Origin of the sequence: Shewanella sp. KX20019, assembly GCF_016757755.1 — a bacterium.
Lineage (GTDB): Bacteria > Pseudomonadota > Gammaproteobacteria > Enterobacterales > Shewanellaceae > Shewanella.
On the sequence record NZ_CP068437.1, the window covers coordinates 692,059 to 807,401 of the forward strand.

Sequence of the window (115,343 nt, forward strand, 5' to 3'; positions counted from 1 at the left end):
AAGTGGGCCATCAAAATTGGTTTCACCATTCTGTTGAATTTTCAGTTGGGCGCAAAAAGAACCACGCTTTAAATTCAAATCCTTCCATTGCAATGATCTTGCCTGGTCCGATCTTAGCCCGGTAAAAAGTAGAAATCGGAAGAACACTGAACAGGTCTTTGCAACACGTGATTCATTTTCCTCCAATTTTGACACAGCGTGTAACCAGTTTGACATTTTTTGTGATGGGATGATTCGTTTTTTACGCTTATTTGGATTCCATTGTTTAAGTTCAGAAAGAACCAGGCAAGGATTTTCCGGGAATAATCGGCTTTCATCACTTGCGCGATACCTGGCGGCAGCAAAATTATAAACCACACGAAAAACCCTGAAGGCTGAGTTTGCCCCGGCCTTTGAACGTTCTGTTATTGAGTTATGGCGATCAATAACATCAGAACGTGTGATTGAAATTATTGGCATATCAAGCCAATCACTAAAATCACGATTAACCCGATCCTGGTAATCAAACACCGTTCTTGGTTTGTATTCCCTGGAAGCCAACAATTCATTCAAAGCTTCACGCAGTGTAAGGGCCTTTGCGGTCTTTTCAGCGCGTTTATCCTGATCGTGAACACCAAGTTCAATTTCAGCAATTATGCGCTTAGATTCCGCCCTGGCTCTTTCTGGTGGCATTTGTGGATAGTTGCCAATCTTAATCCTAATGAATCGGCCTTTTCTTTTCTTCACAACGTTGAAAGTTAACTTTCCGGCAGGGCTGATCCTAATCCTGAATTCTTGAACCTTCAAATCACCATATTCAGTGGTTTTTTCTGATGGCGTGAAAGATTCAATTACTTTCTTAGTTATGTTTACTCTTTCCATTTTGGCTACCGTATTGGATACCCTGGGCCGTTACTTTGGGGAATGCCTGGGATGTTGCAGGAATGGCCCATTGTACTATGAAACCCGGTGGATATGGTAGTTGTAGCCAATATTTCAAACATATCAAACACTAAGCTTTTATATAACCCATAGGATTCAAAATCCGATTCCGAAAGGAGTGACGGTTCAAGTCCGTCTTCAGGTACCATTTCTCTTTAATAAGAGAAATAAATCAACCGACATTAAGTCGGTTTTTTTGTGCCTGAAATTCAACATACACTATAGCTTCACTGCTTTTAGCTATATCAGTTACCTTGAATTATGCAGTGTCGACTACATTTCTCTCCTACTGGCACTAAGTACACCTTTCAACCACATCATTTATATCTATTGCGACAGTTGCAACGGGAGTTTCCTTGAAGGTTAATATTTCCCCGTGAATTACCATCGATGAAATTTGTTGACTGTAATAGTTGAGCTAGCACTTTTCTCTTCTTAGTACCAAATACAGAAGATTGATTTATTTTCAAAAAGCGTGTCGTTTTAATGACTAGTTCGAACTCTTTCTCTGAATCAACCTCTGCAATCTCTACCATCGACAAAACCAGACTATCCATTAGGGGGGGAGTCAAGGGCTTACCTGATACCTGCAGAAGTATTTTTTGTGGGGAGGCTTAGCAACATGATGCTCAAGGGGGTGTCAGATACAGTCGAGACTAACATACATTAAATAAAGGTTGTCTAAACTAAAATGTTTCCGTTATCAGGAAATACGTTTTTAAGTTTAAGGTCAGGGGTATGCATCGGATGTGTTAATAGCGCACGTCCATATCTTTTTTTGGGGGAAAGAAATAACCATACCTACCGCGACAATTAATCTACTTTTTATGCTTCTCTAGTTTGTAATTGAGCAAGTGTCGATTGATTTTCGATATCTCATTGCACACTAATTTATTGTGATTAAGCCCATAAAACATCGATATTTTCCTTACTCAGTTTTGTTGATTCATTTGGCATAAAGAGCCAGAACGCTATGCGAATATATCAACTTAAATAAACTAAACGGAGTAAGTATGTTCAAGAAATCTATTATATTTTCTGCATTATTGATGACAACAACGGTGGTGAATGCGGGGTCAATTGAAGGGCTAAAGTTACAACCTATTGGTCAGCCGCTAGGAAATGTAGTTGTTAATCCCTATGAACATGCACCACTAACAGCAGTTGTACAATTGCACGGACATGAAATTAGAAACGTTAGCGTTATCGTTCATAAAAATGATGCCGATGGTGTTTCAATTCAGTACCCAGTATCCGATAAGCGCATTCAGGAAGATGGTGGTGTCCCTATTTTTGGCCTATATCCTGATTTCTACAACACCGTAACGGTGAAATGGACTGAAGGAGGAGAGAAAAAGTCGCATGACTATAAAATTTTGACTCCTGATATTGATATGGGATTTTCTGGCAACCACCAATGGGCCAAGGCGCCAAAGGTTACGCCTGTTAAGGTCGACACAAAATTTAAGGATCGCTTGTATCTATACAACTGGACTTCTGCAACACCAAAAGATGCACAGATTGCGCATAACAACAACCTAGCTCCAGGCGCGCTAGCTTGGGATGGCACGCCGGGAATTTTTATTGCGGATACTGCCGGTGACATTCGATGGTACCTTAATCCACACACTACCCACAATGGTAATCATCGGGAAAAAGCCGGCTACGCAATGGGCTTTAATGTCACTGACGATGGTCACTTGGTCTATGTTCAAGGGCAAAGTTACAAGAAGCTGACCTTAACTGGTCGTATGGTATTTGACCGTTCACTTCCTCGTGGCTTTATTGACGCTTCGCATGAAGGAATCCAAGTAGAAAACGGCAACTATTTACTCAGAGTGGCAAAAGAGAACTATGCGCTCCCAGATGGTAGAAGAGTTAACACTATTCGAGACCACATTATTGAAGTTGATGAGGCGGGGAACTTAGTTGATGTTTGGGATTTAAACAAAATCCTTGACCCATACAGAGATGCAGCCCTACTTTCGCTGGACGCTGGTGCGGTATGCCTAAATATCGATGTAGATCAGGCTGGGCATCAAGTAACTGAAGATGATCTTAAGAACGCCCCTTTTGGCGATATACCAGGCGTGGGGCCAGGCCGTAACTGGGCACACGTAAATTCTATTGATTATGATCCAGTCGATGACTCAATAATTATCTCTTCGCGTCACCAATCGGCGGTAATAAAAATTGGTCGAGACAAAGAGGTTAAGTGGATTCTTGGGCCTAAAGTAGGCTGGGACAAAGCTCGTTTTGGCGATAAGCTTTTAAATCCAGTTGATGGAAATGGGAAAACGCTTTCGTGCACTGACAACGGTGACTGTGGTGATAAATTTGAATTCAGCTATACATCGCATACAGCATACAAGGTAGATGAGAAGGGGACATGGACAGTATTTGATAATGGCGATGGACGTAATACAGAACAACCCGCCATGCCAAGTATGAAATATTCTCGTGCTGTTGAATACAAAATTGACGAAGAAAATATGACCGTGAAGCAGTTATGGGAAATAGGAAAAGATCGCGGGATTGAGTTCTATAGCCCTATAACATCAATTGTTAAATACCAAGCAGATAAAGACTCAATGATGGTCTATTCCGCATCATCAAATATATTTGGTGTAGGTGGAGGGCTTGGAAACATGAAAATGGATAACACTACTGGAAAAGTTATCTCATACCTGGTTGAAACGCCTTATGGGTCGAAAAAACCTGCAGTAGAAATTAAAGTCGAATCAAATAGATTATTTTCTACCGGGTATCGCGCCCAAGTAATTATACCCAACTTTTAATCTTACCAAAGTAAATGGAGGCGTTACCAATAAGCCTCCATTCAATCATGAATATACCTGTTTCGCCATATCTATTTAGAACATGGTCAGTAGTAGGTTACGCGAAGCTCAGAATCAATAAGACTTAAAAATAAAACTGGAATGAACATATGAATAAGAAAGTACTAGGAATATTTATTGCGTTAGCTATGTTACCCACCCATGCATCAGCAGAACTATTGACAAGAACCAGCTCATTAAGCCTTGTTCAAGAAACTCATATAAGCGATGTAGGGAACTCTCAAGCTCCTGTGAAATATAATAAAGCAGGGTTGAATTTTAATCAGTTTTCAAAGTATGACTGGGGCGGATGGCTTTTAGGTATTGATGCCGTTGATCCTTTCGCGACTGGGGCAAGTAACGATTTCCTAGACTCCATTAATGCGGGCGCTTATGCAGAGTATAGAATTAGAAGCACTATTCATAAGGATATTGGCGACAGCAATTTTAATTGGTGGATGTATAACTTTATGGTTGCTAATCAATTTATGTTAGAGAATAACAACTATATAGGATTTTCATATGATCTGGAATTTGCAGGGTTTCAGATTAAGCCAGCGATAGGTTATAATATAACGGTAAATACAAATAACCCAAACAGTAACACCCAAAAATACGGCATTACTGTTAACGGCGAAACGGAAGTTATTACCTCTTACGTTGCCACTGCTATAATATTTAGGCCATTCTCGGTTGGCGATTACACGTTCTTCTTTAAGGGATACTATGAAGGCCAGTTTCAACGGGATAGCGAATATAATGCTTATGCAGGTCAAATTAATGATGAGGAGTATGGCCATCAAATCCGCCTAGGCCTTCAATTCCCTATTAGCCAAAAACTGTCTGCGGGTATCACATTTGTTGATAAACTCAATTTCGGAGGATATGGTGAAGACGGTGAGGTAATAGAGTTTAATCTGGAATATAACTTCTAGCTATCCGCAACGTTCTAGGCGTTAGACTAAAGTCAACGCCTTTCATTAAAAAATCACATCCTCTTTAATTATTTTGGACTAGGACTTATTCTTTTATCTAGGTAAGTGAACGTATTGTCATAAATATTTTTTAAAGTCCAGTTGTGATGTTGTTATTTTTTCAGTTTCATAGAGTTAGTTTATACAAGTGTTGCTCGTGATATTTTAGGCTGTTAATTAAAGAAGTACTGTAGTTTCAGGCTGTAACTTGAAATAAGTTTAGTCCAATTCAAAATGATTCACCTTCTCTCTTCTAAGTGATATTTATATACTTAAATATCGAGTTTTTATCCCGTTAGATAACAACTGGCTTCGGTTGGTTACGCTGTGTAAAATAAATTATTACATGTTTAATGGAGTAATAGCTTGTTTCATTTAGGACACTCTGTATATTCCTGCATATATATTAGTGCTTTCTTTCGCTGTAGTGAAGTCTATCTTAGTGAGTTATCCTTCCCCCCACTAGTTTTCCAAATTAACTATGCCACTACACTCAGCTTTATATTACATAAAATAATCATATACATTTTTAGTCTCACAGATATTTTGTGGCCAAATCGTTATACGGTGTTATCAATTTCGGGGAATTAAACGATACAAGTAATTTATTGCAGAAATTACACCGTCCTAATTATTTACCATCTAGCGTAGCTTGAACTAGTTGAACCATTCCAAAGTGTCTTTTGTAAAGCTAGTCAGGTAAGGTTTCATGTCTTGGAATTCCCTATTGTGGCTTATCTTGATGTTTGTCGAGCCCACAAACTCTATGCATGTAGACTAATTCTTTAGGGGCGACAACAATCCTGATATAGGATTGTTGTGGGGCTTGGTATCATTTCAAGAAAAGAGTATTTCTGCGTAACTTTGGGAATTCTGATTTATAAAAGTGAGTTACCCAGTATGACAGTTTTGAATTTATAGTGACTAGACATATGCCCTCCTAGTGCTTCCTTCTTGATCGAAAGTTCTGCTCACTAGGAGGACAGCTAGTTCAATTTATGAGGCAGATTTTAGGTTTTTAATGGTTTTAGTGATAAATGCTATGGTTAAAGGTAAAGCGCAGATAATGAATACGGCGTAGCTGATAATGCAGTACTGAGCCATGTTCAAACCAAACAGCGACCAGTCGTCTTCACCGCAAATACCCGATGGTGCGAACTCGAACGGTAGCCATTCATGCAGCGGTAAGCCCAGTGGGAATGTTGGCTCTAGTGAGCAAGCATTGGCGCCCTGACCTGATTGGAATAGATCGAGCCCGGTGTCAGCAGCGTGTGATGCCACATGTTGCCCTGAAAGAATAATGGCTTTATCTAGGCCATAGATGATGCCGTACCAAGCGAGAACGAGACCCAAGAGCTTCAGCACGTTATGTTTTGGGTTCACCAATATAATGACCCCTGCAATCAGGATGCAGAACTGGCTAAAACGGATGTAAACGCAGTTTTCACAGGGATCCATCTCCAGAAATACTTGAAAATAACCCATAGCCGAGCCAAGTAAGAACACGCAAGCTGCGACCATAACCACCCAGACTGTGCGAGCTTCTTGGGTTGCTTCTAGTGTTGGTAGTGGATTTGCCTTTAAGTCGGCAATCCACAGTTTGAGTTTATTAAGCATGATGCTCCCTACAGGTTGTTCTTGATGGTTTCATCAAGGTTTGGCAATGAGGTGATTGTGCTGGTATCAATCATCTTGTTGCCGTTGACGACGATGGCCGGAATACCTTTTTTCTTCGCAATAGTTAACGCAATTGTGCGGTCATAGGCGAGTTTCTCTTGTGCTTTTACAGAGCTAAGTGCGCTTTTAAATTCGGCTTGCGATATACCTGCAGCTTGTAGGCCAATGGCGGCGAGATTGCCCTTTATTGCCTTAGAACCTTTGACATCTTTAAGTTTTTTATCGTGAATGGCGGCGTACATGGCCATCTTGGCTTGCTTGTACTTAGCGTGGCTGATGGTGTCAGCAGCAGCTAAGACTTCACAAGATTCAACCCCAAGTTCGCCCTTATTCTCTAAGCAGATGGCTTGGAATTTTGTGCCAGATGGCAGGTTCTTGATAAGATTAGGTGTGACTGCTTTTTCGTATTTATAACAAAATGGACAGTAGACGGAGTAAACCTTCTGTACGGTATTATCTAGTGTAGGAGTATCTATTGTAATCACTTCAGCGGCAGAGGCTGTGAATGTCATAAATAGTGCAGCGGTTAGTGCGGTTAGTGATGTTTTCATAAGTTCCTCAAAAGTTGTTCGATCTAGAATTAATTTCTGTCAATAATCATATTGTTTAGAGGGGACTTTTACTGTGATGAAATTTACTGAAGAGGAGTAAGGATTGTACTCTATAAACGTGACAAAAATCACGAATATAGAAGCCTTATATCACACTTGCTATTAGTCGGTTGAAATTTATCACAGTTCAGAGCATTTTCTTTGCAACCTCTCCAATAATCCGTATTTTATAACTTAAATAAATTTGTAAACAAAAGATTTATGTAGGTTGCTATATGCATAACTATTTAAAAGAAAAGTCGGTTATAAGAGATCGAATATTAGTTGAGGCTAAAAGGCTAATAGTGGAGGAGGGCGTTTGTTCATTCAGGTTATCCAAGCTTCCCACTAGGTCAAAATGTTCGCCTAATACATTTTACAGTCATTTTAAATCTAGGGAAGATATAGTTGTAGCGCTATTTGTTGAACATGTAAATGATATACTTATAAAGATAGATGTATTAATGGACATGGATGAACTAAGTAATAGAGAGAAGATAGTCTTTATCTTGATGTACGACATTATTAAATGTTGGTCAGCCGAGGAAGGAGATGTTTGCATTAATTTCTTGGGCGTGAATCCACATATATATGGGTTCTCAAGTTCGGAGTATGAAGGGAATATTAACGTTATATTCATTGAATTGAAGGAGAGAGTTCAGGAACTATGGAGCAGATCTGTTAGAAGTGGTGAAATAGTATCAAGTAAAAAGGACATTGTTGCTTGTATTTTTTCACTGACTACAGTCGGGCGCGGGAGTATCGCCGTTGGCCAAAATAAGTTCCTACGACAGCATGGTCATGATAATAATGGACAAGACAATAGAGTTGAAACTTTATTTAATCTACTATGTTTAATTCTTAATACTTTGCAATGGGAGAATGTTCAAATTGTATCGTATAGCAAGATGCTTGACACCCTAACACCATTAGTTTCAACTGCTGCGGGAACAGTATTTAGGCATTGTAGGTTAAACTATGAAACGCTCAGTGAGCCTATAGAGCTTTGAAATGGCAATTTTCATTATTTTGCTTTTAAATTGATACTCTACTTCTCCATTAACAAAATTATATTACAAATATTACAGGTTTTGGCCCTCGTTTTGCTGAATTTTGGTAGCCCATTTGCATAACACTATGGTAATAATTAAGTTGGTTGGCTTTTATTTACTGCACATTTGAAATCATATGGCTAACTACAGCTTGGTCGTCAGTGTTCAGCGTAACCTATTCGCCATCAACGTTTGTTATATGCAGAACCGGTAAAATCTAAGTCGTCACCTGTCCCTGAGAGGTTAGGGGGGCGCAACAATAGATGGACGAGAGTTTTCAGATAGAGGAAGTCAGATCTGATCTTCAGTATGGGACTGAGCATAGTCAGAAATAGACGAAGGCATACCTGCAGAGCGGCCATTTAATTTGAACGTGTGGTCATTGTCGCTCCACTGGAGGCTAGTATGAGTCTTTTGAGCTTCCTACTTTAAGGCGGCATTGCCACCAGAGCCCTGTCCACCCTAGCGCACAACTCTGCATTCGGTGGTATTTTCAAGGTTAATCCCGCCTTTGACTGTAGAGATTAAAGACGGGGATCATTATTAGAAAGTGATAGAGGTCGTCAGCACCATCATATCTGCCTTACCTGATTTGTACCCGAACCAGCTATCAAGCTGACGAAGGGTAATTCCCGCCGAGATAGACTTATTGAAATGATAATTTAAGGCTAAATCGAGACGATAACCCGAGTCATGCTGTTTACCGTCTAAGCTATCGGTATAGCCGACAGCATGCTCTTCATCACGCTCAAATACGCCATTGTATAGAAATTTAACCGCCCATTTGTCTGATATTGGGTACTGCAGGGTGGCATTAAGTGCATACCCCGAGAAGCCGGTGAACTTGGCACCTGCGTTATCAATACTGACATAGTTAGCACCTGCGCCGATATTGGCTTTGGCATCGCCAAACTTCATATCGTATGAAAGCCCTAGCTTCATGTTGTTTTCATAACCATTGGTGTTAGTGAAAAAGAACTCATCGACCATATAGTTAAGCCCCGGCACGAACCCAGTCTTTATGTGCGCCGCACCGGCAAACTTAAAGGTGCTCCATGCCTCTCCAAATACTTCGCCTTGGGGATCGGATGATGACTGCTCCAAGTTTTCAAAAATACCAACGGTGACTATTCTGCCCCAGTCTTTGGCGCGCACGTTAGCAACGGTCAGTAGCGTTCTATCAAACTGGTTTTTGTTTTCATCCAAACTGTCACTGCTATGGGCAATATATCCGGCTGTCACGGTGGTGAAATCATTGGCTGAGACGCCAAAGCTACAGAACCCTGCGATCACAGCGGGGATTGCTACTTTTAATGCCTTGTTCATATACTTAATCCTATAAAAAAGGGGCGCTAAGGCCCCTTTACAACATTTATTGGTGATTACTTACCGAACTGACTCGTTAGGTTCACTAAGCTGGCGCGGTAATGTGGTGTGTTAGGCTTTTCAGATAACACATCAATCTCAACTTTCACCTTGCCATCAGCATGGCCAATCTCGTTGATCTTGCCGATGGTGCGCTCACCTGGGTTGTATAGGTGAATTGCAGCACTAAAACCAAACATGGTGTCTTTGTCTTCCATGTATTCAACATTTGAGGTGATAGCGCTGTACCAGTCATAGCCACGCTCTTTACCATATTCCCAGACTTGCTCGATGGTCATATCGTCTTCGTTAATTTTGTATTCAACGTAGCGGCTGTATTTCATGCTGGCTAACGCAGGCTGTTCATGACCACGACCATCGCCATTATCAAACACGGTTAGGTTGCCGTTTGAATTGTTTAGCCAAGCAGTGTGCTGGGTGTAAGTAAAATCAAAGTCACCTTCACAAACACCTTTCTCAGTACACTTGATCTTGTTGCCGTTTGAATCGACTGGAGTCAGTACTTTCTTAGCCAACTCTTCGTTCCAGCCTTCGCGTGGCGCTTGGATCCAGACCACTTCTTTATCGCGGTTAATTTTCGCTACACCTTGGTGGCGTAAGGATACGATAATGCCATCACCCTTTGGGTCGTACTCGATTGAGTTGATGTGCGCCCAGTTACGACCAGCGCCAATGCCTGGAATATCGCCATAAGGGGCATCGATTTCCATCTCTGCCGTTTGACCTAACTGGTCCAGATCAACGTTCAAACAAACCGCGCCCATATCGAGTGCTTCAAGCAGTGCATCGCGGTATGGATCAAGAATTGTTGCCACGTTCCAAACATCGACTAGATTGCCGCTTTGATCCATTTCGAGCACATGATCTCGAACGGTATGAACCACATCACCACGATCGTTAATGTAGTTTGCCTTTGCCGCACGCACTAAGGTGTGGCCATTTGGCATCACATTATGCTCATGCGACGCATCAACGTAGCCGCGAGGCAGACGCTTTGAATCAATTTGCCCTAACAGGTTAAAGGTACCGTAGCGTTGGCCCTGTACGAAGGTATAACTGCCATTGCCTGTGTCTTGGAAGCCCATCAAATAACCGCGCTTCTCGATATCTAAGCTGGTGGCATCATAAGTGGCATCTTGGTTTAACCACCAACGTACTTCACCTTCAGTATCGATAACGTAGGTCATTGGCGGGTTTTCAAAAGGCAGTGCGCCCATGGCTGGCGAGCCTTCAAAAATGCCAGCGTCTTTACTTTTTTGACCAGACCAGTGCAGATCTGAACCTTGCTGGTTGTAGGTGTGAGAATTCACCAGATATAGGCGATCTTCAAAACCTTCGGCAACCTTCTTAACCTGAACTTCATGCAAGGCAGAAACGTTGCGGTTATCCATGTAGTTGTTAACGATTGCACCAGTCAGTGCTTTGTATGTTTCGGAGACTTTCTTACCGTCTAACTTGTAGGTGACTTCAACCACATTGCTGTGGTTAGCATACAGACCAAATACGGGAATACCGTCGTGAGTGTTAATGGTTTGCTGGCCAACAGGGTATTTGATATCAACACCGTCGCGCCCCTTACCTTTAACTGTGACAACCACATCAGTTGGCTGCTTACTGTGCAGGTCGATAAGCGCCGTTAGCGGCGAGTTTCCGTAAGGGTTAACAAGTACCGCGCCAAGTTGGCCTACGGCTGGTGCAGGCATAAAGCCCGCTGCCGATGCACCTAAAGAGATAGCGGCAATAGCCGTTGCTAAAATAGTTTTCTTTAACATGATGTAATCCTATTTATTTCGGTTTTTTAATGTTTTAGTGATAAATGCAATGGTTAAAGGTAAAGCGCAGATAATGAATACGGCGTAGCTGATAATGCAGTACTGAGCCATGTTCAAGCCAAATAGCGACCAGTCGTCTTCACCGCAAATACCCGATGGAGCAAACTCGAATGGTAGCCATTCATGTAAAGGTAAGCCGAGTGGAAATGTGGGTTCTAGTGAACAAGCATTAGCGCCTTGACCCGATTGGAATAGATCCAAACCAGTGTCGGCAGCGTGGGAGGCCACATGTTGCCCAGAAAGAATAATCGCTTTATCTAGGCCGTAGATGATGCCGTACCAAGCGAGAATAAGCCCCACAATCTTCAGCACGTTATGCTTTGGGTTCACCAATATGATGACTCCTGCAATCAGGATGCAGAACTGACTGAAGCGGATGTAAACGCAGTTTTCACACGGATCCATCTCAAGAAATACTTGAAAATATCCCATCGCCGAACCCAGTAGGAACACGCAAGCTGCGACCATAACCACCCAGACTGTGCGAGCTTCTTGGGTTGCTTCTAAGGTTGGCAGTGGATTTGCTTTTAAGTCAGCAATCCACTGTTTGAGTTTATTAAGCATGATCACTCCTACAGGTTGTTCTTGATGGTTTCATCAAGGTTTGGCAATGAGGTAATCGTGCTGGTATCAATCATCTTGTTGCCGTTAACCACTATCGCCGGAATGCCTTTTTTCTTCGCAATGGTTAACGCAATTGTGCGGTCATAGGCGAGTTTCTCTTGTGCTTTTACAGAGCTAAGTGCGCTTTTAAATTCGGCTTGCGATATACCGGCAGCTTGTAGGCCAATGGCGGCGAGATTGCCCTTTATTGCCTTAGAACCTTTGACATCTTTAAGTTTTTTATCGTGAATGGCGGCGTACATGGCCATCTTGGCTTGCTTGTACTTAGCGTGGCTGATGGTGTCGGCAGCAGCTAAGACTTCACAAGATTCAACCCCAAGTTCGCCCTTATTCTCTAAGCAGATGGCTTGGAATTTGGTGCCCGATGGCAGGTTCTTGATAAGGTTAGGTGTGACTGCTTTTTCGTATTTATAACAAAATGGACAGTAGACGGAGTAAACCTTCTGTACGGTATTATCTAGTGCAGGAGTATCTATTGTAATCACTTCAGCGGCAGAGGCTGTGAATGTCATAAATAGTGCAGCGGTTAAAGCGGTTAGTGATGTTTTCATAGTGCCCTCAAAAATCCTTCGATATAGAATTAATTTCTGTTGACAATGTTATTTTCTTCCTGAAATGATTTCTGTGATGGGATTTACTGCTAAAGGGAAAGTTTTATACCCGGGTATCGTGATGGTAATCACGCCTGAAAAAGCCCTGAGTCTCAATTGTTAATAGCTGGTTGAAACCGGTCACAATTTCAGTTTGTTTCTCTGTAATGGTTATTATCTTTAGTGATATATTCTTTAAGGGTTTGGAGTGTTAGCTGGTTGTATCTTGTTGAAACATTAGTGGTTTTGTTCAGCTGTCTTGTGAGGGCTTTGGTGAGAGTTCATGTACGCACTGTGGTTTTAGTGGAGGTTGCAAAATGCATAATCATTTAAAAACGAAGTCGGTAACAAGAGATAAAATTTTGGCGGAAGCCAAAAAGCTAATTTTAAAAGAGGGGGTTTGTTCATTCCGGCTTTCTCAAATTCCAGCTAAAGCCAAATGCTCGCCAAAAACATTTTATAGTCACTTTAAATCTCGAGAAGACATCGTTGTCGCATTATTCGTTGAGCATGTAAATGATATTCTAGTTAAAACAGACATGATTATGGGCATGGATGAACTCAGTAATAAAGAGAAAATAGTCTATACGCTAATGTACGATATAGTGCAGTGTTGGTCGGCTAAAGAGGGCGCTGTTTGTATCAATTTCTTAGGTGTTAACCCGCATGTATATGGTGTCTCTAGTTCGGAGTATGAAGGCAATCTGAGCGTTATATTCATCGAGTTAAGAGCAAGGGTTCAAACGCTGTGGGGATGGGCCGTTAAAAGTGGTGAACTCCTATCCAGTAAGGATGAAATCGTCGATTGTATCTTCTCGATGAGGACGATTGAGCGGGGTAGTATCGTCATTGGGCAAAATAAATTCTTACGTCAAAATGGCCACGATAACAGAGTTGAAACGGTGTTTAACTTACTGTGTTTAGCGGCAAATACGCTAAAATGGGAAGGCAATCAGATAATGTCCTATAGCAAGATGCTTGATACCATAACGCCCTTAGTTGAAACCGCAGCAGGGACAACATTTAAGCATTGCAGAATAAATTATGAAACGCTTAATGAACCGATAGAGCTTTAAATTATGATTTATACTCGGGCGGAATGGCACTCTGTTATTCCCTAAATGAGTAGCCTTATTCTGTTCACTTTATTACCTTTGAAAACAGCCTCCTGTCTTTTCAGCCGATAAATCTGAGCACTAAACAATCTGCTAACTTGATAGTGGCAACGTATCAACGGCTATGATCTGTGTAGTGACTATTGTAATTTGTTGATTTGCAGATGCTAATTGTCATTATGTGTTACCTGCCTTTTATTTCTAGCGTCGTGAATACTCACGTAAGGATCTGAAATAGAGCTTATTAATGCTGCAACCATTGATGGTTGGCGCCAAAACATCCATGGTGAGCTTAATCCCAATGCAGAGGTGATTGACGAAAACCAAAACCCCGATGGCAATACATTTTATGCGCGTAATGTTGGTTTTATGACTGACAATATTGAACGTGAACGTACTAACGGCCAACTGGTCACTCAATATGCACCTGTTTAAAACCTCGAATTAATAGCTGATTACGCCAATTCCAAGCTCAATGATAATTCGTTAAAAGACACTTGGGGACTGTGGTTTTAAGGACCTGATAATGCAGCTCAAGCTCATATAAATGAAAATGGCACCTTTGATTTGGTCAACGAAGTCGATGGCGACTACTCGGGCACCATGAATGAATCAGCGACAGAGAATGAGAACAGGTCACTGGGATTTAACGCTAAATGGTCAGTTTCTGATAATTTGACGTTGAACTTTTATGCCAGCGGGAGCTATATTCCGCTGTTAGATTCCAGCTATAATGATCTCAATCCCAACGGTAGCCCCGCCTACAACCAGAAGACTATGCTACGCTATTTTTTGGAGTGTTAGCCAACCAGAACGAGACTGATATAAGTCAATATCAATTTAGTGGTACCTGACTAAGTGATGCAGAAGGCTTGTCTTTAATCGATTTCCTAGAGATGGATACACATGCTCAGGGCAGTTACAGTGGCCCAATCAATGCCGGCTGGTATGGCTATAAGGCTTCGGTAGCAGACCAAATACGCTATGTTGACTTAGGCGGTGGCTTTTTGGATGGTTTTTCCGGTGGCGACATGCCTATTCCTTATTACAGTAGTTATGACATTGGGAAGATGTTTTCATGGGCTGAGGAGGAGTTTGGGGTTGAGTACAATCCAGTCCCGTTTACTGATGACCATATGATCAACGAAAAAACTGCTTCGGCCTATATTCAGTTCCATTTTGAATCTGAGTTGTATGACACGCCGTTGAGCGTGGTGACAGGTTTACGCTACGAGCAGACAGATGTAGAAGGCAGAATCCTACAGCAAGAATCTGAAAGTCTGGTCTGGTTAAATCCAACTGAATGGCAAGCGATTTTTAGTGATGAGCAAAGTTATAGCCATGAAACCAATGACGATAGTGTATTTCTGCCAAATTTAGACGTTAACTTAGAGATACAGGGAAACTTAATGGGTCGCTTCTTCTACAGTCAAACGAACAGTCGTGAAAACCTTGCCACAATGCGAGCTTCCACCTTACTGACTCCGCTGTCTAAAGTGGGTAGTCGTACAGGCTTTTTAGGTAATACTCAGCTAAAACCATACACCTCAAATAATATCGTTCTGTCGCTAGTGTACTATTATGGTGACTCAAATTACGTCTCGGTCGGCTGGTTCAATAAAGAGGTGGAGACATTTTTAGTTAATACCATCGAAAGCGTTAGCTATTCAGACTTGCTTGATCCCTATCATGGAGGCTTAGCAAGCCAGCCCCTGTGATAAAATCATCTCATCAGGTGGTGTACCTAGTGATGAGAGTGTTTTTAATTAGCTAATATACAATGGTCATGGCGATGCCAATGGTAATATTTCACCAAGCGCGGGGGATCAATTAGCAAGGTGTTGCTGTGTATATTTATTGTCAGCAATCCCCTACACCCATCCTACTGAATCCTGTATTTCCAGAAACTATTCTCTTTAATGTGAAAAATAAATGGGCCGACATTAAGTCGGTTTTTTTGTCTGAAACTCAATAATAAGCCGCTTCATATCCTAGTCGCTATTAACTGGGATTGAGTTTTGCTCAACTAACGTATAATCCTTGTACTTAGTTTTTCTTTTCGACGATAATTTCCGTAAATGCTGTTATCAGTATCGTTTGATACATTTATACCTAAGGCTACTCACTCAAAGGAATGTAAAGTGTCTCTAATTAAACCCCTCTTTTTAATGGCAGTGATTATACTGCTGCCTCTAAAGTCTCAAGCTGTTACCGTCGAGGAATTTTCAAAACACCCTCAGTTCTACAATGTAAAAATATCTCCTGACGGTAAACACCTTGCCGTGTTGCTTGATAATGAAGGCCGTAAGACATTGGCCTTTCTAGAAACGGATACAAAAAAGGTAACCTACTCATTACATAATGGCAATTATGACCAAGCTGGAAGGTTTTATTGGGTAAATAATGAAAGAGTGATAACACAAATTCAAAGAGTTACTGGTCGATTTGAAGGCCCGATGAATACTGGTGAGCTTTACGCCATAAATTATGATGGTAAAAAGAAAAAGATGATTGCGGGATATCGCTCTAAGGGGAAGTCGCCTGGAGGCAGCTTTTTGCTGGATGGCTTAACTGGTGATGACCAACATATTTTAGTGCAGAAACATAGGCGGTCAGGGGGCCAAGTTATACCTCGGGCAGTAAAGCTAAATGTATATACTGGCCGTGAGTATAACGTTAAAAAAGCGCCAATGTCAGATAGCAGTTTCTTAGTTGATCACAGTGGTACACCGCGTTTTTCTATTGGAGTTGATAAGGACCATCTTACCCAAGTTTATTACACGAAAGGGAAAGACGATGATTGGGTAAAGTTCGGTGAAGATATTGAGGGTAAGTTTGAAGCAATTACCTTTGCTAAAGATAATAACACCATCTATGCGTTGCAAAGTAAGGATGGTGGCCCTAAAGGTCTGTATGAGTACGATATAGCAACTAAAAAGTCGACCTTACTGTATCAGAGTAAATTGGCTGATCCTAGTATCATATTTGGTACAGATTTGAATCAATTGTATGGGATCCAAATTGATGAAGATTATCCCCAATTTCAATTTTTTGCTTCAGAATCAACCGAGGCTCAACTGCATAAATCGTTACTGAGCGCATTCAAGGGTGAGACAGTTTATATTAGCAGTATAACGGCGGACAAGCGTAAAGCGGTAGTTCATGTGTCTGGTGATCGTAATCCTGGTGAGTTTTATCTTTATGACACTCAGACCAATAAGGCAGAGCATTTGCTCAGTAGTCATTCGTGGATCGATAAAAGTAAATTAGCGCCAACCGAGCCTTTTAGGATCAAAACCCCCGATGGATTAGTCCTCAATGGTTATTTAACATTGCCCGTAGGCAAAACCAGTAACTTACCCACAGTTGTTATTCCTCATGGTGGACCTCATACGCGAGATTACTGGGGTTACAACGCTCAAGTGCAGCTTCTTGCCAGTAAAGGTTATGCGGTTGTTCAGGTGAATTTTAGAGGCTCTACTGGCTATGGTGAGTCATTTAAAGAGGCCGGCTACAAACAGTGGGGCGCAAAAATCCAAGATGACATCTTATTAGCGACCCAATATGCGGTGCAAACGGGAGTAGCAGATAAAGATAGGCTGTGTATTTTTGGTGCTAGTTTTGGTGGCTACAGTGCGCTACAAGCGTCGATACGTGAACCTGATACTTTTAAATGCAGCATTGGGTACGTGGGCGTATACGACTTAGCCATGTTGTATAAAGAAGGTGATATTAAAGACGTAAAATGGGGCGATGCTTATTTGGATAAAACCTTAGGAACAGATAAAGCTGAGTTGATTTCTCAATCTCCGGTGCATAATATCGATAAGCTTAAAACGCCGGTATTGATTATTCATGGTGAAGATGATAACCGCGCCCACTTTGAGCACGCACTGGCGTTGAAGGAGGTACTTGATAAGGAAGAGCACCCCTATGAATGGCTGGTGAAAGATAAAGAGGGACATGGTTTTTACAAAGAGGAAAATATCATTGAAGCAAACCACAAAATATTGGCGTTTTTAGACAAATACATCGGTCACTAACTCCAGTTAATGCTCGGTTTAAAAGGCATTGGTAATTAATGCCTTTTTGTAACAATCCAATGATGATTAACTTTGTAGGATCTGTAAAGGCAGTGCCAGCATGTCATCACCACTGCCTGCAAAATACCAAATAATACCGATTAAGGCGCCCACCGTCAGAAAGTACCAAACCGCGGAAAAAATCTGCCCGTAGCGATCCAGCGGTAATAGGTGACTCTGATGACGGGTCTTCCACTCAAACACTATCTCAGCACTGCCAATAAGCAGTAAGAAACCAAGCAAAGCCAACCCTAGGGTGTAGCTGATGTAAACGCCAATAGCCGCGCCTGCAATACAGGCAACAAGCCCCATCACACTGTTCATTGAAAAGCTAATACTCTTGAGAATATGGCCACCATCTAATGGCAATATCGGCAGTAGATTAAATAGGTTAAGTAGGGCATTGAATGCGGCAAGGCCGGCGAAGAAGATATTGCCAGTAACCCAATAGGCGATTAGCGCCGCTATCGACATTAGCAGCCCAAAGGTGGGCCCCATAATCGAGATCACTACATCTTGCCAGCGGGTATTAATCTTTTCATCGCTTAAGGCTAAACCACCCATGAAGGGGATGAGGTAAATTCCCTTGGTTTTCATGCCAAAGTGCTTCATTGCACGGATATGGCCATATTCGTGAAATACCAAACAAGCGATGAGTGCCAGTGCAAACTGAAACGAAAATAACCAAGAATATGCGGCAACACTGGCACCTGCCAGAACGACCTTAATTACTTTGGCGCTCTTTAATAGTTTGAAGCCTAAAGACGCTAAGCCAACCACACTAAATTGCTTTTTCTCTGCCACGGCGACAGTTGGTACTTGCTGTTCAATATCTTTACTGTTCCGTTGGCCACTACTGATAAGCTGTCCGTTGTGCAGTAGGCGATAGTCGATGAGAAAAGGCTGCCAAGTCAGATCGGTTTCTAAGATGATCTCTAGGGTGTGCTGCTGGATTTCAATCGTATCGGCTGTTGTAGCTGTTGTCGCTGTTGTCGCTGTAGGGGTGGCAGTACTAAGTTCAAAAGTATGACTTTTTAAGCCTTCATTCTCAGCGCTTGCTTGGATAACTGAGACTAAGGTATCGCCCCAAAAGAGTTGCTGCCAACCTGCCATAGAGCCCTCTAAGCGAAGTGGCTTCCCAAGGCAGTCAATTTTCAATAATTCCACGTCATATCTCAACGATTTAAAGTAACGTTATTATGCCGCTAAATAGAGTTAGAAGACAATGAATCCTACTTTTTTGCACTGTAATCAAAGTCGATCTCTTGATTGATATTGGTGATCCTACAAGGGCCGTGGTCTCGTTGTGTGCGGTTAAACGCCTTGCCAATATGGATCTCGATATTGGTAAAAACGTGCTTTAAGGCATCGACTCGATAGTTTTTATAGTAATTTGTAAGCTCTTGCTGAATAGATTCAAACTCAGCTTGCTCCTGTTGCTTGGTAGAGACAATTCGTCGTTTTTCCTCAAGCATCACAGTCACTTGTTCTACCATCATCTCATCGTCTTGCCACTGAGCCTTTGGCGGGAGATTTCCTAGTTGCCCGTCAATGTTTGCGATAGCAACCATCATCGATTTAATGCTGTCTTTAAGTTGAATTAAATTCTGCTTGAACTCATTGATATGCATGGCACAGAATATTTCAGTTTTAGTACCTGCAGTGGCACCAATCGCCACCACTTTTAAGCCCTTATCGACCTCTACTTTTCCGCCGACCAAATCACCACGACGGCCGCTAGCGTCACAGACTATCAGCTGTTGTTTAGTCTTAGCATGGCTATGAAGCAATTGCTTAGTCACCAAGATATTACCGCTAGCTTCAAGGTTTGAATATTGCACAAACTGGGCGCTGATCTGACCTTGTGCTTTGAGGGTCGTGGAAAGGGCATTGTCTTTTAGTTGCCGACCAATAACACCTTTGCTGACGGTAATATCACCTTGAGCATTTAGTGTTGCCGAGTCGACAAACCCCATCACAGTGATATCGCCAGAGCTTTTTACCTTCATGCCCTCGCCGACATCGCCAGTGATCAACACGCTGCCTTTAAAGTCGACGTGACCGTAGCCAACATTGACATTTTTTATCTGCAGCAGATCGTCGACCTGCATGCCTTGCTTTGTTTCGACCGGCTGGCCTGCAACGTCTGCGATTAATAGATGAGGGTTGTTCTCGCAAAACTTTGTACCGTCGCCAGCAACAAGCTTAAGATCTTTGCCTGGCTTGGCAAGCAGCTTGTCACCATAAACATTGTAGCCATCAACGCCGGTGGTTGCCGGGTGCTTTAATATGAGCGCATTGCCTGGCTTTACCATGATCACGGCACCCAGGTTCCGCATGTCGACACTGCCGTCGCTATTTTCTTGCGGCTGTAATAGTCGCTCGCGAGCCAGCATGACTTTCCGCTCCAGTTTGGCGGCTTTACCGTGAATCGCAGCTCTTCCTTGGGCTATTGTATTGCAGCACTGCTCACCCGGTTGCAGTGAGGCAAACTGTGCTAGTGAAAGATCAATTTTGGCTTTGCTGAGACCAAGTTTAACTTGCTGTATTTTTAAGTTTTGTAAAATATCTTTGAGGGTTATATCTTGACCGCCATAGGCTGCGGTTAGGGTCATCGATACTTGCATCTTGTCATCAGATATCGCAAAACTGATGCTGGCATCTTGGCGTTGTGCAATGGTATACAGCAGTGCTGATTGGCCATCTTCTTGACCACAAAGCTGATTAACTTGAACAACGGCTTTATTGATGGATTCTTGGAGTGGCTTTAGCTTGCAAAAAATAGGCAGCGCAAGAAGCTCAAGCAAATCCTGTTCAAGGATAGGGGCATGAGTGTTAGGGACTAGCGTTAACTCGGCATTTTCGCCGTCCGTACTTAGCTCGATGAGTTCAGGGTGCAGCATGAAAATCCCTATCGTTTATTTATTATTATTAAAGAGATTGGGATCGAGTATAACCACATAACACGCGGTCATGAAAGTATAAGGTATACATCCTGAGACTAATCTCACAGCAAAAATGTAACCCGATACTGGTTACGGAATATTCAGCTAGTCTAAAATTTATACCATACTTTTATGCTTTGGTTTAGCGTTTTATGTTGGAGTAAATTTTGTACCTGTTGTTCTCCGCATTAACGTTAACACAGCCGAAGTTTTCAGCAATACAGTCAGAGTAGGGCAGGTGTCGATTAGCCACGATATTAAACAATCCCCCTTTGGATAAATTCGCTGCACTGGCTTTAACAAAATCAGTCGCGATAGTGGTGAGGCGATTTAATCCGTCATGAAACGGTGGGTTAGAGATAATACCGTCGTAAGTTTTGCTTGTTTGTGCCATACCGTCTGATGCAAACACATCTGCGTTAAGCCCGTTGGCCTGTAAAGTGAGCTCGCAAGATGCCAGCGCCATTGCGTTGATATCGACACATTCAAGTTTTAGCTCTGGTTGCGCGGTTAACAGTGCAGCGGCTATAACGCCAGCTCCACAACCAAAATCAAGCACGGTTCCACGCATCTTCGGCAGATTTTCGAGTAACAGTTTGGTACCGTCGTCGAGCCTCTTCTCACTAAATACCCCGACCATATTGCAGATAGTGATTTCACCTTGCGGTGTTTGCAGTTGATATTTGCTGTACCAATCTTGCATCTTTATCTCTGGAGCTTGGCGGTTTAGCTCGCTGGTAAATACAATACAGTGGCGAGCATTATCTGCTTTGAAAGCTTTATCAAAGTAGTCTGGCAATAACTTGGGGAGAGATTTAACTCCACCTTTGTTTTCTCCAACCACAATCAATTGCCCCTGTGGTTTAAGATGCTTAGCGGCAAGGTTAAATAGGTAAGGCGCCAACGCTTTGGCCTTAGGGAAATAAACAATAACGCTATCAAAGCAGTCTTGGTTTGGCAGTTGATGGCCGAAAAACAACTGTAAATTACTTGCTGTATGGGGTTGCATTATTAGGTGGTGATGAAAATCTAAGGCTAAAGCGCTGACGCTAGATGCGCTGTCTAATAGTGCTTTAGGCAAAATATCGCCTTCATAATTAAGTACTAATACAGATTGGCCATTAACTAAGTCACTGTTTCTAAGAAGGGCTTGCGAAGCGTTGGTTAGCATGAGTTTTCAAAGTCGGGTTTTAAGTGGCTGCAATTATACTTGAACCACCTAAATATGCACTTTTAACTGGAACAATAAAAAGCCACCGTTCAAAACTTGAAAGGTGGCTTGTGTAGATCAACAGTCCCTAGTTTACTTTAGGCAGTAAACTCATCATTTTTTCAGCGATGTGAGTGTTGTCTTGATTGCCTTTAAACAGGTCTGCAGCAGGTCCCATAGCAAATACTTGTACATCACCACCGGTATGGCCACTGGTGGTCCAACCGGTAAAACTGCGTGTATCAATCAGTTTTTTGAGTGCGACTTCTAATGCATTTTTCCCCTGCATGCGGGCATTGCTCAGTTGCTGTAATTCGGTATTATTCACTTCAAATCCAAGCAGTTGGTTTACACCTACCTGCCAATCATCAACTGCAATAGCTTGGGTCGCGATGGTAGCAGGGCTGGCGTTGACGCCTTTTAGTAGTTGAGTGTCCCATAGGTATTCGCCGTTCGCACCGATAGATAAACCGCCAGTATTATGATCTGCAGTGACCACTAACAGGGTGTCTGGGTGCTGACGAATATACTGCTCAACCACTTCAATAGCATTAGCAAAACCATGCATTTCAGCCATTGCAGTGGCGATATCATTGTTGTGCCCAGCCCAGTCGATCAAACTTCCCTCAACGAGTAACACAAAGCCTTTTTCATTTTGAGAAAGCAGATCTAATGACTTCTGCGTTAGTTTACTTAGGGTGTTTGCATCGCTGTCGTCGATCACCCATGGGAGTTGAACGTCAGCAAAGAGTCCGAGCACTTTAGGCTTGGTAATACTGTCGAGCTGCGTGAGCTGAGTGATGTGTTGGTAACCTTTTGCATTAAATTGGTTCAACAGTGCTTCAGAGAAGTACTTTTGCCCACCACCTAAGATCACGTCCGCATCAGATTTAAGCATATCTGCTGCAATAGCTTGGTAATTTCGTCGGCTTTCGTTGTGGGTTAAAAAGGCGGCAGGGGTCGCATGGTTAACTTGAGATGTTACTGCTACGCCGGTAGACATGCCACGCGCTTTTGCCATCTGCATGATGGTAGTCAAAGGGCGTTTATTGATGTCGACAGAGATAGCACCATTGTAGCTCTTAACCCCAGTGGCGAGTGCAGTAGCAGATGCCGCAGAATCGGTGACGTAACCGCTTTCTCTTGCTGGATAGGTTGACGCCATCCCCACAAGCAAGCGATCAAATACTGTTTGCTCGATCTCTTCAGTATCAGGGTTGTCCTGAAAGTAACGATAGGCACTGGTGTAAGCTGGCCCCATGCCGTCACCAACCATGATGATCATATTCTTAGGGCGCGATGGCGCCTGTTGAATATCAATATTCGCGCTGGCATAAAGTGGCAATACAGCAAGGGCACTAAGGACCCAAGTAAAGGTGTTTCTAAAAGTCATACCGAGTCCTTGGACAGGTTATTTGTTGATTCTAGCTTCGATAGAATCCATCAACATGCCGGTGATATCCACTTCAAAAGCGGCTTCAATCTCTTTAATACAGGTTGGGCTGGTGACATTTATCTCAGTAAGTTTGTCGCCGATAACGTCAAGTCCAACAAAAATCAGGCCACGTTTTTTAAGCTCAGGACCAAGCGTGCGGGCAATATGCCAATCAGATTCCGATAGTGGCTGGGCGACACCGCGTCCGCCAGCGGCCAAATTGCCTCGTGTTTCGCCTTTTTGCGGAATACGCGCTAATGAATAAGGCACTGGTTCACCGTCGACCACTAAAATGCGTTTGTCACCTGCGGTAATATCCGGAATGAAAGCTTGCACCATTGCATATTGCTGGCCTTCGTTAGTCAGTGTTTCGATAATCACCCCAAGGTTTGGATCATTCTTTTTGACTCTAAAAATAGAGCTGCCACCCATACCATCGAGTGGTTTTAGAATGATGTCGCCTTTCTCTTTGTGGAAAGCGCGAATGCGCTGCTCATCACGGGTAACCACGGTTTCTGGAGTGAACTCAGAGAACCAGGCGGTAAACAGTTTCTCGTTAGCATCACGTAAGCTTTGTGGCTTATTGACGATAAGCACGCCTTGCTCTTCAGCGCGTTCAAGCATATAAGTGGCGTAAATAAACTCAGTATCAAACGGCGGGTCTTTACGCATTAGAATAACGTCTAGATCGGCTAGTGGTGTATCAATAGCTTCTTCTAGTTGATAAAAGTCCTGCGGATCTTCTTTTACCGTGAGTGCACGCATAGTTGCCATTGCTTGGCCATTTACCATGGCTAAATCATTCATCTCCATGTAAAACAGCTGGTAACCACGGGACTGCGCCGCCATTAACATGGCGAAGCTTGAATCTTTTTTGATGTTTATGTCGCTGATGGGATCCATCACGATACCGAGTTTTATCATCGAGCGTGTTCCTTATTCTTTCGTTTCTGTAACTAACATGGGGGCATGAGCAACAGTTTTCTAGTCAAACACCCTTAAACGTATACAGTAATGCTGTGGTTTATCGCTAATTGAATTATCCAATATCGCCAAATCTAAGCTGTAAGGCACTGATTGTTGTAAGCGCAGCGGTTTCGGTGCGCAGTACTCTTGGGCCAAGCAGGACATCGGTAAATTTATGGGTTTCGGTCATGGTGATTTCAGTGGCCGATAAACCACCTTCAGGACCAATGACCAATCTCACTCTGTTATTTGGCAAGCTTAAACCGTTAACGCCATGGGAGGCTCTTGGGTGAAGATTAAGTTTAAGCGATGTTGTCTCCTCTGCACACCAATCCATTAGCTGCATAGCAGGGCGGATCACGGGTACCACGCTGCGCCCTGATTGTTCACAGGCGCTAACAACAATTTTTTGCCATTGCTGGATTTTTTTCTCTAGGCGTTCGCCGCTCAGCTTGACTCCACAGCGCTCTGAAAATAGTGGTGTAATGGTATTCACACCCAGTTCGACAGATTTTTGAATGGTAAAGTCCATTCTGTCGCCGCGAGAAATTACCTGACCTAAATGCAGGTGCAGTGGTGACTCACTGTCATTATTTTCACAGGATAGGACCTTCACAGCGACATTTTTCTTACTTGCGCTGATGATCTCCGCTAAATAATTACTACCATCGCCGTTAAATAAACAGACTTGATCACCCGCTGCCATTCTTAGTACGCGGCCGACGTGTCCGGCTGCTTCCTCGTGAAGTGATACAGTTTCTTCAATAGCCAGTGAAGAGGCCTGGTAAATTCTTGGTACTCTCATGGTACGGTTTTGCCTTATTCTGCGATGTTTGTTGCTGAGACTAGCTGCTGACATTGAGCTTGCACAAGGGGATTGTGGTTACCCTGTACCTTGGCAATTTCTTGATCTCGTTTGCACTCAATAGTATCAACTGGATAGCTTTTATCCCATGCTTTAAATAACTTTAATTGGCTACTGGATATTTGCAATGCATAAGCACTTTGCATATAAAGGTAAGTGCGAGCTATTCTGCCACGAGTGTAACTGGGTGGCTCGGCCTTGCGGCCCTTAAAATCAACGCTCATTTTACACTGGCCGTACTGCTCAGGTTTGGCGTTCCACTGACTAAATCGATAATTACTGCGATCGCCATTAACTTCACCAATAGCGGGTACTAGGTTATGCAGATCGGATTCCATTTTTTTAAATAGCTTGTCGTTCTTGCCACAGTTTTTGCGGCCGCCTTGCTGCCAGCATTGGCGTTGATGGCCAAACTCCCACGCTGGAACGATATGTTCCCACTCTATTCTCGCTGCTCTTTTTTGCTGCTTACGCACTTGATAGCCGCAACGACTTAAATCTGTGCGCCACTTTTTACCTTCAATGTTGATGTCACAACCACAATAGAAACTAGTTATTGGCAGTGACTCTATATAAAGTTCTTTCGCCAGTCTTTTTGCTTGGCTGAAACTGGTGGGATGTTTTGCTAAAGCATAACTAGGCAGCGGCGTGAACCACATAATACTAAACGCTAACGTGAGCGTTTTGAGTAACGTTGTTTTCAAACTTATTCCCTAAAACTTATCTGTCACGAAACTGATGCTCGTTTGGGCAGATTGTAAGGTAGCTAGGGCGTTGGAGCAATATGGTAAGTGGCGGGGGCGGTTACTTGTCCAATAAAGATCGAAGATTATGGCCACATTTTCGGCAGCGGTATTGGGTGTCGCCGCGTACAACTTTATTGTGACGACGAATGCTGAGGTTCACGCTGCCACAACCACAAAGATATTCGAAGGTTTTACCCTCAACAGATTGGGTATTAAAGCTGTGAGTGGTGCGAGGCTGGCGATTATAAAGCTGCCGCATTAAACGTTGCCACTCAATGCCGTGGGGTTTTACTCTGCCATGGAGCTGGAAACTCAAAAGGTGGCAGATCTCATGTGGTACAACGTCGTCAATAAAAGCTTGTTGGTTGTCATTTAGCAGCAGTGGATTAAAACGTAGCTTATTGAGTTGTAAATGCGCCGTACCAGCACTCTTACCACGCAGCTTAAAGTTGATTTCAGGCCGTGGGAATTTCTGTCCTAATTGGGTTTCTGCAAGCTGATAACAGTGTTCTACTTGGCTAGCGATACTTTGCTGTAGCGGATCGGAAAAAATCACCGTTGGGTGGTTGATAGCTTTGTTGGCTAACATCTGCTTGGACGTGAAAGGGTTAAGCGTTTTGAACATTGAATCGGTAGCTCACGGTTAATGAACTCGCGAATTGCGAGTTCATTAATGTTACCTGAGTCAATCGTGTCACACCAGAGCTTAAGTGGTTAGAGCTTTGTTGCCGCGACCTCTACCATGGCCCGCACTTGCTCAACAATATCGTGCTCGACTTTAACGTCGTAAGCGGCAAGGCGTGGCGTATGAATATGACCGACAGGAATGCTGCTATTGAACTGCTTTTGCAACAATATGGCGCGGTAAGATATCTCATTCGATAGGTAGCCACCGCCAGAACCTTCAACTGATGTGGCACTTTGTAGTTCGGCTAATGATTTAGCTTGAAACTCACCTTTAGCTAGGGTTGCAACAGTATGGTTATCGTTTACTTTCCAAGGGCCTTCAACGGTTTGCATTGCTGCTATCGGCAGGGAAAACTCAACAAATTCTGGGCCATTGAGCGTGCCGCCATTAAACAGTGGTGCGATAGGTGCTTGCTTGTTGGCGCCGGTTAATATATTTAAATTATCGGGCGCCGCAGCACTGCGATTGCGTCCAGGAAAGCGCTCAATATCAAACTCATCGCGGCCCATACTGACGGTAAAAATCATATCGACACTGTTGTCACGATAAATGGGGGTCAATATCGATTCGATCAATCCATCATCAAAGTCAGCAAATCGCACGGGGATCATCATTGTTTCTATTTGGGCTTGTTTGCCATTGACACTAAAGCGATAACCATCAAGCGCTAATGCAACTAATCCTGACGGATTGCTCTGGTCGATGTGACGGTCAAGAAAGAAAGGATCAAAACCGGTCAGCAATATTTTTATTTCAGCATCCTCTTTAAAGGCGATATCACTAAAGCCACGTGAAGACTTTTCAACGGCTCTAACGAGAATGTCGCGTTGCCAAGGGGCAATTTTAAAATCAGGATTTTGGTTTTTTAGCTGGGTACGCATCGCGAGACGATTCCAATACAAAGAGCGATCGTCTAAATGTCCTGATTGTACATCTCTTACGGCTTGTTGCCACAAACGCAAGCCTTGATGCGCCACCATTTGGGTGATTTTCAGCTCATCAGATTGCTTGGCATATTTGTCCGCAAGGTTGGTCACGAATGCTTGATAGCGATTGACAACGTCTGGCATGGCTGCCGTTGCTGCTGGTAATCTTGCCTCTTCGACATCGAGTTTTGCAAAAGCTGAAGTGGAGGATATGCCGATTAAAAGCACAGTGGCCATTAGCGTTATGCTAGATGATTTCATTACTACGTCCTTGGTTATTATTCTCAGCTTTGTTGCTGGCAGTGAGCATTAAAAACTGAACTCTCAGGCTTTTAGGTCATCTCTTCAGTATGCCTTAGCCGTGAATGCAATGAAAGCGACTGGCAACCCAAGCTCATGCCGAATCAAGTATTGCCATTTTTTTGCCACAATTGATCTCGATATCGCCATAAAGTCCAAACGTTAAACCGCTAAGATAATAAACGTGATGGCGCTGCAATGATGATGCTCAAAAGTGCCAAGTATTAACCGAATAAAGGGATGGGCTTATAGATGGCTAGGGTATTTCTACTGGGATTGTTGCTTGTGCTAGCTGCAATGGCGTTAATTGTTAACGCTAATGATCAGAGTTCTGATGAAGTATTGTTAGCTTCGGTGATGGGCGAGCCGCAGCAAACAAGTGATTGGGACTCGATCTTTAGTGCAGAGGATGTTAATGGGGTATTGGTGTTATTTAACGCTGAAAAACAACAGTTATTAACCAATGATTTGTTAAGGGGACAAACTGGGTTCATTCCGGCCTCTACTTTCAAAATCGCCAATGGTTTGATTGCGCTGGAATTGACGGTAGTGAATGATGCAGAAGACCAATATCTATGGGATAAGCAGCAACACTCTTTTAAAGCATGGAACCAAGATCATACTTTCGCTAGTGCATTTAAATTCTCAGTGGTGCCAATATTTCAACGGATTGCAGCTGATATAGGTAAGCAGCGCATGGCCAATATGTTGGTGAGCTTAGGTTATGGTAATGCAACGATGGGCGGAGAGCTAGATAGCTTTTGGCTAGAGGGTGGCCTGCGAATCAGTGCTATGGAGCAGATTCAATTCTTGCAGCGACTACATGCTGAAACATTGCCGTTAAGCCTACGCTCACAGCAGATAATGCAGCAGGTCATGTTAACTGAGTCAGCTGAAGATTATGCTATTTATGCCAAGACAGGCTTTGGTAATAAGGGTGAAGCGTATATTGGCTGGTGGGTAGGTTGGGTTGAGAAAGATGGCAGCACTGTCTTCTTTGCGCTAAATCTAGATCTTGCCAACATACAACAAGCTCATCTTAGGCAGAAGATAGTGAAACAGATCCTGCAAGTTGAGCAGGTTATTTAATGCATTTCAGCTCAAGCTAGCCCATCAACGATTGCAGTGACTCTTGGTTAGTAAAGCGTTTATGGAAAAAGTCTAAGAAGACGCTGATATTGGTTGCTAGCTGACGACGGCTTGAGTAAACCCCATACACTTTAAAGGCTTCCATTGGCCACTCTTGTAAAATGGGCACCAGTGAGCCACTGGCGAGCTCATTTTTACACACCGAGTTGGATAGCATGGCGATACCAAAATCATCCATAACAAACTGTTTGACCATCACCGCACTGTTCACCCTGACCTTACGCTTAAAGTTGACCATGGTTTTTCGAGCGCCTTTGCCTAGGGGCCAAATTGGAGCCGAGCGTGATGTGCCTAGCAATATACCGCTGTGGGTGGCCAACTCTTGCGGGTTGGCGGGGGTACCGTGAGTCTTCAAGTAGCTAGGACTAGCCACTAATATGGGTTGCCGTTCAAAGAGCAATCTTGCCACTAAGTCGCTTGATTGCAGTGGGCCGTATTTAATCGCGATATCGTAGCCTTCACCCACTAATCCAACATCGTTATCAGTAAACTGTACGTCGAGTTCAACGTTAGGGTAGAGGCGCATAAAACCGCTGCAAAGGTTAGCGATTAGTTCTTGGCTGAAAGAAACGGGTATAGCAACGCGCAACGATCCCGACACATCATTGTGAGTGTTTTCGATGGTTGCTTTGGCAGCTTCTATTTCATCGCTTATACTGGTGCAATGCTGAAAAAACAGCGCGCCAACCTGAGTTAAGCTCAGGTTGCGGGTATCTCGCTGCAAAAGCCGAACCCCTAGCTGCTCTTCGAGCTGGGCAACCTTACGACTTATGGTTGATTTTGGCATGCCTATTTCGCGGGCGGCTTGTGAGAACCCATTAGCTCTAACTACCGCTGCAAACAGCATCATACCGTTTAAATCTGGCATGTTATCTTCACTGTCTCAAAAATGGAACAAAGCGTCTAGTGCAGTTTAATAGCAATTGACCTGATAACAAAGTTATATTTACGGGCTAAAAATTTCAGAGGCTAAACGCAGAGGATCTTTCGATGACCAGCAAAAATCAGCCCGCTAACATGACTCAAGCCCAAACAGCCGACCCGCTTTTTTTAAAAGCTGAGCATTTGGCTAAAGACTTTTCTCTGTTTCCTGAGCACAGTAAACAGACACTATCTGAGGAGATCAAAGGTCTTCTTGGTGATGACGAGATCCAGGTAAATTTAAAAGACCTAGCCGGATTAGACGTCGATGGTTATGTCACTAAGGTGATCCAACCGACTCAAGACAAAAACCGCCCAGGCGCTAAGCGCATGATTGCGGACCTTAAAGGTAAGCTTGTCACTGAAACCCATATCGGCCCTTTTTATAGTGCAGAGATTGAACTGAATTTTGGATCTCGTACTCGCCGTATTGGTTTTATTGCACAAGAGCGCACCACCGCTAACGGCGCATGGATGCCTGAGCATCACCTTGCGTGCTGTAAAGCGATACGTCACTTTGCCGAATTGTCTATGCCTATTATCTACCTTATCGACACCCCAGGTGCCGATGCTGGTGAAGTTGCAAATAGCCAAAACCAAGCTCACTCCATCTCTAAAGCGATTGCAGAGAGTGCTAATGTTGATGTACCTACAGTTGGTATTGTGATTGGTGCTGGTTACTCTGGTGGTGCTATTCCACTGGCGGCAGCAAATATTCTATTATCACTGCGTGACGGTATCTTTAACACTATTCAGCCACAAGGGCTGCAAAGTATTGCTCGTAAGTACAACTTGTCTTGGCAGGAGTGTGCTAAATCAGTCGGTGTATCTCCTGAAGAGCTTTACACATCAGGTTGTATAGATGGCATTGTCGATTTCTCGCCATCAGACAGAGATGAGCGTCAGCATAATTTACGCCGCGCGATTATCAGCAGTGTTGAAGCTGTTGAAAAAGCCGCGGTGCAGTTTGTACGTGAATCAGATGATTTGCGCGCACATTATGACCGCAGCTTAACCCGTTTCTTAGCTCCGTCTAAAAACTTGGCCGCACTTGAAGTGAATGCTGAGCTAGCAGTTGCCAACAACCCGACCATGCACTTGAACTTGTTTGGTAGTGCTTACCGTTACCTGCGATACCTGACACTGCGTAGTCGTATCCATTCTATCTCGCAAGAGCAGTATGGTCGCCTCTCTAAAGTAAGCGTGCCAGAAGGTGACTTGTTAGCGCGTATTCAGCAAGAGCAGGACAAGGTATTCCAGTCTTGGTTATCAAGCCCTGACAAACTGGTTTATGACGAAGAGCTGAATAAGCTTTGGGGTAACTTCATCGCTAAGCGTGATGACGTTTCTACTGAACGTAACATGTTAACCCGTTTGATTTTGGGTGAACCCAAAGAGAACTATAAGAAAGCGCGTAAGGCGCTTATCTTTAACATCAGTTGGTCACTGTTCCACCGCTGGAAAGGCAATGCTGAAAACAACTTTAAGGGGCTGATTAGCTACCTTGAGACATTGCCATCAGAAGTGACCCAAGCAGATTGGCCTGAGCTCAATCAACTGACCGTTCTCGATGTTATTGTTCATGATGAGCTGCGCGAAGATTTCATCTGGCAATGTCATAACATCTTGGTCTTCAACGCACTATATGACAACGTTGTTGGTAACCTAGCGTCAATCGCGAAAGAAGCGATGATGTCTAAGAGCTTGTCGCGTAGTTCAGTGGATAACTTACTACACGATTCAATCGATAGAGCACTGTCTACCCAAGATGTGACTAACGATAAGAGTAAGTTCTACAAGTGGCTAAAGTACTTTATGTCACAGTCAAACCGCGCAGAACTGCTGACTCGCACCGAGCAGTGGAAGAGTGTTGGTTTCCCACAACTAAACGACAGTCTGTTTGTTATTTTGACTTACTTCTTCGAGCGTCTACTGCCTGAATATTTCGACAGTGAAGAGGAAAGCAGTGAATACACTGGCGCTATTAACCCTGTTCGCATCGGTCGTCGTAAGGATTTCTGGAACCGTTTGACCATGGGTTACCAAGATCTTCTTATCCAAAAAGTCCTTCGCGATGAAAAGCGCGCTGGGAAAATGGGGTGGGATGCGATTGTAGCTAAGTTCTTCACTCAGTTTGAAGAGATTAACGGTGATAAAATTTCGGCTAACCTACTTAACTTCCCAGGTTTCCGTCTTTCTATTGAAGATGCATTAGATAAAGGGATCCGTCCTTGTGGTTTGATCACCGGTCTGGCTGATTTCGAAAGTGACGGCAAGCCGATGCGTGTTGGTGTTGCAGTATCAAATACAGCATTCCAAGCGGGTGCATTCGATATGGCGGCAGCTGAAAAGTTCAGCGCGCTACTGATTGAATGTGCAAAACGTAAACTGCCGGTGATCTGCTTTATCAGCTCAGGCGGCATGCAAACCAAAGAGGGTGCTGCTGCACTATTCTCAATGGCTGTGGTTAACGATCGTATTACTCGTTTTATTCGTGATAACGAATTGCCGGTATTGATGTTCGGTTATGGCGACTGTACTGGTGGCGCACAGGCGAGTTTTGTAACTCATCCATTGGTGCAGACTTACTACCTATCAGGGACTAATATGCCATTTGCGGGTCAAATGGTTGTGCCTGCTTACTTACCATCGACAGCAACATTGTCTAACTACCTGTCGAAAGTACCTGGGGCAATGAACGGGTTAGTTGAAAATCCATTCACTACGACGTTGGATGATCAGTTAAGCAGTATCGATCCGCTGATGCCTAAGCCGACCGGTAAGATTGAAACCATCATTGGTAATGCATTGTCGACACTTGTGCCGGAAATGTCTGTTGAAGATGAAGAGATTGTGCAAAACGATCCGCGCGCATTAATGAAGCCAATCAATAAAGTGCTGGTTCATGCTCGTGGTTGTACCGCAGTTAAACTTATCCGTAAGGCACATGACAACAATATCGACGTGGTACTGGTAGCCTCTGATCCAGATATGACATCAGTGCCAGCAGATATGCTAAAAGCCAAGGATAAACTGGTTTGTATTGGTGGTAACACCTCTGATGAAAGTTATTTAAATGCATACTCAGTACTAAAAGTAGCAGAGTACGAAAACGTTGATGCACTGCACCCAGGTATTGGTTTCCTATCAGAAAGCCCACAGTTTGCTGCACTTTGTGTTAACAACGGCGTTAACTTTGTAGGCCCAAGCGTGCACAGCATGACGACCATGGGTAACAAGTCTAATGCGATTAAGACCTCACAAGAGCAAGGCGTCCCTGTAGTGCCTGGTAGCCACGGTATTTTGACCAATGCAGAGCAAGCAGTAAACGTAGCCACTGAAATTGGTTACCCTGTACTGCTTAAAGCGGTACAAGGTGGTGGCGGTAAAGGTATTCAGGTTGTAGAACGTCCTGAAGACATGATTGAGCTGTTCCAAAAGACCTCAACCGAAGCCGCTGCGGCATTTGGTAATGGTGATCTTTATCTAGAGAAGTACGTTACCTCACTGCGTCACATTGAAGTTCAGTTGTTACGTGATCAGTTCGGAAATACTAAGGTACTTGGTCTACGTGATTGCTCTGTACAGCGTAACAACCAGAAAGTGGTTGAAGAGTCTGGTTCAACCATGTTGCCAGAAGAGCTTAAAGAGAGAGTGTTGGAATATACGCGCTTATTAGGTGATGCTACCGATTATATGGGAGCGGGTACCGTAGAGTTCATCTATAACTTAGACGCCAACGAAGTCTACTTTATGGAGATGAACACCCGTCTGCAAGTTGAGCATCCAGTAACCGAAGCGACATCTGGTATCGATATTGTCAGTGCTGGTTTTGATATTGCAGCCGGTCGTTCTATCGCAGAACTCGAGCCACAAAGTATCGGTTATGCAATGGAAGTACGTGTCACTGCTGAAAAAGCGGCGCTTGATAGCCATGGCATATTGCAGTTGCTACCTAATCCTGGTCTGATTACTGAATACAAGATGCCAGAGCGTGATGACATTGAAATCATCTCTATCGCCGGTGAAGGTAAAGAGGTATCACCTTACTACGATAGCTTGATTGCACAGATCATCTGCCGTGGTGAAAGCCGTGAAGATGTTATTAACAAGCTGCATGATTACCTTGCAAACGAAGTTGTGATTAAAGGTATCGCGTCTAACATTCCATTGTTAACTCGCATCCTTAAAGATGGCACCTTCAATGAAGGCGTTTACGATACTAACTACTTGCCGCGCTTTATGGCTGAGCTAGATATTCCTGAGCTGATTGCTGAGATGGAAGCTGCTGCAGAAACAGTTGGTGTTGATACTGAATCGCTACGTGTTGGCGAGAGTAATGAGCTTAAGGTAATGGCGCAGGGCGCAGGTATATTCTATACCTCACCAGCACCTGGTGAAGCAGACTTCGTTAAAGAAGGTGATATTGTTACCGTGGATCAGACGTTAGCGCTTACAGAGGCAATGAAGATGTTCTCGCAAGTAACCCTTGCAGGCTTTAACCGTAAGAATGCCGTGCTGTATCCTGAAGATCAGCAGTACCGTATCGAGCGTATTCTTAATAGTAATGCGCAGCAGATTTCACAGGGTGAATTACTGTTTGTAGTATCGCCAGTTGCATAAATATTAAATGTAAAACAACCTGCTTACTCTAGTACGTTGTTTTAGCATTAAATAGCCGTATGAATACCCACGCTAGCGTGGGTATTTTTTTGCGCTAATATTGTCATTTGTCAGTCAATAGTATTGCTAAACTTGTGTTTAACCAGCGATAGCAGTAGTTTTGGCTTAGGGTATTGGTATAACTTAGAGGATTCAATTGATGGGGAGCTTACTTACAGTCCCGTCAATATAGTCGTTAATGAATGAGACCAAGGTTGAACTGGACAGGCTGCAGGAAATGCTTGCTACTCTAGAACAAAAAAATAAGCAGCTTAGAGATGAAAAGGCTGAGTTGCTGCGGGAAAAATCTGTGTTGGAGGAAAAGCTCAACGCGGCGTTAGATGGCACTGGGTTGTGTTTATGGGAACAACATATCCCGTCAGGTAATCTCACCATGTTTAATATGGAGTGGGGGTCATTGTTGGGTTATACCATCGATGAATTAGCTGCTCACATCGACAGCTGGAAAGGCAACCTGCACCCAGATGATCGTGACTGGGTTATCAACAACTTTGAAGATCATCTCAACGGCAAAACAGAATCTTACCAAGTGACCCATAGAATGCTACATAAAGATGGCAGTGTGAGCTGGGTGTCCGACCGTGGTCGAATCATTGAGTTCGATGAGGATGGTCAACCGCTGAGGATTATGGGCACGCATATCGATATAACCAAAGAGAAGCGCTATGAGCTGGATTTGTCCGAACTTGCTCATAAAGACCCTCTAACAGGTTTATTAAACCGCAAGGCGCTAATAGAGGCCTATGAAATGTCAAAAACACAAGACCATGCTGGTGGCGCGTTACTGTTTATCGATCTCGATGATTTCAAAGTGATCAACGACCACTATGGGCATAAGTTTGGTGATAGTCTGCTGATGCTTATAGCAGACCTATTACGGCAGCAACTGAGCGAGCCGCTGGTGATCGCGCGTTTAGGCGGAGACGAGTTTGTGGTGTTAGTTAATTCAAGCGACAGAGCATTATTGTCAGAATTGGCTCAACGAGTGCTGGCCTGTTTTATGGCGCCACTCGATCTCGAAAATCGCCAAATTTCGGTAGGCTTAAGTATCGGTATCTGTCTGCATCAAGGTGAGCTTAGTTTCGCAGAGGTCTGTGATCGCGCTGATAAAGCGATGTACCAAGTTAAGCGACAAGGAAAGAACAGCTTCTCTTTTGCACTCTAACCAGCCTCTCAATTCTGTGATTGATCATTGTTAGCATTATCAATATTGGGAGTCAGTTCTCGGCTTAGGGCAATAAAACTCTCTGCTGCGGCCGTTAGTGGCAAGTTCTTACGCCAAATAAGGGCTAAGTCCCATGTAAGAAAAGGGTTTAAAGGCCGGTAAACAAAAGCATCTGAGCTGACTTTATTACAAATAGGTTCCGGTAAAATGGCGATGCCCATTTCTGCTGCAACCATGGCGGCGATAAAATCCCATTGACCACTTTGTGCGGCAATATTGAGTTCGACATTGGCTTTGCGGCTTAAGCGCAGCAATAGTTTTGACAGTGAAAAATCATCGTTATACAGAATAAACGGATAGGGCTCTATGTTGGCCCAAGTTAATGCTTCAATTTCAGCTAACGGATGGTCGTTGGGGATGCAAGCTAGCAGAGGGTAGCCCTGTAAATTGTGGCTTTCAAACTCTTCAGTATGAGACGTCGGTAATGCGGTAAACGTTAGATCCAAACTATCATTTAATAACGCCTGCTCGGCACCAAAACCGCCTAGCTCAAGAATGCTGACTTCGATTCCAGGATAACGTTTTCTATAGTTTGAGAGAAGGTTGATTATCATCTCTCCCATCATCGGACAGACCCCTAAACGCAGCTGACCCGTTTCCAAGCCATTTAAACGGTTCATATCCTCATGTAACCTATGCCATTGACCCACAATTTGTTGTGCACTACAGGCTAATAATCTTCCGGCTTCAGTTGCGATGACCTTTTGATTATTGCGGATTAACAAAGGTTGGCCAAGATTCTCTTCAAGGCGCTGGATCATCTTAGTTAACGTGGGCTGAGTTAAGTGTAACTTCTCTGCTGCACGGGTGTAGTTGCCCATTTCTACAAGAGTCACAAAACAGTGTAAGTTTTTTATTTGAATGTTCATGCTTTTTTGGAATGTACTTAATGGCTATTATTCATTTTACTAATAGTTGGAAGCGGATTACTTTGACTTCAACCGCATATCCAGCCATTTAATCCCATTTTCTGAGGTCGTTATTATGAAGTCATACCAAGGTTTATTTGCCCAAGCACTCTATTTAGCCGCAATGCCATTAAACAAGGAAGAAGCGAGCAAGATTCAAGCTAATACTTGTGAGCAGCAACGCTCGTTAGAGGAAGCTGTCACTGAGAAGGTATAAAAGGAGTAGTTCAATTTTTTTCTTAGCAAGCAAGCCGTCCGTCAGCTTCACCGTTTAACTCAGGTTCGCTTATCTCATACTAAGCGTGAGTTTATAAATATCTCTTATCACTCCTTGAATCATTGAAGTTGACCATCGGTGATGGGAGATTTTTCACTTTTTAGGTTTAGCCTATTCATATCATTGCAGTAGGTAAACGGTGATATGAATAGCGCAACGAGATTTTGCTGATGCTGCTAGATGCTCAGCATCAGCTATGGGTCAATGACCAGGTTTTAAGCCAAGCAAAACCCCAAAGCCTATTAGTGCAATAGCACACAAGTTGTTAATTCTAGTATGGTAGCGAGTTAGAGCGCTGCTTAATCGTTCTGACGTAAATAGCAGTGCCACACTAGTGAACCACATTAGGTGCAGTAGCATGATATATAAACCATAAACTGGTGCGATTGTGCTGCCATTATTTAAACTCATCACTTGGCTAAAGATACTTAAGAAAAACAGCATTGTTTTAGGGTTTAAAACATTGCAAAGAAAACCCTGGGCCAGATATTGCTGACGGCTAGTGGTTAATGAAACCCCTTTTTCAGGGGTTATGCTTGTCGAAACCGAGATTAAGCCTTTTATCCCAAGATAGATGAGGTAAAGGGCTCCAGCATATCTAATGAGTTCAAAAAGCCATTGGCTATGTGAAATTAAGTATCCAATCCCCATTAATGAATAGCCGATATGTACTGTGATGGCTAAGCTGATTCCAAGTGCTGTATAGATGCCAGAGCGTCTACCATTATTGATACTGTTTTTAAGCACTAGAGCAAAGTCTGCTCCAGGGCTGATAACGATAACGACGCCTAATATGAGTAAACTGATTATTTCCACTTTTGATTCTCAATGTTCTTTGTTGTTCCCAAATTGTAGAGCGTCGATAGGCAAGTTATAATCGAATTAATTTCCGGTAACTGGTGAGTTTTATTCACATATGAGGCACTTGAAAGCATTTCATACATTTCATGTCACAGCATCTTCTTCCAGTTTCAGTGATGCTGCGACTAAGCTACATATTACTCATGGAGCAGTAAGTAAGCAGATCAAAATTCTCGAGAACTACCTTGGGATGTCACTTTTCTATAAGGAGGGACGTAGGGCGCATTTAACCCAAGAGGGCAAGTTGTTACAGCAATATACAGAGGAAGCTTTTCGTACATTGGAAACAGGTGTTAAGAGAGCAAAGCAGCTTAATAATAATTATCTGGAAGTCAGCTGTGAACCAACGTTAACGATGCGCTGGCTTATGCCTCGTCTATCTGAATTTAATGAGTTATCTGGACTCGATATTAGGTTATCAACTGCGGGGGGTCCTGTGACTTTAGGGGCAACAGGGCTCTCTATGGCTATTCGTCGTGATGATTTCGTGCTCAGTGATGATTATATTAAGCGGCCGTTAGTTGAAGAGTGGGTCGGCCCTGTGATGTCGAAAGAGTACTGGGATTCAGTATCGAATGAGCCATCAAAGCTTAAGCTACTTCATAGCCAAACTCGGCCTCAGGCTTGGGCGGCATGGTTAAAGGGGGCTGGCCAACCATTTGAGAAAGCCCGTCAAGAGCAAACATTCGCTCACTTCTATTTCTGCTTTCAAGCTGCTGTCGATGGTTTAGGTGCGGCTCTTGGCTCCTACCCTTTAGTTGTTGATGATTTAAGAAGAGGTAGTCTTATCGCACCATACGGATTTATCCGTTCGGGTCATAGCTATATCGCGATCAGCGACCCGAGTATGGTCAATGGAAATCAAACCGCATTTTCTAAATGGGTCGCTGACCAGCTAGCGGTTTGTATTCCCGAACAACATGAAATGAGGCCTGACTCGTTTTAGCAGCGTTAATTTTTGCTGTGTTAGTTGAGTAGCTCGTGGTTTTCAGGCAGTTGACGGCTGATCCACAGCACCAGTTTGTGCTTCATATTCGGGCCATCTTCTTTGTCTTTTGGCAAGGCTTGAATTAGCTTGTCTGTAACCAATAATCGGTAAATGCATTCCACTTTGTCTTTAGGAGAAATACCCTGACCAAAATCGTCAAAGCCTCTTTTCTTGGCGTAACCTACACCGATTTCCATCGCTAGCTTAAGTAGCTGTGCATCGTGCTTTCCAGACTTCATATATCGATTCTCATTGGAAATGTTAATACTGAATTTACGCTATTGAGGTGAGAATTCAATGGCAAAATGGTGAAAGTCATTGGTTTATGCCATAACCGTTACAGTTATGGCCAATTCTGTTGTGCTAAGACATTTAACGGTTAATAAAAGCGCATAAAAAAATGCCGCTCAGGTGACTGAGCGGCATTTTTAATTATGCATTATGACAACGGTTTACTGAGTTGAAAAGTAGTTGTCAACCAGCTCCGTCTTGTTCTCAGCTTGTGGCGTATGACACTGAGTACAGTTGTAGTACTGTTTATTTAACTTAGCATCGGCAAGTAGGTGCGACGGGTCGATCTGTGTCGCTTTCATCCGTTTAGCTTTTGCTGGGCTATGGCAGCTCATACAACCGTTTTTCTTCAGCGTAATCGGGTATCCCGCTTTATGTGGGATCATCGGTGGCTGATGTACAAAAGTACGCTCAATCGACTTACCACGTTTTGGGTAAATCGGTGCTGCATCAGCTGCACGAATGTCGGTGATCTCAGATTGACCCAGTGACATCACATTCACAGGCTCTGCTGATGTGGTTGCTTGTTGGCCAGAGCAAGCGCTAAGCGCCATCACTAGCGCAGCTGCAGTAAATAATTTTTTCATCTTTTTATCTCCGCTTATTGGCTAGTTATGCTTTTGTCACTTTAACTGGACACTTCTTGAAATCTGTCTCTTTTGACAGAGGATCAGTCGCGTCTAGCAACAACTTGTTGACCAGCTGACGTGCATCGAAGAATGGCATGAATGCCACGCCTCTTGGCGGCTTGTTACGGCCTTTAGTTTCAACTCGGGTTTTCACTTCACCACGAGGTGAGGCAACAATCACTTCGTCACCACGTTTTACGCCACGTGCTTTAGCGTCTTCTGGATGCATGAAGATCTGTGCATCTGGATAAGCGCGGTAAAGTTCAGGTACACGAGCAGTCATTGAACCTGTATGCCAATGCTCTAGCACACGACCGGTCGACAACCAGATATCAAACTCTTCGTTTGGCTCTTCAGCTGCAGGTTCAAACGGCAGAGCAAAAATAACCGCTTTACCATCTGGTTTACCGTAGAAGTTAAAGCCTTCGCCGGCTTTAACATATGGATCGCTACCTTCAACGAAACGACGTAGCGTTTCTTTACCATCAACAACAGGCCAGCGTGCGCCGCGGTTTTCATGGTAAGTATCGAACGGCGCTAGATCGTGGGCGTGACCGCGACCAAACTGGGCATACTCTTCGAATAGGCCTTTTTGAACGTAGAAACCAAATGCATCAGACTCATCATTAAGATCTGCTTTACACTCTTCCGCTGGGAATTTGTCAACGACGCCATTGGCAAATAGCACTTGATAAAGCGTCTTATCTGCGTATTCAGGTTTCTTAGCGATAAGCTCAGCAGGCCATACTTCTGATACTTTGAAGCGCTTAGAGAACTCCATTAGCTGCCATAAGTCAGACTTAGCGCCTTCTGGTGGCTTAACTTGTTGATGCCACATGTGCGTACGACGCTCAGCGTTACCGTAAGCACCCTCTTTCTCAACCCACATCGCGGTTGGAAGAATCAAATCGGCAGCCATCGCAGTGACGGTTGGATATGGATCTGACACGACAATGAAGTTTTCTGGGTTACGGAAACCTGGGTAGATCTCTTCATTGATGTTAGCGCCGGCCTGCATGTTGTTGGTACACATGGTCCAGTAACAGTTCAGCTTGCCATCTTTAAGCATGCGACTTTGTAATACGGCATGGAAGCCAGGCTTTGGTGGAATCGTGCCTTCAGGCAGTTGCCATAGCTCTTCGGTGATCTTACGATGCTTAGGATTCTTAACCACCATGTCTGCAGGCAGACGGTGTGAGAATGTACCGACTTCACGTGCCGTGCCACATGCTGATGGTTGACCCGTTAGTGAGAACGGGCTGTTACCCGGCGTTGCGATTTTACCGGTGAGCAGGTGGATGTTATAGAGCATGTTGTTAGCCCATACACCACGAACGTGCTGGTTAATACCCATGGTCCATAAGCTCATTACTTTCACTTTTGGATCGGCATAAGCTTTAGCCATAAGTTCGAGTTTTTCTGGCTCAACACCACTCATCTCTGCAGCGTATTCCAGCGTATAAGTGCTAACGAACTTAGCGTACTCATCGAAGCTGATAGGCGCAGACTTACCGTTACCTGGGTTCTTTGCTTTTTGCTCTAGCGGATGCTCTGGACGCAAACCGTAACCAATATCAGTGGTACCGAGTGCAAACTTAGTGTGCTTGGTGACAAAGTCTTTATTTACAGCATCATTTTGGATGATGTAGTTAGCGATGTAGTTAAGGATCGCCAAATCAGACTGAGGACGGAAAACCATGGCGTTGTCGGCTAGGTCGAAGCTGCGGTTTTCATATGTTGATAATACATGTACACGGCTGGTCGGGCTGCTTAAGCGGCGATCAGATAGGCGAGCCCATAAAATTGGGTGCATCTCTGCCATGTTCGCGCCCCAAAGGATGAACTCATCTGCGGCTTCAAGATCATCGTAACAACCCATTGGCTCATCGATACCGAAGGTACGCATAAAGCCACCGACAGCAGAAGCCATACAGTGACGGGCGTTAGGGTCGATATTGTTGGTCAGGAAACCTGCTTTGTGAAGTTTAGACGCGGCATAACCTTCCCAAACTGTCCATTGGCCTGAACCAAACATACCTACAGCCGTTGGGCCTTTAGTTTTAAGTGTGTTTTTCCACTTATCAGCCATGGTGTCGAATGCGGTATCCCAGCTGACTGGAGTGAATTCACCCTCTTTGTCATATTTGCCATCTGTCATGCGCAATAGCGGAGTCGTTAGACGATCCTTACCGTACATAATCTTCGATAAGAAATAGCCTTTAATACAGTTTAGCCCCTTGTTGACAGGGCTTTCTGGATCGCCTTTAGTTGCAACAACTTTGCCATTATCTGTACCGACAAGAACACTACAACCTACGCCACAAAAACGACAAGGTGCTTTGTCCCACTTAATGCTATCTTTTTGCTCTGCAGCTTCGACTATCTTCACTGGCAGAGTCGCACCAACGGCTGTTGCTGCGGCAACGGCTGCGTTGGCTTTTAGAAACTCGCGACGGCTAATGCTCATGGTGTTCCTCACTCTTTTGTTCTACTGGATCGACTTGATGATAAATTAAGCTGCTATTAATAACCCCTTCAAAGGCATTAATAGCTTCAACGTTATCGAGGATGGAGCGTTGGGTTTCACCCTCTAGGGTGACCACAAACTTTCCTTCATCGGTAACCGCATGGATTTCGGCGCCGTCAAGCGCAGATAAACGCTGCTTGATATCGGCAACAGATTTGGACGCGGCGTGCACGACTAAGCTGGTGATATGAAATTCTTTGCTCATCTTTCTACCTTTCTTCGTTTTGGCAAATAACATCTGCACAGAAAGAGATGGATACTTACTAAGATTTACATTGAGTCTAGACCTCATATAAATTGTGGGTATACCTCACAAGGGGTAATGAGGTTTTTTATCGACCAAGATCAACTTTTTGTAGGTGATCTAGATCCCAATTGAGTGAATAAAGACTAGGAGCTTGATTGGTTTTTGTCCAAATGGAATGTTAGCTTGCGCTACATTAAATATTGAATATATTCATAAGCTTGATTAATGATAACCATTCTTATTTAAGAGGGTGATGTGCAGGTCATTATTGGCTGTAGCGGCGTTGTTATGCAGTTGAAATCGATACTTTATGCTCAATAGCCAGTGAGTTCCATATAGCCCATTCCGTTATGTGTGCCGCTAATATGGATAGGGCCTTCCCAATAAGGGATAGACAGCGGCATACTAGAGTCACTATTGAGTGGGCTGGTGTTTATGTCGATCTCCTCTGATGGAATTTCGATATGCCATTGCACGGGGTAGTTGCCAGATGGCGTTTGCTGCCAAGCTGTTGCTGTCATGCTGATCTGTTTATTACTGATATTATGACCGCGGCCATCTTGGTACATGCGTCTACCACTGTAAAAGTGAGCTTGCTCGCCTGTTTCGTCCCTAAGTTGAAATAGCATCAAGGTGCTGCTGTTATCCAGCCTAATCGCAAACCAATCCCAGCCCTGCTGCGTTTTTGACAGGAACTGCGAGCTCCACTCTCGGTCTAACCAAGCCTGTCCGCTGACCTTGTCCGTTTTTCCATCTCTGACGAGACTGCCTGTCACCGTAATAAATGGCTGGCTATAGTAATAGGAAGCCACGGTGCCAGCGGCATTTTTCTCGCTATAGCCGTTATCACCCTGTAGCTGAAACGGGGCTGTTGTATCAAGCTGCAACAGGTAGCTAAAATCACTGCTGGCAACCGCTAATGTGGCTGGAAATAGTTGTTTGCTTTGGCTGACCCATTGCCAGTCATCTTGGCGGATGGTTAACGGTTCTGCTTGTGTGCCTGCAATACGCTTATGTCCTCGAGACCACTTTTCATCAGCTTGATGAACTGTCTGGCTGGTGATGGCGGTATGCGCCATATAAAGCTGCTTAGTTTGCCAAGGGGAGCTATCGACAGTGATATTTCCCTGTTGTTGCTCCATTGGTTGTATATCGCCTGGTGGCGCCAGTGCTATCCGAAATTGCGTCCACTGCAATCCAAGCTGCTCATTTGATTCTGTTTCAAGATTGGCGGTGAGATACCACCACTCCTGCCTAAAATCGTTATGTGCCATATGGTCGTCAGGAAACTGCAAACCGACATTAGGCGTGACGGGGCTGTAGCCTTGGGTGTTGCCATCAAGCAGTTGTCCCATGCCGGTTGACGATTCAGGGGCTGGTGAACAGGCACTAATAAATACTGTCATGAAGCTTGTAAATAGCGCCCAAGCTAAGACCTTTTTCATAATGCTTCCCGTTGCAGGCTGGAGATGAGTGGCTTGCGAGTTTGCCAATAAAGCGGTAGCAACACCGCCAGTGCACTTGCGCCTAACGCAATAAATAGGACTCGAAAATAAGCTTGCCAGTCCCATACCATGGCGATACTCCAGCCAAAAGCCTGCAGCGTGACTTTATTGATGAGCAGGTAGCCAAGCAGGGCTCCAGAGGGTAATGCCAGTATGCAGGTAAACAATATGATTAATAACATTTGCAGTGACACTAACCCGCGTAGCTGATTACGACTGACGCCGAGTGCATAGAGCCTGGCTAGCGGGGCTTGCCGTGCCTGAGTGAGCATCAAACACGCACTGAACAACCCTATAGCGGCGACCATCAGTGTTAGGCTATTTAGCACTAAGGTTATCGAGAACGTACGTTTAAAAATCTCCAGCGCCCGTTGTTTTATCTTAGCTTGGTTATACATCTGCGCCGCTGACAGCGGTACTTGCTGCTGCAATATCTGTTCGAGCTCCGCTATCTCACCGCTGTAACTGGCGGCGATGCTAGTGGGGCGGGTCTGTAACCCTAATTGCTGCCACGTATGTTGGCTAACAATCACCTGTCCCAACGGGTTGCCATAATCGTAAAAGATAGCGCCGATAGGTAAAGGTGGCTGTGAAGCATTTTCAAATTCGGGCAGCGAAACAAGATCGCCGACGTTCAGTCGATACTTAATCGCCATTGGCTCACTTATCATCAAGGTGTCACCCTCAAAGAATAGCGGCCACAAGTTATCAATTTCGGCCTTCATTTGATTACTGTTTCTTAGTGAGTGCGCATCTCGAGTCATTAGACTTACTGGCACATTTTGGTAATGGCTTTTATGCAGCCATTGTCCATAAATGGTACTAACTTTAGGCTGTTGGGCTAACAGTGCTTGAGTGGCTCCTATTTTGTCGTTGGGTGGCCGTATATAAATATCGGCATATAAGCGCGCATCTAACCAATTCCTGAGGGTGATCTCGAAACTACCGACTAGGGTGTTCATCGATATATTGGCGGTCAGTGCCAGTAACATAGCCATCATGGCTAATGATAATGGTGCAATAAGCTCCTTACTTTCAGCGACAGCATATTGCCATAAACTATTACGGCTAAGGCGGGTAGCAGCAGACAAGCAAAGCTGCAGTGATAATGGCAGTAACAGTGGAATAGCAACGGTGACTAAACCTAGTAGGATTAAGCTGTGTTGGTAGTCACGGCTAAAGGGAAAAAGTGCTGCAGCGAGTGCAAGTAAAGCGATAGCTATCAAAAATAGTACTCGCTGAGTTTTTGCTGCATGGCGTTGCTGCTCAAAACGACTGCTACTGCGCGCGAGTGGCTGCTTAGCCAGTGCGTTAAACAGCGGTAAACAAGCACATATGGCGGCTGCAAAAGTAAGCCCAATGGCTTGATAGAGCCAGCTCCATTGCCATAATCCGGGTAGCAATCTGGCACCATAAAGCTGCTCCAGCGTCAACGCTATCATAGGTTGCAACCAGTGACTTAGTTGTAATCCTAAGATAAAACCGAGCACAGACCCTATGATGACTAAGGTTAATAGCTCAACAAAAAGCGCGATGAGCAAGGCACGTTGAGGTACACCTTGTTGTTGCAGTTGCACTAGTAACCTTTGTCGTTTTAACAGGCTATATCGTACGCCGTTATAAGCGATAAAAAGACCTACTACAAAGGCAAGTAAACTCATTGCCGTTAGGTTCAGATGAAAGCTGCGGGTCAAACTGGTGAGTCCTTCTCCCTCATCTTGCTGCGCTAACTCAAACTGCTTAACAGTTTGTTGGCTAAATGTTTGCGTGACTTTTGCCGTCAATTGAGTGGCATTACCAAAGAGCGCGATGTAACTCAATTCACCTGGTTGGTTCAGTAAATTCTGACCCAATGAGATATCCATTAAGATGGCTTTGCCTAGGCCGAATTCATCATCTACTGAGATGACAGATAGCATCTGGCCAGCGAGTTCGAACGCGCCCTTGGGGGCGACTTGTTCGGCAAAGCTTTGACTCATGAGGATATAGGGCTGACCAGAGAGTAGTTTGGCTAGCGGAATGCCACTAGAGAGCATTGATATTTTGGCAGGTAGTGCAGTTCCATTTGTTTTGCTGTGGTGCTGTTGCACCGATAACGCCGCGATAAGGTCGCTGGCTTGAATATCCCAGCGTTGGCCTGCGCTATTGGTGACAGTGCCAGTAAGCACGGCTAATGATTGAGTGATACCCGCTTGCCGAAGGTTTATATAGACAGATTCATCTATGGCTTTTTCGCCAGTGACAGGCGCTAAAATAAGTTGCGCTCGCTGGCTTAAGAGTTCGGTGGCTTGTGAATAACTGCGCACGGCATTTTCGTTAGTGGCACGCACCCCAATGAGCAGCATTACCGCTAAAATAAAACCCAGTAAAATAGCCCCTGCTTGTAGAGGAGCCTTAAAGTAATGCCGTGCGAAAACAGCAAGGCTTAACCTAACTGTTAACCACAATGGGCTACTCATTGATGCTACCTTGCTCCAAGTGCCAGCGTCTTTGCATGAATGCTGCACACTCAGCGCTATGCGTCACCATGAGGATACTGGTATCAGACTCGCGAGCGAGTTCAGTCAGCAACTGCATCACCTCTCTACCGGCCTTTTCATCTAGATTGCCTGTGGGTTCATCGGCTAACAATAATTTGGGTTGATGAGCTAAGGCTCGAGCGATAGCGACTCGCTGTTGCTGGCCACCTGAAAGCGTTTCTACATGACGATGTTTTACCTCATCTAAGCCCAACTGTTTGATTAAATGATCGCACCAAGGCGACCATTGCTGACGATTAAGACGTAGCGAAAATGCGATATTGTCTGTTACATTGAGCGGAGTGAGTAGGTTGAATTGTTGGAAAACCACGCCTAAATTACTACGCCTAAATTGGCTCCATTGCTTATCTTGCCAAGGAGTTGTGTCATTTTCGAAGAGAGAGAGCATTCCGCTATCGATGAATTCAAAACCACCGATAATGTTAAGCAGGGTACTTTTGCCACAGCCGCTGGGGCCGGTTAGTGCGACAGTGTCTGCACTTTCAAGCTGTAGGTTAATATCATCCAGTACTTGATGATATTTATCGCCGTCATTAAATCCTTTCGATACCGCTGTTAATGTCACGATACTGTTGCCCATTACAACTCCTTGATAGACCCCACACTTGATTAAAATGCGCAGTGGCATCCATGGCCCAGCCTATTTTGTTTAGCTGTTACCAATCTAGCACGCAATCACCTAGGAATACCCGTCGAAGTTGCATTTATAGCCCTGATATACCAATTACTTTACTGGGGTGAATCAAAAGTTTATGTAGGTCTTTTTAGGTATTGGCTCCTAGTCTTGTCTACACTATGGATAGTGGTTTAAATATTGCGCTTACTGTCTATTAGCAGATTAAATTTCAACGCATGAGTACCAAGATAACAGTAGTTAAAGCTAGCCTATTTAGAGTCACAATCATCACAACCGATAGCACTGTGGATTATGGATATGAGCAGACGTCGCACCTTTCGAAGCCGAATTTTATCGCAAATAGCATTCCCCTTAATTGCAATAATGGCCGTAGTATTCAGTATTAACGCTTGGTTTAACTATCAAGCTGAAGAGAAGTACATCTATGACGATCTAGAGCAGCAGGCTGAGAATATTGCTGGTCGGATCCAGTTCTTTCTACTTGCTGCTCAAAACGATACTCGTTCGGTTGCAGATCTACTGAGTGAAGCTGATGCACAGTCGCTGCTCAATAACGAAGATAAACTCAAAACAATATTAACTCGCAGATTGGATCGACACCCAGATTTCTATGGCAGCGCTATTGCATTCCAAAGGGCATCAACTGGCGATAGAGAGCTGTTTGCTCCCTACGCTTATCGAGACAACGGCAAGGTTAAGATCATTGATATTGGTGTCGATGGCTATGATTACACCGATGGCTCATGGGAGTGGTGGAGTAAGGCGATAGACAACATCAATGGCTACTGGTCTAGCCCTTACTTTGATGAAGGTGCTGGCAACGCATTGATGATTAGCTACTCGCAACCGTTTGGTCTGCAACAGCCATATGATGGGGTCGTTACGGTCGATTTGGCATTAAGTTCCATTCCTAATATGGTGAATGTAACAGCAAAACGAATCGTTGTTATTAATGATAAAGGTCAACTTATCTACCACAAAAATCAATCGCTGTTGCTTGAGAACGGTACTGAAAAGTGGTTAGCGAAGTCTGCCGATAACCAAGCCTTTATAGAATTAATCGACAGTGGTCGTCCCGGTTATAGCCACATTCAAGATAGCCAAGGTGACACCTTTCTTGCCAGTGTCGGCGTGGTACCAACGCTTAATTGGCGGGTGATAATTATGACGCAGCAACAGCAGCTTCATAACAAGTTTTTACTTGGATTTTCCTCCCTAGCGTTAAATTTATTGTTAATTTCAATGGTGCTACTGCTCACCGGTTATCTCACAGCCAGAAGGTTAACCCGTCCAATCGAGGAGCTAGAGGCTGGTATAGCCGCTTTTGGCGCAGGAGAAACCAAGCGGCTCAATAAACCGAAAGGGGCCGTGAGCGAGCTAATCACATTAACCGATAAATTCAATGATATGGCGAGAGTATTAGAGGAGCGTGAGCAAGCGTTACTCGATTCTCGGGGTAACCGATTTGCCAAATTAATTGATGGTATGAGTGACAAATCCTTTTATTGCTCGATTGAGCCTAATGGTCAGATAGCGCAGGTCAGCGAGGGGGTTGAAAAGGTACTAGGGGTCAATCCTGAACTGTTGAAACGTAAGTACCAGCGGATGTTTTCTGATGATCCCATCAATGAAAAAAATTGGCATTATATGGATGAAGCATTACAAGGGCATAACGTTCCTCCCCACCAGATCGAAATGCTTGATGCCAAGGGCAATCTGCGCCGTTTAGATGTGTTTATGCAGCCGCTACTGTCAGATAACCAAGAGATAATCTCAGTTGAAATGTTATTCAATGATGTGACGCAGCAGTTTTCTGCAGCGGCTTGGTCAAACGCGGTGCTTGAATCCGCACCAGAGGCAATGCTTATTGTTAATGAAGCTGGCCGACTGGTATTTACCAACAGTCGATGTCAGTTATTGTTCGGTTATGATGAAGCGCAGATGCTAACGATGTCGGTTGATGCTCTCGTCCCTGACGCTACTCGACCACATCATGCTGGCTTGCGGCATAAGTTTGTTGCCGAGGGCCGAGATCGTAAAATGGGCCTAGGAATGACATCTGATCTAATGGCATTGAAAGCCGATGGTTGTGAATTCCCGGTTGAAATCAGTTTGGGTATGCTGCCCCTTGGCGCTGATGGTGTGCAGCAAGTAGTGGCTACAGTCAGAGATATGACCGAAGAGCTAGCGATTGCTAGGCGGATTAAAGACAGTGAAAACCGCTTTCGTGGTTTAGTCACTAACATTCCCGGGGCTGTTTACCGCACCCGAATTGATGATAACTGGGTGATGGAGTATGTCAGTGACAATATTGGCGATATCAGTGGTTATCCAGCCTCAGACTTTATTGAGAACAGTAAGCGTAGCTTTGCTAGCTTGATTGTTGAAGAGGATCTCGCTACAGCTAACCGTGCAATCGAAGCAGCCTTAGCTGAGCAACAAAGCTTTGAAGTGCAATATCGTATTCAGCACCGCGATTCAACCATTCACTGGGTACATGAAAAAGGTAAAGCGATTTACGATGCAGATGGTGTCGCGCTGTGGTTTGATGGCAGTATTAACGACATCACCACCAGTAAAGCCGCACAAGAGAAAATTGCTCAATCCCAACAGCAGTTAGAAACCATAACCGAATCGATCCCAAGTACCGTTTATCAGCTGCATTGGCGATCGAATCGCGATCGCGAGTTCACCTTCTTATCAAGCGCCTGTATTACCACTTTAGGCTTCCATCGAGATCAAGTGGTAGATAATTTCGATCTGGTTGCCGATTGCATTATCACTGATGAGCGTTCGCATATTATCGAAGCGTTATCTGGTGCTAGCCAATCGGCACTTAACTGGACAGAAGAGTTCCGTTATCGCCACCCAATGGGTGATATTCGTTGGTTGCAAGCCGGCGCACATGGTAATCAGTTAGCCGATGGCAGCATTATCTGGAACGGTTATTTGATGGATATTACCGAGCGCAAGCAGATAGACCGAGAGCTAGCAAAACGTGAAGCCCACTTTAGGGCGCTGTTTGATCACGCTGGGATCGGAATTGTTAATGTGGATGATCGCGGCGCGATCTTAGATTGTAATGAGCAGTTCGGCCACTATATGCAGTTGTCGTCAGATGAGCTAAACGGCAGCTCTTTCTTTGATTATCAGCACACAGATGACCGTGATGCAACCAAAGCAATGTTTGTTGAGTTGATGGAGAAGGGTGGCAATAGCATGACAACGGAGATCCGTCTGCTAAGCCAATCTGGCAATGTGATGTGGATGGATGTGACCTTAACAGGCTTGCAAGATAAACGCGGCAAACTCAATTCTGCGGTGTTGTCGATGTCGGATATCACCTCGTTAAAACAGCTGTCTGATGAGTTAAAGCAGGCGAAAGATTCTGCCGATGCCGCCAGTAAAGCTAAGAGTGATTTCTTAGCTAACATGTCACACGAAATCCGCACACCCATGAATGCCATCATTGGTATGTCGCAACTGTGTCTGCAAACGGATCTCGATAACAAACAGCAAAATTATGTGCAAAAAATAGATCGGGCCTCTAAGTCTTTATTGGGAATTATTAATGACATCTTAGATTTTTCAAAAATTGAAGCTGGCAAATTAGACATTGAAGCAGTGCCATTCCAGCTCGACACCATGCTGGAAGATTTAAGTGACATGTTTGCAGCTAAAGCTGCGGATAAGCAGCTAGAGTTGTTGTTTGCGGTGGCACCAAATATTCCTCAGTACTTAGAAGGTGACCCGTTACGCTTGAGTCAAGTGTTGATAAACTTGATGAATAATGCGATCAAATTTACTGAACAAGGCGAAGTCTTGCTGTCTATTAGCCAGCTAGAACAAGCTGAAGATAACATTGTGCTTAAGTTCAGTGTTCGTGATAACGGCATCGGTCTCACGGAGGAACAGCGCAGTAAATTATTCAAATCCTTTAGTCAGGCCGATACATCTACCACTCGAAAGTATGGCGGTACAGGTCTGGGGCTGGCTATCTGTAAGCAGCTGGTGGAGCTGATGGGTGGCGAAATCGGTGTCGAAAGCCAGTTCGGCAACGGCAGTACCTTTTTCTTTACCGTTAAGTTTAAAGTTGCCGACAATAAACGGTTAAAGGTGGGAGAAGAGTTAGAGGGAATGCGAATATTAGTCGCTGATGACAACGCAACAGCGCGAGATATCCTGCGCACAACCCTCGAAAGCATGGGCTTTGAAGTCGACACAGTGAAAAGTGGCGCTCAAGCAGTAGCGCGGTGTAAGACCCGCCAGTATCCACTTGCGTTGATCGACTGGCTAATGCCTGAGATGAATGGCTTAGAGGCGTCTGCAGCGATCATTGAAAACAGTGACACCCCGCCCAAGATATTGATCGTCTCTGCCCATGCAAATACTGATTTAACAGAGCATATCAATGATATGGATATCGCGGGCTATATTACTAAACCTATCAGTGCCTCGCGTTTGCTTGATGGCATCATGTCGTCGCTGAGTAAAAATGGCACTATGCCAGTGCGTCGTAAGGGCGTAGATATTAGTCAGGCGTTATTGAAGCAGCTAAAAGGTAAACGCGTTTTATTAGTTGAAGACAACGAAATGAATCAAGAGGTTGCTACTGAGTTTCTAGAGCAAGTTGGAATCGTTTTATCGATAGCCGAGAATGGCCAAGTGGCATTAGAGAAGCTGGCGACACAACCATTCGATCTGGTGCTAATGGATTGTCAAATGCCAGTTATGGACGGTTATCAAGCGACTCAAGCATTGCGTAAAATACCAGAACTTGCAGCACTGCCAGTGATAGCGATGACAGCCAATGCAATGGCAGGAGATAAAGATACATGCCTGCGTGTGGGGATGAATGACCATATCGCTAAACCGATAGAGATTTCATTGTTATATTCCACTCTACTGACGTATTTGGGTGATGGCGAGCAGCCACGGTTAGATACCACAATAGAGGGCGCTATAACCGAAGGCGATGTGCCATTTTGGCCACAACATTCAGAGTTAGACGTCGATAAAGGTTTACAGTTAGTACAGAATTCAGTTCGGCTTTATAAGCGAATTTTGGAGCGTTTTTATACAAGCCAAATGCATACGGCTGAGCAGATTGAGCTAGCAATAAGCCAAGGTAAAACAGACGACGCCATCCGCTATGCACACACCTTAAAAGGGGTGTCTGGTAACTTATGTGCCCCTAGGTTAATTGAGGTCGCTAAAGCAATCGAAACTAAGCTAATGGTTGCTGGCGACGCCGATATCGTAGCTGAATTAGCTGAATTAACCACACTTATTGCAGTTATTTGTGAAGCTATATCTGAATGGATGTCGCAGCTTCCTCACCATGGTGAGTTAACCGAACAAGATGACGCAAAGCAAACTTTATCAGACGTTGAGCTGGCAGAAGCGGCAGCGCTACTGTTAAGCATGTTGGAAGATGCCGACTCTGATGCGGTTGAAAAAATGGATGAGATTAAAGGTCGCGTGGCTGCTGACATTTGGCACCAAATGAGTCCTGCCGTGGCAATGGTTCACAGTTATCAGTTCGATGATGCCGCAGGGCTTATTAAAAAGATATTCGATTTGTAGGTAGATGATAGTGCCTGAATGGTGACTTTAAGGTTATTTTCTTTGCTTAGTTTGGTTATCTCAAGCATGTAATGACGCGCGGTCTATAATTGCTAATGACTGCTCTGTCTTTATTAAAAAAGTGAATAAGCCATGAAAAAAATCGCAATTATTCAGGAGTCACCTTATGTTCTTGATAAAGAACGTACTATAGAGAAAGCTGTAGATCTCATCAACTTAGTATCATCTAAAGGTGCTGAACTTATCGTTTTCCCAGAGGCGTTTATATCTGGATACCCCGCCTGGATTTGGAGGTTGAGGCCTGGCGGTGACTGGGGGATCAGTGAAGAACTACATATACGGCTGCTTAAAAATGCGATCGACCTGTCTTCTGATGAGCTAAAACCCATGCTAGAAGCCGCTAAAGATAACGGCGTTACTGTCGTTTGTGGTATTAACGAACGAGATAATGCCAATAGCCAATCGACAATTTATAACTCGGCTATAACGATCAATACTCAAGGTCAAATTATCAATATTCATCGTAAGCTAATGCCCACTAATCCGGAACGTATGGTATGGGGCTTTGGCGATGGTCATGGGCTAAATGTTATTGATACCCCTGTCGGGAGAATTGGTAGCTTAATTTGTTGGGAAAGCTATATGCCACTAGCGAGGTACTCTCTCTATTCGCAAGGTATCGAAATTTATATTGCGCCAACCTACGACAGTGGTGAGGAGTGGGTTGGCACGATGCAGCATATCGCTAGGGAGGGTAAGTGCTGGGTTATATCTTGTGGAGTTGCTTTAGAAAGAAAAGATCTCCCTGAGGATTTTCCAAATTTGGATGGACTTTACCCTGCTGATGAAGAGTGGATTAATCCGGGGGGATCTCTGGTTGTGTCGCCAACAGGAGAGATCGTGGCTGGACCATTATCTAAAGAGAAGGACTGTTTAGTGGTGGATATTGATGTTGAATTAGCTTCACACTCCAAACGTGCACTGGATGTAGCTGGTCACTACTCCAGGCCGGATATATTTAAACTACATGTTGATAGATCCCGACAGTTTTCGACGCAATTCAATAACAAAAATTAAGCGCTTGCTCGTGTAACTCACCAGCTGATTTAAAGCTGACTATACTTGATGAATCAGTTGTGATTTTGGCCTAAAAGGAGGCTCTGATTCATGGATAAAGCCACCATTCTCGTTGTGGATGATACCCCGGGTAACATCGATATTTTGGTTGGGATCTTGAGTAGTGATCACAAGATAAAGGTGGCCATTGATGGCCCCAAAGCGCTGGCATTAGCTCATAAAAATCCGCCAGACATCATATTACTTGATGTGATGATGCCAGGAATGAATGGCTATGAGGTGTGTGAGCGTTTAAAGAAAGATCCGCTCACCAGTCATATCCCGGTTATTTTTGTGACCGCATTGGCCGATACCGCAGATGAAGCTCAAGGGTTTGCACTTGGTGCCGTCGATTACATCACTAAGCCTGTTAGTGCGCCTGTGGTGCAAGCTCGAGTCAAAACTCACCTTGCTCTTTATGATCAAAAACGCCTGCTAGAACAGGAGGTAAAAGCGCGTACTAAGGAACTTGAAGATACCCGGTTTGAGATTATTAGACGTCTTGGTCGAGCAGCAGAGTATAAGGATAATGAAACCGGGCTGCATGTCGTGAGGATGAGTCACTATGCGCGCTTGTTAGCAATCAAAACAGGCCTACCAGACAAGTACTGCGATCTTATCTATAACGCTGCACCAATGCATGATATTGGTAAGATAGGCACTCCAGATTCGATTTTGAAAAAACCTGCTAAGTTAGATAAACCTGAATGGAAAGAGATGCAGCGACACGCTGAAATTGGTGCCGAAATCATTGGCGAGCATAAAGACCCATTACTTGAAATGGCAAAGCGTATCGCACTTAGTCACCATGAAAAGTGGGATGGTAGTGGCTATCCTCATGGCATTGCGGGAAGCGATATTCCCATTGAAGGGCGGATCGTGGCAATCGCCGATGTGTTTGATGCATTAACCTCTGTCAGACCCTATAAAAAGGCGTGGACAGTGGCTGATACCATGGATCTTATCGACAGTGAATCCGGTAAACATTTTGACCCACAATTAGTGGAAAATTTTAAAGCCATTATTAACGATGTAACTATGATCCGCGATCAGCATCATGAAACCTAATTGGCCAACGGTTTTCATCATCCATAAAAAAGGCGCTCTAAGCGCCTTTTTTATGGAGAAGGCAGAAAGTTAATCACTCTCTTCTAATGAATAAGGTAGGGCAATGATGCTGAGTTGTGATGTATCATCACCTGCGATCCTAAGCGTGGCATCGAGTGGGGTGTCATTGGCTAAAACTGCAGTCAGTAGCAGCTGCTGGTCGCGTTGAACACTTTCAATGATGGTACCAGCACGGCGAAATTCAGCCCCATCTTCTAATGCGATCTCTAACTGGCTTTCAGCGCTTAACTCGGCCGATACAGTGCCTGACACAATATAGAGTGCACGCTTGTTGCCACCGCGGTACTTCATTCTAGCGATCGTTTCTTGGCCCATGTAGCAGCCTTTGTTAAAGCTGATGCCATTGAGCGCTTGTAGGTTACACATCTGCGGCACAAATTTAGCATTATGCGCAGCGCCGATATTGGGGTAGCCCGCCAATATTTCCAGCTCTTGCCATGCAGTTGCATCAACAATTACAGCGTCGTTCAGTTTATTGAAGTCCGCTACACTTGCTTGCTCAATTATGACAATAAAGCGGCCTGCATCTTGGATTATCATGCCATTGTCGATGAGGGTTATTTCATCGTTTAAGGTGCCAAACTGCTCAGTTAACCAGCTTGCAGCTTGTTCGCCAGCAACACCTAACAGTAGCCAGTCGTCACTGACATCATTGAGATCGGCTTTGCTAAATACGGCATACTTTTGTAACTGCGGCAGATCTAATGCCAAGGTTTGCTTTGGCATCATCATAAATAGGGTGTCACCTTTGGCAAAGGTTCTAAAGGTGGCAAGCATCTTCCCTTTAGGATCGCAATGTGCGCCCCAGCGCCATTGATTATCTTCAAGTGAACTGATATCAGTAGTGACTTGACCATGAATAAAGCTGCGGCCTTGTTCGCCCGTTACCGAGATTAAACCGAAATGAGATAACTGGGACACAATAAGGGAGGGCTGTTGTCCGTTTAAAGGCCAGTTAGGCTGAGAAGTTGACAGGGTCATTAGCAAGTCCAAGAGTTAAACCAGAAGAGCGATGATTGTAACGCTAATCATAGGCTGCGAAAAGTTGCATACCGCAAGTTTATTGAAACTACACCTAAACCCTCCCAAAAGGCGCAATCCGCTATCTTGAGATCGTTTGGATATAAAGCCGCACAATATTAAATTGTACGGCCTTAGATTATCTACCAAGTTTTATAGCAACTGATTAGGGCTTAGTGAAGCAGTCGAGTTCTAATGGTGCCTTCAATCGCTTGCATTTCGCAGAGCGCTTCATCGGCTTTATCTGAGTCAACCTCCATCACAACGTAACCAATTTCAGCGGTTGTTTGTAGATACTGGGCCGCGATGTTGATGCCTTTCTCTGCAAATGCCAAGTTGATTTGGATCAGGATCCCTGGTCTGTTACGGTGAATATGTAATAGACGTGAAGTCCCTGAATGCTGCGCTAAAGATACCTCTGGGAAGTTAACGGCCGTCATGGTTGAACCATTGTCAGAGTATTTCGCCAGTTTGCCGGCTACTTCAATACCTATGTTCTCTTGCGCTTCAGCGGTGCTACCACCAACATGAGGCGTCAATATTACATTATCTAGTCCACGCAGAGGGCTGACAAACTCGTCGTTATTCGACTTAGGCTCAACAGGGAATACGTCAATTGCCGCGCCTGAAAGGTGATCCTCTTTGAGCGCAGCAGCTAATGCAGCAATATCGACTACGGTGCCACGTGAAGCGTTAATCAAAATACTGCCTTTGCGCATACAAGCAAGCTCTGCATGAGCAATCATCTCTTTGGTATGTGGCGTCTCTGGCACATGTAAACTGACTACATCAGCAAGCGATAGCAGCTGCTCCATTGAATGTACCTGCTGTGCATTCCCGAGAGGCAACTTGTCTTCAATGTCGAAAAAGATAACGCGCATGCCTAAGGTTTCAGCAAGAATACCAAGCTGGGTACCGATATGGCCGTAACCGATAACACCCAGTGTTTTTCCGCGTGCCTCATAACTTCCTGCTGCACTTTTCAGCCAGCCGCCTCGATGAGCCATCGCGTTGCGCTGAGGTATTCCACGCAGCAACATGATGATCTCACCCAATACTAATTCAGCTACACTTCGAGTATTGGAGAAAGGCGCATTGAAGACGGGCACGCCAAGTTTTTCAGCCGCAGCTAAACTCACTTGGTTGGTGCCAATACAGAAACAACCAATACCGACCAGTTTTTCAGCTTGATTTAATACAGCTTCAGTCAGTTGGGTACGGGAGCGAATACCGACAAAATGCGCATCTTGAATCGAACTGACTAGAGCCTCTTCACTCAATGCTGCTTTGTGATACTCAATGTTGGTATAACCCGCTCGTTCGAATACATCTACTGCAGATTGGTGGACGCCTTCCAACAGCAGGATTTTGATCTTATCCTTGTCCAGCGAATGTTTCGCCATGATTTATGTACCCTTTTGGTTTATTAGTATTTTGTATACCTTACATCACAGTAGAGACGACTAAACTCAACTGTTCGGCTAGTTTCGGTATAGACTGTCAATCAAGAAACAAAGTAGCACTTTTTTTACTCGGTGTAGAGGGCTAGATGGCTAAAGTGTTTATTCTAAATTTAGAACAATATCTTATATGGGAGAGATATTTTGAATAAAAGCGTTTCATGGCTAGTGATCTATTTTGTGGTGCTGCTTTGGTCTGCCATAGAGCCAAAAGATCAGTTCACTTGGTTTTTAGAGGTTTTACCGGCATTAATAGCATTGCCACTGCTGGCTTTTACGCGTAAAGGTTTTCCATTAACGAGCTTGGCTTATGTGCTGATCCTTATTCATTGTGTGATCTTAATGGTCGGCGGGCACTACACCTATGCCGAAGTGCCTCTGTTTGACTGGATAGCTGAATGGACAGGTAGCAGCCGCAATAACTACGATAAAGTAGGCCATCTTGCGCAAGGGTTTATTCCGGTTATTCTGGCCAGAGAGATATTTATCCGCTTAAGTGTCATCAAAGTTGGCGCTTGGTGTCACTTTCTGGCTGTTTGTTTTGCGTTGGCGTTTTCAGCATTTTATGAGCTTATTGAGTGGTGGGTGGCCGAGCTTACAGGCGAGGATGCCGAAGCATTTCTCGGTACTCAAGGTTATGTTTGGGATACACAGTCTGACATGGCGATGGCGCTAGTAGGGGCGATTGCGGCGATAGTATTATTGAGCCGGTACCATGATAAGTTGATCGCGATTAAGCTCAAATCGTAGGTTTATCTGAAAATAATAGTTTAATACTCTATTTTTTGCGTCAATATTAGTCATTGTACTGTTTTTTAATGCGTAATTTTCATCACGCATGCTTTATTACTAAGCCAACTCTAGGTAGACTGGCTTAGTCTGCTTTTATATTGCATTGTTTTTAAATGTAATGACGAAATAATATTGAATGGACTAAGTGAAACTTTTCAGGGAGAGAAGTGATGGATAATATGGATAGTATTGATGAAGTGGTATTTCTTCATCAGGTGACAGCACCTTGCCATCTGGCCATGCTTGCAGAATCAATTGGCTTGAAGACGCGAGTGATTTCAGACATCGAGCAGCTGGAGTCCAGCGCTCATAGCCGCAGTTTCTATCTTATTTCGCAACAAGGTGCAGCAGTGGACTGTAACGGCATTCCTTTAGTTGCATCTCAACTTGTTAAACATGTCCCCGTCGCACTTTATGACGTGGTAGTAGATTCTTTAGATGAAGAGTCTGCGCTGTTATTGGGGATCAGAGGTCTTTTATTTGCAGAGCAGCGAATGGACTTGCAGGTTACAGGCTTGCGAAAAGTCCTAGCCGATGAACTTTGGTATAATAGAACATTGATAAGCCGCGTGTTTCGTCAGTTAGTGAGTCAAATCGACACGCCTCTGCAGTTATCCGTCGAAGGTTCGGAATCATTTAAGCTATTAACTCGTCGAGAAAAAACCATCATTCAGTTGGTTTCTAGTGGAGCCCGCAATAAAGAGATTGCTCAAGATTTGTGCATAAGTGAACACACCGTTAAGGCACATATCTCATCCGTTTTTAGAAAAACCCAATCACGCAACCGTGTCGAACTGTTGCGCTGGGCTCAAACTTACCAAAGTCATTTTGAGCTCTGTTCTTAGGAAGAGAGCTTTTGGAAAGGTGCCCGAAATATAGTCCCGCTTGAAAGACTAAATCATTAACATTCGTGTCGCCGGGATTGAAAAACAGTGCTGGGCACAAACCTATCAGAGCCACTTCGAACTCTGTTCTTAGCTCTAGCATGCTGCCCTTTGAAAGACGCAATCATCAAGATTTGCGTCGACTTTTTGTCATTCGCGGCTATTTTTTTATCTTTATAAAAAGCCTTTCTCAAGCTTTTTAGTGGGTTTTGCTGACTGTTTTTAGTTTGTAGTAGCCGATTTACAATTTAAATTTAGTTTTTTATAAAAAAAGCCCCCTTAATTCTCACATCATTTTATGCAAAAAACACCCATCTCTGTTCTTGCTTAAGTGCATGATTTTTACTGCCTAAAACCATTATGTTTACACCCTGTTCTCTCGGGTGGTCAGTGGATCTTTATTTTTCTTTGTTTAACAAATACTTATACATTCTAAATGTGATTAAACCTTCTTTTTTTTGTTACGAAACTCTGCAACAATCGCTGCGCACGTTAATAGAAATTAGCGGCATCATTATAAAAATGGGGTTGAATGTATGAAATTTGTAATAAAACTATCGGCGGTTTCGCCATCGAATTCTCCACCTACCTGAATAGCTATCAGCTTAAGATATTACTAATAAACATTTTTAATTTTGAGTTTGGCCTTCATTTATAGGCTGACAAATTACTAATCGGAAGTAACAGCAATGTTAAACAAATCAACAATTGCAATCGCTATCGTCACTATGCTTAGTGCCGGTTCAGTGAGCGCTGTAATGCTAGATGGTGATAGTCAAGGTGACCACGTTCGCTTATATGGCGAAGTGGGCGTAGGTGGACATTTTGATACTCATGCAGAATACAACCACGATGAGTTCTACGATACCAAGGGCTATGTAGATGATAGCTTCGCAACTATGGGCGTAGAGGGTCGACGTGAACAATTCACTTATCGTCTTGAACTGGACTACCAACGCCGTAACTGGCTTGGCGGAGACGGTGAGTTTGAGCTGGCTATCGACAAGTTGTACGTCGGCTATATCTTAACCGAACAGCAGTGGTTCGAGTTTGGTCTAACCGACACAGCATTCGACGATTACGACCATTTTGGCGACTTCACCTTCAACAAGTCCGTTGAAACGGGTGAGGCGGGTGACCAAGAGAATACAGTTAAGTACCAAGCCAAGTTTGAACATCTTATTTTAGGCACTTCCTACTCATATAACGGTGAACACAAGAGTGGTGCCCAACAAGGTGACATCATTAACGGATATGTAGGCTGGATGTCAGATCTGCTATCTGTCGTGGTTGGCTTAGAAACTCGCGGCGGTTCCAACGGCGTCAGTAAATATGGTGAGCAGCAACAGATTGGTTTGGGTGCACGCCTGAAACTGATGCAAGATTTTTCTATTGGCTTTAATGGCTTTATAGAAGATGAAGACTTGTCTACACGTAAGAGCGGTGACGTATACCTAGATTATCAGACCTTCCGCAACCAAGGTGTAACGGTAAGTGCCAAGTACGACTTGAATGAGCACTGGGAAATAATCGGCTCCGCAAACCACGAAGAATACGAAGGCTGGGATCTGATCGGTCCTAACTACGACTACTCCGAGCTGCCACCTGAATATGGGAAAGAGCGCCGTTGGGGGAGTTTAGGTTTCAACTATCGTCCTGCCCGCGACATCGTGCTTTCTTTGGAAGGCCGAGTCGGCGAAGCCCCTGAAGCAGCCTACGCCTACGCGCGTATGTACTTCTAGTCCGTATCGAATCCAACTTTTATAGAGTTTACTATGAAGAAAAGTTTACTATCGCTGGCCATTGCCAGCACCATCAGCATGGGCGCCTTCGCTGGCGTTGAAGATCTGCTGATCACCGAAATGACCCAAAGTTCCGATGCTAATGTGGGCTCGGTTGAAATCACGAATACAGGCTCTGATGCCTTTACCTTTACCGCTGACATTACTGCTTACCAACGCTCTGGCGGCAAGTACGACAACGAGTTGCTTAACGCTGATGTTAAGCCACTGTTGACTGGTCAGACGCTTGCCGCTGGCGCGTCTATGGTGATTGTCAACAGTCGTTCTAGCGAAGAGTTTCGTGATGATATTACGGCTCAAGGTGGCACCGTTGTTATCTCTACATATGATAGCAGTAATAAGTACAACAACCTGTTCATGACCAGTGATGACGGTTTTTTCCTGAAAAATGGGGATACCGTTATCGATCGTGTTGGAGCAGCGAACGACACTAGCAAGTGGGCACCGAACACTACTCTGCGTCGTAAACAAACTGCTGATGGCAACAATCCCGCTCAATCAGATACCTTCGATGCTACTCAATGGCAAAACATTTTGCCGATGAGGACTGACGATTTAGGTAAATCCGAGCTGCCTGCTGCTGATGCTGAAGACATCATGGACATCTTCACTTGTCCAACCGATAAAAGTGAAATCAAGTCTCCTAGTGAAGTCCAGGGCACAGGTTTTACCTCGCCGCTGATTGCTGAGGGTGAAACCGAATCAGCTGAAAAAGTTGCCGTAGAAGGTATTATCTCAGCTAAGGTGTCTATCCCTAATGAGGGCTTCTATCTTCGTAATCTTGCTTCTGACAACAACCCAGAGACTTCCGATGGCATCTTCGTTAGCTCTAGTGCTGCCGGCGATCTAAAAGTAGGTCAAACCATTTGTATCGGCAGTAAAGTGACCGAGTATCAAGGCCAGACTCAAATGTCAGCTGATACGGCATTTAGCTGGAACGTTACTGACACTGACATCCCAACTGAGCCTACCGATATTCAGGTCATTAGCTCTGATAACGGTTCTTTCGATAAGACGCTAGAGCGTCACGAAGGTATGTTGGTCAATCTGCCTACAGATCTTGACCCTAGTACTCCTAGCGATGAAGCCGCAGAGGATATGCGTATCACTCGCAGCTTCAGCTACAACTACCTGTCGTCTCCTAACGGTCGCAACAACATGGTGGCAGCTTATAAGCGTCCTAATTTACAGCCTAACCACTTGCACGTTGCAGGAAGCCCTGAGTCTAAGGCGGCCTATGAGCAAAACAATGACTATCGTTTAGTGATTGAAAGCTCGCCTAAATCAGGCGGTACAGACATACCTTATTACGCTGGTTTTAACAGTGATCCACACACCAACTACATCCGTATCGATGATAGTCTCGTTAACGCGCAGGGTGTGATCAGTCAATACGAAACTGAGCTGATTCCTGGGACTGATATGTATGATCAGGACTACAGCCTGACTATAACCAACCAGTTGACTAGTGATAACTTTATTCACAACTTACCGCGTACTGAGACCCCTGATCTGAATGACACTGTGGCAGAAGATGATTTTGCGATCCGCATTGCCAGTCAGAACCTGTTTAACTTCTTTAACTCTCCTTTCGGTGGCGACAACAACAACTTTGGTCAGAGCCGAGGCGCAGATAGCTACGATGAATACATTAACCAGAGAACCAAGCTGGTAGAAATTATTCGTGCTCAGGATGCCGATGTCATGGCCCTGATGGAGATTGAAAACAACGGTTTTGGCGATGATAGTGCCATTGCTGAGATTGTGAACCAGGTCAATATCCAGTATGTGGATGAGCGAGCGCAAGATTACAATGGCCCTAACTCCACTGAGAACCGTTATGTGTTCGTTGGTTTTGACAACAACGGCAATCAAATGCTGGATAACCTAGACGCCATTGGCTCTGACGCCATTGCTACAGGTATCATATATCGCCCAAGCAAGATGAGCATTGAGCGCACTCGCGTTATCCCAATGCCTCAGCAGAAAGCGCCTACCACAGTGAACGACTTAGGTGAGGTGATCAAAGATCAGAACAAGGAAATTCTAGAGAACGGTCAGAACTACCATCGTGACGCCTTAGTTGTCACCTTTATCGTCAACCAAACAGGCAAGCGCTTGACGCTAGCTGTAAATCACCTTAAGTCAAAAGGCTCTACTTGTTGGGAAGAATGGCAAGGTGTTGAGTTTGGCAATGCCACGACTTGGAACAACCGCACAGCGCCAGATCTGGACTACCAAGGGTCTTGTGCCGAGTTCCGTGTAGCCGGTGCCGTGCACTTAGGTGAAGAGATGGAAGACGTTCTTGGGGATAAGATCATCATTGGTGATTTGAACGCCTATGGTAAGGAAGATCCTGTACTCGTTCTTACCGAGAACCCACGCAACAAGACGATCGTTACCGCTAGCCACACTTACCTTGGACCTAAGCCTCAGTTTAACGAAGATGGCTCTCCAGCCATCATCACTAAGACTTATGGCTACATCGACATCGTCGGTGAAAAGTTCGAGGAGAAGGGTAAGACGCCTTGGAGTTACTCTTTCAGTGACGAAATAGGCTCGCTTGATCACATTTTGATCTCTCCTTCTCTGAAAGATCGCGTGATTGATGCTACTGACTGGCATGTGAATGCAGCAGAGACCGGCCTGTATGACTACCAAAACCGTTTTAAAGGTACCATCGACGGTACTGGAACGCATAAGTTCTACAAAGAGGACATCTATCGCGCCTCGGATCACGATCCTGCGCTAATAACCCTTAGCTATAAGCCTGGTGATACGGATGCTAACGTGCCTCTGAATCTGCCAAAACTGAGAAAACTGATCAAGGTTCCTTACCAGATCCCAACGGGTATTTCTGCTCAAGTTGGGGATGTCGCGACCGTCAGTATGAGTCCTGTTGATGATGAACAGCGTTTAGATCTGACTCAGATGGTACTTCCTAATGTGGTCCTTTCTAATGACACGACAGCTTTGGTGAATTTCGAGGTCTTTGGTGCGCCATCTGCTATCTACAACGTCACCGTAAGCCTAAAGCGTGATGGTCAACTTGTAGAAGGGTCTGAGCAAAACTTCAAAGCGAAGGTATCTAACCGCGACTCTTTGATTGCTGACATTGTAGAAGAAGAAAACGATAAAACTGGCGGTGACGGTAGTGCTGGTAGCACTGGTTTCATCAGCTTGTTATCCCTGTTCGGGCTGGCAGCTATGCGCCGTCGTCTTCGCAAATAAGCGTTGTTCTCGACAATGAAGCGCCTGCTTTCGGGCAGTGCGCTTCCCTTAAAAGATTCAAAAGAGATAACATTATGAGAATTAAAATGAGTGCAGTTGCCACCGCGACTGCTATGGTTCTGGGCGCTTTTTCTACTGCCGCGAGTGCTGACTTACTGATTACTGAGTACATTGAAGGCGGCGGATATAATAAAGCTATTGAGCTTTATAACTCCGGTGACGCTGCACAATCTTTAAATGGCTATAAGCTAGTTCGTTACAAAGATGGTGCTACTACTACCACAGAGATGCTCGCGTTTGCAGATCAGGAAATACCCGCAAAAGGCATCTTAGTTATTAGACATGCTGATGCAGTATTGAATCTCGACTCTAGCGTAACGTCTATGATTGGCGGGCTTCAGCAGAATGGAACAGATGCTGTTGCACTGCTCAATGGCGACACGGTCGTTGATATTGTTGGCGCGGTTCCTACCCCAAAAGATTGGGGTAAAGATGTCACGCTGCGACGTAGCAATACTACTAGCTCCATGGTAGCTAAAGATACTTTCGACGAAAATGACTGGACTTCTCAGCCCAAGGACACTGTCGATGGATTTGGCTGTATTGGTGAGAATGCTTGTACTTTTGTCGTCGAGCCTGGTGTGCTGTTGATTACAGAGTACATCGAAGGCGGTAGCAGCAACAAAGCCATTGAGATCTCCAATGTAGGTGGTAGTGCTATTAATCTTGACGATAATGAATACGAGCTAAGACTTTACTTCAACGGCCAAACTACAGTTGGAAATTTTGAAGCGCTGAGTGGCATTCTGGATGCAGGCAAGAGCATTGTGTACCATAACTCGGCTGCAGCCGATGAGTTTAAAGTCGGAACAGAGTCCAAAGTAACTTGGTTTAATGGCGATGATGCTATGGTGCTCACCAAAGACGGTGCAGTTATTGATAGCATTGGTAAGGTTGGAGAACAGCTAAAGTGGAGCGACGGTGATTTCTCTACTGTAGATAAAACCCTGCGTCGTAAAGATTCTGTCAAGGTCGGTGACACTGATATCTCGGATACTTACCCTGGAACCTCAAAGGACCAATGGCTTGTTCTGCCTAAGGACACTTCAGACGGCCTTAATTGTCCTGGTGAGAGTGCCTGCGATGGTTCAGTAACGCCTCCAGAACCAGAGCCAGAAACAGGTCCTTGCACCAACTGCGAGACTCTGACTCCGGTTGCCGATCCTACTACGTTCAATGGTGATATCTATTACTCAGATGTACTTAGTGGCGATTTTGCCAATGCAGATGAGCTTAAGAATGCCCTGTCGATCATCATAGCCAAAGATCACAAGTATCTGACCTATAAGCAGGTTTGGAGCACACTTACTCATGCTGATCAAGATCCCGATAACGATAAGAATGTTATTGAGATCTACACGGGTAAATCCATCTCAAAATACGACAACCAAACCAGTGGTAGTGGTGCTGGCAAGTGGAACCGTGAGCACGTTTGGGCCAAGAGCCATGGCTTCCCTAGCGACTCTCAATGGGGCTACACCGATGCTCATCACCTGCGTCCTTCAGATCCTGGTATCAATACAGCACGAAGCAACAATGACTTTGGTGCGTGTGGCGATACAGGTGAAGAGGTTCTGTTCAACGGTGTAGGCACTGGTAACTACCTGAACAAAACTACCGACTGCTGGGAGCCTCGTGATGTGGTGAAAGGCGATGTAGCTCGTATGATCATGTATATGGACACTCGCTATCAAGGGACCGATACAACAACAACTAATATGCCAGATCTAGTCGCAGTCGATCGCCTAACGACGACAGACGAGGATAGCGCTCCGCTGATCGGTACGCTTTGTACTCTGTATGCGTGGAACAAGTTAGATGCTGTTGATACCTACGAGCAGAACCGTAACAACCAGGTATACAAATACCAGGGTAACCGTAACCCTTTCATTGACCGCCCTGAGTTAGTACAAGAAGTGTATGGTGCAGTCTGTGGTGACGATCCAAATCCTGGTTTGATCGTTGAAGGTGATATTGTTACTCCTGAGAGTGTAACTGAAGGGTCTGCATATACTATCGATGCCTCTGCAATTACAGCTGGCGAAGGTGTTGCTCTTACTTACAAGTGGGAGCAGATTGTTGCTGAAGAGAAGACTGTTGTTGGTAGTGAGGCTGTATTGTCTTTGGCTGCGCCAATGGTTAAAGCCGACACAACTCTGAATTTCACTCTGACCATCAGTGATGGCACTCTGGAAACCACTAAAGCTGTTAGTTTGCCTGTGACCAACGTGCCTTTGACTCTGGATGTGACGTTTGCTGGTAACACCAAGCTGACCGAAGGCGAAAGTACTTCCATCACTGCAACTGTCGCTGATGCTCCTGAGGGAACTAGTTACAGCTGGAAGCAGCTATCTGGAAACACGGCAGTATTTACCGCTACAGACCTGACACTTGATGTGACTTCACCTAGCGTAAATATCGATCAAGTTCTCGTGTTCGAGCTCACGGCAACGGTTGGCGAAGAAAGCTTCAGTAAGTCAGTTAGCATTGAGGTGACAAACACCGAAGACACTGGTTGGACTAAGCCTGATGGCGCCGGTAGTTTAGGTGGTCTTATGACTCTGCTGCTGCCTCTAATGTGGTTGCGTCGCCGCCAAGGCTAAGCATCAGTTAAGCCTGTAAAAAGCAGCACCGGGATCGCTCTGGGTGCTGCTTTTTTTAACTGTGCAGCCGTTGGTTTATACCTCATTTGGCACCTCGAACACTTCGTGAGAGGCTAGTCACTAAAGCTAGTGGCAACGTTTATTTGTTTAATATTGAAGGGTTATTATGAATACTTCACTCCGTCCTTCTCGCCTACTTCTAACTGGTTCAGCTATTGCTCTTGCGTTGGCATTGAGTGGCTGTGGTAAGAAAAAGGTGGAAGAAGTGCCTAAGGCGCCGAAGGTGACAGCATCTGCCGCTTGTATAGCAGCAGGCGATGACTGTAAACGCTTCACCTTGCTGCATACTAATGATCACCATGGCCGCTTCTGGCATAGTAAAAACGGTGGCTATGGTATGGCAGCACGGAAAACCATCCTTGATGAGATCCGCAAAGAGGTGGTTGAACAAGGAGGCCAGGTTTTGCTGCTCTCAGGTGGAGACATCAATACTGGCGTTCCTGAGTCTGATCTTCAAGACGCCGAGCCAGATTTTATCGGCATGAACCACCTTGGATATGACGCCATGGCCGTGGGTAACCATGAGTTTGATAATCCATCAACTGTGATGGACAAGCAGAGAGGTTGGTCAAAATTTCCTTGGTTATCGGCCAACATCTATCGCCAAGTCGATGGTGAATGGCAACGCTACTTTGAGCCCTACAAGGTGTTTGAGGTTCAAGGTTTAAAGTTAGCCGTAGTAGGTCTTACAACCGAGCATACCGCTGAAATCGGTAATCCAGAGTATGTTGAAGGTTTCAAATTTACCTCAGCTCAAGCTGAGGCGAAAGATACTTTGGCAGAACTTGAAGAGAAGCATCATCCAGATCTAGTTTTTGGTCTCACCCATATGGGCCACTATGAAAATGGCAACCATGGCAGTAACGCTCCAGGTGATGTTGCCTTAGCTCGTAGCCTTGAGCCTGGTCAGATTCAGGCAATCATTGGCGGCCATTCACAACTGCCTGTGTGTATGGAAGGGGACACTGGTGAATACGTAGAAAAATATGCTCGAGATGAGCCTTGTAAGCCCGATCGTCAAAATGGCACTTGGATAATGCAAGCCTACGAGTGGGGTAAATTTATAGGCCGTGCGGACTTTGAATACTACGGTGACGAGCTCCACCTAGCAAGTTACGAGCTGGTTCCAGTAAACACTGAAAGCAAGTATGGTTTCATGCTGCATTCTTCGATGCTAACCCCCAAGGATCCAGAAACACTTGAGCTGCTACGTCCTTATCAGCGCAAGGGACAGGTACAGCTGAGGGAAGAGATTGGTGTTGCAAAGGCGGATTTCATTGGTAAGCGTAAGGTGGTTCGTTACCAAGCGACGCCTCTAGGGATAATGATAGCCCATGCTCAGACTCAGCTCCCTGTGCCAGCGGATTTCGGCATCATCAACTCTGGCGGTATTCGTGCCAGCATAAAAAAAGGGCCTATCCGCTATCGTGATGTGCTTAAGGTGCAGCCTTTTTCCAACAGTGTGACAGTGACTGAGATGAATGGTGACGAACTGAAAAAGTACTTATCTAAGGTTGCGCTTAAGACGCGAGGCTCAGGAGGCTTTGCTCACTTCAGCGGCATCAAGATGACTGTTGACTGTAAAGCGAAAGATGTCGACATCAAGATGGTTGGCGACAAGCCCTTCAAGCTAACGGATAAATATCGATTTACCCTCCCAAGCTACAATGCTGCCGGGGGGAACAAATATCCCAAGTTGAAGGAAAAAGCCAGAGACACCGGCTTTATTGATGCAGACATGCTTTATCAATTCATTAAAAAGCATGACTCGCTTGATCCCGTTGACTATGACACCGTGAAAGATGTCCGTTATATCAATTCTCGAAATTCTGATGGTTGCGGCGGTTAAACTTATTATTCAATAAGGTTAATTAGCTGATACCTTAGATCTCGAAACAGAGCCCAACCTTGCGGTTGGGCTCTTTTTTAAGGTATGCGTCCACGATGGTTTTGCGGCTTAAGTCGATACCATATTGTCGGAACATGCTTTCCTGACGATACAAAGGCAAACTGTATTGATACTTACTGGTAATGATTTGGCTCAGTAGCGAGCTCGTCGCAATCCCCTTCGGAATGGTGCTTGCGGGGGCTGAAGCTATTTTGGTGCTGACCTGAGTGCCTTGTCTGTCATAATGATGACAAGCATATTTGAGCCGAACATGCTCAATGACTTTCATTTGAGCGGAAATAAATTCAAATTTCTCGCTTCTTTCTTCACCGGTTTGATGCAGCTCACCACCACAGCAATCACTGACCTTCTCAGCAACCGGGATATCATGGTTAACTACGTCACGCGGTAAATCCGTAGATCTAATTGTTCGTCTTTGATCCCAGGGCATTTAAATGTGTTTTTCTCGAGTCGTTTGTAATGTAGCCAAAAGCCGTTACTCGGCCATTGCAAAATTTTAAGCTTATTGCGCTGACGGTTACAGAAAACAAACATATGTTGATTACACGGCTTTGCTGGAGTTCGTAAGCCACGATATTACTTTAAACCATCGATAGATTTTCGTGTCTCTACGACTAAGGTTATCGGTGAATCTATCAAAGATATTGAGGGTGACGCCCCGGTTATTGGTGATATGAACGCTTACGGCAGGGAAGATCCAATTCGGTATTAACTGATTACGATGCTACTACAGCAAATCGTGAAATAGTCACAGCGTCATGGACTGCACTTAACGGTGAAGTTTATGAGCATAGGTTAGCACCAGAGTAAGCCATCTTTAATGATTAAGGTGGCTTTTTTATTGCTGATTTATCTACATATTGCAATGCGGTGGCGAGTAATTGAGCGTTAGTTTTAAGAAATAGCCTGTTAGCCTTAAAACTGATCATTAGTGCGCATAATAGATGGTTTTATGGTTTGTTTTTGTGGTGGATTGAGCATTAATGGTTAGTGGTAATGAGTATTTAGCTCTGATTACTGTCCGCTATAGCATATGTTTATCGGTAGAATTGTTCTATAAATAAGTTGGTTAAGGCTAACCACTGTTTCTTTTCTTTTTGTGTGACGCTGTCCTTGTTGTATTTTTGTTGTGGCTGGCGATATGTAAGCCATAATACGATGAAAATATCACTTATCTGCGCAAAATAGGGCGGATTTACTTGCAGTAAAATTGTGATTGTATACACTGCGGCCATATCACAATACTGTTGCCTTTTAATAGGGTATGCGCTCAGCAATAAAATTGCATTTGCAGTTCTTGTTACGAATGCAAACCGACATTAACACTTAGTTAAGCTTACATTGATAGAGTCGTGCTAAGACTACCTATTACCCTATGGCGCGTGGTTAGGCACATAAGTTGAACGTGCAAGCGTATCAATACCTAACATTAAGCCTAATCGCGCGCCAATTCTATGGTTATTATCTATCGCCCGTCTAAATTCAGTAAAGCGTTACCGTCAAGGTTAAGGTGACGAACACCCATCTAATGATCAGCTACTTATACTCATCTTACCTGTTTAAACATTTTTGATTAGGCAGTAAACTGTCGACAATAACTACAAAAATGGATGTAACAGATGTCAATTTGGTTTAGACCGGTAAGCTTAGAAACATGTGCCAAAATGGATTCAGGGATGCATGGTAAAGGCACATTAATGCAAACCATGGGGATCACCATCTCTGAAATTGGTGATGATTATATGAAAGCGACGATGCCTGCGTCCCCTGCAGTGCACAATCCGTTAGGTATAGTTCATGGTGGTGCGAATGTCGCCTTGGCCGAAACTGTCGCCAGCTATGCTGCAAATTTTGCCGTCGATTTCGAGCAGTATTACTGCGTTGGCCAAGAGATCAATGCTAACCATTTGAAAGCATCACGCAATGGCACATTAACCGCAACAGCCAAAGCCATACACCTTGGAAAGCGCAGCTCTGTATGGGAGGTGTTGATCCACAATAGTGCAGGCGAATTGTGCTGCATATCTCGAATGACTGCAGCTGTGGTAAAACGTTAACCTAGCGCTAGCAGCTTATATTTAGCACTAAAGCATAAATAATTGTTCGGCAAGCTGTTGCATTAGCAAACTATTGCCATACTCAATATATTGGTTTTTTGATAAGGATTGGAGCGAGAATGGATAGCGCAACAATATGGGAATGGGTAGGGTATTTAGCATCGGTGGTGGTAGCGATATCACTGATGATGTCGAATATCAAAAAGCTACGCTGGTGGAATCTCGTCGGCGCGGCATTATTTGTTGCATATGGCTTAGCCATTGATGCCTTGCCAGTGGCATTAGTTAACTTTTTTATCGTGCTTATCGATGCTTATTATATTGTTAAGCTCTATAAAACGGATAAAATTCTGCAGGAATAATAGCTTTAGCGTGGCTTAATAGCGTCAAGCCACGCTAAAAATGATTAACTTAAAGTGATTAAAGCTATTCATTGAAACCACTGCAACATAGCATTTCAGTGAAGATCTTACGTTTAATTTTGTTTGAAAAAGAAGATACATAGCACAAAGTCTAATTCAGCTCCGTTCAAACTAACCTCATCTAACTCAACTCCACAAAATAGTTAGCGTATACAGAAGGCTTAATTGTCTGCAGCACTAGTCTCTACTGACAAAAGCTAACTCATCACCACATTACACCCCTCTTAATCGTTAAAGTAGTTTGTACTTATCGAATCTAATCGTTTTGTAGCTTTCGGTTAAACGACTACTATTACTCCATCGAGACAGAGTTTATTTGCACTAACGCCATAGCGACCCGTTTAAAGGAGAGCAATCATGGCCACTATATTTGATTTAATCGAAACTTGGTTGCAAGCGGATCAAGATTAAGGAGTAATTTATGAGTCAGCAAAACAGAGTACTTACTGCACAAAATGGCGCCCCTATCAGCGATGACCAAAACTCAGTATCAGCGGGCGAGCGCGGGCCATTACTGCTGCAAGATTGGCATCTTATTGAGAAGCTGGCTCACTTTAACCGTGAGCGAATTCCTGAGCGTATAGTGCACGCTAAAGGTACTGGGGTTTACGGTACGTTTACCCTAACAAAGGATTTAAGCGATTTTACTCTGGCTGACCATTTTAACGGTGTCGGCAAGCAAACTGAAACTTTTGTGCGCTTCTCAACCGTGGGCGGCGAAATGGGCTCTGCTGATGCTGAACGTGACCCACGTGGCTTTGGTTTGCGTTTTTACACTGAGCGCGGCAACCACGATATTGTCGGTAATAACACGCCGACATTTTTTCTGAGAGATGGTATTAAGTTCCCCGACTTTATCCATACACAAAAGCGTAATCCACAGACCAATCTTAAAGATCCACATGCAATGTGGGATTTCTGGGCGTTAAACCCAGAGGCGTTACATCAAGTCACGATCTTGATGTCTGATCGCGGTATCCCGGCTAACTACCGTCAAATGCATGGATTTGGTTCGCACACCTTCTCTTTCTGGAATGCTAAGGGTGAACGTTTCTGGGTTAAGTTCCACTTTAAGACTAAGCAAGGCATTGCCAACTTAACCGCAGAGCAGGCCGATATCCTTAAAGGGATTGACCCTGACTCGTCGCAGCGCGATATGGTGGCAGCGATTAATGACGGTAACTTCCCTAAGTGGGCAGTGAAAGTACAGATAATGGCAGAAACTGAAGCTAACACTTATAAGATCAACCCGTTTGACCTGACCAAGGTGTGGCCACATGCTGACTACCCATTGATTGAGATTGGTGAGTTAGAACTGAATCGAATGCCTGAAAACTACTTTGCAGAGGTTGAGCAGGTTGCATTAGCCCCGAGTAACTTAGTACCTGGAGTTGGTGCATCGCCAGACAAGATGCTGCAAGCGCGTTTGTTTGCTTATGCTGATGCCCAGCGCTACCGTATTGGTGCTAACTACAACCAGTTGCCGGTTAACTGCCCCCATGCAACCACCGCAAATCATCATCAACGTGGCGGCGCAATGGCGGGAACACAATGTCCTTTCTCTAGCAGCCAAACAGGCGCTGATGCAAGCCGCAACTATGGACCTAATAGCCATGATGGCTTGCAAGACCAAGCACAGTTTGCAGAGCCACCGCTACGTTTAGACGGCGAAGCAGATCGCTATAGCCGTTACGATCAAGATGACTTTAGCCAAGCGGGCGACCTTTATCGTCTATTGCCTGAAGATGAAAAATCCAGATTGATTGCCAATATTGTCGGCACCTTGAGTGTGGTGAGTGAAGCAACGCAGGCGAAAATGGTTGAGCACTTTAGCGCCGCGGATAGCGATTATGGCCAACGTGTAAAGCAAGCATTAGGGTTCTAGGAGATAAAGAAGGTTCTAGCGACTAGAAAAAGCAGATTCTAGGAGGAGAGAATAAGCCTAAAACAACTACAAAAAAGGCAAAACAGTTGATTCTGTTTTGCCTTTTTTGAATCATTACCTAGCACCTAGCACCTAGCACCTAGCACCTAGCACCTAGCACCTAGCACCTAGCACCTAGCACCTAGCACCTAGCACCTAATGCCTAGACAAGTAATGTAACCACACCCAATACGGCGAACAATACTGCGCAGCCGCGATGGATCCAGTGCATAGGCAGTTTTTCTGCACTAAAGTGGCCGGCGATAACGACCGGCACATTAGCGATTAGCATGCCAAGCGTGGTGCCCATCACAACCATAGCTAATGCATCGTATTTGGCTGAGAGTACTACAGTGGCTATCTGGGTTTTATCACCCATCTCGGCAATAAAAAACAGGAAAAAAGTGGCTAAGAAAGGCCCCATGGCATAAAAGCGGCTCTCCTCTTCATCAACTTTATCAGGAATAAGCACCCACAGTGCAATGGCAAAAAATGATGCAGCGACTAGGTAGCGACCAACTTCTGGACTGATAAAACTAATAGCCCATTGACCAAGCCAAGCGGCGGCAAAATGGTTTGCAAGTGTCGACAGAAAAATACCGAGAATAATGGCGGTTTTATTTTTGAAACGAACCGCTAGAATGAGCGCGAGTAGCTGTGTTTTATCACCGATTTCGGCAATAGCAACAGTAAAGGTTGAGGCGAGAAAAGCTTCCACAGATGTTTCCTATAGCGGGGAGGCAAAATTCTAAGCACAATACACCCCTCCCCAATACGAGTGGCATTGTGCTCAGGTCTTGCTGGGTTAACGACATAGTCATTAACTGTAAGTACCATGGCATTTGGCCAATTATGTTGATACTTACTCAATCGATGCTGATGTGTTGCAAAGATTGATAGCTACTCCCCCGAAGCAGAGCCGAGCATTATAGTGATAATGTGGCCAATATCAATGCTAAAAAAGCGTCCAATGCCTCAATTTTGAGCGAAAACAGTAAAACGTAAATTAACTGTTACTAAGCCTTTACAGCCTTATTGTCGATTAGTATTAAGTTGATTTTATGCTGTGTCGATGGCTTGCCCGCGCGGTTAGTAGCTGTTAATGTCGCTAACAGTCATTTTTTAGAGAAAGAGTCGTAATGAAACATTCTTATCGATATTGCCCTCGATTTATACAGCCTCAGTGGCGAAGTTGATAAGGTGAATATCCGTATTATTTAACTAAGCCGTTGGGGCCAATTGGAATCGCTAAGGTTGATGATGACCAGATTCGATTGGGGGCTGTTAATAGTATTGTTAACGTGCGAAAAACCTCTCCCTCAAAGTCGTTCTAAATCTGACCTACCAAAAAGAAATTATAAAATCTAACAGGACAATTTTGTGAACTCAAAAATACTTGGCTCTATCGCCATTGTAGCTGGCACTGCAATTGGTGGTGGTATGTTGGCATTGCCACTTGCTACAGCTTCACTAGGTACCATCCCAGCACTGCTTTTATTAGTGCTGATCTGGGGCGTATCTATCTACACCTCTTTATTAATGCTCGAAATCAATTTACGTGCAGGCGTGGGCCTAAATGTACATGCGATTACCGGTAAAACCTTAGGTAAAGTCGGTCAACTTATCCAAGGAGGCTCATTTCTAAGCCTACTGTTTGCGTTAACTATGGTTTATCTAATGGGTGGTTCATCGCTGCTTGAGTCTAAGATGGATCTGGTTGGCATGAAGATGGACAACCAACTGGCAGTGTTAATATTTACCGCTATATTTGGTGGTTTCATTGCGGTCGGCGTACGCTGGATAGATAAAGTATCACGGGTGCTGTTTACCTCAATGATCGCCCTGCTAGTTATTGTTGTCGCCTATCTGCTTCCTGAAGTGGATATGAACTTGATGATGAACAACTCTACCGCCGGCATAGTTGGTGGCAGTGATTTAACTAACTTGTGGTTAGCTGCTATTCCAATTGTGTTCACCTCATTTGGTTTTCATGTTTGTATTGCAACCATAGTGCGCTATTTAGATGGTGACGCGATGTCACTGCGTAAAGTGCTTATTATTGGTTCTACCATTCCATTAGTTTGTTACATACTTTGGTTGATGGTGACATTGGGCACGTTAGGTGGTGCAACGGTTTATGGCTTTGAAGGGTCATTACCGCTGCTGGTAACCGCACTGCAAGGGGTTGCAGACTCTGCCATTTTACAGCAGTTTATTGACCTATTTGCTAACCTCGCCTTGGTGACATCTTTCCTCGGTGTGACCATGAGCTTGTTTGATTACGTGGCAGAGCTAACGCGTGCAAAAGACAATCTGCTTGGCCGTGCTCAAACGTGGTTAATCACCTTTATTCCACCGTTATTGTGTGCGCTTTATTATCCAGATGGCTTCTTTCAGGTCCTCGGGTTTGCCGCTATTCCATTGGTTGTGATGATTATTTTCCTACCCATCGTGATGGCACTTGGTCAGCGCAAGCAAAACTTAGGCGGGTACCAAGTCTGTGGCGGCACTGCTGCCATGGGTGTTGCAGGCTTGTTAGGTGCAGGGATTATCGCGGCGCAGTTGTGGGTTGCTTTATAGATAGTTGCCGAAATGCAGTAATAGCTTTGTAACAGATTAATTTAGAGTCTGTTTCTTGGCTAACATCTTGTGCTAAAGTCGAGTGTCAATATTTGCATATTGAGCTCGGCTTTTTTGTATCTAACCCGCCGTTAAATCAATATAACTTGCGTAATACAGCAAGCAAAAAATAACAATAATCTTAAAATATTAAAAAATGGACTTAACAAAATGAAGAAATGGCTTTTGACAGTAGCTATCGCGACCTCTTTTGGCGCTGTGGCTGACGAAGGTATGTGGCAGCCCTATCAGCTTCCTGCGATGGCAGATGAGCTGAAGGCAAAGGGACTTGAAATTGACGTTAATTCGATTTCAAAACTTACCGAATATCCAATGAATGCCGTGATTAGCCTTGGTGGTTGTACGGCATCATTTGTATCTCCAAAAGGCCTAGTGGTGACAAACCATCACTGCGCTTACGGCTCAATTCAATACAACTCTACGCCAGAAAAGAACCTGTTGCGTGATGGCTTCTTAGCTAAGTCATTTGGCGAGGAGCTGGCTGCAACGCCGGGTTCACGTATTTTCGTAACTGAGAGCGTAGTAGATGTAACTGACAAGGTCAAAACAGGCCTTGAAAATGAAATCGGTAATGCGTTTTACAAAGGCATTGAGCAGCAAGAAAAGAGCTTAGTTGCGGAGTGTGAGCAAGAAGACGGTTACCGTTGTCAGGTTTACAGCTTCCACGGCGGCCTTGAGTATTACCTCGTTAAGCAGCTTGAAATTCGCGATGTACGTTTAGTGTATAACCCAGCAGCAAGCGTCGGTAAGTACGGCGGCGATGTTGACAACTGGATGTGGCCACGCCACACAGGCGATTATTCTTTCTACCGTGCTTATGTATCTAAAGACGGTAAGCCAGCAGACTTTAGCAAAGACAATGTGCCATACGAGCCAAAGAGTTTCCTGAAAGTGTCAGCTAAAGGCGTCAGTGACGGTGATTTTGTGATGGTTGCTGGTTATCCTGGGCGCACCAACCGCTACCGCACCGCTAACGAAGTTGAAAACCAATTTGAGTGGTCGTATCCAGAAGGCAAAGTCTTGCGTGAACGTCTAATTGAGATCATCAAAGACACCGCGCCAGAAGGCAGCGATGAGCGCATCAAGTATGAAAGCTCAATTGCAGGTCTTGCTAATTACGCTAAAAACTTCACTTCGATGATCGAGTTCTATGGTAAATCAACTATGCTCGATGACCGTAAAGGGCTAGAGCAAGACTTAGCAAACTGGATCAAAGCTGATAAAAAACGCCAAGCTAAATATGGCGAAGTGCTGGCCCAGCTTGATAAGTTAATTGCTAAGGGGCAGCAAGGACAAGAGCGCGATTTACTGATGAGCTACATGGGTTACAGCACCATGTTAAGCACGGCTGACCGCTTATATCGTTTAGCGAATGAAAAAGCCTTGCCAGATATGCAGCGTGAGCCAGGTTATCAAGAGCGTGATATGACCCGCTTTACCTCTGGTATGGAGCGTATTGAGCGTCGTTATGCAGCCAGTGTTGATAAAGCGATGCTAGCGGACTTAATCGGCCGTTACGCAGCACTGCCACAAGATCAGCGCTTACCGGCGTTTGATAAAGCCTTTGGTATTAATAACAACTTTGACGCGGCTAAGTTCAATAAGACGCTAGATAAGATGTATGCAAATACTAAGCTATCAGACAAAGAAACACGTTTAGCGTGGATGGAAAAGCCTGTAGCTGACTTTAACAAGTCAAAAGATCCATTCATTCAGTACGCAGTAGCGACTTTTGATGAACGTATGAAGCGCGAGAAAGAGCGTAAACAGCTTTCGGGTGACTTAATGAAGGTTCGTCCACAATACATGGACGCCATCATCGCTTACAACCGTGAACAAGGTAAGCCTGTTTATGCGGATGCTAACTCAAGCCTACGTGTCACCGTAGGTCATGTGAAAGGTTACTCACCTGAAGATGGCATGCGCGCTGAACCATTTACCCGTCTTGAAGGTATCTTAGCGAAAGACACAGGTGTTGAGCCATTTAACGCGCCTAAGAAGCAGCTTGAGCTGATTGCCAACAAGCAGTACGGCGATTACTACGTGAAGCCATTAGACTCTGTACCGGTTAACTTCCTATCGACGTTAGACACTACAGGTGGTAACTCAGGTTCGCCAACCTTGAATGGCCGCGCTGAGCTAGTGGGCCTGCTATTTGACGGCGTATATGAAAGTATCATTGGTGATTGGGGTTACGACCCACAGACTAACCGTTCAATTCAGGTTGATAGCCGTTATATGCTTTGGGTAATGAAGTACTTAGATAATGCAGACAACTTGCTTGAAGAGATGGAAATTGTGCATTAATGATTTGAATGATCATTAATGGTTTAGATTTCCATTGTTAGTGGCAAAAGTCGAAATGCTCATGTGTTTCGGCTTTTTGTTTAGTAGGTATTAATGCCTATATGATTGATAATCCATTTAATCTAGTGGCCCCTATTAGATCAAACTTTTAATGCAATTGGTATTACTTAAATCCTCCTTAGGAAGAGTTGTCTCTATGTCAGGTTATATGGCACTGCGCATGAAGGTGTTTAGGAGTAGTTTTAGAAGTATGATGTCCTTATCAATCCGATAAATTTGCTAGTCATCCATGTTTCAAAACAACAATCGCATATTAGGGGGGGAAGCTTTTAAAAATCAATAGGGAGAGTCCGCTTATATTTGATTGCAAGGAGTCACGTCTTCAGTGTTATAGCTGAGCACAAATAAACAGTCGAGATAGTGCTTAAATGTAATAAAGCCTCTTGGTTGATGTTATAAGCGGCTCCTTGATACGCCATAATGGGGCTAGTCGTTAGATACTACGCAACTAACTGAGTCCTGCTAGCCAAAACTGCATCCACGTCAATCCAAAGAGCGACTGAGCGTTCAACTCCAATTTGCATCGACTTGCCTTTCCCCATTCGTCTTGATGGTATCTCTAGTAACCTAAGAATTCTTTCACATGCAAGGGTAGTGACTAAGACGTAATGTTTGATGTTATTTTCAATAGCGAAATCAAAGAATGAATTAACTAAGTCCGCTGTGGATGAGGTCACTAGGCTCGTGCCTGCTTGTCCATCACCTTTTTGAATTGCAAAGCGGCTAATTTCCCACACTTCTTTATTTTGAGGTGCTAGCTCTCCTTGCAGTAGTTCTGGGAATACATCTTTCAACATATATTTTCCTTGAGTAGGGAGAGCTCTCCAGCAGCCTATGACTTCATCATTGTCGTTGGTCATCGCGATATGAGAAACTTCAAGCTGATCAAAACTGTCTCGTTCAAGGCCATTTGTAGTGCTTACTTCCCAATCAAGTCTTTGTTTAAAAGTTTGTTCACGTAATTTAAAAATTCTGTTTAACACTGGTTGATTAGTCTTTATATCGCTGTTTTTTAGGAATGTAATTTTTTGCATAGTATCCACCTGAAGGTTCCGAAGACATGAGCGAAGATATGAACTTTTTAGGAACGCTATAACTGTCAGTTCTAGCTGTGTCAGATCTGACAGGTAACGTCTTTGAGCAGTTTTGTCTAAGCTAACGGTAAGGATTAATTGCAAGTTGAAATAAGTATATGAGTGCTCAATTACATAGTTTTTCCTCCCAAACGCAGGTGGATAAAGAACTGTTGTTCATATTTGATAAGGCACATTACCTATCTAAGAGAGCTGGGTGGGCATGGTCTTTGATTCGAAATGGTCGACGCGTTAATTCTGGTAGCGGTATGTTCGGATATCCAGCAAGTAACTTACATATTCCGGTTGATGAAACTTGCAACCAAGGAGCGTTATATCTGTCATCGCCACCTCATGCTGGATTTATTACATGGGACGAACTACTGCCAAATTTAAAAGCTGCAAATATCCTTGAGGTAAATATTCCAAGCGTGCTGGAGGGAAGCATCTCACTTGATGACAGTCGGAGGCAACAGGCTGAAAATGGGATTGAAATTTTTTGCCATGAAGTAAAAGGAATAGGTAGTCAAAGTTACTATGGGGCTTATTGCTTAAAAATGAAAAAACGGCCCTGGATTACTTGTGTTACGGCTACTGGCATAGGAGGAGGGAATGTTGATTTATCGAATTTTTATGATGAGTTTGGATTCAAACAAAGGGTAATTGGCAAAATAAGAGGTAGTCATGCACTCATTATTGATCCAAGAATTAATTGCGAAGTCTTTAAGAAAATCAGGAACGTAGCAGGCTGTCGTCTACAGACTCATGAATATGAAAGTATTGAGGGACTAAAAGCATTCCTTAGGGGGTTAGAACTAATGGATCTGTCTACAGTCGTTGCGATAGTCCATCACGATCTCTACCAGACAATGCTTAGTTTGGGCTTGATTGACGAGTTATCAATAAGTTACGAGTTGATGAGTTTGTGCTCAAACGTACAGAGCACATTTACTATACTAGATTATAAAGATTGGCAAATAACAGAATGTAGCCCTTTAAGTTCGGGTATAAATGTTGAATTTATTAATAAGCCATTTTAATAAAGAGGAGAAGGTTTTTAAGCCCCTAAAATAGTAGACACTCATAGAGTAATTCTTATCTAACACTAGTTGCGCAGATTCAAGTTTGAACTCTGCACTAAAAAGCCTTCTTGTACGTTTTCATAGTGTCACTTGTTCACTTATGAGGTGATGATATCACCTCTAACTAGGTGGCCAAATTCACTATACTACTACATACCCTTATCAAGATTACTTCTTATATTATTTAGCTTTTCTAACAGCAGGGTATGCGTGTGCGCTTGCTGTTTACCCGTAAGGTAGGTAACTTATGGGATGTTAGATTGATTTTCAAACATGGAGCAAGAGTACATGGATAGTAATGTCTTTTCTCAAATTCTACAGAATTTGGAGTTTTTAAAGTCGGCTGAACAACTGAAGACAGCTTGCGAAGAGTTTTGTTTACTGCTTGGTATACCCTACTATTTAATGGGGATCGTATCCCCTGATTCACTGAATTCCCCTTCTATGAATGTCCTGAGTAATTACCCTGAAGAATGGCTTGATAGCTATTTCAAACAGAATAAGCAGAAGGATGATCCCGTCGTAGCTTATATGATGAATAAGCATGCACCGGTTGAGTGGAACCAATTACTTCAGCTTAGCCAGTTTAATAATGCACAGAGTCAGAGTTTCATGTTGGAAGCTAAAGAGTACGGTTTAAAAAATGGTCTTAGCATTCCTATTCGCTCTTCGTTGGGAAAATTTGCAGTGTTTAGTTTAGCGATAGATGATGATAGTGAGGCGGGAAAACGCAAATTAAATGACATTTTGCCTTTCGCACATACATTCGGAGTGAATTTATTTGAAAGGCAAATAAATATAACCTCAGAAGAATCAATAGCAGCTAAATTGACGAATAGGGAGACTGAATGCCTATTTTGGGCATGTGAAGGGAAAACCGCCTGGGAGATCTCTCAAATAGTCGATATTACCGAGCGCACGGTTCTATTTCACTTAAATAATTCAACTAAAAAGTTGGGAGCCACAAATCGGCAGCATGCTGTTTCTTTGGCTATGCGCTATGGAATAGTGACTCCTAACTTGAGAACGTAAAGGAAACAAAAGGTTTAATTTACAGATTTAGACTTTATTAATTTATTGGCTTTACTTTTATCTTCATAAATGGGTTTATAGCCTAATTTAGTTATATTATTAGTCACTCTGTACTTTGTGTTAATTTATACAGAATGAATGGTTTAGCTCACTTAAACCTTATTTAAGTGAGCTGGAAATAATAAGTCCATTTCCTGAAATGGTAATGCTGGTATCGAATATATCAGCAAATCGCTCTCCCTCATGCATTATCATCATCAACGAAGCACCTTTGGTAAATGTGTCTATTAATTGGATGATAGAGGCTTTACTTGCATCATCTATGTTTGCTAATGGCTCGTCAAAGAGGTAAGTTTTTGCTGGCTTTAATAAACATATTGCAATTTGACACTTCTTTTTTTGCCCTTCAGATAAAGAGTCATACTGTGATTCTAAGCAGTCTTGTAATTTCAGTTCATTTACTAATTGGTCAACCTTATCTTGGCTTTGGTACTTTTCGGCTAATATACTGAGGTTCTTGCCTATACAACCTGGTAATAAACCGAAAGGATAAAGTGAAGCACTGATATCTTCTAGATTTTGTCCCGATATCTTCCCGCTATTCGGGTGATAGAAACCGGCAAGTAAATTAATAAAAGTGCTTTTGCCTGAACCATTAGGCCCACGTATGATTGTTCTATTCGACGCCTCAATATTAATGCTGACATTGTCAAATATCGATTTCCCTTGATGTTCATATGCAACATCAGTCATTTTTAGACCTGCGTGAGGTAGCCTTTTTTTAGGAGATATCGCTGCCTCATATTTGAATATTCTATACCTAGTGACGAGAGTATTTAAACTTGCTAGCTGAGGTAAGATAGATGATAGCTGTTGAACTGCATTGATAATCATTGAAAATGCACGTGTTAGTGCAAATAAAGAGCCTATTGTAATGATGCCTGTAATAACCTGAAAACCTGCTACAACCATTACTGATAATTCAGCGTACGATAGGAAGACCGAGCTTATAGAACGGTACATACTTGAGTACTTAACGCTCTGATAGCCTGCGTCAAGAGGTTGCTCTAAGCCATGTTTAACCTCTCTAGTGGCAGTGCCGTCTAAGCTATTTAATTTAACTAATTTGAAGCTATCAATCACAGTAGATAGAATTGATTTGAATTCAGCTTCAGATTCATGGAGTTTTTCTGTTACGACACCGATCTTTCCACTAAACTGACTTGCAAGTAAGTAAAGGATAGGCAAGATTATGACTAGACCCAAAGTGACCTTCCAGCTAATCCAGACTGCGACGCCAATGCCTGAAATAGCGACAACAACCCCAGTAAGCATTGATACTGCTGTATCTACCACTGTCGCCAGATGTTTAGGTTCATCATGGATTCTGGATATATAGTACCCTTTACCGTTCGAATCAATCTCTTTACAGTCCTGTAAGTAATAGATGGAGGTGAGCTCGATGCTCATTTGCTGCTGTAAGTTATTTTTAACTTGCTTACGCAGTAAAGAGGTAAAGTAGCCAATTAACCTACCAGCGGTAACAACCCCTGTAACGGCCAACGAGAGAATGACAAAGTAGCGCGTATTTCCATCTGTAATGGCATCAATTAGATATTTTATAGCCATCGGGTCCAAGATTGTAAAGACGACGGCTTGTAAAATACTTAGTGTAAAAAGCAAGCTAAGTTTAACCTTTTGCGGGTAAAGTAATTTATAGATCTCTTGCAGATTCTCTTTGCTTATTGACATGAATATACCCTTATTAGCCTAAGTCATGTAACCAACGAGGCTGTCCATCAACGAGCCTCTGCAGAAACAACCCTATACCTGAAGAACCAAACGCTAAATCAGTGGATAAGCGTTGTGCAAATTTACCCGGATAGATATGGCCATTAGGTTTTTCGATTGAAAATTGCATTATGCTATCCGCGATATGACGAGCTGACTGTAGGTAAATTGGATCCTTAGTTGCTCGATTAATATCCAGTAATAACTCCCCTAATCCAGCTAGTCCATTAAAGCTGCCTTGCTCTGCGGAATATCGAGAAAAATTATTGGTCGCCAAAGGTTGTAATAAGTTGAGATAGAAAATGGATTGGGTAACTTCATAGAATCGAACTATCACAGCGCCAATCCCAGCTGCGCCAAACTCCCAGTAAGGAAGGCGTTGGTCGCTATCGGATGTTTCTCCCCAGCTCAGAGGGTTTTTAGCTTCTAAGCCAATATTGATATCATAGCGTATGGCATCTTCAGCTTGCTCTAAGGTGTCTTTGGAGCCGTTGAACTTATAAAGCTGTAACAGAAATAGTGCTATGCCTGAGCTACCATGTATTAGACCTATATGCTCTTTACTGTCATCTTCTTGCGGGTATCGTGTGCCACTGGAGCTGGCAATACTCATACTCTCAAGTCGACATGCGATATCAGCAGCATATTCCAAATAACTGTCATCATTAGTTTTCTTGTAAACTGAAAGTAACATGAACCCAATACCCGCTAAGCCATATCCAAAACTGCAGCATTGATTCAATAGCGGGGATTGAATACTCTTTCGGGCTAAATACTCGGCTTTCTCTAGTCGCCCAATCTCAATTTCTGCCAATGCCATACCCGCAGAACCAACTAATATCCCCGGTGCGACATTGGTTTGCATTGCATTATCTATTTTATCTATAAGGTGATTAGGTACCGTTCTTCCTGCGCGGGTGAGCATCACTGCTGGTCCGTAGTAGCCGTATGCAATGGCATTTTTATGTAAGTCGAAGGCTCTGTAATCTAGAGGAACGAAGTTTTTACTCGTCTTACGTTCAACTCCTGTTTCAATAAAGCGGGCAATCTCGCTAACTTCATGCTGGATCTGTTTGTCGTCGAATAGGCTCGGAGTCGAGGGTAATATCTTGTATGGTTGCGCATGCTTTTCAGCTATTTGTGGTTGGAACTGCTGCGCTAAGGTGAAAACTAGTTTTTTCGCTTCTAGATGCTGACTATTGGCAAGAAGTTTAATGACCTCGCTAATACGAGTATCTAATTTACAATCTTGTTCTAGCTTAGTTAATAGTTTCCAGCAAATGGGTTTATGGAGATCGAAAAAATTTTGAATGGGTAATATCATGCTATAAAGCACCATTGAAAGAGCATACCAGTCACCCGCAAACGTATTGCCGTTTTTAAGCAGTAAGTCATAATCACTAAAGCCTGGCGTTGTCAGCACCGGAATATTTTCTCTGTCTATCACAACATTCTCATGATCCAATTTGTAAGAGCCATCAAAGTCTATGAAGCGAATAGTGTGTCTTTCTCCATCAACCATAATATTATTTGGAGAAATATCACCTAATACTATGTTTGCATCATGTGCGACTTCAATTGCTTCAATACAACTATTAGCGATCCAAGCGAACACACCTTTGAATCGCTCAGCAGATGCACTCGTTCCTGTAAATGGCACTAGAGTACATTCATTACTGGCTCTAAATTGCCTTAATGTGATCCCCGTTACAAACTCTTCAACAAGGAATGAGTGCTCCCACTCAAGAAACCAATCGATCGCTTTTGGAAAGTACTGACAATCTTGCAGTGCCTGCAAAGTGTCGTATTCGTTTTGTAGTACTCTTTCGGCATAGACGCTGGCCTTAGTCATAGAGCGAAAGCTGATATTAGGGCGAGCTTCCTTTATAACCACTTCTGATTTTGTCTTTAGATCTAGGGCTTTATATACACCTCCACTATTTGAAAATGCCAATGCCTCGAGTATTTGATAGCGTTGTTTTAGGGGCGTGTTGGTTTCATTTATTGGTAGTGGTTCGGGAAACGGTTCAGCAATCCAATCTGGTAATTGATAGAAGGGTGTTCGAAGATCCTCCGTGAGCAGTCCGGTGTTATTTTTGATGCAAGCGACTGATTTTCCGCTTACTTGAAGCTTGGGTAAAAGTAAAAATCCACCATAGCGATAGTGAACTACTTGACTATCTTTGTATCGTTTATCTGACAGTATATAGGGGCCACTGTTGGCTTCTAGAGCGACGTGAAGTGCGTCTATTAGCGTACGAAAAATGGCATTATTCTGTGGATATATTGTAATCAGCTTTCCTGCACTGCTACGCGAACATGACTTTGAATTCATATTCCCAGCAATATCTTTGCGACAAATAACTTTAAATGCAGTTCCATACTTTATGCAACAAGCGACTGTTTTTTCTATAACATCAATAATTTCATTCTGTACTGATGAAATGTGTATTTTAAAGCCTTGCAAGGGTAAATTTAGAGGGCCATTTGATGCTGACAGCCAAATGCTCTTACGTGTAATAATCCAATAATCAGGCAATAATTTTTTGATAGTATCTTCATAGAGTTCGTCGGCAGATAACTCCGTAGGGTGAGTAAAGAAATATCGATCTCCATACGTATAAAGATTATTGCTCATAAAAGTTCCTTTTTTTAATGCACGTAATATTCTAAATTAAATACGCCGCAGTAAAGGTAATTACTGCGGCGACTAAACAAATATTAGTGGAAAATTGTTTACTAATAATTGTTCACGGTTTTTCTAGTTTTGTTCACCGCAATGATTACTGATTGTGCTCCATTCCATTAACTCAGCATCGGAAGAACTAGTAAGCGATTGCAATTTAAGTATGTTATTCATTAAATCAATTCCTTTTGTTGGGTATCTAGTTTTGTGTTAGTCTTGTCCGCGGTCGCCGCAATGGTTACTGATCGTACTCCATTCCATTAGTTCAGCATCAGAAGAGGTGGCAAGTGTTTGTAGATTTAGTATGTTATTCATTAATTCAATTCCTTTTATTTGGTATCTAGTTTTGTATTAGTCTTGTCCGCGGTCGCCGCAATGGTTACTGATCGTGCTCCATTCCATTAATTCAGCATCAGAAGAGGCAGCAAGTGTTTGTAGATTTAGTATGTTATTCATTATTTTAATTCCTTTTGTTTGGTATCTAGTTTTGTATTAGTCTTGTCCGCGGTCGCCGCAATGGTTACTGATCGTGCTCCATTCCATTAGTTCAGTATCAGCAGAGGCAGCAAGTGTTTGTAGGTTTAGTATATTGTTCATCATTTAAATTCCTTTTGTTTTGATTGTCTGTTTGACAGAGTAAAGACTATTTGAAATTTAGTTTTTAGAAAAGCTGTAACAATTAACAGGGTAGTAATTGTGATTAGTTACACTAAATGCTTTAAATTGTTTTTAGTTTTGTAATAAAGGTCGCTGGCTAGGTTCAGGATTTGTTTAAAATAAACAAATTAATGGTTGTGTCTAATCTCTATATTCACATATTTAAACTTGCTAATAGTAGTTGCACAACATATTTTATTTTCACTTCGTATTTATACAAAGGTACTCATTAATAATTATTAGTGCGACGAGTGAGGCTCCCCCAGGGCAACCGCATGAGTGCTTAGTTTTCAACCTCCGCACTCAAGCCTGCAATTAAAACGCTTTCAAGCATCACTGGATTCATTAAACACCGCTTCTGTTTACCGACAATACTCAGTTTGGTTGGCTCTGAACGCAACATATTCAACGCCATATGACGTAAACAAGCTAAGTTTTCTGCACCGTTATCTTTATAAATCTGGCAAGCATCCTCATCCATACTGACATCGAGCACCCAATGCATTGACTCGATACCCCAATGTTCACGTACTGCAGACGCGGCCTGCTTAGCGCTCAATTCCTTTGAACTGATGTAGTAACGATACTCAAGTCCAACGGACTTACCCTGTTTGTATCGAAAGCTTTCTATCATGATGATACTTTTTAAGTTCTTCCACCGCGTAAAGTTGCCATCAAGCTCTTGCGCATTTAACACGGTGCATTGTCGAGACTCAATTCGACCATGTCCTTTTTCAAAGTCTATCTTACCCAATACGGCTAAGCGTGTTGGTTTAAAGGATTTTTCAATGGCTTGTCGCAACTTGCCTTGATTGCTTTTAACCGCGAGTAAATAGTCACCATCTTGAGCTACAATCGTCCTAGCTATCTTTGTCTGGCAAGCCATAGCATCAATTGTGACTACAGCTCCGCGTAAATCGAGAATCTTAAGCAGTTCTGGAATAGCAGTGATTTCATTGCCTTTCTGAGCCGTTTTAACCTGACCAAGCACGAGTTTGTTTGATGAAGTGTAGGCACTTATCATGTGAATGGTACTTGACCTGTCTTCGCGGTTATACGAACCACGAAGTGTTTTCCCATCAATAGCGATCACTTGACCTTCTGTCAGAGCATGAATCGATTGCATCCAGGCTAAAAAGCATTGTTGGAATTGCTCTGGTTCAATCCTCGAGAGAATACGAGCAATAGTGTCATCAGCTGGAATATCGTTTATAAACATGCCATTGCTTTTAAACCATTGATGGTGGTCTAAGATATACTCTCTAATATCAAACCAACCTTTAGCGCCCGCAATAACGGCGCAAAGGGAACCGAATAAGACCTCAAAGAGTGGTAAGCCCCTAGAACAGTAGACACTTCATAGAGTTATACTTAACCAAAAATATGAGGTGTTACATGCGCGGAAAACGATATCCCGATGAGTTCAAAATTGAAGCCGTTAAACAGGTCACTGAACGTGGCTATAAAATAGCAGATGTTGCTGACAGATTAGGGGTTACTTCCAAAAGTTTGCACAACTGGATTAACAAGTTTGATAAGCCAGAAAAGCAGCACATCACCATTGATAATCAGCAAGACGAAATACGTAAGCTCAAGGCGGAGCTTCGCCGTGTAACCGAAGAGCGAAACATCCTAAAGGAGGCCGCCGTGTACTTTGCAAGCGAGTCAAAGAAAAGTACACGTTCATAAAGTCTAGGCTCAAGCAGTATCCTGTGAAAATCTTATGCGAAATACTTGGAGTCCATCGTAGTGGTTTCTATGCCTGGCTGAAGGAACCTCAGAGTCGAAGAGCGACTGAAGACAAACGCTTGCTGGGTAAGATTAAACAGTTTTGGCTGGAAAGTGGTTGCGTTTATGGCTATCGAAATATCACCTTGGACCTTAAAGATGATGGTGAAGTTGTTGGTAAAAACCGTGTATATCGAATCATGAAACAGGCTGAAATTAAAGCTGTACGAGGTTATAAACGCAATCCAACCTTTGGCGGAGGCGATGTTAACCATACGGCACCTAATACATTAAATCGAGGCTTTGATGTCGTCAAACCCAATATGATTTGGGTGACCGATTTCACTTATATTCGTACCCATGAAGGCTGGCTGTATCTCACCGTTGTGATAGACCTTTTTTCAAGACAAGTCGTAGGATGGACGATGAAAAGTACACCGAAGGCAGAGTTAGTTATAGATGCTCTATTGATGGCTATATGGAGACGCTCACCTACAGAAAAGGTGCTAATACATTCCGATCAAGGAGTGCAATATACCTGCTCAGATTGGCGTAGTTTTCTAAAAGAGCACAACCTTGAAGCCAGTATGAGCCGAAGAGGAAACTGCCATGATAATGCTGTCGCTGAGAGTTTCTTCTCGCTGCTGAAAAAAGACAGGGTTAAGCGAAAAGTCTATAAAACCAGAGATGAAGCACGCTCAGAAGTATTTAACTATATCGAATATTTCTATAATCCAGTGCGGCATCATGGTAGTAATAATGGACTGTCTCCGATCAAGTTCGAGAAGCAGTATTATGAAAACCTAGAAAGGTCTAGAAAACTGGGGGCTTACCACTCATAACCTTCTGAAGCTACTAATTTTTAGTCGATTGAACAAATGAATAACATTCACCTTTCTTTTTTATGCACATCTTTATATGCAAGCATATCAAGCAAGCGTTCCTCTCTTTCTGCTGTAAAACCGCAAGAGTGTCGCCACTCTTTAGGATTCTCGTATGTGCCAAAAAGCATATCCCACCATACAATGTCACCGTAGTTATTCTTGTGACGCCCTGCCTGATGATGAATTCTATGCATTTCAGGCCTTTGAAATATATAACCTATCCAATGGGGAGTTTTAACATTTGTATGGTAGAAAAACTCGCCAATAGCGGTGCAAAAGGTATAAATAGCGGCGCCTTCAAGGGAGAGTCCTAGTAGGGTATAGACAAGCAAACTGCCTAAAATGGAGTTTACGACCATTTCACCAGGGTGTTTATAGAAAGATGTAATAACTTCTAATCTTCTAGGGCTGTGGTGAATCTGATGAAACCCGATCCATAACATATCAAATTCGTGGCGCCATCTATGCCACCAGTAAAATACAAATGTTGCAATAAAGTAGGCTATCAAGGCGCCTAAAGCCGGTGACGCTATTTCTGATAAATTAAAAACAGACCAAGAGGAAAACCACTGCTCCCATGAAACTCCTGCCAAAAACACCACTCTAATTTGAACAGCGTTAATTAATAGCACTCGAATAGGCCATGTTCTGATGCTGGGCAGAGGCCAACCAGGGATAGCTCGCTCCAGAATGAAGCAAGCGCAAAATATGATTAAAATTGTTGAAAGCATCCTTACTCTCCCATAAATACAATGGTTTGTTGTGGCTTGAATGAATGAAGGTATCACTCCTATGTCATTGTAGCAAAGTGGTTTTTGTGATTACCCATGGCCGCGTATTCAAGGCTGATTCAGCTCCTGGTAATATTTGGAATGTACTTCTACTTATGAGCGCAGTAGAGTGATGTCCAACTCACTGCTGGCCGTTATAAGCTATTGTGTTGCTGCTGAGGTTTGCACTGTAAATCTAGTCTAGCCAACCTCAAACAAACCAACTTTCGCTATAGATTTGTCCGATAACGGACATTCTTTTAATTTGTAAAACCGTACTCTGTTCTGTATCGAAAATACGCTCAGTTGTGTAGCCAAATTCACGGCTGAGTTTTAAATCTTAACAGGTGATAGAGTGAAACAGTTTTTAATGGTCATGCTGAGCTTGCTAGCTTTTAGCTGTGGGGCCAGCTTTGATGAAAAAGTAGCGGCTTCGTTTGCGGCTAAATACGAAGTTTGTGCCTTAAAGTTAAAAGATACTCAAGGTTATAAGCTTAAGGCGTTAGGGCTTAAAATTAAGGCCGATGAGATTGGCAGGGATAAGGTCAGTGCCGACTACGTTAAAGCCTTTATTAAAGAGAAGAATAAAGCTTGGTTGTTACCCTTGCATAAATGCAAAAAGTTCGCTGATAGACTTTAGTTTTTTGAGCGCTGGTCGCCATTGAAACCATCAATCAACATTGAGGCTGTCTTTAGCCTAACCGTTCTCCGTGGACGGTTTTCTTGTATGAATATGAAGCCCTTAATGTGCCATGATAATATTTGGCGGCCGTCGGTAGCACTCTTTCGTAAAGGTATTAATGTGATTGACTCAAAGCTTTTAAAAGCAATTAATTGGAATACTGAACTATCAGCTGATTTGACTGGGAAACTGTTGTCAATTGCGCAGCTAAAAACGCAGTTAACATCAAGTACAATGGATGGTTCAAGCATCGCGCATCAAGGAGCCAGCTTCATAGTGGAAGGCACGGTTACTATTTGCTTGCAAACTCCAAATCTTAAAACCGTCAATAACATAGTGATGGGGAAAGGTGATTGGTTTGGTAATTATGACAGCCGTAATAGCCTATATACGCCATTTTTCATTACAGAAATTGATGCTGTCACACTTATCCACTTTAGCAACTTCGATCTGCATCGCCTCGCGCAGGATAACCTTGAGATTTACAAATGGTTTCATTCGTTATCGTTAGAATCCAAAGCAAAATGGTTGCAGTCGCAGCTGATGATGAGCGAAAACAAACTTAAACGTGTGGTATATCTGCTGTTAGAGCTTGCAGCTCATATTCCTCTAATACGAGGTGAGACACCGAAGATTGATCTCTCTCAGCAACAGATTAGCCAGATAACCGGAATTGCCCGTCAGCGCGTGAATGAGGTTATCAAGCAATTAGAAAAAGAAAAATTAGTGGAAATTAAGCGCAGTTGTATCTACTTAACGAATCTAACAGGACTGGGTAGAGTGCTTGATAAAGTTGATTTGAGTATCCGTGATCCTAGATTGATGATTACTCATTGAATGAAAAAACCATCGTCACAATGGTGGTTTTTTCATCAGATAAAGTATCTATAAATGCAGGTGATAATTCCATTCTAGAGTAACCAAGCGCTATTAACTGTTTGCTAGTGTTGTAGCCTGTAGTGAAGATTGCAAATTGGTCAACTCTGCCGCGCTCAAAAGCCTCATCGACCCCTCTGCGAGATCCCCAAGCTGCAAACTCTGAATCGATACCCGTTTAAGGTCGATAACTTTGTACCCTAATGCCTGTGACATGCGGCGTATTTGTCTATTTAGCCCCTGAGTGAGGATAATTTGATAACTATCGTCAGCTAAGCGACTCATTTTGCAGGGTAGGGTGGTGATGTCTTTATAGCTAACACCTGCCGCCATCTGTAGGAGAAAATCATCATTGAACATGCGATCGACCCTTACCTGATAGGTCTTGCTGTGACCATAGTCAGGGTGCATTAGCTGGTGGGTCAGTTCACCATCGTTAGTCAATATCAGCAAGCCGCGAGAATCCTTGTCGAGCCGACCTACAGGGTAAAGTCGCGGCGATTCAGGCAGTAAATGCAGCAAGCTATTGGGTAGATGAGCAAGCAAACGACTATCAGTGCCGACGGCTTTATTGAATAACCAATAGGCTTTGGCTTCAACTGCGGCGATTAAGCGACCATTGACGAAGATCTGCTCTTGGCAATGCATGCCATTGGGCGTGTCGATTATCGTCACTGTATCAATGTGGTTCGCGAGGCGTGCTTCAATCATTACCTGACCATCTCTAATCAAGCGAGTGGCGGCGCGGCGAGAACAGCAACCGGTTAAGGAGAGATATTTAGCGAGTCTCATGGTTGGAATTATTGCTCTCCAGCTAGATAGCGTTGTGACAGTTCTCGGTAGTTTTTAATCGCAATTTTGCGAATAGTCCACGCAAAAGATAAACACCAAAGCATAACGACATTAGTTTGAATCCACATGGTGATAGCGACCCAACAAGGACTTGTTTCTGGATGTTCACAAGGAACAAAGTCGAGTGTACTCCAATCAAGCTGCACAACGAGAGCGGATGCGGTAATAAAGCCCAAAATACTTAGTAAAAAGATAGGTCCCTTACAAATAGAATTTTGACTGAATCGATCGGTGATGCATAGGAAGTACATTAACACGGTACCCAGTAGATATGAGGTTGACACTAGGCGGTGCATATCAAGATAATTAACTGGAAACATCCCCATCAATAACACCGACATGCCGACCCAACCACCGATTAAGGACAAATAGTGGCTAAAAAATCCTTGCTTAAGTAAGTAGAGCCCTAACATGGCTAGCATGATGCATATACCTGTGGTCATTAAGGCGATGTTGAATACAAATGCGAGCTTGGCATTGTTGTAGTCTCCAAGGAGATCAGAGCGACGATTAAACACTGCACTACCGATGTTTTGATATTCAGCCCATAGTGAGATAAGTACACCCATTGCGGCGATAAGAGCACCAAAGAAAATAGCCATCACGACTAAGCGGTGCAAGTCATATTGCATCGATTGGTACTTAATCTTATCTTCCATACTTGTGCACCATAAAAGACTGACCTTGCAGTGTCGCGTAGAGGAGGCATTATGACAAAAAGCACTGCTTGGATGCACTCTTTTTCAGTCAAACACCCATTGATAATGGCCTAATACTTAACCTGCCTCAATCATTGTGCTTACGCAAGCTGTTCAATCGATGCTAACGGATAAAAAAATGCGCTTCCCCCAGGATTAATTGGGCCAAAGCGCATATCTCATAGTTAGTTCTAGTGGATTACTTTTGTTGGAATTGGTACTCCTTTACGGGCTTAGCGCCAAGCAGATGTTCTACAAAATAATCCCAACGTTTACGCACAAAGTAGTCACTGTCATTTAGGAAGTGGTTACGGTTAGGGTAGATCATCAAGTCAAAATCTTTGTTGGCTTTTATCAGTTTATCGACCAGTTGCAGTGTGGCAGCAGGGTTAACATTATCGTCAAGTTCACCATGGGCTAGCAGTAGCTTACCTTTGAGTTTGGCAATACTGTCCATATTTAAGTTGCTTTGCTGATCCCAATGTTTGGCGACGGGGTAGCCTAACCAGGTTTCATTCCAACCGGTTTTATCGACTCTAAAATCATGGTTACCCGATGCAGCGACCGCAACTTTAAAAAAGTCTGCATGCCTAAACATCGCTTGTACTGTGTCGTAACCGCCAGCAGAGAAGCCGTAGATGCCTACGCGGTCAATATCAAGGTAGCTGTGTCGCTTGGCTAGATCTTTAATGGCTTGCACGTGGTCATCGACACCCGCTGCTAAATTCTCGTAAGCAACTAGATGAAATTCTCTATCGCGTTTACTGGTGCCGCGACCATCCATTTTGATGACAACAAACCCGAGTTCAGCTAACGATTGCGCTTGTTCAAAGTAGCTCCAAAATGACTTAGGAGTGAAGAAGTTGTGTGGCCCGGTGTAAGTTGCATCAATCACCGGATATTGCTTAGCCGGATCAAAGTTACTGGGTTTGTACATTATGCCGTATAACTTGGTTTGATTATCACTGGCAACCACTTGAAACGGTTCTGGGGCGCGCCAGGCAGTGGCCATTAGCTCACTCACATCCGGTGTGCCAACCGTCATCACGATCTTGCCGTCTACCGTGCTACGCACCTTGCTCGTTGGCACGGTTTGTACACTTGATGAAATATCGACAAAGTAGCTAAAGTCAGGTGCAATGCGCGCGCTGTGCTCTAGCGGTTCAGGCGTGAGCAAGCTGTGTCCCGTACCATCCAAATTAACTTTATAGAGGTGACGTAAGTAAGGGTCGCGATCATCGAATCCGCCAGATGCCTCGTAATATAGCGTGCGAGTTTTCTCGTCTAAGGCGCGGTAAGTTCTCACAAAGCAATCGCACTGAGTGATCTTATTTTTAAGCTTACCGCTAGATAGCTCATACAGGTAATATTGTTGCTTACCTGAGCGCTGACTGCTCCAAACGACCTCGTCTGACTCTGGCAGTACCCAAGCATCTTGCGCCCAAGGATCAAGAAATTGATCAGAGGTCTCTTCAGTAATTAGACGTACCTGATGATCCTCGGGATTATATTCATGGAAGCTGATGCGCTTTTTAGCGCGAGTCTGCTCTAAGAAGTAGAAGCGGTTGTTATCTTCCCACCATCCCCAGATCGGACCACCGTAGTAAGTTTGTAGTAACTTTGGTGCCGCTACTTTAGTCACCTTTTTACTATTAACGTCAATAGAGTATATATCGCCATATGGTAAGTTTTCATCGCCCGCGAGCGGGTAATAGTAGCTGTATAGCTTTGGGCGTAGGCCTTGGTCATGACTCGATTGGAGCAAATGCAGCTTGCTTACTTTTTCGCGGTTCATTCTATGGGTCAACACGGTTTGACTGTCAGGAGACCAGTAGACACTGAGCTTTTGTTTAACCATAGCGGGATCTTTATTGATATAGGCTTTAGGATTAACGTTTTGCACCGCATATGGATAACCTTCAGTGCCGTCAAATGTTAGCTGGCTAACTTTGTTGCTGCGGTTATCGGTTAAGTAGAGGTTCCACCCTTTTACGCTCAATGCATAATGGCCGTCAGGAGAGGAGTAGCTTGGCTGCTGTTTTTTGTTCTTTTTAGCGGTTTTTTCACAAAGGCTGCTGAGCAGGTCACATTGATAATCTTGCTTGTTATAACGCATCGTCAGCTGATTTTTCTGCAAGTCTACCTTGTGAACTTTAAGCTGAAATGGGCTGGATCCGTCATGTTCTAGATTGGCTTTCAGTATTTTATGATCAAATAGCGCTGAGACTTTAGCTTGCATTGGATTAACTAAGAAATAGCTATAGTTGCTGTCTTTATCGATTTCGCTAAACCAGAACTGGCTACTGTTATCGATCCATTTAGGTTTAACTGCAAGATTTCGGACCATGTTACCGACATTCTTCGGCAAAAATGCTTCGGCGCGCCGGTAATCAGCCTCAGTCAGCTCGGGGGAGACGCTTGGGGGTGGCGTCGTTGTGCAAGCGGCTAGCATTGCCGAAGCGAACAATATCGCTGATCTTCTAATCATTTTACTCTCCAGTCACATCACTTTTGTTTAGCGAATTAACAACAATTGGTAACATGATATTAAACTGGCTGGATAATGTATACGTTATAACGTTTTGTTGATGTAAATATATTAAGGTATAAAGAAAAGGATAAATAACAAGGTATTAGATTGGTTGTAGCTACAGAGCTAACGGTAGATGGGCTGCGCAGTAGTGATGGGGTAGCAAAAGAGCACCATAAAGGTGCTCTTTCAATCAGCGATAGGTTAGCTGTGGCTTATGCGGGCAATACCAGTTAGTTTCGCTTGCGAAAAACCACAATTAGCACCGCGACGACTGCAAGGATCATACAGTACCAAGCGTGGGCAACCACTTCTAATGGTGACAAGCTAAAGGTTGATGCAACTAATAGTGCTTGTGCGCCATATGGGATTAGACCTTGGATAATGCATGAGAAAATATCCAAAATACTGGCGGCACGTTTTGGGGTGACACCGTGCTTTTTAGCCAAGTCTTTTGCAATATCACCAGTGACCACAATCGACACGGTATTGTTTGCAACGCAAGTGTTGGTAGCAGCTACAATGCCAGCCATACCCAATTCTGAAGCGCGACATGATGCCTCGCCTTTAGCTTTTGAGAAACGGCTAATCAACTTTTCAATCTGCTTGCTAACAAATGCTAAGCCACCTTGCTGCTGCATCAGTGCGGCCAAGCCACCGACCAGCATAGACAGAATGAAGATCTCTTGCATGTTGCCAAAACCTGCGTAGATATCTTGACCAAACTGGATGACACCGTAATCCATGGTGAGTAGGCCAGTAACACCTGCTAGCAAAATGCCGACAGTCAGGACGACAAATACATTTAAGCCAGCGACAGCTAAAAACAGAATCGTTAGGTAAGGGATCACCTTTATAAAGTCAATCTCTTGCGCTGCCACGTCAGCTTGACCTTGACCGACAAGGGTAAACACAATCAAGGTGATAATAGAGGCTGGGATAGCGAAGATCAGGTTTTCTTTAAACTTGTCTTTCATCTCACAGCCCTGAGTACGCGTGGCTGCAATGGTAGTATCTGAGATGATAGATAAGTTATCGCCAAATAAAGCGCCAGATATTACAGCACCCGCCATAATCGCTAAATCAATTTGTGCTTCGTTAGCAACACCCAATGCAATAGGAGCTACAGCGGCAATGGTGCCCATTGAGGTGCCCATTGCAGTAGCAATAAAGGCGGCAATCACAAAGAAGCCTGGCAGCAATAAACTAGATGGAACCAGCGATAAACCAAGTGCAACGGTAGCATCTACGCCGCCAGTTGCTTTTGCTACTGCAGCAAACGCACCAGCGAGCAGGTAGATCATACACATCGCAATGATGTTGGAGTGACCAATACCCGCTAAAAAGGTTTCAATTGATTGGTTGAGTTTCTGCTTAGAGATTAGAATCGCAAAGATGATGGCCGGGAGAATGGCGACCACGCTTGGCAATTGATAAAAAGCAAAGTCGACACCTTGGCTTTGAAAATAAACTCCAGCACCAATAAACAGTGTTAGAAATAGAAATAGTGGTGTCAGCGCAAGAAACGATGGCGCTATTACGTCAGTGGCTGGAGCTTTAGGGGCGTTAGTGGAATTCGTCAATGTAATCTCTCTTCTTATTAAATCAGTCATCGAACCATTGTTCCCATTGCCCTCCTAGCTGGAACAAACTGTGTTTTAAATGATTAAACTCACAGAATGGTACATCTCAATAGTTGAGAGGATATGAGATCCAACGGCGCCTGTCAATTTAGACGTCTAGATGTTTTTACTTCCAAAGTGAAGGTTTGGCAAAAGTTGTGACATAGGTTGGGTTAGTCACTACTACTTCAGTAAGGGCTTAACTTGCCAAGTTTAGGCTATTAATACAAACGTTTTACTGCAACAAAGCGGATTTTACGAATATTTACTGCTAACTAAGATGCTAGAATAGCCGCCTTATTGTCCGCTTAACGTTGAGAGCCTTTGATGCAATTAATGCATATAGATAAACAAACCTACCGCAAGAATACTAATATTGTGATCGGCAGCTTTGTCGCCAGTTTAGCGATACTTGCACTGCTATTTGGCGCCTTGTTGATCCATTTTTTTGGTGCAGCCGATGTTGCGGGTGATGGTTCGACCGGTAATTTCCATCTAAATGTGATGGGAGTGATCATGGCGATAGTCCTCTGCAGCGGGGTGCTGCATTCGCAAAAGCATAAGCCCTTTATGCGAGAAGTTTATTATGTGTGGCGCTTAAAGCAGTTGAATAACCAGATTTATCGTAAGTTGGTCAAAATTAAAGTGGCAGCAGATAGCAACGACAAGAATGCTTTTATCATCTTGAGTTTTTATTTTGCTAGCCTAAAGCAAGTTTATAGCTTAGACGACAACACCCTAACCATATCGACGGTAGAGAATGATCTTGCGCAGCTAAATGCCAGAATTGCCGAGTTGGATATGAATATCTCTGCAGAGCAGTTTGAAGCAGACTTGTTAGAAAGGATCTAATACCGATAAGTTTGAGTTGTGTGGGTGAGTAACAAACTAGCCCACACAGCAATTCTTACTCGTTAGCTGTTGACCAAAGTGGTTCCAATGACCTGCGGTTGGCGTATGTGCAGACGTAACAGAGGCACGCAGAAAGTTCGTCTGACCTCCACGGAGGGAGGAAATGCCAAATTCTGTATGGAACAGAATTGGTCTTGGAAGCTCTACGATGGCATCCATGCCATCAAAGGCCTCAGCCGCATCTGCACTGGGTTATAAAAGCGAAAATTCTCAGCATTAGAGTTACCATTAAAAGCTTTTAAATTTCGCCGGGGCGCTGAGGGATTGACTCTTATGAAATCAAGAGCGGGCGCAAGCGCTTTCCCCTTTGGCTCTACTCTTGATTATAAGAATGGGCGAAGCGCCACGACGTTGATTTCGATTATAAAAAAACAGTAGCTGATATAACAGCCAGCACAGTTTGGTGCAGAAGAGAGTTAGCTTTTGCCTACAGTGATTCCAATGTTCTGCGGTGGTGCAGTACAAGGCATGCAGATAAGTCTATGTCTTTTAAAGTAACCCAGCATATCAAAAAACATTTAGACTTCTAGATGGCCGTTTGTTATGTTGGTATTTCATTCAAATTGGATAGGATATGGCTGGTATGAAACTGGAATCTTTAGCACTGCACCACGGATACGAATCGGAAGCGACCACCAAGGCTGCTGCTGTACCTATTTATCAAACCACCTCTTATACCTTTGATGACACTCAGCATGGCGCCGATCTATTCGATCTTAAAGTGCCTGGCAATATTTATACTCGCATCATGAACCCAACAACCGATGTACTAGAGCAACGCATGGCTGCCATAGAAGGTGGGATTGCTGCGTTAGCGCTTGCCTCTGGCATGGCCGCAATCACTTATGCGATTCAAGCACTGACCGAAGTGGGTGACAACATTGTTAGTACCAGTCAACTTTATGGTGGTACCTATAATTTATTTGCTCATACCTTGCCAAGGCAAGGCGTCGAAGTCCGTATGGCAGGATTTGATGAGTTCGACCAATTAGATGCCCTTATCGATGATAAAACCAAAGCCTTGTTTTGTGAGTCAATTGGCAACCCAGCAGGCAATATCGTTGACCTGCAGCGACTCGCAGAAATTGCTCATAAACACGGTGTGCCGCTCATTGTTGATAACACAGTGGCGACGCCAGTGTTGTGTAAACCGTTTGAGCATGGTGCCGACATCGTTATTCACTCGCTGACTAAATATATCGGTGGCCATGGCACCACAATTGGCGGGGCTATTGTTGATAGTGGCAAGTTTGATTGGGCGGCGCAACCTAAGCGTTTTGCACTGCTCAATGAACCGGATCCGTCATATCATGGTGTGATCTACACCCAAGCTTTCGGCCCAGCTGCATTTATTGGCCGTTGTCGTGTAGTACCGCTGCGTAATACTGGCGCGGCACTATCACCGCAAAGTGCTTTCTTATTACTGCAAGGGCTAGAAACACTGGCGTTAAGAATGGAGCGTCACTGCGACAACGCGTTAGCGCTAGCGCAATATTTAGAAGAACATCCTAAAGTGAAATGGGTCAATTATGCAGCGCTGCCGAATAGTCCATTTCAAGATAACTGCCACAAAATAACGGCTGGAAAAGCTTCCGGGATCATCAGTTTTGGTATCAAGGCGGATGACGGAAAAGTCGCTGGTGGCCGCTTTATTGATGCACTGCAGATGATTTTAAGATTGGTCAATATCGGTGATGCTAAATCGTTAGCATGTCACCCAGCTTCGACCACCCATAGACAGTTAGATGCGACTGAATTGGCAAAAGCGGGAGTGTCAGAAGATTTGGTACGGATCTCGGTCGGTATTGAACATATTGACGATATCATTGCTGATGTGGAGCAAGCACTAGTACGAGCCTGCTAATCCCGTCATCAAAGTCGGAAAGGTTAGCAAGTTTGTTAACCTTTTTTTCATTTTTAGTTTATACCTGTAAATGGTCGATTTTTAGCATTGCAAGCTACTAAATGGTTTGCTAGCTAGATTTACATGTCGAAAGATTCTGAATTTCGGTATAAGGATAATCGAAAGTATCGTGATGTTCTAATGCATAAACATCTAATTAAATCAACAAAGTATACAAAACATCCCCATGTGTTACTCTGAAAAATAATCACTTTTCAGAGCCTGTTATACAGAGCTGTATATGCATATAAAAACAATAGTAGCGGCCTTTGTCTTCCTTATTTCTACTTTAGTGACGCTGGTCTCTACGGCGCAAGCAAATGACGCGCTGACTCAATTGGAAACATTAGTGAATGAAGGTTCGCCCTCTGAGGGACTTGAATTACTTGAGCAGTTGGATATTAAGGCTAGTGAACTGACCGCCTATGATAATGCCCGTTTGTACTTCCTCTATGGCCAGCTATACGAAAAAACCCGTCAATTAGATTTAGCCATCGCCAGTTACGATATTGGGATCGCTTTGGTTGAGCCATTAGCGGTTAGCGATATTCTGATCGATAGCTATTTAGAGCGCTCTTTTGCTCTGTATCTGCAGACTAATGATCCCAATGTTTATTGTAGCGATCGGCGTAAAGCACTGGTTTTTGCTAGGCGTCATAACAACGCAACGCTGTTGGCAAAGACACTCACACAGAATGCCTTTTGCTATAACACCGCGACAACGGTGCATAAGGGAATAGCGCTACTCGACGAAGCCATGGTGATTGTTGATAAGAGTGAAACGCTCGACGTTAATCGCAAAGCCATGATTTACAATGCTACAGGTAGCCTGTATCGCACTGTAGGCCTGCATAAACGCGCTTATGATAACTTTGATAAAGCCTATCAAACCTGGCAAACCGTCGACGATAAAGAAGACATGTTTAATATGCAGCACAATATGATCAGCTCGGCGATAAAATTGAGCGACTGGCAGCGTGCCCAGGTTAATATTGCAGCGCAGTTTGCACTTGCTGAAGCTGCACCTGAGTTTGAAGATTTTTATTTTTTTGCCTACCTCAACTCTGGCCGTATCGCATTAGGTGCATTTGATTATCCATTAGCGATATCGAACCTTGAAAGGGCCATCTCCCTTAAAGATACTACTCTCGAGCGCTTTTTTGTTAGCGGTGCTCACCTGTTTCTTGCACAGGCTTATATGCGTACCGGTGAGACCGAAAAAGCGGCGAATATGGCTCGAATTTTTGAGCAAGATAAATCTTTTCCTGCCAATATGCGCAGTATGCTGCTGACGGCTGACGCCATTATTGCTTTCGATAAGCAGGAGTATTTAGTGGCAATAAATACGCTACTAAAATTGATTGATGAAGAGCGAGAGTACAATAAAAACATCATCGATAACGAAGTCATCGACTCAGCACTAGCGCATAATTCAAAATTGGCAGAGTTTGAGAATGAGTTGCTTTCCAATAAACTCGCGATTAATCAATTGAATCTTAAAGCTGCGATAGATAAAGAGCGTATTAATGAGCTTAAGCTGAGTATTTTTGTACTGGTCGCTCTGGTGTTACTAGCGACCGTGTTCTTCTTAATGCATTCTCGAAAAGTGTTTAAACGCCGAGCTCAAACTGACTTCCTCACCGGGATTGCTAATCGGGGGCATACCTTCAAGACAGGTGAAAAGATGATTGAGAAGTCGATTAGAAAACAGCAATCGGCATCGGTTATTGTGTTTGATATCGATAATTTTAAAAGCATTAATGATCGCTTCGGCCACCATATTGGCGACTTGGCCATTCAAGCAGTGACTAAACGTGCTGAGCGCTGGTTAAAAAAACAGGATTTAGTTGGTCGAATTGGCGGTGAAGAGTTTTTGATTGTGCTGCCCAATACCGATGAAAAAGCAGCTATTGTAATATCTGAACGTATTCGTAGCGCAATTGCATGCCAGTCTTTTAAGTTTGATGAGATCACCATCGAGTTTACGATAAGCCTAGGAATTGCCGTAGTCAATGAGCAAGCATTGAGCTTGAGTGCATTGCTTAAAGAGGCGGATAAAGCGCTATACAAAGCCAAGTTCTCTGGTAAAAATAAAGTCTATCTAGCACGACAATGCGCCTAAAATTGAGTGTTTAAACTTAATCGCCGTAGTTGAGTGCTGCGGCCTATCCCCTCCCTAGTACTCCTTCGTTATAATTGTTTTCTTTCTAATGCTGAAAATACGAGGTGGAGTATCTTCAAGCATTTCTAATCACTTTATATATAAATACCTCATTAGCTATCAACTTGTATTTACCTGATTTTTTGCTATGTTTTCTGTTTAGTGAATGCGGTTTTTGAGTAAGCTCCTTGGATACAAATTATCGATAACCGCGAGTGAAGTACGCTAAGGCTGATTGTAAAAATAACCAAGGTTGGAGATTTTATGAATAAAGCGCTAGTAGTATTGCCACTGGCAATGTTGGTTTTTGTGCCAACAAGTTTCGCGGTAGAGGTATTTAAAGATAGTAAAAATGCATTTGAAGTCGGTGGCTTTGTTGATGCCCGAGTGATTAATACGCAAGATGTCACGGAGGTGGTTAATGGTATCTCCAGAATTAACTTTGGTTTTACTCGTGAAATGTCTAATGACTGGAGGAGCTACGTCAAGCTAGAGTGGGGAGTAAACCCTTTTGGTAATGCGACGATATCATACAGTAGCGAAAGTAACTTCGAGACTAAAAGCGGAGACTTTTTAAACAACCGTCTAGGCTACATTGGTGTTAGTCATGCAGATTTTGGATCTATTGCGATTGGTAAGCAGTGGGGCGCATGGTACGACGTTGTTTATAATACCAACTATGGCTTTGTGTGGGACGGTAACGCATCTGGTACATACACGTACAACAAGTCGGACGGTGCCATCAATGGTGTTGGTCGTGGTGATAAAGTGATTCAATATCGTAATAGCTGGGGAGATCTAGGTATCGCGGTGCAAATGCAGTTAAAAAACAGTCAGACTGATATTGAAGATGATGGCAGCAACAATCCCAATCGATTGGTGATGACAGAGTACGACAACACTTATGGTATTGGCTTGACCTATCAAGCAACCGATAAGTTGGTTATTACTGTTGGCGGTAACATTGGAGAGCCTGAAGGTACCACGGCCAGTGGACGGATTATTTCTGAGACCGACTATATCTATGGCATGGGGTTAACCTGGGGCAGTTGGGACGAGTATGGTTGGTATGCAGCAATGAACGTTAACCAAAATGAATTTCACGATACTGATAACTTAGGTCGCTTCTTGCAAGAATCAGTGGGCCTTGAAACGCTACTCTCCTATTACTTGGACAATAGTGTCAAACTACTCGCCTCATACAATATATTAGAGGCCGGTGATGCCTATGAGGCGGCGCATCCTGGGGATGTGTTTAAACGTCAATTTGCCGTTGCCGGTGTGCACTATGTCTGGGATAACAGTGTGGTGCTCTACTTAGAAGGCCGTGTCGACTTCAGTGATTTCAGCAGCGCTAATCCAGAAAATGAAGCGATGCAATCGGTATCTGAAGATGATGGCGTGGCCATAGGTATTCGCTATACCTTGTAATCGACATGTAATGTTTAGTAATAGTAATTAAGGCTTCTCGAACGACATATAGTTTGAGAAGCCTTTTTAATTTATAGCCGTTATTTCAACTTATAGGTGACTTCCACTCTATCTTGAATAGTGACTTGCCCTTGTTGGTAGCTTTTAGGCACATTGAAATTATCACTTTCAGCATTCATTCTCATCATCATCGGCTGTACTGGACGTTGATCAAAATAGCGAATTTGCCACACTCCATCGAGCTCTTCGCCAAAGCCTTGTGCTATTTCCGTCGCTTTTTGTTGGGCATCTTTAATCGCTGCAATCCTTGCTTGCTTTAGGTATTGTGCCTCTTTGCTCGATTTAAGCGCAATATGATTAATACGGTTAATACCTTGCTCAAGCGCAGTATCTAAAATGCGATTGAGCTCTGCTAAATCTAAGACCGTCACGGTTACGCGACGATTGGCGCTATAGCCAATCAGTCTATTGGGCTTATTTTTCTCATAGTGATACTGCGGTTGTAGATTAATGTTGGCACTTTGAATAAGTTCGCTGCTCACGCCCGCTTTCTCTAAGCGTGCAATAAATTTAGCCACTGCAATATCCGACTCAGCTTTGGCGGCTTTAGCTGTTTCCGCCTTGATGACCACCTCCACGTTTATTTCAGCCATGTCAGCTTCGGCGACGATACTGCTAGTGCCGATGGTTTCCAGATGCGCAAAGCTAATATCGGCGGCAAATACGGGGGCTGAAATACTGGTTGATAGGATTAAAGCTGACACAAGTGCTGCAAGAGATGATTTTTTCATAACGACTCCAAAAGTAAGGCTAAAATTTGCCAAGATAAAACTGCGCTGTTGCTTCTAATTGTTATAAACGTGAGCTTTGGGAAAAAGGGTTATATTTTTTGATAATTAAGTATTGCTAGCTATGTTGGATGAGTTCAGACCCTCTAGCATAGTGTTGAATTGACATGCTTTTACAGTTGTTTACCTAAGGCGTCATCTTGAATACAAACAACAGACTATAATAGTGACTCCAATCTAAAGGAGTAAACTAATGCAACGTATCTTAATCGTAATGACACTGCTGTTGAGTATATTAAGCGTGAATGTATTTGCTGGAGAGCGACCTGAATCTGGGCAGATGCTAGCCAAACTTACTCAAGAGCTTAATCTCACCGACGAGCAACAAATCGAAACGGAAGCGGTGATGGGATTATTTCATGACGAAATGAAACTACTTCGTGATAGCGAAGGGAGTCGTCGTGAGAAGGGCGAACAGATGAGAGCTGCGGCAGAGACCAGAGATGAGCAGATGCAGCAGATCTTGGATGAGCCACAATATGAACAGTATCTACAGATGGTGGCTGAGATGCGGGAGCGGATGAAGCAGAAAAGAAAGCAGGGTTAACTAAAGCGGTCTTTGAAAATAACCTCGGTAGCAGACTTCGTTTGCTGCCAGCCTTTCTGTTTGAGCTCGGGCTCTGCCAAAAACTCATCAACGTAGCCTATACAGAGATAACCTATCAATTCAGCACTTTCGGGGGCATTTAGTGCTTTTTTGACCTTTAGCGGATCTAGAATACTAACCCAACCCACGCCAATATTGAGTGAGCGTGCCATCAGCCACAGGTTTTGGATGGCACAAACAACACTAAATTTACCCATCTCAGGCATGCTAGTTTGCCCTAAAACGGCGGTTTCACTCGGTTGATAAAATACGGCTAAATTGACCGGAGCCTCAAGAATACCTTCGAGTTTCAGTGCATCATATTGAGCGCGTTTATCCCCAGTAAACTGCATACTACCAGTGGCATTAGCTTCGATAAACGTTTGCTGTACGGCTTGTTTAACGCTTGAGTCGCGAATAACCACAAATTGCCACGGCTGTGAGTAACCCACTGAAGGTGCTTGCATGGCGGCATTTAGCAGCGTATCAATGTCGGCGTCAGATACGGGATTATCGTTAAATCGATTGCCTCTCACATCGCGTCGAAGACGAATAATATCGGCTAAAACTTGGCTATCACTCTCATTAAATAATCGACTCATCTAGCTTCCAATTTTATTACTTAAACTGCGGTTTATACTCTAATCTAGCCAAAGGCTTACTTAAACAAAAACGTGCTGATATTCAGCACGTTCAAGAGTATAACCAGATTAATATTTGGCGTGTTAGTTTGATTATGTATCAGCGCTAAATGTCGCTAGTTAATCGCCATTGATATGAAGTAACCGATAAATGTTGCGGTCACTACGCCAATAAATCCTGGCACAATGAAGCTATGATTCAAGACGTACTTACCAATATGAGTGGTGCCAGTTCTATCAAAGCTAATTGCCGCTAAATCGCTCGGGTAGAATGGGAAGAAGAAGTAAGCATAACAAGCCGGCAATACACCGATAAGTACAGGTGCAGGGATCCCGAGTGAGAAACCTAATGGCAGCATAATGGTTAAGGTCGCTGCTTGGCTCTTTAAGAAGATAGACGCCACAAACATCGCAATTGCAAATGACCAAGGATGAGCATGGACGACATCACTCACCGATTCGATTAAATAGCTCTTGTGGTAGCCAATAATGGTGTCGCTTAACCAAGCAATACCAAAGATTATGACCACCGCAGTCATGCCTGCGATAAAGACATTACTGTTAACGATTTTTTTCGGGTCAACCTTGGTGGCTAATAGAATAAGTGCGCCAACCGACAGCATCATAAACTGAATGGCGACTGACATTTTTACCCCTTCAGGCAGTAGCTCTTTGCTAAACATGGCTAAGCCAATGACAGCTAGAATGCCGAGCAGGAATATGCTTAAGCCTTTCTTGGCGATGCTGTCACTTTTAGCAACATCATTAGTCTCAATATCGGCATCAATGAGACTATTTTTAAACTCTGCATCTAGCAGTCGAGTTTGAAACTCTTTGTCTTTATCAAGATCTTTACCTCGCTTTAAGCTCCAAGCTGAGGCGACTAAAACACCGATTAATGTTGAAGGGATGGTGACTAGCAACACATCTACTAGGCCGATATCGAGCTTGTTTTCCATTGATGTAGCAATAACAACGGCAGCCGCAGCAGCAATTGGGCTGGCTGTTATCCCCATTTGCGAAGCAACGGTGGCCATCGCTAACGGGCGCTCAGGTCGAATGCCTTTCTTATAAGCAACATCATAAATCACCGGTAGCAGTGGGTAGACCGAGTGCCCCGTTCCTACCAGCACAGTTAGTGAGTATGTACATAGAGGACCCAGAAACACGATCTGGTTTGGATGTTTACGCAGTAGCTTTTCCGCATAGCGAACCAGCAGTTTTAGACCGCCAGTGGCTTCCAGTGTGGCGGAGGCGGCAACAACAGCCAAAATGATCAACATGACGTTGATAGGAGGAGAGCCTGGTGCAACGCCAAATACAAAGGCAAGAATGGAAACGCCTAAGCCACCTAAAAGGCCGAAGGCAACGCCGCCGTGGCGGATCCCAACAAAGATGACAGCCAACAGTAACAGCATATGCACAAAAAACATCGTGTGTCCCTTCTTGTAGTGAGCGGAGGTGTTCTTGGTTAAGAGTAGTGGCTATTTGCTGCGCAGATAGCCCAGTGATTACTGATTTATACCGTATGTTATCGATTGCTTAAATAGTCGGTGTTCAGCAAGGTGATATAGCGCATTAGATCATGGCGGTTGTCTTTAAGAAGTGTGAGCTAACTTAAGCGCAGTTTGCTAGTCAAAATTTGGTATATCCCCATCCTGCTAAATTCTGCACCTTCAGCTCAGATGGGTATAGAACGATAGTCGGCAGTGCTTTCTGCTGCTATTGGTGTTTGTACTGCAATAAAATAATGAGAAATAGCGGTGTTGTTTATTTTATAGACTAGGTTTTTAGTGTAGAATCGCGCTTTATTATAATTTAAGAGGAAATTACTCACTGTGTTAATGACGCCGCCCTAACGTTTCGCCCTCCCTATAGCTTTCATTGCTAACTAAGCATCACGCTTATTTCTTTGCGCTTGTTAATTCGTTGTCAATGACTTCGATAGTTTTCCGCGCCAAAATTTTATCAAAAAAGCACGCATATCACTCCAGTCTAATCTCTGGTGCGAACTGCCGTGCGTAAACTGAGAGTTTAATGTTTAAAAATTTCAAAATAGATTGGTTATCTAATATCCGTGGCGACTTGCTCGCGGGTCTCGTTGTAGCGTTAGCCCTAATTCCTGAGGCTATCGCATTCTCGATTATTGCTGGTGTCGATCCTAAAGTCGGCTTGTATGCCTCATTTAGTATTTCGGTCGTTATCGCCTTTACGGGCGGTAGATCTGGCATGATCTCTGCGGCAACAGGCGCGATGGCGCTGTTGATGATCACCCTAGTGAAAGAGCATGGTTTGCAGTATTTGCTTGCGGCTACGGTATTGACGGGGGTGTTGCAGATTTTAGCGGGATATTTAAAACTGGGTAATTTGATGCGATTTGTATCGCGATCCGTGGTTACCGGTTTTGTTAATGCTTTGGCTATTCTGATTTTTATGGCGCAGTTACCCGAACTCACTAATGTTACTTGGCACGTGTATGCGATGACACTAGCGGGTCTTGCTATTATCTATCTGTTCCCTTATCTGCCGGTTATTGGCAAATTAATTCCCTCGCCATTGATCTGTATTGTTGGCTTAACTGTGTTTGCTATGATGTTCAATATCGATGTGCGCACCGTGGGTGACATGGGAGATTTGCCCGATACTTTACCGATATTTTTGTGGCCTGATGTGCCATTAAACTTAGAAACATTAATGATTGTATTGCCTTATGCGATGGCGCTTGCAGTCGTCGGATTATTAGAGTCGATGATGACGGCAACTATTGTCGATGATCTTACCGATACCAGCAGTGATAAAAACCGTGAATGTAAGGGACAAGGACTTGCTAACATATCTACTGGTTTGTTAGGTGGTATGGCGGGTTGCGCTATGATTGGTCAATCGATGATTAATATCAAATCGGGTGGACGTGGACGTTTATCGAGCTTAGCCGCGGGTATGTATCTATTGATAATGGTGGTCTTTCTTGGCCCTTGGTTAAAACAAATCCCCATGGCCGCATTGGTTGCAGTAATGATTATGGTAGCAATCGGTACGTTCTCATGGCGCTCAATTATCGATATGAAAAAACATCCACTGTCGACCAATATTGTGATGCTAGCAACAGTTGCTATGGTCGTCGCCACACATAATCTGGCAATCGGTGTGTTTGTCGGCGTCCTGCTTGCTTCCCTATTCTTTGCCAACAAGATTAGCCGGATGATGGTGGTTCGGAGTAATGTGGCTGATAGTGACAGTGGTGAATATCGCGTGATTGGTCAAGTGTTCTTTGCCTCCTCGGATAAGTTTACAGAATCGTTTGATTTTAAAGAGGTACTTGAGTCGGTCACTATTGATTTGTCAGCTGCTCATTTTTGGGATGTGACTGCGGTGTCAGCTTTAGATAAAGTGGTGATTAAGTTCCGCCGCGAGGGGACGCATGTGCATCTTATCGGTATGAACCAAGCCACTCGTACCATTGTCGATAAGTTCGGCGTACACGATAAACCCGAAGAAGTTGAAAGACTACTGGCAGGACATTAAGAGGATGACACAGATGAAGAATATTATTGCGTGTATTGATGGCTCAAAATTGACGCTAGCGACCTGTGAAGCCAGTGCTTGGGTGGCACAGAAAGTGAGTGCACCGTTAACCCTATTGCATGTGCTCGACAGAACTACTCGACCTGTGATCAGTGAGCTGTCAGGTCAGATAGGCCTTGGTAGTCAAGAAGATCTGCTCAATGAACTAGTGGAGCTCGATGAGCTGCGCAGTAAAGTTGCCCTTAAGCACGGTAAGCAGTTACTTGCAGATGCCGAGGAGTTAGCGCAGCTGAGAGGCGTTAATGATATCTATAAATTACAACGTCATGGAAATTTGCTGGAGACGCTAACCGATCTAGAGCAATCACTAAGATTATTAGTGATTGGAAAGTCGGGTGAAGACCATAGCAGCACTAACACTATCGGCTCACAGCTTGAAAGTGTGATTAGAACGATTAAAGCGCATACCCTTGTTGTTAGTGAAACCTTCGAGGTGCCGAGGTCGTATATGATCGCCTTTGATGGCAGTGCAGCCAGCGACAAGTTGATTGAAAAAGCGATTAAGACGCCCTTGCTTGTTGGACTTGAGTGTCACCTAGTGATGATTAATAGCTCTGGCGACAAGAGTGAGGCTTTTCAACAAGCGGCGCTGCGACTTCATGAAGCTGGGGTAATGGTAACTGAACGAGTACTGACAGGGCATGTGGATGACGCATTGCTAGAGTACCAACAGCAACAGCAGCTAGGGATGATAGTGATGGGAGCTTATGGGCATAGCAAACTACGTCAGTATTTTGTGGGTAGCAATACCACGCAGGTGCTAATAAAAAGCACTGTGCCATTGTTGTTGATCCGCTAACTATCCTTGTAAGTACGGTTAAAATATCCAATAAGGGGTGAGCTGATAACTCGCTCACCCTATCAAAACTCGCTAACACCAGCACATCACTCATTTAAAGCGCAACATACCTAACACTCACCACTTCTTAAGTAAGCTGATATTTAAACGCGAGTTAACTGACAAAGCGCGCAGCAATTGGTTAGAATAACCTAGATTTTTCAAACTCCAGAGTGACCACCATGCACGTACATATTTTAGGGATCTGTGGCACCTTCATGGGCGGCCTTGCGCTGCTGGCGAGAGCGGAAGGGCACAAGGTAACAGGTAGCGATACCAATGTTTACCCGCCAATGAGCACTCAACTAGAAGAGCAAGGGATCGAGCTCATCCAAGGCTTCGACCCTAGCCAATTGGGAAAAAGTGACGATGATGCGCCGGATCTTGTGGTGATCGGTAATGCCATGAGCCGAGGTAATCCTTGTGTCGAAGCGGTACTTAATCGCGGCCTTAAATATACCTCTGGACCACAGTTTTTAGCAGAACATATCTTAGCTGAGCGATGGGTGCTCGCAGTGTCTGGCACCCATGGTAAAACCTCCACCTCGAGTATGTTGGCTTGGATATTAGAAGACTGCGGCTATGAGCCAGGGTTCTTGATTGGTGGTGTACCGCAAAACTTTGGTGTATCGGCTCGCCTTGGTGGTTCGTCGTTTTTTGTCGTTGAAGCTGATGAATACGACAGCGCCTTTTTTGATAAGCGTTCTAAGTTTGTCCACTATCAACCGCGCACCTTGGTTATTAATAACCTAGAGTTTGATCATGCTGATATTTTTGATGATCTTAAAGCGATCCAGCGCCAATTTAATCACGTAATACGTACGGTGCCCGGCGAGGGGAAAGTGATCTGGCCAGCGGATGCGCAAAGTGTGCAGCAGGTTATTGCGTTAGGCTGCTGGAGTGAGCAAGAGACTTATCATTTAGATGCGGTCACCCAGGGCTGGCACGCCAATAACCTTAGCGATGATGGTCACCAGTTTGAAGTGTTCTTCAATGGGGAGCTGCAAGGAGTTGTCGATTGGCAACTTATTGGCCAGCACAATATCGAAAACGCAGTAATGGCGATTGCGGCGGCGAGGCATGTTGGTGTTATGCCTGATGCTGCGATTGCAGCATTAATAAAATTTGCGCCACCTAAGCGTCGTATGGAACTGATTGGTACCGTTAAAGGTGTCGAAATTTATGACGACTTTGCCCATCATCCAACGGCGATAGCGACCTCGCTAGCAGGTATGCGCGCCAAAGTCGGTAATCGCAAGGTGACGGTGATATTAGAACCACGGTCAAACACCATGAAGAGCGGCGTCCATAAGGACACCTTAGCCAAATCGTTGGCCTTGGCTAGCAATGTGTTTTTATATCAAGCCGGTAATATCGATTGGGACATCAGCACCGCTATGGCTGCAGCTTCTGTGCCTGTTGATGTTTTGTTTGATATTGAGCAGATAATCGCGCAAGTCGTTGCTCAGGCTGATAGTGGAGATACTATCATTGTCATGAGTAACGGTGGTTTTGGCGGTTTACATCAAAAACTGCTGGCTAAATTAAGCCATAACGATAAACACTAACACAGGTAAATTATTAGCCATGAGTGTGACATATCATAAAGCAGACAAGTCTATTAGTCTGGCTTGGACCGGCGCTTCAGGCGCTCCTTATGGTTTGAGATTACTAGAGATTCTGCTTAAAAGTGATTATCAAGTCTTCTTGATGATCTCTTCGGCGGCGAGAGTGGTATTAGCCACGGAGCAAGGCTTGCAATTGAGTGCCAATAGCGCAAAAGCGCAAGCACAGTTATTAGCCCAGTTTGGCGATGTGGCTGGCGAACTTATTGTATTGGGTAAAGAGGAGTGGTTTTCACCGCCAGCATCAGGCTCCGCGGCGCCAAAACAGATGGTCATTTGCCCGTGTAGTACGGGAACATTAGCCTCTGTTGCTACTGGTATGAGTAATAATTTGCTCCAAAGAGCAGCCGATGTTGTCATAAAAGAGCGTGGTCAATTAATCCTGGTTCCTAGAGAAACTCCATTTAGCGCCATACACTTAGAGCACATGTTGTCGCTATCGCGATTGGGCGTAACCATTATGCCTGCAGCACCAGGCTTTTATCATAATCCCAAATCGATTGAAGATCTGGTAGACTTTATGGTCGCTCGAATTCTTGATCATTTGGGCGTTGACCATGCATTAACGAATCGCTGGGGGTATAATGCCAGCGACATCGACTACTGAGAGTTTTATGAAACACACCACTGAAGTGATGATCTCTGCCGAAGAGATCGATCAAAAATTGGATATATTGGCTGAGCAGATTAATACGCACTATGCCGATAGTGATCGCCTATTAATGGTCGGTCTACTCAAGGGTTCTGTTGTATTTATGGCAGATCTTTGTCGACGTATTAAGGGCCACGTAGAGATCGATTTTATGTCGGTATCAAGTTATGGCAATGCCATGACCAGTAGCCGCGACGTAAAAATCCTTAAAGACGTGCAGTCCGATATTCAGGGGCGTGATGTACTGATTGTTGAAGATCTGATTGATTCTGGTAATACCCTAAATAAGGTACGTGAGATCTTGATGATCCGCGAACCAAAAAGTTTAGCGCTATGTACCTTGCTTGATAAGCCACAACGTCGTGAGGTTGATGTCCCTGTCGACTTTATCGGCTTTACCATTCCCGATGAGTTTATCGTTGGTTATGGTATCGACTATGCGGAGCAGTATCGTAATCTGCCTTACATCGCGAAAGTCATCCCGCTAGAAGATTAATATTGTCTCTTCGGCTTATATCGGGTTTTGATGCTGATTGGCGTTAAACCGATAAACCAGCTGGGAGCACTATTTATACTAATGACTCCCGCGATTGCGGGAGTTTTTGTTTACTTGATACAGAGTGATTGGAATAACCATGGCAAACACAGAAGCCGCCTTAGTTATCGACTCCTTAAAAAAAACCTATAAAGGCGGAGTTGAAGCAGTAAAGGGCATAAGCTTGACAGTAAATAAGGGTGATTTTTTTGCGCTACTAGGGCCAAATGGAGCGGGTAAATCAACCACCATTGGTGTTATTAGCTCATTGGTACAGAAGAGTTCAGGAAGCGTATCTGTTTTTGGGCATGACATTGATAGGGAGCTCGAACTCGCCAAGCTGAGCATAGGTTTAGTGCCGCAAGAGTTTAATTTCAATCAGTTTGAAACGGTATTACAAATTGTTGTCAACCAAGCGGGCTACTACGGCGTCAAGAAAGAGGTGGCACTAGAGCGTGCTGAAAAGCACCTTAGTCAGCTCGATCTATGGCAAAAACGCAACAGCCCTGCACGTGAACTCTCTGGTGGCATGAAGCGCCGTCTAATGATTGCGCGGGCACTAATGCACGAACCGCAATTGTTGATTTTGGATGAACCCACAGCAGGTGTAGATATTGAACTTCGCCGCTCTATGTGGACTTTTCTTACCGAGCTAAATGAGCAGGGGGTGACGATTATTCTCACTACTCATTATTTAGAAGAAGCAGAAATGCTCTGTCGTAATATCGGTATTATCGACAAAGGTGTACTGGTGGAATGCACCAGTATGAAATCTTTGCTTAGTCGCTTGAATATGGAAACTTTTATTCTTGATTTGGGTTGTGACCTGAATGAGAAACCCACTCTTGAACAGACAACATGTCGCTTAACGGATCCACATACCTTAGAGGTTGATGTGGCAAAAGAGCAAAGTCTAAACGACGTTTTTGTACAGCTGAATGCACTTAATATTCAAGTGTTGTCGATGCGTAATAAGGCCAACCGTTTAGAAGAACTGTTCGTTGAATTAGTCGAGAAAGGCAAGGTATCAGGGGCCGAGAAATGAATATGAGAGCGCTGTATTTCACAGCTTTTAAAAGTATCTTAACCAAAGAGATAAACCGTTTTACCCGTATTTGGATCCAAACTCTAGTACCGCCGGCTATCAGCATGACCTTGTATTTCCTTATATTTGGTAATTTGGTCGGTAAACGTATTGGTGAGATGGGCGGTGTATCTTATATGGAGTTTATTGCACCAGGTTTAATCATGATGGCGGTGATTACCAGCTCCTATTCTAATGTAGCCTCCTCGTTTTTTAGTGCCAAATTTCAGCGTAACTTAGAGGAACTTATTGTTGCCCCTGTGCCGCACTATGTGATTATTGCCGGTTATGTCGGGGGCGGTGTTGCTCGTGGTTTATGTGTGGGTGCGATAGTGACGTTGGTAGCGATGTTCTTTGTTGATATCAGCATCCAGCACGCAGGATTAGTGGCGGTTACTGTGTTCTTAACTGCGGTATTATTTGCCTTAGGTGGATTAATCAACGCTATTTTTGCCAAGAGTTATGACGATATCAGTATTGTTCCGACGTTTGTACTGACGCCGCTGACCTATTTAGGTGGCGTATTTTACTCACTATCGCTACTGCCTGACTTCTGGCAGGGCGTGTCGGCGCTAAACCCTGTGGTATACATGATCAACGTATTTCGCTTTGGGTTCTTAGGCTATGCGGATATGAGCGTACCGTTCTCAATTGCGGTAATGGTCGGGTTCTGTGTCAGCTTGTGGAGCTTAGCGTATTACCTTATCTCACGTGGTATCGGTTTAAGAAGTTAACTGAAAACGCCTGCAATAAAAAAAGCCAACAATCAAATTGTTGGCTTTTTTATGGCATATTTTGTGAGGAGGCATGGCTAATTTTGCTCGATAAATGCCACTATCTCGAATAGCTGTTCAATGGTATTTAGCGTCAACTTACTAGTACAGCAGTGGCCGTTTTGACTGGCGTATAGTTGAACAGAATGACGCAGTTCACCTAAAGAAAGTTGTGCAGAGGCACATTGGAGCCTTGGAGGGTGATCCTCAATAATCAGATAACTATCACCGCAATAATCGATAATAAAGCTATCTTGTAGCACACCAAGCAACTCTGTTTTCTCAAACCAATCTGGCAGCGATTCGAGTCGCAGCAGTTCATTGCTATTTTTTTGTAGCAGTATGATAGGCCAGCTTACTTGCTCTAATGTGAACATCATGAGAGTTACAGTTTCAGAAGCCAAGGGTATTGTATTTGGCAGGCGTAGTCGCTATACGCTTTAGTTTTATCTTCTATGCTATCAGCGATGCCAAACGCATAGCCTTTGACGTAAACTAGCACATAAAAAGCTCGTTGTTGACCGTTATCATAGGGTTTTAGCAGCGTATTTAGGCGCAAGTTCAGGGCTATATTATCAATTTTATTGCCATCGCTC

Annotated in this window: 91 protein-coding genes, 3 pseudogenes and 1 riboswitch (2 of these 95 only partly in view); of the genes and pseudogenes, 45 read left to right on the forward strand and 49 right to left on the reverse strand. The window is 43.8% G+C overall.

All coding sequences use genetic code 11. The annotated features are described in order from the left end of the window. Positions 1–861, reverse strand: partial view of a tyrosine-type recombinase/integrase gene (locus JK628_RS03085; RefSeq protein ID WP_202287817.1) — the 5' portion only. It extends 360 nt beyond the left edge of the window; only the first 861 of its 1,221 coding nucleotides appear in the window; it begins with the start codon at positions 859–861; its stop codon lies beyond the left edge, outside the window. Between the two features lie 1,073 nt (positions 862–1,934). On the opposite strand from JK628_RS03085, the gene JK628_RS03090 reads away from it, so the two are divergent. Together JK628_RS03090 and JK628_RS03095 are read left to right on the forward strand one after the other, a co-directional pair. Next, complete coding sequence (locus tag JK628_RS03090) at positions 1,935–3,719, forward strand: aryl-sulfate sulfotransferase (protein WP_202287818.1); 1,785 nt, start codon at positions 1,935–1,937, stop codon at positions 3,717–3,719. A gap of 149 nt (positions 3,720–3,868) precedes the next feature. Next, the gene (locus tag JK628_RS03095; protein ID WP_202287819.1) at positions 3,869–4,693 is read left to right on the forward strand and encodes a hypothetical protein; all 825 of its coding nucleotides are present in this window, start codon (positions 3,869–3,871) and stop codon (positions 4,691–4,693) included. Positions 4,694–5,728: 1,035 nt separating this feature from the next. On the opposite strand, the gene JK628_RS03100 is transcribed toward JK628_RS03095, so the two are convergent. Both JK628_RS03100 and JK628_RS03105 read right to left on the reverse strand, forming a co-directional pair. Then, positions 5,729–6,349, reverse strand: a complete 621-nt coding sequence (locus tag JK628_RS03100; RefSeq protein WP_202287820.1) for a disulfide bond formation protein B — start codon at positions 6,347–6,349, stop codon at positions 5,729–5,731. A gap of 8 nt (positions 6,350–6,357) precedes the next feature. After that, positions 6,358–6,960, reverse strand: a complete 603-nt coding sequence (locus JK628_RS03105; protein WP_202287821.1) for a thioredoxin domain-containing protein — start codon at positions 6,958–6,960, stop codon at positions 6,358–6,360. 275 nt (positions 6,961–7,235) lie between these two features. Between JK628_RS03105 and JK628_RS03110 the strand changes: the two genes are divergently transcribed. Beyond that, on the forward strand, positions 7,236–8,009 hold the full coding sequence (locus tag JK628_RS03110; protein ID WP_202287822.1) for a TetR/AcrR family transcriptional regulator: 774 nt from the start codon (positions 7,236–7,238) through the stop codon (positions 8,007–8,009). A gap of 585 nt (positions 8,010–8,594) precedes the next feature. Here the strand turns inward: JK628_RS03110 and JK628_RS03115 are convergent. The 4 genes from JK628_RS03115 to JK628_RS03130 are packed head-to-tail and all read right to left on the reverse strand — an operon-like array spanning position 8,595 to position 12,444. Next, positions 8,595–9,377, reverse strand: a complete 783-nt coding sequence (locus JK628_RS03115) for a hypothetical protein (RefSeq protein WP_202287823.1) — start codon at positions 9,375–9,377, stop codon at positions 8,595–8,597. Between the two features lie 56 nt (positions 9,378–9,433). Beyond that, a complete protein-coding gene (locus tag JK628_RS03120) occupies positions 9,434–11,209 on the reverse strand; it encodes an aryl-sulfate sulfotransferase (protein ID WP_202287824.1) in 1,776 nt (591 codons plus the stop codon). A 9-nt stretch (positions 11,210–11,218) separates the two neighbouring features. Continuing rightward, positions 11,219–11,833: a disulfide bond formation protein B gene (locus tag JK628_RS03125; RefSeq protein ID WP_202287825.1), complete on the reverse strand. Its 615-nt coding sequence runs from the start codon at positions 11,831–11,833 to the stop codon at positions 11,219–11,221. Positions 11,834–11,841: 8 nt separating this feature from the next. Then, positions 11,842–12,444, reverse strand: coding sequence for a thioredoxin domain-containing protein (locus JK628_RS03130; protein ID WP_202287826.1), 603 nt, complete (start codon positions 12,442–12,444; stop codon positions 11,842–11,844). A 356-nt stretch (positions 12,445–12,800) separates the two neighbouring features. Between JK628_RS03130 and JK628_RS03135 the strand changes: the two genes are divergently transcribed. The 4 genes from JK628_RS03135 to JK628_RS03145 all read left to right on the forward strand — a co-directional run bounded on the left by JK628_RS03135 (position 12,801) and on the right by JK628_RS03145 (position 17,641). After that, on the forward strand, positions 12,801–13,559 hold the full coding sequence (locus JK628_RS03135) for a TetR/AcrR family transcriptional regulator (protein WP_202287827.1): 759 nt from the start codon (positions 12,801–12,803) through the stop codon (positions 13,557–13,559). Between the two features lie 348 nt (positions 13,560–13,907). After that, positions 13,908–14,033, forward strand: a complete 126-nt coding sequence (locus JK628_RS23415; RefSeq protein WP_272931641.1) for a hypothetical protein — start codon at positions 13,908–13,910, stop codon at positions 14,031–14,033. Between the two features lie 437 nt (positions 14,034–14,470). After that, positions 14,471–15,316, forward strand: a complete 846-nt coding sequence (locus tag JK628_RS03140; RefSeq protein ID WP_202287828.1) for a TonB-dependent receptor domain-containing protein — start codon at positions 14,471–14,473, stop codon at positions 15,314–15,316. Between the two features lie 423 nt (positions 15,317–15,739). Continuing rightward, complete coding sequence (locus JK628_RS03145; RefSeq protein ID WP_237524124.1) at positions 15,740–17,641, forward strand: alpha/beta hydrolase family protein; 1,902 nt, start codon at positions 15,740–15,742, stop codon at positions 17,639–17,641. A gap of 66 nt (positions 17,642–17,707) precedes the next feature. Here the strand turns inward: JK628_RS03145 and JK628_RS03150 are convergent, their stop codons facing one another. From JK628_RS03150 to JK628_RS03190, 9 genes are all read right to left on the reverse strand, one after another. Then, positions 17,708–18,847, reverse strand: coding sequence for a site-2 protease family protein (locus JK628_RS03150; RefSeq protein ID WP_202287829.1), 1,140 nt, complete (start codon positions 18,845–18,847; stop codon positions 17,708–17,710). 65 nt (positions 18,848–18,912) lie between these two features. Continuing rightward, a complete protein-coding gene (locus JK628_RS03155) occupies positions 18,913–20,583 on the reverse strand; it encodes a DUF342 domain-containing protein (protein ID WP_202287830.1) in 1,671 nt (556 codons plus the stop codon). 184 nt (positions 20,584–20,767) lie between these two features. Next, positions 20,768–21,796: a methyltransferase gene (locus JK628_RS03160; protein ID WP_202287831.1), complete on the reverse strand. Its 1,029-nt coding sequence runs from the start codon at positions 21,794–21,796 to the stop codon at positions 20,768–20,770. Between the two features lie 127 nt (positions 21,797–21,923). Continuing rightward, complete coding sequence (locus JK628_RS03165; RefSeq protein WP_202287832.1) at positions 21,924–23,228, reverse strand: alkaline phosphatase; 1,305 nt, start codon at positions 23,226–23,228, stop codon at positions 21,924–21,926. Between the two features lie 18 nt (positions 23,229–23,246). Continuing rightward, entirely contained in the window at positions 23,247–24,194 is a 948-nt protein-coding gene (gene gshB, locus JK628_RS03170) for a glutathione synthase (RefSeq protein ID WP_202287833.1), read from the reverse strand. A 115-nt stretch (positions 24,195–24,309) separates the two neighbouring features. Continuing rightward, positions 24,310–25,041, reverse strand: coding sequence for a 16S rRNA (uracil(1498)-N(3))-methyltransferase (gene rsmE, locus JK628_RS03175; RefSeq protein ID WP_202287834.1), 732 nt, complete (start codon positions 25,039–25,041; stop codon positions 24,310–24,312). A 14-nt stretch (positions 25,042–25,055) separates the two neighbouring features. After that, complete coding sequence (locus JK628_RS03180) at positions 25,056–25,760, reverse strand: endonuclease (RefSeq protein ID WP_202289693.1); 705 nt, start codon at positions 25,758–25,760, stop codon at positions 25,056–25,058. Positions 25,761–25,905: 145 nt separating this feature from the next. Continuing rightward, on the reverse strand, positions 25,906–26,436 hold the full coding sequence (locus tag JK628_RS03185) for a SprT family zinc-dependent metalloprotease (protein WP_237524126.1): 531 nt from the start codon (positions 26,434–26,436) through the stop codon (positions 25,906–25,908). Between the two features lie 125 nt (positions 26,437–26,561). Beyond that, positions 26,562–27,722 carry a hypothetical protein gene (locus JK628_RS03190; protein WP_202287836.1) on the reverse strand — a complete coding sequence of 387 codons (1,161 nt, stop codon included), beginning with the start codon at positions 27,720–27,722 and terminating at the stop codon, positions 26,562–26,564. Between the two features lie 291 nt (positions 27,723–28,013). On the opposite strand from JK628_RS03190, the gene blaOXA reads away from it, so the two are divergent. Further along, positions 28,014–28,850 carry a class D beta-lactamase gene (gene blaOXA / locus JK628_RS03195; RefSeq protein WP_202287837.1) on the forward strand — a complete coding sequence of 279 codons (837 nt, stop codon included), beginning with the start codon at positions 28,014–28,016 and terminating at the stop codon, positions 28,848–28,850. A 16-nt stretch (positions 28,851–28,866) separates the two neighbouring features. On the opposite strand, the gene JK628_RS03200 is transcribed toward blaOXA, so the two are convergent. Then, positions 28,867–29,778 (reverse strand): LysR family transcriptional regulator, encoded by a 912-nt coding sequence (locus JK628_RS03200; RefSeq protein ID WP_202287838.1) that lies wholly within the window; start codon positions 29,776–29,778, stop codon positions 28,867–28,869. Positions 29,779–29,900: 122 nt separating this feature from the next. Between JK628_RS03200 and JK628_RS03205 the strand changes: the two genes are divergently transcribed. Beyond that, positions 29,901–34,454, forward strand: a complete 4,554-nt coding sequence (locus JK628_RS03205) for an ATP-binding protein (protein WP_202287839.1) — start codon at positions 29,901–29,903, stop codon at positions 34,452–34,454. Between the two features lie 238 nt (positions 34,455–34,692). Further along, on the forward strand, positions 34,693–35,679 hold the full coding sequence (locus JK628_RS03210; RefSeq protein ID WP_237524127.1) for a sensor domain-containing diguanylate cyclase: 987 nt from the start codon (positions 34,693–34,695) through the stop codon (positions 35,677–35,679). Positions 35,680–35,687: 8 nt separating this feature from the next. Here JK628_RS03210 and JK628_RS03215 read toward each other — a convergent pair whose 3' ends face one another. Further along, positions 35,688–36,608 (reverse strand): LysR family transcriptional regulator, encoded by a 921-nt coding sequence (locus JK628_RS03215; protein ID WP_202287840.1) that lies wholly within the window; start codon positions 36,606–36,608, stop codon positions 35,688–35,690. A 115-nt stretch (positions 36,609–36,723) separates the two neighbouring features. On the opposite strand from JK628_RS03215, the gene JK628_RS03220 reads away from it, so the two are divergent. Then, positions 36,724–36,864 carry a hypothetical protein gene (locus tag JK628_RS03220; protein ID WP_202287841.1) on the forward strand — a complete coding sequence of 47 codons (141 nt, stop codon included), beginning with the start codon at positions 36,724–36,726 and terminating at the stop codon, positions 36,862–36,864. 261 nt (positions 36,865–37,125) lie between these two features. Here the strand turns inward: JK628_RS03220 and JK628_RS03225 are convergent, their stop codons facing one another. After that, positions 37,126–37,740 carry a LysE family translocator gene (locus JK628_RS03225; protein WP_202287842.1) on the reverse strand — a complete coding sequence of 205 codons (615 nt, stop codon included), beginning with the start codon at positions 37,738–37,740 and terminating at the stop codon, positions 37,126–37,128. Positions 37,741–37,840: 100 nt separating this feature from the next. On the opposite strand from JK628_RS03225, the gene JK628_RS03230 reads away from it, so the two are divergent. Next, positions 37,841–38,731, forward strand: coding sequence for a LysR family transcriptional regulator (locus JK628_RS03230; RefSeq protein WP_202287843.1), 891 nt, complete (start codon positions 37,841–37,843; stop codon positions 38,729–38,731). Positions 38,732–38,751: 20 nt separating this feature from the next. On the opposite strand, the gene JK628_RS03235 is transcribed toward JK628_RS03230, so the two are convergent. From JK628_RS03235 to JK628_RS03265, 7 genes are all read right to left on the reverse strand, one after another. Next, entirely contained in the window at positions 38,752–39,012 is a 261-nt protein-coding gene (locus JK628_RS03235) for a DUF5062 family protein (RefSeq protein WP_202287844.1), read from the reverse strand. A gap of 213 nt (positions 39,013–39,225) precedes the next feature. Then, positions 39,226–39,651 carry a nitrate reductase cytochrome c-type subunit gene (locus JK628_RS03240; protein WP_202287845.1) on the reverse strand — a complete coding sequence of 142 codons (426 nt, stop codon included), beginning with the start codon at positions 39,649–39,651 and terminating at the stop codon, positions 39,226–39,228. A 25-nt stretch (positions 39,652–39,676) separates the two neighbouring features. Further along, positions 39,677–42,160 carry a nitrate reductase catalytic subunit NapA gene (gene napA / locus JK628_RS03245; protein WP_202287846.1) on the reverse strand — a complete coding sequence of 828 codons (2,484 nt, stop codon included), beginning with the start codon at positions 42,158–42,160 and terminating at the stop codon, positions 39,677–39,679. After that, entirely contained in the window at positions 42,150–42,425 is a 276-nt protein-coding gene (locus JK628_RS03250) for a chaperone NapD (RefSeq protein ID WP_202287847.1), read from the reverse strand. The genes napA and JK628_RS03250 overlap by 11 nt, the downstream gene beginning before the upstream one ends. 356 nt (positions 42,426–42,781) lie before the next feature. Further along, positions 42,782–43,912, reverse strand: a complete 1,131-nt coding sequence (locus tag JK628_RS03255) for a lipocalin-like domain-containing protein (RefSeq protein ID WP_202287848.1) — start codon at positions 43,910–43,912, stop codon at positions 42,782–42,784. Further along, the gene (locus tag JK628_RS03260) at positions 43,909–46,431 is read right to left on the reverse strand and encodes an ABC transporter permease (RefSeq protein WP_202287849.1); all 2,523 of its coding nucleotides are present in this window, start codon (positions 46,429–46,431) and stop codon (positions 43,909–43,911) included. Before JK628_RS03260 ends, JK628_RS03255 begins: the two co-directional genes overlap by 4 nt. After that, positions 46,424–47,092 (reverse strand): ABC transporter ATP-binding protein, encoded by a 669-nt coding sequence (locus JK628_RS03265; protein WP_202287850.1) that lies wholly within the window; start codon positions 47,090–47,092, stop codon positions 46,424–46,426. Before JK628_RS03265 ends, JK628_RS03260 begins: the two co-directional genes overlap by 8 nt. A gap of 348 nt (positions 47,093–47,440) precedes the next feature. Here JK628_RS03265 and JK628_RS03270 point away from each other — a divergent pair, with 348 nt between their 5' ends. From JK628_RS03270 to JK628_RS03280, 3 genes are all read left to right on the forward strand, one after another. Then, complete coding sequence (locus tag JK628_RS03270) at positions 47,441–52,735, forward strand: PAS domain S-box protein (protein ID WP_202287851.1); 5,295 nt, start codon at positions 47,441–47,443, stop codon at positions 52,733–52,735. Positions 52,736–52,867: 132 nt separating this feature from the next. Next, positions 52,868–53,812 (forward strand): carbon-nitrogen hydrolase family protein, encoded by a 945-nt coding sequence (locus JK628_RS03275; RefSeq protein ID WP_202287852.1) that lies wholly within the window; start codon positions 52,868–52,870, stop codon positions 53,810–53,812. 90 nt (positions 53,813–53,902) lie between these two features. Beyond that, positions 53,903–54,919, forward strand: coding sequence for an HD domain-containing phosphohydrolase (locus JK628_RS03280; RefSeq protein ID WP_202287853.1), 1,017 nt, complete (start codon positions 53,903–53,905; stop codon positions 54,917–54,919). A gap of 69 nt (positions 54,920–54,988) precedes the next feature. Here JK628_RS03280 and ygfZ read toward each other — a convergent pair whose 3' ends face one another. Together ygfZ and serA are read right to left on the reverse strand one after the other, a co-directional pair. Then, positions 54,989–55,960: a tRNA-modifying protein YgfZ gene (gene ygfZ, locus JK628_RS03285; protein ID WP_202287854.1), complete on the reverse strand. Its 972-nt coding sequence runs from the start codon at positions 55,958–55,960 to the stop codon at positions 54,989–54,991. 212 nt (positions 55,961–56,172) lie between these two features. Beyond that, entirely contained in the window at positions 56,173–57,402 is a 1,230-nt protein-coding gene (gene serA / locus JK628_RS03290; RefSeq protein ID WP_202287855.1) for a phosphoglycerate dehydrogenase, read from the reverse strand. A gap of 201 nt (positions 57,403–57,603) precedes the next feature. On the opposite strand from serA, the gene JK628_RS03295 reads away from it, so the two are divergent. From JK628_RS03295 to ushA, 6 genes are all read left to right on the forward strand, one after another. Beyond that, positions 57,604–58,209: a DUF2238 domain-containing protein gene (locus JK628_RS03295; protein WP_202287856.1), complete on the forward strand. Its 606-nt coding sequence runs from the start codon at positions 57,604–57,606 to the stop codon at positions 58,207–58,209. 221 nt (positions 58,210–58,430) lie between these two features. Continuing rightward, positions 58,431–59,096, forward strand: coding sequence for a helix-turn-helix transcriptional regulator (locus JK628_RS03300; protein WP_202289695.1), 666 nt, complete (start codon positions 58,431–58,433; stop codon positions 59,094–59,096). Between the two features lie 728 nt (positions 59,097–59,824). Further along, positions 59,825–60,877: a porin gene (locus JK628_RS03305; RefSeq protein WP_202287857.1), complete on the forward strand. Its 1,053-nt coding sequence runs from the start codon at positions 59,825–59,827 to the stop codon at positions 60,875–60,877. A gap of 33 nt (positions 60,878–60,910) precedes the next feature. After that, entirely contained in the window at positions 60,911–64,168 is a 3,258-nt protein-coding gene (locus JK628_RS03310; protein WP_202287858.1) for an ExeM/NucH family extracellular endonuclease, read from the forward strand. Between the two features lie 74 nt (positions 64,169–64,242). After that, positions 64,243–66,831, forward strand: coding sequence for an endonuclease (locus tag JK628_RS03315; RefSeq protein ID WP_202287859.1), 2,589 nt, complete (start codon positions 64,243–64,245; stop codon positions 66,829–66,831). Positions 66,832–66,997: 166 nt separating this feature from the next. Beyond that, positions 66,998–68,740, forward strand: coding sequence for a bifunctional UDP-sugar hydrolase/5'-nucleotidase UshA (gene ushA / locus JK628_RS03320; RefSeq protein ID WP_202287860.1), 1,743 nt, complete (start codon positions 66,998–67,000; stop codon positions 68,738–68,740). A 94-nt stretch (positions 68,741–68,834) separates the two neighbouring features. Here ushA and JK628_RS03325 read toward each other — a convergent pair. Together JK628_RS03325 and tnpB are read right to left on the reverse strand one after the other, a co-directional pair. After that, a pseudogene (locus JK628_RS03325) lies at positions 68,835–69,194 on the reverse strand (IS66 family transposase zinc-finger binding domain-containing protein); the annotation flags it as partial. Beyond that, positions 69,176–69,334, reverse strand: a complete 159-nt coding sequence (tnpB, locus tag JK628_RS23540; protein WP_202287862.1) for an IS66 family insertion sequence element accessory protein TnpB — start codon at positions 69,332–69,334, stop codon at positions 69,176–69,178. The gene tnpB and the pseudogene JK628_RS03325, both read right to left, overlap by 19 nt. A 64-nt stretch (positions 69,335–69,398) precedes the next feature. Here tnpB and JK628_RS23545 point away from each other — a divergent pair. The 4 genes and pseudogenes from JK628_RS23545 to katB all read left to right on the forward strand — a co-directional run. Then, positions 69,399–69,595, forward strand: a pseudogene (locus JK628_RS23545) (hypothetical protein); the annotation flags it as partial. Positions 69,596–70,419: 824 nt separating this feature from the next. After that, positions 70,420–70,857 (forward strand): PaaI family thioesterase, encoded by a 438-nt coding sequence (locus tag JK628_RS03335; protein ID WP_202287863.1) that lies wholly within the window; start codon positions 70,420–70,422, stop codon positions 70,855–70,857. 119 nt (positions 70,858–70,976) lie between these two features. Continuing rightward, a complete protein-coding gene (locus JK628_RS03340) occupies positions 70,977–71,219 on the forward strand; it encodes a YgjV family protein (RefSeq protein ID WP_202287864.1) in 243 nt (80 codons plus the stop codon). A gap of 481 nt (positions 71,220–71,700) precedes the next feature. After that, positions 71,701–73,164, forward strand: coding sequence for a catalase KatB (gene katB / locus JK628_RS03345; protein ID WP_202287865.1), 1,464 nt, complete (start codon positions 71,701–71,703; stop codon positions 73,162–73,164). Positions 73,165–73,366: 202 nt separating this feature from the next. Here katB and JK628_RS03350 read toward each other — a convergent pair whose 3' ends face one another. Beyond that, the gene (locus tag JK628_RS03350; RefSeq protein ID WP_202287866.1) at positions 73,367–73,921 is read right to left on the reverse strand and encodes a TMEM165/GDT1 family protein; all 555 of its coding nucleotides are present in this window, start codon (positions 73,919–73,921) and stop codon (positions 73,367–73,369) included. A gap of 84 nt (positions 73,922–74,005) precedes the next feature. Next, positions 74,006–74,117, reverse strand: a riboswitch (yybP-ykoY riboswitch). A 466-nt stretch (positions 74,118–74,583) separates the two neighbouring features. Here JK628_RS03350 and JK628_RS03355 point away from each other — a divergent pair. Both JK628_RS03355 and JK628_RS03360 read left to right on the forward strand, forming a co-directional pair. Further along, positions 74,584–75,783, forward strand: a complete 1,200-nt coding sequence (locus tag JK628_RS03355; RefSeq protein WP_202287867.1) for an aromatic amino acid transport family protein — start codon at positions 74,584–74,586, stop codon at positions 75,781–75,783. A gap of 210 nt (positions 75,784–75,993) precedes the next feature. Next, positions 75,994–78,150, forward strand: a complete 2,157-nt coding sequence (locus JK628_RS03360; protein WP_202287868.1) for a S46 family peptidase — start codon at positions 75,994–75,996, stop codon at positions 78,148–78,150. A gap of 500 nt (positions 78,151–78,650) precedes the next feature. On the opposite strand, the gene JK628_RS03365 is transcribed toward JK628_RS03360, so the two are convergent. After that, a complete protein-coding gene (locus JK628_RS03365) occupies positions 78,651–79,244 on the reverse strand; it encodes an acyl-homoserine-lactone synthase (RefSeq protein ID WP_202287869.1) in 594 nt (197 codons plus the stop codon). A 158-nt stretch (positions 79,245–79,402) separates the two neighbouring features. Here JK628_RS03365 and JK628_RS03370 point away from each other — a divergent pair, with 158 nt between their 5' ends. Continuing rightward, entirely contained in the window at positions 79,403–80,323 is a 921-nt protein-coding gene (locus JK628_RS03370) for a hypothetical protein (RefSeq protein ID WP_202287870.1), read from the forward strand. A 330-nt stretch (positions 80,324–80,653) separates the two neighbouring features. Then, the gene (locus JK628_RS03375) at positions 80,654–81,397 is read left to right on the forward strand and encodes a LuxR family transcriptional regulator (RefSeq protein ID WP_202287871.1); all 744 of its coding nucleotides are present in this window, start codon (positions 80,654–80,656) and stop codon (positions 81,395–81,397) included. A 159-nt stretch (positions 81,398–81,556) separates the two neighbouring features. On the opposite strand, the gene JK628_RS03380 is transcribed toward JK628_RS03375, so the two are convergent. From JK628_RS03380 to JK628_RS03410, 7 genes and pseudogenes are all read right to left on the reverse strand, one after another. After that, positions 81,557–83,149 (reverse strand): ATP-binding cassette domain-containing protein, encoded by a 1,593-nt coding sequence (locus JK628_RS03380; RefSeq protein ID WP_202287872.1) that lies wholly within the window; start codon positions 83,147–83,149, stop codon positions 81,557–81,559. A gap of 13 nt (positions 83,150–83,162) precedes the next feature. After that, positions 83,163–85,826: a class III lanthionine synthetase LanKC gene (gene lanKC, locus JK628_RS03385; protein ID WP_202287873.1), complete on the reverse strand. Its 2,664-nt coding sequence runs from the start codon at positions 85,824–85,826 to the stop codon at positions 83,163–83,165. A gap of 123 nt (positions 85,827–85,949) precedes the next feature. Beyond that, complete coding sequence (locus JK628_RS23550) at positions 85,950–86,048, reverse strand: class III lanthipeptide (RefSeq protein WP_202287874.1); 99 nt, start codon at positions 86,046–86,048, stop codon at positions 85,950–85,952. 36 nt (positions 86,049–86,084) lie between these two features. Next, entirely contained in the window at positions 86,085–86,189 is a 105-nt protein-coding gene (locus JK628_RS03395) for a class III lanthipeptide (RefSeq protein ID WP_202287875.1), read from the reverse strand. Between the two features lie 36 nt (positions 86,190–86,225). Then, complete coding sequence (locus JK628_RS03400; RefSeq protein ID WP_202287876.1) at positions 86,226–86,330, reverse strand: class III lanthipeptide; 105 nt, start codon at positions 86,328–86,330, stop codon at positions 86,226–86,228. Positions 86,331–86,366: 36 nt separating this feature from the next. Next, positions 86,367–86,474, reverse strand: coding sequence for a class III lanthipeptide (locus JK628_RS03405; RefSeq protein ID WP_202287877.1), 108 nt, complete (start codon positions 86,472–86,474; stop codon positions 86,367–86,369). 340 nt (positions 86,475–86,814) lie between these two features. After that, a pseudogene (locus JK628_RS03410) lies at positions 86,815–87,864 on the reverse strand (ISAs1 family transposase); the annotation flags it as partial. Between the two features lie 62 nt (positions 87,865–87,926). Between JK628_RS03410 and JK628_RS03415 the strand changes: the two are divergent. Continuing rightward, positions 87,927–89,101 (forward strand): IS3 family transposase gene (locus JK628_RS03415; RefSeq protein ID WP_202287878.1). Its coding sequence is split into 2 segments (ribosomal slippage): positions 87,927–88,173 and positions 88,173–89,101, totalling 1,176 coding nucleotides; the frame shifts between segments, so codons are not numbered across the junction. Positions 89,102–89,148: 47 nt separating this feature from the next. Here the strand turns inward: JK628_RS03415 and JK628_RS03420 are convergent. Beyond that, positions 89,149–89,874 carry a sterol desaturase family protein gene (locus tag JK628_RS03420; RefSeq protein ID WP_202287879.1) on the reverse strand — a complete coding sequence of 242 codons (726 nt, stop codon included), beginning with the start codon at positions 89,872–89,874 and terminating at the stop codon, positions 89,149–89,151. Positions 89,875–90,268: 394 nt separating this feature from the next. Here JK628_RS03420 and JK628_RS03425 point away from each other — a divergent pair, with 394 nt between their 5' ends. Next, positions 90,269–90,553, forward strand: coding sequence for a hypothetical protein (locus tag JK628_RS03425; protein ID WP_237524128.1), 285 nt, complete (start codon positions 90,269–90,271; stop codon positions 90,551–90,553). 87 nt (positions 90,554–90,640) lie between these two features. Further along, complete coding sequence (locus JK628_RS03430; protein WP_237524129.1) at positions 90,641–91,432, forward strand: Crp/Fnr family transcriptional regulator; 792 nt, start codon at positions 90,641–90,643, stop codon at positions 91,430–91,432. 93 nt (positions 91,433–91,525) lie between these two features. On the opposite strand, the gene JK628_RS03435 is transcribed toward JK628_RS03430, so the two are convergent. The 3 genes from JK628_RS03435 to JK628_RS03445 form a co-directional block, all read right to left on the reverse strand. Then, a complete protein-coding gene (locus JK628_RS03435) occupies positions 91,526–92,263 on the reverse strand; it encodes a pseudouridine synthase (RefSeq protein ID WP_202287880.1) in 738 nt (245 codons plus the stop codon). Between the two features lie 8 nt (positions 92,264–92,271). Further along, on the reverse strand, positions 92,272–92,982 hold the full coding sequence (locus tag JK628_RS03440) for a DUF998 domain-containing protein (protein ID WP_202287881.1): 711 nt from the start codon (positions 92,980–92,982) through the stop codon (positions 92,272–92,274). 238 nt (positions 92,983–93,220) lie between these two features. Next, complete coding sequence (locus tag JK628_RS03445) at positions 93,221–95,509, reverse strand: S9 family peptidase (RefSeq protein WP_202287882.1); 2,289 nt, start codon at positions 95,507–95,509, stop codon at positions 93,221–93,223. A gap of 150 nt (positions 95,510–95,659) precedes the next feature. Between JK628_RS03445 and JK628_RS23420 the strand changes: the two genes are divergently transcribed. Next, complete coding sequence (locus JK628_RS23420) at positions 95,660–95,788, forward strand: hypothetical protein (RefSeq protein ID WP_272931642.1); 129 nt, start codon at positions 95,660–95,662, stop codon at positions 95,786–95,788. On the opposite strand, the gene JK628_RS03450 is transcribed toward JK628_RS23420, so the two are convergent. Continuing rightward, positions 95,785–97,164: a Na+/H+ antiporter NhaC family protein gene (locus JK628_RS03450; RefSeq protein WP_443019987.1), complete on the reverse strand. Its 1,380-nt coding sequence runs from the start codon at positions 97,162–97,164 to the stop codon at positions 95,785–95,787. The two genes, JK628_RS23420 and JK628_RS03450, sit on opposite strands and share 4 nt — an antisense overlap. Before the next feature lie 336 nt (positions 97,165–97,500). Between JK628_RS03450 and JK628_RS03455 the strand changes: the two genes are divergently transcribed. From JK628_RS03455 to JK628_RS03470, 4 genes are all read left to right on the forward strand, one after another. Then, complete coding sequence (locus JK628_RS03455) at positions 97,501–98,025, forward strand: DUF3087 domain-containing protein (RefSeq protein WP_202287883.1); 525 nt, start codon at positions 97,501–97,503, stop codon at positions 98,023–98,025. Positions 98,026–98,668: 643 nt separating this feature from the next. Next, entirely contained in the window at positions 98,669–99,949 is a 1,281-nt protein-coding gene (locus JK628_RS03460) for an O-acetylhomoserine aminocarboxypropyltransferase/cysteine synthase family protein (RefSeq protein ID WP_202287884.1), read from the forward strand. A gap of 280 nt (positions 99,950–100,229) precedes the next feature. Continuing rightward, complete coding sequence (locus JK628_RS03465; RefSeq protein WP_202287885.1) at positions 100,230–102,110, forward strand: tetratricopeptide repeat-containing diguanylate cyclase; 1,881 nt, start codon at positions 100,230–100,232, stop codon at positions 102,108–102,110. 303 nt (positions 102,111–102,413) lie between these two features. After that, on the forward strand, positions 102,414–103,580 hold the full coding sequence (locus JK628_RS03470; RefSeq protein ID WP_202287886.1) for a porin: 1,167 nt from the start codon (positions 102,414–102,416) through the stop codon (positions 103,578–103,580). A gap of 80 nt (positions 103,581–103,660) precedes the next feature. On the opposite strand, the gene JK628_RS03475 is transcribed toward JK628_RS03470, so the two are convergent. Beyond that, positions 103,661–104,371 (reverse strand): oxidative stress defense protein, encoded by a 711-nt coding sequence (locus tag JK628_RS03475; RefSeq protein ID WP_202287887.1) that lies wholly within the window; start codon positions 104,369–104,371, stop codon positions 103,661–103,663. 250 nt (positions 104,372–104,621) lie between these two features. Between JK628_RS03475 and JK628_RS03480 the strand changes: the two genes are divergently transcribed. Next, positions 104,622–104,975, forward strand: a complete 354-nt coding sequence (locus JK628_RS03480; protein WP_202287888.1) for a hypothetical protein — start codon at positions 104,622–104,624, stop codon at positions 104,973–104,975. Here the strand turns inward: JK628_RS03480 and bluB are convergent. Together bluB and JK628_RS03490 are read right to left on the reverse strand one after the other, a co-directional pair. Then, on the reverse strand, positions 104,972–105,616 hold the full coding sequence (gene bluB / locus JK628_RS03485) for a 5,6-dimethylbenzimidazole synthase (RefSeq protein ID WP_202287889.1): 645 nt from the start codon (positions 105,614–105,616) through the stop codon (positions 104,972–104,974). The two genes, JK628_RS03480 and bluB, sit on opposite strands and share 4 nt — an antisense overlap. A 155-nt stretch (positions 105,617–105,771) precedes the next feature. After that, positions 105,772–107,088 carry an anaerobic C4-dicarboxylate transporter gene (locus JK628_RS03490; protein ID WP_202287890.1) on the reverse strand — a complete coding sequence of 439 codons (1,317 nt, stop codon included), beginning with the start codon at positions 107,086–107,088 and terminating at the stop codon, positions 105,772–105,774. 604 nt (positions 107,089–107,692) lie between these two features. Between JK628_RS03490 and JK628_RS03495 the strand changes: the two genes are divergently transcribed. From JK628_RS03495 to JK628_RS03525, 7 genes are all read left to right on the forward strand, one after another. Further along, positions 107,693–109,180 (forward strand): SulP family inorganic anion transporter, encoded by a 1,488-nt coding sequence (locus JK628_RS03495; RefSeq protein WP_202287891.1) that lies wholly within the window; start codon positions 107,693–107,695, stop codon positions 109,178–109,180. 13 nt (positions 109,181–109,193) lie between these two features. Then, positions 109,194–110,039, forward strand: coding sequence for a universal stress protein (locus JK628_RS03500; RefSeq protein WP_202287892.1), 846 nt, complete (start codon positions 109,194–109,196; stop codon positions 110,037–110,039). A gap of 221 nt (positions 110,040–110,260) precedes the next feature. After that, entirely contained in the window at positions 110,261–111,646 is a 1,386-nt protein-coding gene (mpl, locus tag JK628_RS03505; protein WP_202287893.1) for a UDP-N-acetylmuramate:L-alanyl-gamma-D-glutamyl-meso-diaminopimelate ligase, read from the forward strand. A gap of 19 nt (positions 111,647–111,665) precedes the next feature. Next, on the forward strand, positions 111,666–112,310 hold the full coding sequence (locus tag JK628_RS03510) for a flavin prenyltransferase UbiX (RefSeq protein ID WP_202287894.1): 645 nt from the start codon (positions 111,666–111,668) through the stop codon (positions 112,308–112,310). Positions 112,311–112,317: 7 nt separating this feature from the next. Beyond that, positions 112,318–112,851: a hypoxanthine phosphoribosyltransferase gene (hpt, locus tag JK628_RS03515; RefSeq protein WP_202287895.1), complete on the forward strand. Its 534-nt coding sequence runs from the start codon at positions 112,318–112,320 to the stop codon at positions 112,849–112,851. 139 nt (positions 112,852–112,990) lie between these two features. Next, positions 112,991–113,935 (forward strand): ABC transporter ATP-binding protein, encoded by a 945-nt coding sequence (locus tag JK628_RS03520; protein WP_202287896.1) that lies wholly within the window; start codon positions 112,991–112,993, stop codon positions 113,933–113,935. A gap of 2 nt (positions 113,936–113,937) precedes the next feature. Beyond that, complete coding sequence (locus tag JK628_RS03525; RefSeq protein WP_202289699.1) at positions 113,938–114,708, forward strand: ABC transporter permease; 771 nt, start codon at positions 113,938–113,940, stop codon at positions 114,706–114,708. A 77-nt stretch (positions 114,709–114,785) separates the two neighbouring features. Here JK628_RS03525 and JK628_RS03530 read toward each other — a convergent pair whose 3' ends face one another. Together JK628_RS03530 and JK628_RS03535 are read right to left on the reverse strand one after the other, a co-directional pair. Next, positions 114,786–115,127: a DUF4144 family protein gene (locus tag JK628_RS03530; protein WP_202287897.1), complete on the reverse strand. Its 342-nt coding sequence runs from the start codon at positions 115,125–115,127 to the stop codon at positions 114,786–114,788. 5 nt (positions 115,128–115,132) lie between these two features. Then, a protein-coding gene (locus JK628_RS03535) for a hypothetical protein (RefSeq protein ID WP_202287898.1) crosses the window boundary here: on the reverse strand, positions 115,133–115,343 show its 3' portion. Its footprint extends 191 nt past the window's final position; the window shows 211 of its 402 coding nt (coding positions 192–402); its start codon lies beyond the right edge, outside the window; the stop codon is at positions 115,133–115,135.

Excerpts from the sequence above, each read along its gene's own strand:
- JK628_RS03090 (WP_202287818.1), top strand. The coding sequence starts at position 1,935 with ATGTTCAAGAAATCTATTATATTTTCTGCATTATTGATGACAACAACG.
- JK628_RS03095 (WP_202287819.1), top strand. The coding sequence starts at position 3,869 with ATGAATAAGAAAGTACTAGGAATATTTATTGCGTTAGCTATGTTACCC.
- JK628_RS03100 (WP_202287820.1), bottom strand. The coding sequence starts at position 6,349 with ATGCTTAATAAACTCAAACTGTGGATTGCCGACTTAAAGGCAAATCCA.
- JK628_RS03105 (WP_202287821.1), bottom strand. The coding sequence starts at position 6,960 with ATGAAAACATCACTAACCGCACTAACCGCTGCACTATTTATGACATTC.
- JK628_RS03110 (WP_202287822.1), top strand. The coding sequence starts at position 7,236 with ATGCATAACTATTTAAAAGAAAAGTCGGTTATAAGAGATCGAATATTA.
- JK628_RS03115 (WP_202287823.1), bottom strand. The coding sequence starts at position 9,377 with ATGAACAAGGCATTAAAAGTAGCAATCCCCGCTGTGATCGCAGGGTTC.
- JK628_RS03120 (WP_202287824.1), bottom strand. The coding sequence starts at position 11,209 with ATGTTAAAGAAAACTATTTTAGCAACGGCTATTGCCGCTATCTCTTTA.
- JK628_RS03125 (WP_202287825.1), bottom strand. The coding sequence starts at position 11,833 with ATGCTTAATAAACTCAAACAGTGGATTGCTGACTTAAAAGCAAATCCA.
- JK628_RS03130 (WP_202287826.1), bottom strand. The coding sequence starts at position 12,444 with ATGAAAACATCACTAACCGCTTTAACCGCTGCACTATTTATGACATTC.
- JK628_RS03135 (WP_202287827.1), top strand. The coding sequence starts at position 12,801 with ATGCATAATCATTTAAAAACGAAGTCGGTAACAAGAGATAAAATTTTG.
- JK628_RS03155 (WP_202287830.1), bottom strand. The coding sequence starts at position 20,583 with ATGCTGCACCCTGAACTCATCGAGCTAAGTACGGACGGCGAAAATGCC.
- JK628_RS03160 (WP_202287831.1), bottom strand. The coding sequence starts at position 21,796 with ATGCTAACCAACGCTTCGCAAGCCCTTCTTAGAAACAGTGACTTAGTT.
- JK628_RS03165 (WP_202287832.1), bottom strand. The coding sequence starts at position 23,228 with ATGACTTTTAGAAACACCTTTACTTGGGTCCTTAGTGCCCTTGCTGTA.
- gshB (WP_202287833.1), bottom strand. The coding sequence starts at position 24,194 with ATGATAAAACTCGGTATCGTGATGGATCCCATCAGCGACATAAACATC.
- rsmE (WP_202287834.1), bottom strand. The coding sequence starts at position 25,041 with ATGAGAGTACCAAGAATTTACCAGGCCTCTTCACTGGCTATTGAAGAA.
- JK628_RS03180 (WP_202289693.1), bottom strand. The coding sequence starts at position 25,760 with ATGTGGTTCACGCCGCTGCCTAGTTATGCTTTAGCAAAACATCCCACC.
- JK628_RS03185 (WP_237524126.1), bottom strand. The coding sequence starts at position 26,436 with ATGTTAGCCAACAAAGCTATCAACCACCCAACGGTGATTTTTTCCGAT.
- JK628_RS03190 (WP_202287836.1), bottom strand. The coding sequence starts at position 27,722 with ATGAAATCATCTAGCATAACGCTAATGGCCACTGTGCTTTTAATCGGC.
- blaOXA (WP_202287837.1), top strand. The coding sequence starts at position 28,014 with ATGGCTAGGGTATTTCTACTGGGATTGTTGCTTGTGCTAGCTGCAATG.
- JK628_RS03200 (WP_202287838.1), bottom strand. The coding sequence starts at position 29,778 with ATGCCAGATTTAAACGGTATGATGCTGTTTGCAGCGGTAGTTAGAGCT.
- JK628_RS03205 (WP_202287839.1), top strand. The coding sequence starts at position 29,901 with ATGACCAGCAAAAATCAGCCCGCTAACATGACTCAAGCCCAAACAGCC.
- JK628_RS03210 (WP_237524127.1), top strand. The coding sequence starts at position 34,693 with ATGAATGAGACCAAGGTTGAACTGGACAGGCTGCAGGAAATGCTTGCT.
- JK628_RS03215 (WP_202287840.1), bottom strand. The coding sequence starts at position 36,608 with ATGAACATTCAAATAAAAAACTTACACTGTTTTGTGACTCTTGTAGAA.
- JK628_RS03220 (WP_202287841.1), top strand. The coding sequence starts at position 36,724 with ATGAAGTCATACCAAGGTTTATTTGCCCAAGCACTCTATTTAGCCGCA.
- JK628_RS03230 (WP_202287843.1), top strand. The coding sequence starts at position 37,841 with ATGAGGCACTTGAAAGCATTTCATACATTTCATGTCACAGCATCTTCT.
- JK628_RS03235 (WP_202287844.1), bottom strand. The coding sequence starts at position 39,012 with ATGAAGTCTGGAAAGCACGATGCACAGCTACTTAAGCTAGCGATGGAA.
- JK628_RS03240 (WP_202287845.1), bottom strand. The coding sequence starts at position 39,651 with ATGAAAAAATTATTTACTGCAGCTGCGCTAGTGATGGCGCTTAGCGCT.
- napA (WP_202287846.1), bottom strand. The coding sequence starts at position 42,160 with ATGAGCATTAGCCGTCGCGAGTTTCTAAAAGCCAACGCAGCCGTTGCC.
- JK628_RS03250 (WP_202287847.1), bottom strand. The coding sequence starts at position 42,425 with ATGAGCAAAGAATTTCATATCACCAGCTTAGTCGTGCACGCCGCGTCC.
- JK628_RS03255 (WP_202287848.1), bottom strand. The coding sequence starts at position 43,912 with ATGAAAAAGGTCTTAGCTTGGGCGCTATTTACAAGCTTCATGACAGTA.
- JK628_RS03260 (WP_202287849.1), bottom strand. The coding sequence starts at position 46,431 with ATGAGTAGCCCATTGTGGTTAACAGTTAGGTTAAGCCTTGCTGTTTTC.
- JK628_RS03265 (WP_202287850.1), bottom strand. The coding sequence starts at position 47,092 with ATGGGCAACAGTATCGTGACATTAACAGCGGTATCGAAAGGATTTAAT.
- JK628_RS03270 (WP_202287851.1), top strand. The coding sequence starts at position 47,441 with ATGGATATGAGCAGACGTCGCACCTTTCGAAGCCGAATTTTATCGCAA.
- JK628_RS03275 (WP_202287852.1), top strand. The coding sequence starts at position 52,868 with ATGAAAAAAATCGCAATTATTCAGGAGTCACCTTATGTTCTTGATAAA.
- JK628_RS03280 (WP_202287853.1), top strand. The coding sequence starts at position 53,903 with ATGGATAAAGCCACCATTCTCGTTGTGGATGATACCCCGGGTAACATC.
- ygfZ (WP_202287854.1), bottom strand. The coding sequence starts at position 55,960 with ATGACCCTGTCAACTTCTCAGCCTAACTGGCCTTTAAACGGACAACAG.
- serA (WP_202287855.1), bottom strand. The coding sequence starts at position 57,402 with ATGGCGAAACATTCGCTGGACAAGGATAAGATCAAAATCCTGCTGTTG.
- JK628_RS03300 (WP_202289695.1), top strand. The coding sequence starts at position 58,431 with ATGGATAGTATTGATGAAGTGGTATTTCTTCATCAGGTGACAGCACCT.
- JK628_RS03305 (WP_202287857.1), top strand. The coding sequence starts at position 59,825 with ATGTTAAACAAATCAACAATTGCAATCGCTATCGTCACTATGCTTAGT.
- JK628_RS03310 (WP_202287858.1), top strand. The coding sequence starts at position 60,911 with ATGAAGAAAAGTTTACTATCGCTGGCCATTGCCAGCACCATCAGCATG.
- JK628_RS03315 (WP_202287859.1), top strand. The coding sequence starts at position 64,243 with ATGAGAATTAAAATGAGTGCAGTTGCCACCGCGACTGCTATGGTTCTG.
- ushA (WP_202287860.1), top strand. The coding sequence starts at position 66,998 with ATGAATACTTCACTCCGTCCTTCTCGCCTACTTCTAACTGGTTCAGCT.
- tnpB (WP_202287862.1), bottom strand. The coding sequence starts at position 69,334 with ATGTTTGTTTTCTGTAACCGTCAGCGCAATAAGCTTAAAATTTTGCAA.
- JK628_RS03335 (WP_202287863.1), top strand. The coding sequence starts at position 70,420 with ATGTCAATTTGGTTTAGACCGGTAAGCTTAGAAACATGTGCCAAAATG.
- JK628_RS03340 (WP_202287864.1), top strand. The coding sequence starts at position 70,977 with ATGGATAGCGCAACAATATGGGAATGGGTAGGGTATTTAGCATCGGTG.
- katB (WP_202287865.1), top strand. The coding sequence starts at position 71,701 with ATGAGTCAGCAAAACAGAGTACTTACTGCACAAAATGGCGCCCCTATC.
- JK628_RS03360 (WP_202287868.1), top strand. The coding sequence starts at position 75,994 with ATGAAGAAATGGCTTTTGACAGTAGCTATCGCGACCTCTTTTGGCGCT.
- JK628_RS03365 (WP_202287869.1), bottom strand. The coding sequence starts at position 79,244 with ATGCAAAAAATTACATTCCTAAAAAACAGCGATATAAAGACTAATCAA.
- JK628_RS03370 (WP_202287870.1), top strand. The coding sequence starts at position 79,403 with ATGAGTGCTCAATTACATAGTTTTTCCTCCCAAACGCAGGTGGATAAA.
- JK628_RS03375 (WP_202287871.1), top strand. The coding sequence starts at position 80,654 with ATGGATAGTAATGTCTTTTCTCAAATTCTACAGAATTTGGAGTTTTTA.
- JK628_RS03380 (WP_202287872.1), bottom strand. The coding sequence starts at position 83,149 with ATGTCAATAAGCAAAGAGAATCTGCAAGAGATCTATAAATTACTTTAC.
- lanKC (WP_202287873.1), bottom strand. The coding sequence starts at position 85,826 with ATGAGCAATAATCTTTATACGTATGGAGATCGATATTTCTTTACTCAC.
- JK628_RS23550 (WP_202287874.1), bottom strand. The coding sequence starts at position 86,048 with ATGAATAACATACTTAAATTGCAATCGCTTACTAGTTCTTCCGATGCT.
- JK628_RS03395 (WP_202287875.1), bottom strand. The coding sequence starts at position 86,189 with ATGAATAACATACTAAATCTACAAACACTTGCCACCTCTTCTGATGCT.
- JK628_RS03400 (WP_202287876.1), bottom strand. The coding sequence starts at position 86,330 with ATGAATAACATACTAAATCTACAAACACTTGCTGCCTCTTCTGATGCT.
- JK628_RS03405 (WP_202287877.1), bottom strand. The coding sequence starts at position 86,474 with ATGATGAACAATATACTAAACCTACAAACACTTGCTGCCTCTGCTGAT.
- JK628_RS03420 (WP_202287879.1), bottom strand. The coding sequence starts at position 89,874 with ATGCTTTCAACAATTTTAATCATATTTTGCGCTTGCTTCATTCTGGAG.
- JK628_RS03430 (WP_237524129.1), top strand. The coding sequence starts at position 90,641 with ATGAATATGAAGCCCTTAATGTGCCATGATAATATTTGGCGGCCGTCG.
- JK628_RS03435 (WP_202287880.1), bottom strand. The coding sequence starts at position 92,263 with ATGAGACTCGCTAAATATCTCTCCTTAACCGGTTGCTGTTCTCGCCGC.
- JK628_RS03440 (WP_202287881.1), bottom strand. The coding sequence starts at position 92,982 with ATGGAAGATAAGATTAAGTACCAATCGATGCAATATGACTTGCACCGC.
- JK628_RS03445 (WP_202287882.1), bottom strand. The coding sequence starts at position 95,509 with ATGATTAGAAGATCAGCGATATTGTTCGCTTCGGCAATGCTAGCCGCT.
- JK628_RS03450 (WP_443019987.1), bottom strand. The coding sequence starts at position 97,164 with ATGACTGATTTAATAAGAAGAGAGATTACATTGACGAATTCCACTAAC.
- JK628_RS03455 (WP_202287883.1), top strand. The coding sequence starts at position 97,501 with ATGCAATTAATGCATATAGATAAACAAACCTACCGCAAGAATACTAAT.
- JK628_RS03460 (WP_202287884.1), top strand. The coding sequence starts at position 98,669 with ATGAAACTGGAATCTTTAGCACTGCACCACGGATACGAATCGGAAGCG.
- JK628_RS03465 (WP_202287885.1), top strand. The coding sequence starts at position 100,230 with ATGCATATAAAAACAATAGTAGCGGCCTTTGTCTTCCTTATTTCTACT.
- JK628_RS03470 (WP_202287886.1), top strand. The coding sequence starts at position 102,414 with ATGAATAAAGCGCTAGTAGTATTGCCACTGGCAATGTTGGTTTTTGTG.
- JK628_RS03475 (WP_202287887.1), bottom strand. The coding sequence starts at position 104,371 with ATGAAAAAATCATCTCTTGCAGCACTTGTGTCAGCTTTAATCCTATCA.
- JK628_RS03480 (WP_202287888.1), top strand. The coding sequence starts at position 104,622 with ATGCAACGTATCTTAATCGTAATGACACTGCTGTTGAGTATATTAAGC.
- bluB (WP_202287889.1), bottom strand. The coding sequence starts at position 105,616 with ATGAGTCGATTATTTAATGAGAGTGATAGCCAAGTTTTAGCCGATATT.
- JK628_RS03490 (WP_202287890.1), bottom strand. The coding sequence starts at position 107,088 with ATGTTTTTTGTGCATATGCTGTTACTGTTGGCTGTCATCTTTGTTGGG.
- JK628_RS03495 (WP_202287891.1), top strand. The coding sequence starts at position 107,693 with ATGTTTAAAAATTTCAAAATAGATTGGTTATCTAATATCCGTGGCGAC.
- JK628_RS03500 (WP_202287892.1), top strand. The coding sequence starts at position 109,194 with ATGAAGAATATTATTGCGTGTATTGATGGCTCAAAATTGACGCTAGCG.
- mpl (WP_202287893.1), top strand. The coding sequence starts at position 110,261 with ATGCACGTACATATTTTAGGGATCTGTGGCACCTTCATGGGCGGCCTT.
- JK628_RS03510 (WP_202287894.1), top strand. The coding sequence starts at position 111,666 with ATGAGTGTGACATATCATAAAGCAGACAAGTCTATTAGTCTGGCTTGG.
- hpt (WP_202287895.1), top strand. The coding sequence starts at position 112,318 with ATGAAACACACCACTGAAGTGATGATCTCTGCCGAAGAGATCGATCAA.
- JK628_RS03520 (WP_202287896.1), top strand. The coding sequence starts at position 112,991 with ATGGCAAACACAGAAGCCGCCTTAGTTATCGACTCCTTAAAAAAAACC.
- JK628_RS03525 (WP_202289699.1), top strand. The coding sequence starts at position 113,938 with ATGAGAGCGCTGTATTTCACAGCTTTTAAAAGTATCTTAACCAAAGAG.
- JK628_RS03530 (WP_202287897.1), bottom strand. The coding sequence starts at position 115,127 with ATGATGTTCACATTAGAGCAAGTAAGCTGGCCTATCATACTGCTACAA.